General features: G+C 46.8%; 128 protein-coding genes, 1 tRNA gene, 1 pseudogene and 1 riboswitch (2 of these 131 only partly in view). Of the genes and pseudogenes, 32 read left to right on the top strand and 98 right to left on the bottom strand.

The annotated features are described in order from the left end of the window. The 6 genes in view from OVA33_RS13165 to fabD are tightly spaced (at most 40 nt apart) and all read right to left on the bottom strand, a layout consistent with a single transcriptional unit that may run on beyond the window. On the bottom strand, positions 1-3,365 hold the 5' portion of the coding sequence (locus tag OVA33_RS13165) for a type I polyketide synthase (protein WP_128974103.1). 9,229 nt of this gene lie to the left of the window's left edge; only the first 3,365 of its 12,594 coding nucleotides appear in the window; it begins with the start codon at positions 3,363-3,365; the stop codon falls past the left edge of the window. Positions 3,366-3,404: 39 nt separating this feature from the next. Further along, a complete protein-coding gene (locus tag OVA33_RS13160; protein ID WP_014418315.1) occupies positions 3,405-4,142 on the bottom strand; it encodes an SDR family oxidoreductase in 738 nt (245 codons plus the stop codon). Positions 4,143-4,156: 14 nt separating this feature from the next. Next, positions 4,157-5,521: a long-chain fatty acid--CoA ligase gene (locus tag OVA33_RS13155; RefSeq protein ID WP_014418316.1), complete on the bottom strand. Its 1,365-nt coding sequence runs from the start codon at positions 5,519-5,521 to the stop codon at positions 4,157-4,159. Next, complete coding sequence (locus tag OVA33_RS13150; RefSeq protein WP_017418095.1) at positions 5,518-5,790, bottom strand: acyl carrier protein; 273 nt, start codon at positions 5,788-5,790, stop codon at positions 5,518-5,520. Before OVA33_RS13150 ends, OVA33_RS13155 begins: the two co-directional genes overlap by 4 nt. Before the next feature lie 24 nt (positions 5,791-5,814). Beyond that, the gene (locus OVA33_RS13145; RefSeq protein WP_014418317.1) at positions 5,815-6,795 is read right to left on the bottom strand and encodes an LnmK family bifunctional acyltransferase/decarboxylase; all 981 of its coding nucleotides are present in this window, start codon (positions 6,793-6,795) and stop codon (positions 5,815-5,817) included. Between the two features lie 40 nt (positions 6,796-6,835). Continuing rightward, complete coding sequence (fabD, locus tag OVA33_RS13140) at positions 6,836-9,094, bottom strand: ACP S-malonyltransferase (protein ID WP_128974104.1); 2,259 nt, start codon at positions 9,092-9,094, stop codon at positions 6,836-6,838. Positions 9,095-9,828: 734 nt separating this feature from the next. Here fabD and loaP point away from each other — a divergent pair. After that, positions 9,829-10,359 (top strand): antiterminator LoaP, encoded by a 531-nt coding sequence (gene loaP, locus OVA33_RS13135; RefSeq protein WP_025649872.1) that lies wholly within the window; start codon positions 9,829-9,831, stop codon positions 10,357-10,359. Positions 10,360-10,394: 35 nt separating this feature from the next. Beyond that, the gene (locus OVA33_RS13130) at positions 10,395-10,628 is read left to right on the top strand and encodes a cupin domain-containing protein (protein ID WP_025649871.1); all 234 of its coding nucleotides are present in this window, start codon (positions 10,395-10,397) and stop codon (positions 10,626-10,628) included. Positions 10,629-10,703: 75 nt separating this feature from the next. On the opposite strand, the gene OVA33_RS13125 is transcribed toward OVA33_RS13130, so the two are convergent. Next, positions 10,704-11,582: a LysR family transcriptional regulator gene (locus tag OVA33_RS13125; protein ID WP_022552993.1), complete on the bottom strand. Its 879-nt coding sequence runs from the start codon at positions 11,580-11,582 to the stop codon at positions 10,704-10,706. A 138-nt stretch (positions 11,583-11,720) separates the two neighbouring features. Between OVA33_RS13125 and OVA33_RS13120 the strand changes: the two genes are divergently transcribed. The 3 genes from OVA33_RS13120 to OVA33_RS13110 all read left to right on the top strand — a co-directional run bounded on the left by OVA33_RS13120 (position 11,721) and on the right by OVA33_RS13110 (position 14,086). Then, positions 11,721-12,044 (top strand): GlpM family protein, encoded by a 324-nt coding sequence (locus tag OVA33_RS13120; protein ID WP_021494284.1) that lies wholly within the window; start codon positions 11,721-11,723, stop codon positions 12,042-12,044. A 138-nt stretch (positions 12,045-12,182) separates the two neighbouring features. Then, on the top strand, positions 12,183-13,199 hold the full coding sequence (gene namA / locus OVA33_RS13115) for an NADPH dehydrogenase NamA (RefSeq protein ID WP_003153250.1): 1,017 nt from the start codon (positions 12,183-12,185) through the stop codon (positions 13,197-13,199). Between the two features lie 113 nt (positions 13,200-13,312). Next, positions 13,313-14,086, top strand: a complete 774-nt coding sequence (locus OVA33_RS13110; RefSeq protein WP_014418323.1) for an alpha/beta fold hydrolase — start codon at positions 13,313-13,315, stop codon at positions 14,084-14,086. Positions 14,087-14,135: 49 nt separating this feature from the next. On the opposite strand, the gene rpmG (OVA33_RS13105) is transcribed toward OVA33_RS13110, so the two are convergent. Beyond that, the gene (rpmG, locus tag OVA33_RS13105) at positions 14,136-14,285 is read right to left on the bottom strand and encodes a 50S ribosomal protein L33 (RefSeq protein ID WP_025649869.1); all 150 of its coding nucleotides are present in this window, start codon (positions 14,283-14,285) and stop codon (positions 14,136-14,138) included. 78 nt (positions 14,286-14,363) lie between these two features. Then, a complete protein-coding gene (gene rnz, locus OVA33_RS13100; RefSeq protein ID WP_017418101.1) occupies positions 14,364-15,290 on the bottom strand; it encodes a ribonuclease Z in 927 nt (308 codons plus the stop codon). 208 nt (positions 15,291-15,498) lie between these two features. Here rnz and zwf point away from each other — a divergent pair, with 208 nt between their 5' ends. Beyond that, complete coding sequence (zwf, locus tag OVA33_RS13095) at positions 15,499-16,968, top strand: glucose-6-phosphate dehydrogenase (RefSeq protein ID WP_013352785.1); 1,470 nt, start codon at positions 15,499-15,501, stop codon at positions 16,966-16,968. An 87-nt stretch (positions 16,969-17,055) separates the two neighbouring features. Here the strand turns inward: zwf and gndA are convergent, their stop codons facing one another. Together gndA and OVA33_RS13085 are read right to left on the bottom strand one after the other, a co-directional pair. Beyond that, the gene (gene gndA, locus OVA33_RS13090) at positions 17,056-18,465 is read right to left on the bottom strand and encodes an NADP-dependent phosphogluconate dehydrogenase (protein WP_013352786.1); all 1,410 of its coding nucleotides are present in this window, start codon (positions 18,463-18,465) and stop codon (positions 17,056-17,058) included. A gap of 108 nt (positions 18,466-18,573) precedes the next feature. After that, entirely contained in the window at positions 18,574-19,818 is a 1,245-nt protein-coding gene (locus tag OVA33_RS13085) for a DNA polymerase IV (RefSeq protein ID WP_063636700.1), read from the bottom strand. A 75-nt stretch (positions 19,819-19,893) separates the two neighbouring features. Between OVA33_RS13085 and OVA33_RS13080 the strand changes: the two genes are divergently transcribed. Beyond that, on the top strand, positions 19,894-20,175 hold the full coding sequence (locus tag OVA33_RS13080; protein ID WP_003153239.1) for a hypothetical protein: 282 nt from the start codon (positions 19,894-19,896) through the stop codon (positions 20,173-20,175). A 32-nt stretch (positions 20,176-20,207) separates the two neighbouring features. Beyond that, complete coding sequence (locus OVA33_RS13075; protein WP_128974105.1) at positions 20,208-21,044, top strand: membrane protein insertase YidC; 837 nt, start codon at positions 20,208-20,210, stop codon at positions 21,042-21,044. Positions 21,045-21,136: 92 nt separating this feature from the next. Here OVA33_RS13075 and OVA33_RS13070 read toward each other — a convergent pair whose 3' ends face one another. Genes OVA33_RS13070 through mce form a run of 3 tightly spaced genes read right to left on the bottom strand, consistent with a single transcriptional unit; the run spans position 21,137 to position 24,207 of the window. Next, the gene (locus OVA33_RS13070; RefSeq protein WP_003153237.1) at positions 21,137-22,252 is read right to left on the bottom strand and encodes a tripeptidase T; all 1,116 of its coding nucleotides are present in this window, start codon (positions 22,250-22,252) and stop codon (positions 21,137-21,139) included. Between the two features lie 16 nt (positions 22,253-22,268). Then, entirely contained in the window at positions 22,269-23,786 is a 1,518-nt protein-coding gene (locus tag OVA33_RS13065; RefSeq protein WP_128974202.1) for an acyl-CoA carboxylase subunit beta, read from the bottom strand. Further along, positions 23,779-24,207, bottom strand: coding sequence for a methylmalonyl-CoA epimerase (gene mce, locus OVA33_RS13060; RefSeq protein ID WP_021494289.1), 429 nt, complete (start codon positions 24,205-24,207; stop codon positions 23,779-23,781). The genes OVA33_RS13065 and mce overlap by 8 nt, the downstream gene beginning before the upstream one ends. Positions 24,208-24,300: 93 nt before the next feature. Between mce and prli42 the strand changes: the two genes are divergently transcribed. Further along, positions 24,301-24,396, top strand: coding sequence for a stressosome-associated protein Prli42 (prli42, locus tag OVA33_RS13055; RefSeq protein WP_007408390.1), 96 nt, complete (start codon positions 24,301-24,303; stop codon positions 24,394-24,396). Between the two features lie 13 nt (positions 24,397-24,409). Here the strand turns inward: prli42 and OVA33_RS13050 are convergent, their stop codons facing one another. From OVA33_RS13050 to brxB, 6 genes are all read right to left on the bottom strand, one after another. After that, positions 24,410-24,940, bottom strand: coding sequence for a L,D-transpeptidase (locus OVA33_RS13050; RefSeq protein WP_014418329.1), 531 nt, complete (start codon positions 24,938-24,940; stop codon positions 24,410-24,412). A gap of 69 nt (positions 24,941-25,009) precedes the next feature. After that, the gene (locus OVA33_RS13045) at positions 25,010-25,963 is read right to left on the bottom strand and encodes an aromatic acid exporter family protein (RefSeq protein ID WP_025649867.1); all 954 of its coding nucleotides are present in this window, start codon (positions 25,961-25,963) and stop codon (positions 25,010-25,012) included. A gap of 76 nt (positions 25,964-26,039) precedes the next feature. After that, a complete protein-coding gene (locus OVA33_RS13040; protein ID WP_014470639.1) occupies positions 26,040-26,762 on the bottom strand; it encodes an arginine ABC transporter ATP-binding protein ArtM in 723 nt (240 codons plus the stop codon). Then, entirely contained in the window at positions 26,755-27,414 is a 660-nt protein-coding gene (locus OVA33_RS13035; protein ID WP_095272322.1) for an arginine ABC transporter permease ArtQ, read from the bottom strand. Before OVA33_RS13035 ends, OVA33_RS13040 begins: the two co-directional genes overlap by 8 nt. Before the next feature lie 61 nt (positions 27,415-27,475). Next, a complete protein-coding gene (locus OVA33_RS13030; protein ID WP_038459116.1) occupies positions 27,476-28,243 on the bottom strand; it encodes an arginine ABC transporter substrate-binding protein ArtP in 768 nt (255 codons plus the stop codon). A gap of 245 nt (positions 28,244-28,488) precedes the next feature. Further along, positions 28,489-28,926 (bottom strand): bacilliredoxin BrxB, encoded by a 438-nt coding sequence (gene brxB, locus OVA33_RS13025; protein WP_015417784.1) that lies wholly within the window; start codon positions 28,924-28,926, stop codon positions 28,489-28,491. Positions 28,927-29,104: 178 nt separating this feature from the next. Between brxB and OVA33_RS13020 the strand changes: the two genes are divergently transcribed. Continuing rightward, entirely contained in the window at positions 29,105-30,001 is an 897-nt protein-coding gene (locus tag OVA33_RS13020; RefSeq protein ID WP_022552989.1) for a YegS/Rv2252/BmrU family lipid kinase, read from the top strand. 43 nt (positions 30,002-30,044) lie between these two features. Here the strand turns inward: OVA33_RS13020 and OVA33_RS13015 are convergent, their stop codons facing one another. The 8 genes from OVA33_RS13015 to OVA33_RS12980 all read right to left on the bottom strand — a co-directional run bounded on the left by OVA33_RS13015 (position 30,045) and on the right by OVA33_RS12980 (position 40,077). Further along, positions 30,045-31,307 (bottom strand): dihydrolipoamide acetyltransferase family protein, encoded by a 1,263-nt coding sequence (locus OVA33_RS13015; protein WP_063636703.1) that lies wholly within the window; start codon positions 31,305-31,307, stop codon positions 30,045-30,047. Between the two features lie 21 nt (positions 31,308-31,328). Further along, positions 31,329-32,312, bottom strand: coding sequence for a 3-methyl-2-oxobutanoate dehydrogenase subunit beta (gene bfmBAB, locus OVA33_RS13010; protein WP_003153216.1), 984 nt, complete (start codon positions 32,310-32,312; stop codon positions 31,329-31,331). A 12-nt stretch (positions 32,313-32,324) separates the two neighbouring features. Continuing rightward, positions 32,325-33,317 carry a thiamine pyrophosphate-dependent dehydrogenase E1 component subunit alpha gene (locus OVA33_RS13005; protein WP_017418111.1) on the bottom strand — a complete coding sequence of 331 codons (993 nt, stop codon included), beginning with the start codon at positions 33,315-33,317 and terminating at the stop codon, positions 32,325-32,327. A 22-nt stretch (positions 33,318-33,339) separates the two neighbouring features. Then, complete coding sequence (gene lpdA, locus OVA33_RS13000) at positions 33,340-34,761, bottom strand: dihydrolipoyl dehydrogenase (protein ID WP_017418112.1); 1,422 nt, start codon at positions 34,759-34,761, stop codon at positions 33,340-33,342. Next, the gene (buk, locus tag OVA33_RS12995) at positions 34,751-35,866 is read right to left on the bottom strand and encodes a butyrate kinase (RefSeq protein ID WP_094247799.1); all 1,116 of its coding nucleotides are present in this window, start codon (positions 35,864-35,866) and stop codon (positions 34,751-34,753) included. The genes lpdA and buk overlap by 11 nt, the downstream gene beginning before the upstream one ends. A 17-nt stretch (positions 35,867-35,883) precedes the next feature. Next, complete coding sequence (gene bcd / locus OVA33_RS12990; protein ID WP_007612452.1) at positions 35,884-36,978, bottom strand: branched-chain amino acid dehydrogenase; 1,095 nt, start codon at positions 36,976-36,978, stop codon at positions 35,884-35,886. 13 nt (positions 36,979-36,991) lie between these two features. Then, complete coding sequence (gene yqiS / locus OVA33_RS12985) at positions 36,992-37,885, bottom strand: phosphate butyryltransferase (RefSeq protein ID WP_015417787.1); 894 nt, start codon at positions 37,883-37,885, stop codon at positions 36,992-36,994. Positions 37,886-38,007: 122 nt separating this feature from the next. Continuing rightward, positions 38,008-40,077 carry a sigma-54 interaction domain-containing protein gene (locus OVA33_RS12980; protein ID WP_021494294.1) on the bottom strand — a complete coding sequence of 690 codons (2,070 nt, stop codon included), beginning with the start codon at positions 40,075-40,077 and terminating at the stop codon, positions 38,008-38,010. A gap of 153 nt (positions 40,078-40,230) precedes the next feature. Here OVA33_RS12980 and OVA33_RS12975 point away from each other — a divergent pair, with 153 nt between their 5' ends. Continuing rightward, on the top strand, positions 40,231-40,473 hold the full coding sequence (locus tag OVA33_RS12975) for a DUF2627 domain-containing protein (protein WP_014418340.1): 243 nt from the start codon (positions 40,231-40,233) through the stop codon (positions 40,471-40,473). Between the two features lie 28 nt (positions 40,474-40,501). On the opposite strand, the gene prpB is transcribed toward OVA33_RS12975, so the two are convergent. The 10 genes and pseudogenes from prpB to ytaF form a co-directional block, all read right to left on the bottom strand. After that, the gene (gene prpB, locus OVA33_RS12970) at positions 40,502-41,407 is read right to left on the bottom strand and encodes a methylisocitrate lyase (protein WP_022552985.1); all 906 of its coding nucleotides are present in this window, start codon (positions 41,405-41,407) and stop codon (positions 40,502-40,504) included. Positions 41,408-41,425: 18 nt separating this feature from the next. Next, positions 41,426-42,853, bottom strand: coding sequence for a bifunctional 2-methylcitrate dehydratase/aconitate hydratase (locus OVA33_RS12965; RefSeq protein ID WP_014418342.1), 1,428 nt, complete (start codon positions 42,851-42,853; stop codon positions 41,426-41,428). Positions 42,854-42,878: 25 nt separating this feature from the next. Beyond that, positions 42,879-43,976 (bottom strand): citrate synthase, encoded by a 1,098-nt coding sequence (mmgD, locus tag OVA33_RS12960; protein WP_007612474.1) that lies wholly within the window; start codon positions 43,974-43,976, stop codon positions 42,879-42,881. Between the two features lie 23 nt (positions 43,977-43,999). After that, a pseudogene (locus OVA33_RS12955) lies at positions 44,000-44,894 on the bottom strand (acyl-CoA dehydrogenase family protein). A gap of 29 nt (positions 44,895-44,923) precedes the next feature. Then, positions 44,924-45,775, bottom strand: coding sequence for a 3-hydroxybutyryl-CoA dehydrogenase (locus OVA33_RS12950; protein ID WP_063636706.1), 852 nt, complete (start codon positions 45,773-45,775; stop codon positions 44,924-44,926). A 19-nt stretch (positions 45,776-45,794) separates the two neighbouring features. Continuing rightward, a complete protein-coding gene (locus OVA33_RS12945; RefSeq protein ID WP_063636707.1) occupies positions 45,795-46,976 on the bottom strand; it encodes an acetyl-CoA C-acetyltransferase in 1,182 nt (393 codons plus the stop codon). Positions 46,977-47,116: 140 nt separating this feature from the next. Continuing rightward, the gene (locus OVA33_RS12940) at positions 47,117-47,854 is read right to left on the bottom strand and encodes a glycerophosphodiester phosphodiesterase (protein ID WP_015240188.1); all 738 of its coding nucleotides are present in this window, start codon (positions 47,852-47,854) and stop codon (positions 47,117-47,119) included. Between the two features lie 87 nt (positions 47,855-47,941). Continuing rightward, positions 47,942-48,568, bottom strand: a complete 627-nt coding sequence (locus tag OVA33_RS12935; RefSeq protein WP_017418119.1) for an N-acetylmuramoyl-L-alanine amidase family protein — start codon at positions 48,566-48,568, stop codon at positions 47,942-47,944. Positions 48,569-48,587: 19 nt separating this feature from the next. Then, entirely contained in the window at positions 48,588-48,905 is a 318-nt protein-coding gene (locus tag OVA33_RS12930; RefSeq protein WP_014721488.1) for a hypothetical protein, read from the bottom strand. Between the two features lie 308 nt (positions 48,906-49,213). Next, the gene (gene ytaF / locus OVA33_RS12925; RefSeq protein WP_007408366.1) at positions 49,214-49,837 is read right to left on the bottom strand and encodes a sporulation membrane protein YtaF; all 624 of its coding nucleotides are present in this window, start codon (positions 49,835-49,837) and stop codon (positions 49,214-49,216) included. Positions 49,838-49,983: 146 nt separating this feature from the next. On the opposite strand from ytaF, the gene OVA33_RS12920 reads away from it, so the two are divergent. The 6 genes from OVA33_RS12920 to alr all read left to right on the top strand — a co-directional run bounded on the left by OVA33_RS12920 (position 49,984) and on the right by alr (position 54,297). Further along, complete coding sequence (locus tag OVA33_RS12920) at positions 49,984-50,616, top strand: helix-turn-helix domain-containing protein (protein WP_014418348.1); 633 nt, start codon at positions 49,984-49,986, stop codon at positions 50,614-50,616. A 296-nt stretch (positions 50,617-50,912) separates the two neighbouring features. Next, positions 50,913-51,050 carry a hypothetical protein gene (locus OVA33_RS12915; RefSeq protein WP_014470646.1) on the top strand — a complete coding sequence of 46 codons (138 nt, stop codon included), beginning with the start codon at positions 50,913-50,915 and terminating at the stop codon, positions 51,048-51,050. A 93-nt stretch (positions 51,051-51,143) separates the two neighbouring features. Continuing rightward, positions 51,144-52,262, top strand: a complete 1,119-nt coding sequence (locus OVA33_RS12910) for an NADH-dependent flavin oxidoreductase (protein ID WP_025649857.1) — start codon at positions 51,144-51,146, stop codon at positions 52,260-52,262. Positions 52,263-52,388: 126 nt separating this feature from the next. Continuing rightward, the gene (locus tag OVA33_RS12905) at positions 52,389-52,601 is read left to right on the top strand and encodes a spore germination protein (protein ID WP_029973891.1); all 213 of its coding nucleotides are present in this window, start codon (positions 52,389-52,391) and stop codon (positions 52,599-52,601) included. A gap of 125 nt (positions 52,602-52,726) precedes the next feature. After that, positions 52,727-52,939: a spore germination protein gene (locus OVA33_RS12900; protein ID WP_014418351.1), complete on the top strand. Its 213-nt coding sequence runs from the start codon at positions 52,727-52,729 to the stop codon at positions 52,937-52,939. 176 nt (positions 52,940-53,115) lie between these two features. Continuing rightward, positions 53,116-54,297 carry an alanine racemase gene (gene alr / locus OVA33_RS12895; protein ID WP_025649856.1) on the top strand — a complete coding sequence of 394 codons (1,182 nt, stop codon included), beginning with the start codon at positions 53,116-53,118 and terminating at the stop codon, positions 54,295-54,297. A 147-nt stretch (positions 54,298-54,444) separates the two neighbouring features. Here alr and spo0A read toward each other — a convergent pair whose 3' ends face one another. The 26 genes from spo0A to OVA33_RS12765 form a co-directional block, all read right to left on the bottom strand. Continuing rightward, on the bottom strand, positions 54,445-55,245 hold the full coding sequence (gene spo0A, locus OVA33_RS12890) for a sporulation transcription factor Spo0A (RefSeq protein WP_003153177.1): 801 nt from the start codon (positions 55,243-55,245) through the stop codon (positions 54,445-54,447). A 280-nt stretch (positions 55,246-55,525) separates the two neighbouring features. Next, positions 55,526-56,806, bottom strand: coding sequence for a SpoIVB peptidase (gene spoIVB, locus OVA33_RS12885; protein WP_007408360.1), 1,281 nt, complete (start codon positions 56,804-56,806; stop codon positions 55,526-55,528). 163 nt (positions 56,807-56,969) lie between these two features. Then, the gene (gene recN, locus OVA33_RS12880; RefSeq protein WP_007408359.1) at positions 56,970-58,700 is read right to left on the bottom strand and encodes a DNA repair protein RecN; all 1,731 of its coding nucleotides are present in this window, start codon (positions 58,698-58,700) and stop codon (positions 56,970-56,972) included. A 31-nt stretch (positions 58,701-58,731) separates the two neighbouring features. After that, positions 58,732-59,181 (bottom strand): transcriptional regulator AhrC/ArgR, encoded by a 450-nt coding sequence (gene ahrC / locus OVA33_RS12875; RefSeq protein WP_003153173.1) that lies wholly within the window; start codon positions 59,179-59,181, stop codon positions 58,732-58,734. A gap of 96 nt (positions 59,182-59,277) precedes the next feature. Continuing rightward, positions 59,278-60,123: a TlyA family RNA methyltransferase gene (locus tag OVA33_RS12870; protein ID WP_007612503.1), complete on the bottom strand. Its 846-nt coding sequence runs from the start codon at positions 60,121-60,123 to the stop codon at positions 59,278-59,280. Further along, the gene (gene dxs / locus OVA33_RS12865; RefSeq protein ID WP_017418124.1) at positions 60,120-62,021 is read right to left on the bottom strand and encodes a 1-deoxy-D-xylulose-5-phosphate synthase; all 1,902 of its coding nucleotides are present in this window, start codon (positions 62,019-62,021) and stop codon (positions 60,120-60,122) included. The genes OVA33_RS12870 and dxs overlap by 4 nt, the downstream gene beginning before the upstream one ends. Before the next feature lie 143 nt (positions 62,022-62,164). Then, positions 62,165-63,055: a polyprenyl synthetase family protein gene (locus OVA33_RS12860; protein ID WP_007408353.1), complete on the bottom strand. Its 891-nt coding sequence runs from the start codon at positions 63,053-63,055 to the stop codon at positions 62,165-62,167. Then, positions 63,045-63,299: an exodeoxyribonuclease VII small subunit gene (locus OVA33_RS12855; RefSeq protein WP_007408352.1), complete on the bottom strand. Its 255-nt coding sequence runs from the start codon at positions 63,297-63,299 to the stop codon at positions 63,045-63,047. The genes OVA33_RS12860 and OVA33_RS12855 overlap by 11 nt, the downstream gene beginning before the upstream one ends. Continuing rightward, entirely contained in the window at positions 63,296-64,642 is a 1,347-nt protein-coding gene (xseA, locus tag OVA33_RS12850; RefSeq protein ID WP_003153166.1) for an exodeoxyribonuclease VII large subunit, read from the bottom strand. Before xseA ends, OVA33_RS12855 begins: the two co-directional genes overlap by 4 nt. 123 nt (positions 64,643-64,765) lie before the next feature. Further along, complete coding sequence (folD, locus tag OVA33_RS12845) at positions 64,766-65,617, bottom strand: bifunctional methylenetetrahydrofolate dehydrogenase/methenyltetrahydrofolate cyclohydrolase FolD (protein ID WP_007408350.1); 852 nt, start codon at positions 65,615-65,617, stop codon at positions 64,766-64,768. An 11-nt stretch (positions 65,618-65,628) separates the two neighbouring features. Beyond that, the gene (gene nusB, locus OVA33_RS12840; RefSeq protein WP_017418125.1) at positions 65,629-66,021 is read right to left on the bottom strand and encodes a transcription antitermination factor NusB; all 393 of its coding nucleotides are present in this window, start codon (positions 66,019-66,021) and stop codon (positions 65,629-65,631) included. 264 nt (positions 66,022-66,285) lie between these two features. Further along, on the bottom strand, positions 66,286-66,693 hold the full coding sequence (locus tag OVA33_RS12835) for an Asp23/Gls24 family envelope stress response protein (protein ID WP_003153156.1): 408 nt from the start codon (positions 66,691-66,693) through the stop codon (positions 66,286-66,288). A 21-nt stretch (positions 66,694-66,714) separates the two neighbouring features. Then, complete coding sequence (accC, locus tag OVA33_RS12830) at positions 66,715-68,067, bottom strand: acetyl-CoA carboxylase biotin carboxylase subunit (RefSeq protein ID WP_007408348.1); 1,353 nt, start codon at positions 68,065-68,067, stop codon at positions 66,715-66,717. Positions 68,068-68,081: 14 nt separating this feature from the next. Then, positions 68,082-68,561 (bottom strand): acetyl-CoA carboxylase biotin carboxyl carrier protein, encoded by a 480-nt coding sequence (accB, locus tag OVA33_RS12825; protein WP_007408347.1) that lies wholly within the window; start codon positions 68,559-68,561, stop codon positions 68,082-68,084. Positions 68,562-68,714: 153 nt separating this feature from the next. Next, positions 68,715-69,365, bottom strand: a complete 651-nt coding sequence (locus OVA33_RS12820; protein ID WP_007408346.1) for a SpoIIIAH-like family protein — start codon at positions 69,363-69,365, stop codon at positions 68,715-68,717. 3 nt (positions 69,366-69,368) lie between these two features. Continuing rightward, complete coding sequence (gene spoIIIAG, locus OVA33_RS12815) at positions 69,369-70,061, bottom strand: stage III sporulation protein AG (protein WP_033574142.1); 693 nt, start codon at positions 70,059-70,061, stop codon at positions 69,369-69,371. Further along, positions 70,054-70,674, bottom strand: a complete 621-nt coding sequence (gene spoIIIAF / locus OVA33_RS12810) for a stage III sporulation protein AF (RefSeq protein ID WP_003153146.1) — start codon at positions 70,672-70,674, stop codon at positions 70,054-70,056. Before spoIIIAF ends, spoIIIAG begins: the two co-directional genes overlap by 8 nt. A gap of 16 nt (positions 70,675-70,690) precedes the next feature. Then, on the bottom strand, positions 70,691-71,899 hold the full coding sequence (spoIIIAE, locus tag OVA33_RS12805) for a stage III sporulation protein AE (protein ID WP_003153145.1): 1,209 nt from the start codon (positions 71,897-71,899) through the stop codon (positions 70,691-70,693). Between the two features lie 32 nt (positions 71,900-71,931). After that, complete coding sequence (spoIIIAD, locus tag OVA33_RS12800) at positions 71,932-72,321, bottom strand: stage III sporulation protein AD (protein WP_071392571.1); 390 nt, start codon at positions 72,319-72,321, stop codon at positions 71,932-71,934. 12 nt (positions 72,322-72,333) lie between these two features. Further along, on the bottom strand, positions 72,334-72,540 hold the full coding sequence (gene spoIIIAC, locus OVA33_RS12795; protein ID WP_003153142.1) for a stage III sporulation protein AC: 207 nt from the start codon (positions 72,538-72,540) through the stop codon (positions 72,334-72,336). Positions 72,541-72,562: 22 nt separating this feature from the next. Further along, complete coding sequence (spoIIIAB, locus tag OVA33_RS12790) at positions 72,563-73,078, bottom strand: stage III sporulation protein SpoIIIAB (protein ID WP_007408343.1); 516 nt, start codon at positions 73,076-73,078, stop codon at positions 72,563-72,565. Then, positions 73,072-73,995 carry a stage III sporulation protein AA gene (spoIIIAA, locus tag OVA33_RS12785; protein ID WP_017418128.1) on the bottom strand — a complete coding sequence of 308 codons (924 nt, stop codon included), beginning with the start codon at positions 73,993-73,995 and terminating at the stop codon, positions 73,072-73,074. The genes spoIIIAB and spoIIIAA overlap by 7 nt, the downstream gene beginning before the upstream one ends. Before the next feature lie 77 nt (positions 73,996-74,072). Next, entirely contained in the window at positions 74,073-74,354 is a 282-nt protein-coding gene (locus OVA33_RS12780; protein WP_003153124.1) for a YqhV family protein, read from the bottom strand. Positions 74,355-74,500: 146 nt separating this feature from the next. Continuing rightward, positions 74,501-75,058: an elongation factor P gene (gene efp / locus OVA33_RS12775; protein ID WP_003153123.1), complete on the bottom strand. Its 558-nt coding sequence runs from the start codon at positions 75,056-75,058 to the stop codon at positions 74,501-74,503. A 24-nt stretch (positions 75,059-75,082) separates the two neighbouring features. Next, positions 75,083-76,144 (bottom strand): M24 family metallopeptidase, encoded by a 1,062-nt coding sequence (locus tag OVA33_RS12770; protein WP_007612522.1) that lies wholly within the window; start codon positions 76,142-76,144, stop codon positions 75,083-75,085. Between the two features lie 131 nt (positions 76,145-76,275). Beyond that, positions 76,276-76,806: a YqhR family membrane protein gene (locus OVA33_RS12765; protein ID WP_003153121.1), complete on the bottom strand. Its 531-nt coding sequence runs from the start codon at positions 76,804-76,806 to the stop codon at positions 76,276-76,278. 221 nt (positions 76,807-77,027) lie between these two features. On the opposite strand from OVA33_RS12765, the gene OVA33_RS12760 reads away from it, so the two are divergent. After that, on the top strand, positions 77,028-77,984 hold the full coding sequence (locus OVA33_RS12760; protein ID WP_025649854.1) for a DUF1385 domain-containing protein: 957 nt from the start codon (positions 77,028-77,030) through the stop codon (positions 77,982-77,984). Positions 77,985-78,018: 34 nt separating this feature from the next. Continuing rightward, complete coding sequence (locus tag OVA33_RS12755; protein WP_017418130.1) at positions 78,019-78,414, top strand: SA1362 family protein; 396 nt, start codon at positions 78,019-78,021, stop codon at positions 78,412-78,414. Here the strand turns inward: OVA33_RS12755 and OVA33_RS12750 are convergent. The 3 genes from OVA33_RS12750 to OVA33_RS12740 form a co-directional block, all read right to left on the bottom strand. Further along, positions 78,411-79,286, bottom strand: coding sequence for a patatin-like phospholipase family protein (locus OVA33_RS12750; protein ID WP_015388011.1), 876 nt, complete (start codon positions 79,284-79,286; stop codon positions 78,411-78,413). The two genes, OVA33_RS12755 and OVA33_RS12750, sit on opposite strands and share 4 nt — an antisense overlap. A gap of 114 nt (positions 79,287-79,400) precedes the next feature. Beyond that, a complete protein-coding gene (gene mntR, locus OVA33_RS12745) occupies positions 79,401-79,829 on the bottom strand; it encodes a transcriptional regulator MntR (RefSeq protein WP_007408338.1) in 429 nt (142 codons plus the stop codon). A gap of 99 nt (positions 79,830-79,928) precedes the next feature. Beyond that, entirely contained in the window at positions 79,929-80,765 is an 837-nt protein-coding gene (locus OVA33_RS12740) for a lipoate--protein ligase family protein (protein ID WP_003153114.1), read from the bottom strand. Between the two features lie 193 nt (positions 80,766-80,958). On the opposite strand from OVA33_RS12740, the gene OVA33_RS12735 reads away from it, so the two are divergent. Further along, positions 80,959-81,339: a rhodanese-like domain-containing protein gene (locus OVA33_RS12735; RefSeq protein ID WP_007408335.1), complete on the top strand. Its 381-nt coding sequence runs from the start codon at positions 80,959-80,961 to the stop codon at positions 81,337-81,339. Between the two features lie 53 nt (positions 81,340-81,392). Here OVA33_RS12735 and gcvPB read toward each other — a convergent pair whose 3' ends face one another. The 3 genes from gcvPB to gcvT are packed head-to-tail and all read right to left on the bottom strand — an operon-like array spanning position 81,393 to position 85,322. Beyond that, positions 81,393-82,868 (bottom strand): aminomethyl-transferring glycine dehydrogenase subunit GcvPB, encoded by a 1,476-nt coding sequence (gene gcvPB / locus OVA33_RS12730; RefSeq protein ID WP_025649853.1) that lies wholly within the window; start codon positions 82,866-82,868, stop codon positions 81,393-81,395. Continuing rightward, on the bottom strand, positions 82,861-84,207 hold the full coding sequence (gene gcvPA, locus OVA33_RS12725) for an aminomethyl-transferring glycine dehydrogenase subunit GcvPA (protein WP_017418133.1): 1,347 nt from the start codon (positions 84,205-84,207) through the stop codon (positions 82,861-82,863). The genes gcvPB and gcvPA overlap by 8 nt, the downstream gene beginning before the upstream one ends. A 14-nt stretch (positions 84,208-84,221) precedes the next feature. Beyond that, positions 84,222-85,322, bottom strand: coding sequence for a glycine cleavage system aminomethyltransferase GcvT (gene gcvT, locus OVA33_RS12720; protein WP_017418134.1), 1,101 nt, complete (start codon positions 85,320-85,322; stop codon positions 84,222-84,224). Between the two features lie 178 nt (positions 85,323-85,500). Then, positions 85,501-85,601, bottom strand: a riboswitch (glycine riboswitch). 144 nt (positions 85,602-85,745) lie between these two features. Here gcvT and OVA33_RS12715 point away from each other — a divergent pair. The 4 genes from OVA33_RS12715 to sinR all read left to right on the top strand — a co-directional run bounded on the left by OVA33_RS12715 (position 85,746) and on the right by sinR (position 88,951). After that, the gene (locus tag OVA33_RS12715; protein WP_021494309.1) at positions 85,746-87,416 is read left to right on the top strand and encodes a DEAD/DEAH box helicase; all 1,671 of its coding nucleotides are present in this window, start codon (positions 85,746-85,748) and stop codon (positions 87,414-87,416) included. A gap of 21 nt (positions 87,417-87,437) precedes the next feature. Beyond that, entirely contained in the window at positions 87,438-88,232 is a 795-nt protein-coding gene (locus OVA33_RS12710; protein WP_014418368.1) for a YqhG family protein, read from the top strand. A 176-nt stretch (positions 88,233-88,408) separates the two neighbouring features. Further along, on the top strand, positions 88,409-88,582 hold the full coding sequence (gene sinI / locus OVA33_RS12705) for an anti-repressor SinI (protein ID WP_014418369.1): 174 nt from the start codon (positions 88,409-88,411) through the stop codon (positions 88,580-88,582). 33 nt (positions 88,583-88,615) lie between these two features. Continuing rightward, complete coding sequence (gene sinR / locus OVA33_RS12700; protein ID WP_003153104.1) at positions 88,616-88,951, top strand: transcriptional regulator SinR; 336 nt, start codon at positions 88,616-88,618, stop codon at positions 88,949-88,951. 47 nt (positions 88,952-88,998) lie between these two features. Here sinR and tasA read toward each other — a convergent pair whose 3' ends face one another. From tasA to tapA, 3 genes are all read right to left on the bottom strand, one after another. Next, on the bottom strand, positions 88,999-89,784 hold the full coding sequence (tasA, locus tag OVA33_RS12695) for a biofilm matrix protein TasA (protein ID WP_017418136.1): 786 nt from the start codon (positions 89,782-89,784) through the stop codon (positions 88,999-89,001). 64 nt (positions 89,785-89,848) lie between these two features. Continuing rightward, positions 89,849-90,433, bottom strand: a complete 585-nt coding sequence (sipW, locus tag OVA33_RS12690; RefSeq protein ID WP_014418370.1) for a signal peptidase I SipW — start codon at positions 90,431-90,433, stop codon at positions 89,849-89,851. Further along, a complete protein-coding gene (tapA, locus tag OVA33_RS12685; protein WP_025649852.1) occupies positions 90,405-91,076 on the bottom strand; it encodes an amyloid fiber anchoring/assembly protein TapA in 672 nt (223 codons plus the stop codon). The genes sipW and tapA overlap by 29 nt, the downstream gene beginning before the upstream one ends. Before the next feature lie 258 nt (positions 91,077-91,334). Here tapA and OVA33_RS12680 point away from each other — a divergent pair, with 258 nt between their 5' ends. Continuing rightward, positions 91,335-91,664, top strand: a complete 330-nt coding sequence (locus tag OVA33_RS12680; RefSeq protein WP_012117979.1) for a DUF3889 domain-containing protein — start codon at positions 91,335-91,337, stop codon at positions 91,662-91,664. Positions 91,665-91,704: 40 nt separating this feature from the next. On the opposite strand, the gene OVA33_RS12675 is transcribed toward OVA33_RS12680, so the two are convergent. From OVA33_RS12675 to OVA33_RS12635, 9 genes are all read right to left on the bottom strand, one after another. Continuing rightward, complete coding sequence (locus OVA33_RS12675; RefSeq protein ID WP_003153093.1) at positions 91,705-91,884, bottom strand: YqzE family protein; 180 nt, start codon at positions 91,882-91,884, stop codon at positions 91,705-91,707. A 56-nt stretch (positions 91,885-91,940) separates the two neighbouring features. After that, entirely contained in the window at positions 91,941-92,318 is a 378-nt protein-coding gene (comGG, locus tag OVA33_RS12670) for a competence type IV pilus minor pilin ComGG (RefSeq protein WP_017418138.1), read from the bottom strand. Then, positions 92,319-92,714 carry a competence type IV pilus minor pilin ComGF gene (gene comGF / locus OVA33_RS12665; RefSeq protein WP_025649850.1) on the bottom strand — a complete coding sequence of 132 codons (396 nt, stop codon included), beginning with the start codon at positions 92,712-92,714 and terminating at the stop codon, positions 92,319-92,321. A 13-nt stretch (positions 92,715-92,727) separates the two neighbouring features. Next, the gene (gene comGE / locus OVA33_RS12660) at positions 92,728-93,042 is read right to left on the bottom strand and encodes a competence type IV pilus minor pilin ComGE (RefSeq protein ID WP_017418140.1); all 315 of its coding nucleotides are present in this window, start codon (positions 93,040-93,042) and stop codon (positions 92,728-92,730) included. Then, positions 93,026-93,463 carry a competence type IV pilus minor pilin ComGD gene (comGD, locus tag OVA33_RS12655; RefSeq protein ID WP_007612572.1) on the bottom strand — a complete coding sequence of 146 codons (438 nt, stop codon included), beginning with the start codon at positions 93,461-93,463 and terminating at the stop codon, positions 93,026-93,028. Before comGD ends, comGE begins: the two co-directional genes overlap by 17 nt. Then, complete coding sequence (gene comGC, locus OVA33_RS12650; RefSeq protein ID WP_014418376.1) at positions 93,453-93,761, bottom strand: competence type IV pilus major pilin ComGC; 309 nt, start codon at positions 93,759-93,761, stop codon at positions 93,453-93,455. The genes comGD and comGC overlap by 11 nt, the downstream gene beginning before the upstream one ends. Before the next feature lie 4 nt (positions 93,762-93,765). Beyond that, entirely contained in the window at positions 93,766-94,803 is a 1,038-nt protein-coding gene (gene comGB / locus OVA33_RS12645; RefSeq protein WP_053284924.1) for a competence type IV pilus assembly protein ComGB, read from the bottom strand. Next, positions 94,790-95,860: a competence type IV pilus ATPase ComGA gene (gene comGA / locus OVA33_RS12640; protein WP_012117985.1), complete on the bottom strand. Its 1,071-nt coding sequence runs from the start codon at positions 95,858-95,860 to the stop codon at positions 94,790-94,792. The genes comGB and comGA overlap by 14 nt, the downstream gene beginning before the upstream one ends. 192 nt (positions 95,861-96,052) lie before the next feature. Continuing rightward, entirely contained in the window at positions 96,053-97,003 is a 951-nt protein-coding gene (locus OVA33_RS12635; RefSeq protein WP_014418379.1) for a magnesium transporter CorA family protein, read from the bottom strand. A 145-nt stretch (positions 97,004-97,148) separates the two neighbouring features. Between OVA33_RS12635 and OVA33_RS12630 the strand changes: the two genes are divergently transcribed. Next, the gene (locus OVA33_RS12630; protein WP_025649848.1) at positions 97,149-98,450 is read left to right on the top strand and encodes a hemolysin family protein; all 1,302 of its coding nucleotides are present in this window, start codon (positions 97,149-97,151) and stop codon (positions 98,448-98,450) included. A gap of 37 nt (positions 98,451-98,487) precedes the next feature. On the opposite strand, the gene OVA33_RS12625 is transcribed toward OVA33_RS12630, so the two are convergent. Further along, positions 98,488-99,318, bottom strand: coding sequence for an STAS domain-containing protein (locus OVA33_RS12625; RefSeq protein ID WP_025649847.1), 831 nt, complete (start codon positions 99,316-99,318; stop codon positions 98,488-98,490). A 71-nt stretch (positions 99,319-99,389) separates the two neighbouring features. Here OVA33_RS12625 and OVA33_RS12620 point away from each other — a divergent pair. Then, positions 99,390-99,460: transfer RNA gene (locus OVA33_RS12620), tRNA-Gln, on the top strand. A gap of 64 nt (positions 99,461-99,524) precedes the next feature. On the opposite strand, the gene OVA33_RS12615 is transcribed toward OVA33_RS12620, so the two are convergent. After that, complete coding sequence (locus OVA33_RS12615) at positions 99,525-99,905, bottom strand: Spx/MgsR family RNA polymerase-binding regulatory protein (RefSeq protein WP_003153079.1); 381 nt, start codon at positions 99,903-99,905, stop codon at positions 99,525-99,527. A 236-nt stretch (positions 99,906-100,141) separates the two neighbouring features. On the opposite strand from OVA33_RS12615, the gene OVA33_RS12610 reads away from it, so the two are divergent. Next, positions 100,142-100,387, top strand: coding sequence for a DUF2626 domain-containing protein (locus OVA33_RS12610; RefSeq protein ID WP_003153078.1), 246 nt, complete (start codon positions 100,142-100,144; stop codon positions 100,385-100,387). A gap of 38 nt (positions 100,388-100,425) precedes the next feature. Here OVA33_RS12610 and OVA33_RS12605 read toward each other — a convergent pair whose 3' ends face one another. Further along, positions 100,426-101,064, bottom strand: coding sequence for an MBL fold metallo-hydrolase (locus tag OVA33_RS12605; RefSeq protein WP_017418145.1), 639 nt, complete (start codon positions 101,062-101,064; stop codon positions 100,426-100,428). Between the two features lie 154 nt (positions 101,065-101,218). On the opposite strand from OVA33_RS12605, the gene OVA33_RS12600 reads away from it, so the two are divergent. Further along, positions 101,219-101,392: a DUF2759 domain-containing protein gene (locus tag OVA33_RS12600; protein ID WP_003153076.1), complete on the top strand. Its 174-nt coding sequence runs from the start codon at positions 101,219-101,221 to the stop codon at positions 101,390-101,392. A gap of 32 nt (positions 101,393-101,424) precedes the next feature. Here the strand turns inward: OVA33_RS12600 and OVA33_RS12595 are convergent, their stop codons facing one another. The 5 genes from OVA33_RS12595 to OVA33_RS12575 all read right to left on the bottom strand — a co-directional run bounded on the left by OVA33_RS12595 (position 101,425) and on the right by OVA33_RS12575 (position 105,272). Next, a complete protein-coding gene (locus OVA33_RS12595; RefSeq protein WP_003153073.1) occupies positions 101,425-101,739 on the bottom strand; it encodes an MTH1187 family thiamine-binding protein in 315 nt (104 codons plus the stop codon). A gap of 5 nt (positions 101,740-101,744) precedes the next feature. After that, entirely contained in the window at positions 101,745-102,782 is a 1,038-nt protein-coding gene (locus OVA33_RS12590) for a YqgU-like beta propeller domain-containing protein (RefSeq protein ID WP_017418146.1), read from the bottom strand. Between the two features lie 72 nt (positions 102,783-102,854). Then, positions 102,855-103,982 (bottom strand): M14 family metallopeptidase, encoded by a 1,128-nt coding sequence (locus OVA33_RS12585; RefSeq protein WP_128974107.1) that lies wholly within the window; start codon positions 103,980-103,982, stop codon positions 102,855-102,857. Positions 103,983-104,064: 82 nt separating this feature from the next. Beyond that, complete coding sequence (glcK, locus tag OVA33_RS12580) at positions 104,065-105,027, bottom strand: glucose kinase GlcK (protein WP_017418148.1); 963 nt, start codon at positions 105,025-105,027, stop codon at positions 104,065-104,067. Positions 105,028-105,062: 35 nt separating this feature from the next. Further along, on the bottom strand, positions 105,063-105,272 hold the full coding sequence (locus tag OVA33_RS12575; RefSeq protein WP_007408313.1) for a YqgQ family protein: 210 nt from the start codon (positions 105,270-105,272) through the stop codon (positions 105,063-105,065). Between the two features lie 197 nt (positions 105,273-105,469). Between OVA33_RS12575 and nhaC the strand changes: the two genes are divergently transcribed. Next, a complete protein-coding gene (gene nhaC, locus OVA33_RS12570) occupies positions 105,470-106,834 on the top strand; it encodes a Na+/H+ antiporter NhaC (protein ID WP_017418149.1) in 1,365 nt (454 codons plus the stop codon). A 76-nt stretch (positions 106,835-106,910) separates the two neighbouring features. Here nhaC and OVA33_RS12565 read toward each other — a convergent pair whose 3' ends face one another. The 3 genes from OVA33_RS12565 to rpmG (OVA33_RS12555) form a co-directional block, all read right to left on the bottom strand. After that, positions 106,911-107,084, bottom strand: coding sequence for a hypothetical protein (locus tag OVA33_RS12565; protein ID WP_003153061.1), 174 nt, complete (start codon positions 107,082-107,084; stop codon positions 106,911-106,913). Positions 107,085-107,154: 70 nt separating this feature from the next. Then, positions 107,155-107,709 (bottom strand): 5-formyltetrahydrofolate cyclo-ligase, encoded by a 555-nt coding sequence (locus OVA33_RS12560; RefSeq protein ID WP_017418150.1) that lies wholly within the window; start codon positions 107,707-107,709, stop codon positions 107,155-107,157. Positions 107,710-107,787: 78 nt separating this feature from the next. Then, a complete protein-coding gene (gene rpmG, locus OVA33_RS12555; RefSeq protein ID WP_003153056.1) occupies positions 107,788-107,937 on the bottom strand; it encodes a 50S ribosomal protein L33 in 150 nt (49 codons plus the stop codon). A 346-nt stretch (positions 107,938-108,283) separates the two neighbouring features. Between rpmG (OVA33_RS12555) and OVA33_RS12550 the strand changes: the two genes are divergently transcribed. Further along, positions 108,284-108,637, top strand: coding sequence for a hypothetical protein (locus tag OVA33_RS12550; RefSeq protein ID WP_003153047.1), 354 nt, complete (start codon positions 108,284-108,286; stop codon positions 108,635-108,637). Beyond that, entirely contained in the window at positions 108,634-109,098 is a 465-nt protein-coding gene (locus OVA33_RS12545; protein WP_003153042.1) for an endolytic transglycosylase MltG, read from the top strand. The genes OVA33_RS12550 and OVA33_RS12545 overlap by 4 nt, the downstream gene beginning before the upstream one ends. Before the next feature lie 97 nt (positions 109,099-109,195). Here the strand turns inward: OVA33_RS12545 and pstB (OVA33_RS12540) are convergent, their stop codons facing one another. The 5 genes in view from pstB (OVA33_RS12540) to OVA33_RS12520 are tightly spaced (at most 48 nt apart) and all read right to left on the bottom strand, a layout consistent with a single transcriptional unit that may run on beyond the window. Then, the gene (pstB, locus tag OVA33_RS12540; RefSeq protein WP_017418151.1) at positions 109,196-109,978 is read right to left on the bottom strand and encodes a phosphate ABC transporter ATP-binding protein PstB; all 783 of its coding nucleotides are present in this window, start codon (positions 109,976-109,978) and stop codon (positions 109,196-109,198) included. A gap of 11 nt (positions 109,979-109,989) precedes the next feature. Continuing rightward, positions 109,990-110,796, bottom strand: a complete 807-nt coding sequence (gene pstB / locus OVA33_RS12535; RefSeq protein ID WP_017418152.1) for a phosphate ABC transporter ATP-binding protein PstB — start codon at positions 110,794-110,796, stop codon at positions 109,990-109,992. A gap of 18 nt (positions 110,797-110,814) precedes the next feature. Beyond that, a complete protein-coding gene (gene pstA, locus OVA33_RS12530; protein ID WP_017418153.1) occupies positions 110,815-111,699 on the bottom strand; it encodes a phosphate ABC transporter permease PstA in 885 nt (294 codons plus the stop codon). Continuing rightward, on the bottom strand, positions 111,699-112,628 hold the full coding sequence (gene pstC, locus OVA33_RS12525) for a phosphate ABC transporter permease subunit PstC (RefSeq protein WP_007612605.1): 930 nt from the start codon (positions 112,626-112,628) through the stop codon (positions 111,699-111,701). Before pstC ends, pstA begins: the two co-directional genes overlap by 1 nt. A 48-nt stretch (positions 112,629-112,676) precedes the next feature. After that, a protein-coding gene (locus tag OVA33_RS12520; RefSeq protein ID WP_017418155.1) for a phosphate ABC transporter substrate-binding protein crosses the window boundary here: on the bottom strand, positions 112,677-113,420 show its 3' portion. It continues 159 nt past the right edge of the window; only the last 744 of its 903 coding nucleotides appear in the window; its start codon lies off the right edge, out of view — the gene reads right to left on this strand; its stop codon occupies positions 112,677-112,679.

The following is a 113,420-nucleotide window of genomic DNA, read 5'->3' as shown; positions in this document are numbered from 1 at the left end:
AGTTGTTCCGTGTCAAAATTCAGAAACAGAAGCGCTTTTATCAGCCGGAAAAGCTGCATGACCCCGTGCTCCTGTCCCTCGGCCGTATCCGCATCATAAACGGATGGAATGGGATGATCCGGCGCCGCCCATATCATGTGTTGAAAAGAACCTTGCGCTTTCAGTGTTTCAGCCATTTGTTCCGCGCTGTCCAAAGAAGTGATGTCCGGAAAACGGACATCGGAATACATCTCTTTCAAAGCCTGCTGAACATCCGGCCCGGCCCCGATGACGATTATTTTTTCTTCACGCATGAAAGACATGCCGGTTTCCGGAATGGTGACGGTGTTCCAAACCGGTGTCATAAGCAATTCCGTTTCACGGCTTTTCTTCGGCGTGACGCCGGCTTTTTGGTTAAACCCAGCGCTTTCCTGCACCTCTTTTATGATAAAATCTTTCACTGCCGCCAGCAGCACGCCGCGGTCATCACAAATATGCAGATCAAATTGGTGAACGGAGGCCGCTTTTACCTCCGCATGCACAAATACGGTTTTCGCTAACGGTTCAAGCAGCTGTATTTCTCCGAAGGAAAACGGTACGATAAGCGCAGGCTCTTTTTGAAATTGCAGCACATGCGCCATTGCAGTTTGAACAGCGCCATCCATTAAGGACGGATGTAGGATGTACTGTTTAAAATCGGCTTCCAAGTGTGACGGGAGCGTTAATTTGGCCAGTGCTTTGCTTTCTGTATAAGAGAATTCGCGGATGACCTGAAAACTGTCCTTTTGCACGATTCCCGCCTCAGAGAACGAGTGATAGATGTCTTTCGGCTCCGTTCTCTGCGCAAATGGCGCCGGGAGCTGAAAAGCCGGGGCCTCAAAAGACGCTCCTTTTTCTTTACAAATCACTTCTCCTTGCGAAAAGAGGATGCCGTCCGCTCCTTTTTCTTTAATGACATAGCTTATACGCTCTTTTTCCGCTTCAAACTCTATCATGACGGATCTTAGGTCTGTCCCTGTCACAATCGGCTCCATGTACCACACACTTTGAAGAGAGACGACCGGGCGTTCTCCCCACAATCCCGCGCCGTATGCCGCCATTTCCAGATGACAGACTCCGGGAAGCACATATTTTTCGTTCACTAAATGATCTTTAAAGAAATATTCATCCTTGGAAAATATCTTTTGAAACATCCCTTTCCGGGCGGATGAAATATTCTCATCAAGCAGAGGATGCAGCGCTTCACGCCTTTTGGTATTTTGGGGCTTTTTTGTATACCGCTTTTTTTGATCGGTCAGCCAGGACGTTTCCTTTAAAAACGGGTACGTAGGAAGCGGAACTTTCTGATACGGCGTTTCCGGCTTTTTGCAACCTTGAAGACCTTTCACCCACAGCGCGGCAAATTTCTCAGGATCTGAAACGGATTGGCCTGAAACGTCCGGCCGCCCGGGTGACGCTTTTCCGAAGTACATATGCCTTTCGTCTCTGTGACCGCTTACAAATCCGTCCAATCGCTGTTTCAGCTCAGAAAGGGATGATGCAATGACAGCAAGCCGGAAGGAGAAAGGCTCTCTGCCTGACAATAGGGTGGCAGCGATATTTTCCAGAGTGTATCCGCCGGCAGAAGGCAGGTTTTCCAATCGGGCAAGAAAGGAGCTTAATTTCCCGGCATATTCTTTCAGCTGCTGTTCGGAATGTGCGCTTAATACGACAGCATGCGGTTTTTGCTCAGTATTCTTGTCCGCTTGCCGTTTTGGCTGATAAGCACCTACGATCAGATGGGCATTAGAGCCTCCTGCGCCGAATGAACTGATTGCGGCGATTCTCGGTTTATCTCCTTCAGCCGGCCACGGCCGGTTGTTTCGGACGACATAAAATGGCGAATCAGAAAAAGAAATCTTGCGGTTCAGTTCCTCGGAGTGCAGACTGGCGGGAAGCGTTTCATGTTTCATGCTTAAAAGCACCTTGATTAAACCGGCGATCCCTGCAGCCGCTTCCAAATGTCCGATATTGGATTTCACCGAGCCGATTCCGCAGTCATTTTTCTCATCGGTCTGTTTATCAAATGCCATAGACAGGCCGCGTATCTCAATCGGATCGCCGAGCGCCGTGCCGGTTCCGTGAGCTTCAATGTAGCTGATATCCGCCGGACTTACCGCGGCTCTGTTTAGAGCGGATAAAATCAAGTCCCGGTGCGCTTCCGGATTCGGCACCGTATACCCGGTCGTTTTGCCGCCGTGATTAGTGGCGGACCCCTTAATGACACCGTAGATGTGGTCTTTGTCCGCAATCGCTTTTTTCAATGGTTTTAACAAAACGGCTCCCGCGCCTTCGCCGGGCACGTAACCGTCTCCGCCTTCACCGAAACTGCGGCATTTTCCTTCAGAAGACAGAAAATGCGATTGGCTTAAAAACATGTATTTTTGCGGATGTAAGCTGAGGTTGACGCCTCCGGCCAGCGCCATTTCACAGTCGCCCGACATAATGGCCTGACAAGCCTGATGGACGGCGACAAGCGATGAAGAACACGCCGTATCAACAGCGATGCTCGGGCCATGGAGATCAAGGAAATAAGAAACCCGGTTCGGAATGCCCCAATATAAGGAGCCGGGGCCTTTGTACTGATCTTTGAGGAAACCTTCTTCGTGTGCAATTAATGAATATTCATTCCAGGTCACTCCGGCGAATACACCGATTTGATCCGTCGGCCTCGCCGCCGGGTTCCCGTAACCGGCATCCTCCATTGCTTCCCAGCAGCACGTGACATACAATTTTTGCTGAGGGTCCATTAAATCAGCTTCCCACGGGGAAACAGAAAAAAACAGCGGGTCAAATTGATCCGGATGATCAATAAAACCTCCCCATTTACTGTATGACGCGTATTCTGCCGTTTTCTCTTCCGAGTAATAAGAGCTGTCCCATCTATCCTCTGGGATTTCGGAGACACAATCTTTATTTTCTATTAAATTGGTCCAAAAATCATGCTGGTTTTCCGCTTTCGGAAACATCCCGCTCATTCCGATAACCGCAATATCAGAGCTGCCGTCCGTTCCCGGTTCAGGCACCTTTTCAGCCGCCTGTACAGGAAGCAATTCTTCTTCCTGCCGGCTTCCCGTATCAGGCTCCGTTTCTTTGAATTCAAGAACGCTTTCGGGATTTCGTTTCTGCGCACTTAAAAACTCACTCAATTTCTCAATGTTCGGATATTCAAACAGCAGCGTTTCAGAAAGGCCGGTAAATTCTTTATGCAATATGGTCATGATTTCTTCACTGATGAGAGACGTCACGCCAAGAGTAAAAAAAGCGGTTTTATCTTCTGCTTCGGTCACCTCGGCACCCAGCTTTTGCGCTATTACCGTTCTTAAAAATTCGTTAATACATTTCATGAGGATACCATCCCTTGTACAAAAGAATTTTTCTGTGCTTTAACAAGTTAATCCGCCGTCTATCGCAATTGTCTGTCCGGTCATAAAGGACGATTCAGGAGAAAGCAGGAAACGAACGAGTCCGGTCATATCGTCTGTTTCGCCTAAACGTCCCATCGGCGTCCTTCTGATAATCTGCGATTTTTGTTTTTCCGGCATATTTTTCGTCATATCGGTGTCCACAAAACCGGGCGCAAGTGAATTGACACGGATTCCTTTAGACCCGAGCTCCCTGGCCAGGCTTCGCGTCAAGCCGTCAAGAGCCGCTTTGGATGCGCTGTAGACTGAAGTGCCTTTAAATCCTCTTGAGCCGATAATGGAGCTTATGTTAACGATTGATCCGGAATTTTGTTTCAGCATGACACGGGAAACGTTTCGGGTCAGCTTGATGACTGAACCAATATTCAGATTGAGGATGCGGTCAATGTCTTCATCATTGGTCAGGGGCAGAAGCTGATCAAGGTTCAAACCGGCGTTATTGACCAAGCCGTCTATTCTGGAAAACTTGCGGTATACTTGAAGAACAAACTGTTTCATGGCGGCAGCATCCGCCGCATCCGCCGCTTCCCAATAAAAGCGGCCGCGGTACTTTTCACTCTCTCTCAATGTGTTAATAAAATCAGATTCACTGCGGCTGAAAGCGGCTACTTTGTAATCCTCATCCAAAAGCGTCTGTACAATCGCTTTTCCCAGCCCCCGGCTTCCTCCGCTGACGACCGCTACTTTTCCGTTATTCATATTTGCCTCCTGTTTTACACGTTTCTTATTTTTTTAAATCGATCATTAGACAGTTTCCGATCTGTAACAGAGATGATCTGCGGTATCTGATATGGCTGCAGCTTCTGTCTGCAATGAGCTACGGCCCGCTTTCTGAAAGATTTGATATCTTCCTCTTTTTCAAGCACGGCCTCTGCCGCGACAATCTCGCCCGTAATCGGATTTTTTCTGCCCGTTATGAGAACATCCCGGACATTCGGTATCTCCAGAAAGACGCTTTCCACCTCTGCCGGAAACACTTTCTCTCCGCCCACATTAATGATTTCACTCTTTCTTCCGAGAATTCTTATATATTCGCCGTCTGTTTCCACCTGGTCACCGGTGTCGTACCAGCCGTCCTCATCGAAGGGTGACGGTGCGTTTAAATAGCCGAGCATCGCTGACTCAGAACGAACCCAAAGCGTGCCTCCGGTAATTTTGGTCTCTGTTCCGGCACCGCCCACTTTCATCCAAGTGGATTGGCTGTCTTTTGATTTCGTTGAGAATATACCCAGTTCAGTTAATCCGTATGTTTGTTTCAGCCTTACATCCGGAAACAGCCGGTGGATGCCGCGCAGCGTTGATTGGGGCATCGGTTCTGTGCCGTAAGTGATCAGCCGGAGTGAAGAGAGGTTATAGCCGGCATCCGCCTTGGACATCAGCAGCATGTTTAAAAAGGTCGGGGTGGCGGGGAGCACTTGGACAGCATGTTTGTCGACCGCCTGATAAACGGACTCCGGCGTTCTGCTGTCTGATGTGACGATCGTCCCCCCGTTAAACAGAATCGCAAACAGCGTATTAATGCCGCCTATATGATCCAATTTCAGAAAAATAAGCGTACGCAGCGGTTTTCTCTTCGCCGTTTTATATTTTTCAAGCAGCCGGCCGGCGCTTAACACGGATGCTTTGCTTTTGCCGGAGGTTCCCGATGTGAAAATAATAATGCCTGACTCCCCTCTCTCGCGCAGGTCATCAAGCAGAGGGTGAGAGGCGCTTTCAGAACCTTCACGAAGCGTCCAGCTGTCATTTTCATTTATTTCAATGATTTGATTCACTTTCGCGTCTTCAAACATATCGAGATGCTTTTCCCTTGATTCATTGCTGAGAGGGACAACGATATTTCGGTTTAACAAAAGCGCCATCAGCAAAAAAATGGCGTTCGGGGAATAATCCCCGATAAGCGCCACACATTCTCCTTCACGTATTCCGTTTTGTTCAAGTTCTTTCTGAAAAAAGCTGATTCGTGTCAGCAAATCATCATACGTAAAAGTCTGCCCTTTAAAAATGAGAAACTCACTGTCTTGCGTTTCCCTAAGCTTATCAGTCACCCAGCTGATATCTCCCCCGCTTTCTGTTTTCATGATTGAGCACTGTCCATATATTTTTGATAAATATCACAAATGCTGCCGACGGTTGTAATGCTGGAAATTGTTTCTCCTTGGGAAAAAGGATCTACTCCGGTTTCCATCTCTATCTGTGCGACTAATTGAGCGATATCCAGTGATGAGAAGCCCAGATCCTCTATGACTCTCACATCATCTCCCGCTTCGACGGCCCGATATGACTGCTGTTCTTGAATGTCCTGAATGATTTGAGCGATGATCTGCTTCATTTCCTTGGTTTGTTCCATTTGCTTTCAGCTCCATTCTTCATTTTATAAACTTCTGATGACCCGTTTATAATCCGGAATATGATCTTGTGAAGAGGTCGGCACCGCCAGCAGCTTATCCACCTTGGAAATGGCCAGCAATGTATGATTTCTTTTCATATAGACTTCAATCTGATAGCTGATTTTCGCCACCGAGATCATACCGAGGGACTCACCGTGAAAGTCGGGATCGCATTCTTCAATGTGTCCCGTCATATAAATATCAAGCTCTTCATCTGCAAAACAATTTCCGTAATAATACGTCTCTCTTTCAAGCAAAAATAAATGCCGCGCGATTGAAACCGGAAAACCCGGCTTCGACCGGCGCGTCATCCATTCAAATTCCGCCGCATCCATTATCTTGCTGAATTTCGCAAACACCATGGCATGCCCCGGCGCAGCATCCTGATCAACAGGAACCCGATATGAAACGGGGTCTGCTGTTTTGAGATTGCCCGGCTTCATACCGAAGGCGTCCGTTCTGATTTTCTTTGACCGCATCAGCGCGTAAGGCGGCTTGGCTAGCTTAGAAAGTTCCGCAATGCATTCAGCCTTAGGCGCTGAGACTTTTCGGGTCGAACCTTCTGTTTGTGTGACGTCGACGACAATTAAACTATTGGCTTTCATAGAAGGAAACCGTCCCCGGTCCCACTCGCTTTTATCAGAGCTGACCGCTCCTTTCGGCCCGAACAAATAATCAGATTCTAATATGGTTTCTCCAAACCGGGAGATATCGACTCCGACGGAAACCTCGTCCCATAATCGGTACTGATCAAGAGGCTTATCTGAAGGAACTTTGAGATGTGTCATAAAATAAGCCGGATACAAAATCAGCCCTTGGTGATCGGCCATCTGATCAGGCCGGAATCCCGTTCCGTCCGTTAAATGGTGACTGTGTGCGTTGCCGAATAACAGCAGCAGCGCGTACTCATTCAAATTCCCTAACCCGACATGGCTCATCGTTAATTCATGATTTTCAATCAGCATGGTCTGTCCTCCGCAGAAAAAATGTAATGGCTGGTCATACTCAGCCTGTAATCGATACCAGCCTTTGCGCAAGAAGGCCGGCTGTTTCTTCCATGAGCTGTTTGCCGATCAGATCGACATGCCTGTTTCTCCAATTTTCAAGCGGGGTTCCTTTCACCCATTGATTAAACGCGCCGAGCGCAGGGCCGCAATGAATTTGGTAATCTATTTTACTTTCGCTTTTTCCTTCCAGAGCGAGCCTTGTCGTATGAGAAAAATACCATTTAAATACCATCGCCATTTTGTGTTTCGGATTCTGTTCGGCTTTGGCGATCTGCTCAGGAGATTTATCACGTTTCAACTGCTCATACACCTCTTCAAAACTGCGCTGGAAATACTTTTCTTCAATTAATGTTTTCGTTTTTTCATCTATTTCATCTAAAGAATTGTATTGTCTGTACAAGTCAAAGAGTTTATTGGCTCTTGCCGGGAAAAACAGGCCTTTTTTCAGCACCTGCACCCTTGCTCCCGCTTCAAACATATCTCCCGCGGGAGCGTATGACGTATCCTGCACGTTCGCTTCCTGAAGCAGATCTTTCACTGAATCACTTGTCCCGGCTTCGACCGTGCATTGATTAATAGAACCGGTTCCGATAAATTCGGCGCCGAGCAGAAACGCCGCAGCAGCCGCTTCCGGAGTGCCGATGCCCCCGGCTGCGCCGATTCTTACTTTTTTCGCATAACCGTGCTTCTCCATCATGCGGTCTCTGAGTCTGATCATGGCAGGCATTAATGTATACGGAATCCCTTGGTCGGTATGCCCTCCTGAATCCGCTTCAACGCAAATGTCATCAGCCATCGGAATTTCTTTGGCAAGCGCCGCTTCCCCGGCTGTCAGCCGATTATCAGACACAAGTCTTTCCAGCACATGAGCCGGAGCCGGACTTAGAAAGGCCTCAGCGACTTCAGGCCGGGATACTTTCGCGATGATTCTGTTTTGAACTGACACCGACCCGTCATGATTCCTGCTTAATCCCTTTGCCCTGTATATCACGAGAGCGGGGGTTATGCCCATAAATGCCGATGCTTCAATAAGATGAATGCCGTTTTTCAAATATAAATCTATCATTCTGACTTCCTTGTCAGATGACATCATATGATGAAGAAGATTCATTCCGAATGTTTCCCCTTGCCGCAGTGCAGACCGGATGGTTCCGATGGCCTGTCCGATCCGTTCGATACTCAATCCGCCCGTTCCGAAAAAGCCCAGCATTCCCGCTTTTGCCGCTTTAATGACCATCTGTTCCGAAGCAATTCCCCTGTACATGGAGCCCGTCATGTAAGCATATTGGATGTTATACTCTTTTTTAAAATCTTCGTTCCCTAATCTCATTCCCGCCGTTTTTTGCGAATCAGCTGCCGATGCTTTAACATCAGCAGTATCAGACTCTTCTTTCGGCATAGGTAATGGGACGGCATCTTTTTTAATCTGACGCGTCAGTTTTGTCAGCACTTCCCCGGGCCCGACTTCTGCAATTTCATTATTTTCAAGTCCCATCAGACGGCGTATCGTGTCCGTCCACTTTACCTGATTGGTCATTTGCAGAGTCAGATTTGTTTTGATTTCATCATTCTTATAAGGTGCGGCATGAAGATTTGAGATCACCGGAAAACGAAGAGGCAAAAACGCCGTTTCTTCTAAATAATCTGCAAACTCTTTTTCAGCATCTTTCATATAGCGGGAATGGAAGGCGCCGCTCACATTTAAAGGAAGGTACATTCTCACGCCGGCTTTTTCAAAGACGGGGCCCGCTTTTTCAATGTCTTGTTTCGTTCCGGCGATCACAATTTGCGAAGGTGAATTGTGGTTAGCGATATCAATGCCGGTCAGATGATAATCGGATAGAACCTCTTTTACTTGTTCAGCCGTAAACCCCAAAACCGCCGCCATGCCTCCGGGAGCTGCCTTGCTCATGAGCTCCCCTCTTTTTTTAACAAGCTGCAAACCGGTCTCAAAATCAAAGCAGCCGGCCGCAAATAACGCATTATATTCTCCTAAACTGTGCCCTGCGGCGTAATCAGGCTCTCTGCCGGACTCTTTCATTTTCTTTAAATAACTGAGTGCACTCACCGTATATAACGCCGGCTGGGTAAATTGCGTTTTCCCCAGCTGGTGATTCGGATCCTCCAGACACAATTCTTCTATAGAGTAGCCTAATATGTCATCAGCCTGACGTGTCAGATCTTGAAATTCATCAAACAGTCCGGCTCCCATTCCTTTAAATTGAGAACCCTGCCCCGGGAACACAAACGTAAGCATCTTATCCTCATCCTTTCCGCATCGCCAATTTTGCACATCACATGTGGTTCTCCATACAAAAACGTCTCTTATTTTCATATATTGACTGGTGTAAACACCGGCATAAAAATAAAAACACAAACGCGTTTGCGATTCAGCACAGGTTTAAAAATCGCAAACGCATTGTGTTTTCCTTTTCTAACATAATTTATATTAAAACATATTGCTTGTTTACTGAATGTTTCTCATGACAAGCTGCAGTGCCAATATGCCCGAAAACAGCGATGACGGCACACTTCTCCCTTATCATGTATATGTAGATATATACACTACAATCATTTTTATAATCCCTATTTCCTCTTCAACGTGCCGAAACAGCGATTGAAATTTAATAGGTGCTTTACATCAATTTAATAAATTTAACAAATAGTTGCTATTTAAAGAGAATAATATCAATTTATAGATAATAATGTCAAGGCTTTATTTCGTTATTTTCTGACATTTATTCCACAGTTTTATGTTCGGTGGACAGTCAGCATAATTGTTTCGGGATAAATGTCAGATAATTCCCTGAACCCTTTTCATGTCAAAGAAAATTCATCGCTTCTCTGTCAATTGGGTCTATACTTATTTTTCATTTTCATATATTATGTAAAAAAAAGACGAATTAGAAAAATTTTTAATCACTTTAAATACTATCCATTAAATACTTTCTTTGTATAATAATTTCTTATTATTCTAAGGAGGATCCAGTCATGAAATGGTACGCACTTTTTGTAGAGTCCGGAAAAGAAGAAGCAGTTCAAAAATTTCTGGGTCTGCAGTTTGATGAGCAGGCTCTCTACTCAATCATACCCAAGAAAAAAGTCACAGAACGAAAAGCCGGAATCAAATACGAGGCACTCAAAAAGATGTTTCCGGGATATGTGCTGTTTAAAACGAAGATGACAGAGCGGACATTTCATAAAATCAAAGAACTCCCCATTTCATGCAGAATCGTGAATAACGGCGCATATTATTCCAAAGAGCGTAAAACCTATTTCACGACAATTAAGGATGAAGAAATCCTCCCTATTATCAGGCTGATCGGAGAAGGAGACACTGTAGATTATTCAAAAGTCTATATTGAAAATTCAAAAGTAACCGTTGCCTCAGGGCCTCTTAAAGGAATGGAAGGCATTATTAAAAAGATCGATAAAAGGAAAAGACGCGCCAAAATCTGCCTGTCTTTTATGGGACTGGACAAAATGGTCAACGTCGGAATTGAAGTGCTCTCCAAACCCTAGCATGTCAAAAAAAGCATCAACAGCATGTGCCGTTGATGCCCTTTTTATATAAACAAACGAAAGCCCGCCATCAAAATAATCCCGCTCACCACCGTCACGGTCAGACTTTTTGTTTTCAAGGCATAGTTGACCTGAAGCCGGGCTGCGCCCATGAGGCAACATCACATTTAGGGGAAGAATACATTTTAATCAAAAGCGGTGAATTGACGGTTGAGCTTTATGACGAAAAGCATGTGCTGACTTCGGGCGACGCCGCACAGTTATTTTAATTCCTCGGATGAACCGGTGACATATTTTATGCTGGTCTATTATGATGAACCGGCTTAAACGCATATCAGGCTTCTTCAGACAGAAGCCTGATGGACCGCAACCCATTCTTGTATGCATTGAATCAGTTTCTGGACAGAAGGTGTCTGCGTCTCCTTTGCATGAGCTGTCAAAATGCCGAGCTGCCTGGAGACATACCGGTCGAACCGTTTGATGAGCACATCACAATCATTCACCAAAAGCTGCGGCAAGATGCTGATCCCCAGATTGTTCCGCACCATTGCAATAATCGCTTCATCCCCTCTGATTTGATAAGCGACCCGCGGCGTGATCTTTTCTTCCTTCAGCACTTTCAGCACATCAAAATGTGTCTCCGGATAAGGCACGATACATTTGACGGACTCCATGACATGTAACGGAACCGTTTCACATTGCGCCAACTCATGCTGCGGGCTCATCACCGCTACAATCGGGTCCTCTGCCAACGGGTAAAAATACCACTTCTCGCTGTGGGATGTCCCGATCGCCGCATCAATCCGGTCATCTTTCAGCCATTCTTCCAGTTCAGTAGAATTTCCTTCAAACAAATGCACCTTAATGGAAGGATACAGCTCATTAAATTCCCTCAAAATTTTCGGCAGCCATTTTACAGCCACGCTCGTAACAGTGCCGAGCCGGACTTCCCCTCTTTCTAACCCATTAATATTATCAACGGTTTCAGACAGTTTTTCATAGTTTTTTTGAATTTCCTTCATAATATGTAACACTTTCAAGCCATTTGCGGTCGGCCTCACTCCATGCCGCTGTCTGATCAAAAGCGGAAAACCGTACTCTTCCTCTAATTTACTGATCATTTGGCTGATGTTCGGCTGTGTGTAATTCAATATGGCAGCGGCTTGGGTCAGGCTGCCGCTTTCAACCGTTTTAATAAAGGCTAAATGCTTCTTTAAATCCAACCGGCTTCATCTCCCGGATATCATTCTTTATTATCCAATGCATTAGTTATATTTAGTTTACTTATACATCACTCAAAAATAAAATGGCAATGTCTCCATCATTATACTTGATAACAAACAGAAGGTGAGCGTTTCAGCATGAGTTTTCTCATTCAATTTTTTATCGGCGGCACTGTTATGGCGGCCGCCGCGTATTTAAGCAAATCGAAATACTTATTTTTATCAGGCGTTATTACATTGCTTCCGATCATGACGTTACTGAATATTCACTTGCAGCTGAAAAATATGAGCCCCGACGATTTCAGAGCCGCTCAAAAAAACGGAATATTCGGTGCCTTCGGCGCGGTGATCTTCATCAGCAGTATTTTCATTCTGACAAACTGGTTCAAAGGAGGCCACGCAGTCATCGGTGCGTTTCTCATCTATATTTGCTATATGATCGGCTGTAAATGCCTGTTATGAAGATACGGCACCGATGTGTATAAAAAAATGCACTTCCAGAACAATAATAACAATGCACTCAGTCGTGAGCAGTTTATATGACTGAATGATCATGAATTGTTATAATCAATGTCTAAAACATTCCGGGAGGCGAAATAAATGGCCAGAAAATTATTCACACCATGGACCGTTAAAGATGTAACGATCAAAAACCGTATTGTTATGGCACCGATGTGCATGTATTCCTCACATGAGAAGGACGGAAAACTGCAGCCTTTTCATATGGCGCACTACATATCGCGTGCAATCGGACAGGTCGGCCTGATTATCGTGGAAGCGACAGCCGTTAATCCGCAGGGGCGCATTTCCGATCAGGATTTGGGCATTTGGAGCGATGATCATATCGAAGGTTTTGCCAAACTGACGGAACAAGTGAAAGCGCAAGGATCTAAAATCGGCATTCAGCTTGCACACGCCGGACGTAAAGCTGAGCTTGAGGGAGACATTTACGCTCCGTCAGCCATTCCGTTCGATGAGCAGTCCAAAACACCGGCTGAAATGACGACAGAACAAATTAAAGAAACCATTCAGGAATTCAAACAGGCAGCGGCGCGCGCGAAAGAAGCGGGCTTTGACATTATTGAACTTCATGCGGCACACGGCTACTTAATGCACGAATTTTTGTCCCCTCTGTCCAATCACCGTACAGACGAATACGGAGGCTCACATGAAAATCGCTACCGCTTCTTAGGCGAGACCATTGAAGCCGTCAAGGAAGTCTGGGACGGCCCGTTATTTGTCCGTATTTCTGCATCGGATTATACAGACAAAGGGCTGGACATTGCGGATCATATCGGTTTTGCGAAGTGGATGAAAGAACAGGGAGTCGACCTCATTGATTGCAGCTCAGGCGCACTCGTTCAAGCTGATATTAACGTCTTCCCAGGCTACCAAGTGAGCTTTGCGGAGAAAATCCGTGAACAGGCCGAAATCGCAACAGGCGCCGTCGGTTTGATAACGACGGGAACAATGGCGGAAGAAATTCTGCAAAACAACCGCGCTGACCTTATTTTTGTCGCGAGAGAACTTCTGCGCGATCCGCATTTTGCAAGGAGTGCAGCGAAGCAGCTGAATACTGAAATACCGTCACCGGTTCAATACGACAGAGCATGGTGATGAAGTGACAGCCGGAGTTTTTCGATCCGGCTGTCTCTTTTTTTATTTTTTGAGAAACGATTGCCGAAGCTTCTCCGTCTTCCCTATAGAACCAATTAGAGGGGATGACTCCAATGAAAGCAGCATGGATGGAAAGGACATATCTGATTGACGGGTGTCCGTTTTATACGAAACACCGTAAAGGCGCCGGCGAAGTGACGATCGTCTTTGAAGCCGGCTACGGCACTTCTTCTGAAACATGGACATCATTACTCGCTGACATAGATGAAGAATTTGGGGTTTTCACATATGACAGAGCCGGAATCGGCAAAAGCGGACAAAGCCGAAACAAGAGAACGGCGGACCACATGGTACAGGAATTAAACGCTCTTCTTCTGAAGGCCGGCGTCAAGCCTCCTTATCTTGTCGTCTCGCATTCATACGGCGCGATTATCAGCAGACTTTGGGCGAGCCGGAACCGCCGGGATATTCTCGGGATGGTGATGCTTGATCCGGTTTCTGAGGATCAGGAGACGAAAGTGCTTCCGCTTCTTCCCGAAGAAATGAAAGCCGCCTATTTGAAACAGTTCATATTGGAAGGATCACACGCGGAATTTTTGACGAGCCTTCGTCAGATCAAGCATCAGCAGATTCATTTCGGCGATATGCCGCTGTTGATTTTATCATCGGGAGAGCGGGATGAGCACTTAAAGCACGCTCATGAACAATGGGTGAAACTGCACAGAAGCATGCTTGATGTCTCTTATCAAAGCGGATGGATTCAGGCCAAAAACAGTTCTCATGCCATTCACCACGATGAACCGCACATCGTCCACCTTGCCATTTATGATGTTTGGTGCGCGGTGCGCCAGCAAATGAATGCTCCTGCCTATCAGGCGGTAAACTGATAAAACAAAAGCCATTGTGCAACGGCACAATGGCTTTTGTTATCGTGATCTATTTTGTCTCACGATGCAACGTATACTTTTTCAACCGGGGTGAATACTTTTTCATTTCTAACCGGTCCGGATTCGTCCGTTTGTTCTTCGTCGTAATATAATTTCTGTCCCCTGTCTCTGCACAGGCCAATGTAACATTCACACGCATCATTTTCACCCCTTATACAAATCGTAATTATTTCGTTTTATTATATCTCATCAGAAAAAAATGTCAAGCGTCCATTTTTTAAGACCGCTCCACAGTGACCTCCATGAAGTCAAATGCGATCTTACTGTTTTCAAATACCGCTTTCGCCTCATGTTCGAGACGCTCTATCGGCGATTCACCCTGATACCTTGCGCTGATATGAGTTAAAATCAGCTGTTTGGCGCCTGCTTTTTTTGCCGTTTGCGCAGCCTGTTCTGTCGTTGCGTGATAATAATTATGTGCGAGCTTTGCATCTTCCTTGGCAAACGTCGCTTCATGAACAAGCACATCCGCATTGCGCGCCAGCTCCGTTACCCGCTCTGATGCCCTCGTATCCCCGGAAAAAGCGACGATTCTCCCTTTTTTCGGCGGTTCCAAAAAATCCCGCCCGTTAATGATTCTGCCATCGTCAAGTGTGACCGTTTCGCCTTTTTTGATTTTCTGATAGACGGGTCCGGGCGGGATATTCATTTCTTTCAATCTGCCGGCCTGCAACGCGCCGGGAATATCCTTTTCCTGAACCCGGTAGCCGAACGCTTCCACGCCGTGAATGACGGATGCTGCGGTAACAATGAATTGCTCATCTTCAAAAACCGTCCCCTCTTCGATTTCATGTACGGTAAGAGGATACGTCAGATGAGTCGCCGTCACGTGCAGGCTTGTTTCGATAAAGGCTTTAATGCCTTTTGGCCCGTAAATCGTCAGCTCTTCTTCACCGCCCTGAAATGAACGGCTCCCCAACAGACCCGGAAGACCGTAAACATGGTCGCCGTGAAGGTGGGTGATGAAAATCTTCTCAATTTTCCTCGGTTTGATTGTTGTATGTAATATCTGATGCTGAGTGGCTTCTCCGCAATCAAACAGCCATACGGAACGCCTTTCTTCAAGAAGCTTCAGCGCGACGGACGTTACGTTTCTCGTCTTTGCCGGCATGCCGGCCCCCGTCCCTAAAAATAATAATTCCACAATGCTTCCTCCTAGATCTTTGTACTACTAAGGATACAGGATCAAGCTGAAAATGTGAATTCGCCAGGGGCGCCCCCGGCATGATTAATTTTTTTCCGCAAACCGCAAAAAACAGGCTGAAATGTTTGCTTTCAATGAATTTTAGATTTAAAATGAAGGAAATATGCGGGGTTTTAAACCATGCTTCAGATAAAGTGAGGTACTCTAAGTGAAAACAAACGACAAACCAAAAGCAGTAATTGTAATATTTGGTGCCACAGGGGATTTGGCAAAACGAAAACTTTACCCATCCATTCATCGTTTATATAAAAATGGTCAAATTGGTGAAGAGTTTGCAGTTGTAGGTGTTGGAAGAAGACCTTGGTCAAACGAGGACCTCCGGGAAACCGTTAAAACGTCTGTTTCTTCGGCTGGGCAAAAAGACACAGACGATTTCACGTCTCATTTTTATTACCATCCGTTTGATGTAACGAATCCGGGTTCCTATCAGGAGCTGAATGTCCTGCTTGACCGGCTTGAGCATACATATGAAATCCCGAACAACAGAATGTTTTACTTGGCGATGGCCCCTGAATTTTTCGGCACTATCGCAAAATCGCTTAAAAACGAAGGTGTCACGGCGACAAAAGGCTGGTCCCGTCTCGTAATTGAAAAACCGTTCGGCCACGACCTGCCGAGTGCGAAAGAGCTTAACAAAGAAATACGCGAAGCGTTCACAGAAGATCAAATTTATCGGATCGACCATTACTTAGGCAAGCAAATGGTTCAAAACATCGAAGTCATCCGGTTTGCGAATGCACTGTTTGAGCCGCTGTGGAATAACCGCTACATCTCAAACATCCAGATTACGTCAAGTGAAGATCTCGGCGTTGAGGACCGTGCGAGATATTATGAGAAATCAGGCGCACTCCGCGATATGGTTCAGAATCATATTTTACAAATGGTCGCTCTTTTGGCGATGGAACCGCCGATTAAACTGAACACGGAAGAAATCCGCAGCGAAAAAGTGAAGGTGCTGAGAGCGCTACGCCCTGTCGCTCAAAACGAAGTGAATGATTACTTCGTCCGCGGACAATACCAAGCCGGAACGATCGACGGCACCCCTGTAGCGAGTTATACGGATGAGCATAACGTAGCGCCGGATTCCAATACGGAAACATTCGTGTCCGGTAAGCTGTTAATCGATAACTTCCGCTGGGCCGGCGTTCCGTTTTATATCCGCACAGGAAAACGGATGAAAGAAAAATCAACGAAAATTGTCGTTCAATTTAAAGACATTCCGATGAACCTTTATTACGGCAATGAAACGAATGTAAATCCGAACCTGCTTGTCATCCACATTCAGCCGGATGAAGGCATCACTTTATATCTGAACGCTAAAAAATTAGGCGGAGCCGCACACGCTCAGCCGATTAAGCTGGATTACTGCAGCAACTGCAGTGATGAAATGAACACACCGGAAGCCTATGAAAAATTAATTCACGACTGTCTGCTCGGCGATGCGACGAACTTCGCCCATTGGGATGAAGTAGCGCTTTCCTGGAATTTCGTCGATGCGATTTCCGAAACATGGGCTGCCGACAAAACCCTTTCTCCGAATTATGAAGCCGGATCAATGGGACCGAAGGCTTCGGATGACCTCTTGGAAAAAGACGGCCTTCACTGGTGGAATATATAATAATCAAAAAACCGCGGCGCCGTTCATTACGGCCCGCGGTTTTTACATATCAGAAAAGCCCCCGCAATAATTGCGGGGGCTTTTTCATTACTTCATCCATTCAGTATGGAAAATGCCTTCTTTATCCGTGCGTTCATACGTATGCGCGCCGAAGTAGTCACGCTGCGCTTGAATTAAGTTTGCAGGAAGCACTGCCGTACGGTAGCTGTCGTAATACGCAAGTGCGCTTGAGAACGAAGGTACCGGCACGCCTTGGGCTACCGCAAGTGAAATGACTTGGCGAAGAGCGCCTTGGTAGCTTTCTGCGATATTTTTGAAATAGCTGTCAAGAAGCAAGTTGTCAAGCTCCGGCTCACGGTCATACGCATCTTTGATCTTTTGCAGGAACGCCGCGCGGATGATACAGCCGCCGCGGAAGATCATAGCGATCTCACCGTATTTCAGATCCCAGTTATATTCTTCTGACGCGGCTTTCATTTGGGCGAAGCCTTGTGCGTAAGAACAGATTTTACTCATGAAGAGCGCTTTTCTGACCGCTTCAATCAGCTCTTCTTTATTTTCAGTAACCGGCTTAACGTCAGGTCCTGACAGAAGGCCGCTCGCTTTCACACGCTCATCTTTCATTGCGGAAATGAAACGCGCAAACACAGATTCAGTGATAATCGGAAGCGGTACGCCTAGGTCAAGAGCGCTTTGGCTTGTCCATTTACCCGTTCCTTTTTGGCCTGCTTTATCAAGGATGACATCAACAAGCGGTTTGCCTGTTTCTTCATCTTTTTTGGTGAAAATGTCAGCCGTGATTTCGATCAGATAGCTGTCAAGTTCCCCTTTGTTCCACTCAGCGAATACTTCGTGAAGCTCTTCGGCAGACAGTCCGAGCACCTGTTTCAGAATGAAGTAAGACTCAGAGATCAGCTGCATGTCACCGTATTCGATACCGTTGTGCACCATTTTCACATAGTGTCCCGCTCCGTCCGGGCCGATGTATGTCGTACAAGCTTCTCCGTCCACTTTAGCAGAAATGGCTTCTAAAATCGGTTTCACAAGTTCGTGCGCTTCCTTTTGGCCGCCCGGCATAATAGAAGGCCCTTTCAGCGCTCCCTCTTCACCGCCTGATACACCCGTTCCGATAAAGTGAATGCCGCTTTCGGCAAGCTCTTTGTTCCGGCGCTGTGTATCTTTATAGTATGTATTTCCGCCGTCAATCAAAATATCGTCTTTTTCCAGATGAGGAAGAAGAGATTGAATCGTCGCATCCGTTGCAGTTCCCGCTTTAACCATTAATAGAATTTTGCGGGGCGTTTCAAGAGACTGGACAAACTCCTCAATGCTGTATGTACCGACAACATTTTTGCCTTTTGCCTCTTCTAAAAACTCTTCCGTTTTGCTGCTTGATCTGTTGTACACAGACACAGAAAATCCCCGGCTTTCGATGTTAAGAGCCAGATTTTTACCCATTACCGCAAGACCGATAACTCCGATTTGTTGTTTTGACATATTCTAACGTCCCTTCTTCAAACGTTTAACCATTTTAAAATTTAAATTAAAATAAAATGATATTTATACTAAAGAAATTATCATAGATAACCCCTTTTTTCAAGTTATTCAGCTTTTCTTTTCATCCTGAAAAAAGTCTCTGTTAAAGCTCGTTCCCTTTGTTTTGCTTTCTTCTTTTTTCATAACGGCGCCTTTTCTGATCAGGTTTCGGCCGTACTTTTCATTCAGCTGATTCATCATCTGAAAAATCGGCTCGTCCTTTGCATCCTCCTTGAACGAAAACAGATCAAGCTGTTTATACGCCTGCTGTTTTTCAACCAGTTCCGTTCCGGTGATGCCGAGAAGCCTTACTGGATTTTGGTTCCAATGTTTGTCAAACAGCTCCATTGCCGCTTCCATGATGTCTTTTTTCTGATCAACCGGATTGCTGAGGGTCATGCTTCTTGTGACCGTTTTCCAATCCGCATAACGGATCATGATGAACAGCCGGCAGGCCATGACCTCCTTACGCTGGAGCCGTTCGCTTACAGAAAGCGCGAGACGGTCAAACACGCCGGTTAATTCGTCCCAGTCAGCCGAATCATGCGACAGGGTGGATGAGTTGCCGACGCTTTTAAATTCATAAATCCGCTCGGGATCGACTTCTGCATGGTGGATGCCGTTCGCTTTATCCTTCAGTCTCGGGCCGTTTATACCGAGCAGCGTCTTCAGCGCATGCTCATCTCCTTTTGCCAGATCACCGATCGTTTTGATGCCGAGCGTTTTTATTTTTTCCGCAGTTTTCGTTCCTATACCGTGCATCTCTTCTATCGGAAGAGGCCATAAGACGTCCGGCAGCTCTCTTTTTCTTAAAATGGTGATGCCGAGCGGTTTTTTCATGTCAGACGCCATTTTAGCGAGAAATTTATTCGGGGCGATGCCGATGCTTGACGGAAGCAAAAGCTCTTTTTGCAGTCTCGCCTGAATGTCTTCGGCTGTCTCATACGCCCTGTGTCGGTGCGGTGTGTCCGTAATATCCATGTATCCTTCATCAATAGAAACAGGCTCGACTAAATCCGTATACTCCCTCAGAATGCTGAACATTTCTTTTGACGAACTCCGATAGCGGTCAAAATTCGGAGGCACGACGATGAGTTCCGGACAGAGGCGTTTTGCCCGCCACACCGGCATGGTGGTCTTTACGCCCCGCGCTCTCGCTTCGTAGCTGCAGGTGACGATGATTCCTTTCCGTTCCTTCACGTTTCCGGCAACGGCGATAGGTTTTCCTCTTAAAGACGGATCATACGCCATTTCTACGGAGGCATAAAAACTGTTCATATCGATATGAAATATAATTCTCCCTTTTCCGGCCACTCCCGGCGCCTCCTTTCCTTTCATAGACAACCTTATATATATGTAGTAAAATAAGAGCTGAATGGATGTGATAAAATGATTCTTGAGTCAATGAATGACTTTTTATTTTTAGTCGATTTTTTCACAATTATTCTTCCCGCTCTGACCGCGATCGGCATCGCTTTTCTTTTGCGTGAGCGCCGCGCAGGCGAGCATTGGAGAACGAAACGAATAGATGAACATCAAGCAGTCGTTCAGCTGAACCGAACAGACTTTCTTATTATTATATATCATCGCATTACAACTTGGATACGTAAAGTCATCCGCATGAATTCACCGGCGAATGATGATGAAGATGTCAGCTTCCTCCTTTTATAACGGCAAGTGAAGATAAAAAGGAGGAGACATAATTGTCTAAAACATATCAAAAATGGATTGCATTCGGATTGTTTTTTATCGTACTGTGCACAGGCCGCTCGGCTTTTGCCGCGACATCTCAGACTCAGACGGGAGGCCTCGGGAATATCGGTTTTTTCCACGATTACCTGATCGAGCCGTTTTCGGCACTTTTAAAAGGGGTGGCGGGCCTGTTCCACGGTGAGTACGGACTGTCGATTATTCTGGTGACGATTATCGTCCGGATCGTTGTATTGCCTTTGTTTGTGAACCAATTTAAGAAACAGCGGATGTTCCAGGAAAAAATGGCTGTGATCAAACCGCAGGTCGACAGCATCCAGGATAAAATAAAACAAACGAAAGATGCGGAAAAACAAAAAGAACTGCAAATGGAAATGATGAAGCTTTACCGTGAGCACAATCTGAATCCGATGGCAATGGGATGTCTTCCGATGCTGGTGCAATTCCCGATTTTGATCGGTTTTTATTACGCCATCCGCTCAACGCCGGAAATCGCTTCACACTCATTTCTGTGGTTCAGCCTAGGGCACTCTGATATGCTTGTATCCCTGTGCGCGGGGGCCATGTATTTCTTACAGGCTTATGTTTCCCAAAAACTAAACGAGAAATATTCACCGGCCGCTCAAAACCCGGCCGCGATGCAGTCAGCAAAAATCATGGTCTTTATTTTCCCTGTCATGATGACTGTTTTTTCACTTAACGTTCCGGCTGCGCTTCCGCTTTACTGGTTTACAAGCGGACTGTTTTTGACAGTGCAAAACGTACTTTTACAGCAGACGCATCATAAAAAGAAACAAGCTGCGGCTCAAGCGGAGCCCGTAAAGTCATAATACTGAACCTGCCGGATAAGTTCCGGCAGGTTTTTTTCATGCGTTTGCAGACGCGAAAAAAAAAAGCACCCAATTCATTGGGTGCTTCGTTTTCAGTTTGCCGCTGTTTCGATAATGGCAACGACCATTTCCGCCGTTTTCACGAGCTCTTCAATCGGCATTTTTTCATTTTTCGTGTGGATTTGTTCATAGCCTACTGACAGGTTGACTGTCGGAATGCCGTGGCCGGCAATGACGTTTGCGTCACTTCCGCCGCCGCTTGTCTGAAGTTCGCTCGGACGGCCGATTTTTGCCGCCGCTTTTTTCGCGACTTCCACAACCTGATCGCCGTCCTGATATTTGAAACCCGGATACATGACAGCGATGTCCACTTCCGCGCGGCCTCCCATCTCAGCTGCAGCAGATTCGAAAGCTTCTTTCATTTTTTGCACTTGCGCTTCCATTTTTTCAGGCACTAATGAACGCGCTTCAGCCAGAATATCAACCTGGTCGCAGACGATATTGGTTTGCGTGCCGCCTTCGAAACGTCCGATATTAGCCGTTGTTTCTTTATCAATACGGCCGAGCGGCATTTTAGAGATTGCTTTTGATGCGATGGTAATCGCGGAGATGCCTTTTTCCGGTTCCACTCCCGCATGAGCCGTTTTCCCGAAAATGGTTGCTCTCACTTTCGCTTGTGTCGGCGCGGCTACAATAATGTTGCCGACTTTTCCGTCTGAATCAAGCGCAAAACCGTATTTCGCGGTAATGTCTGAACGATCCATTGCTTTTGCCCCGACTAATCCCGATTCTTCTCCGGCCGTGATAATGAATTCAATGGTGCCGTGCTCGATGTTTTGTTCTTTCAGCACTTTAATGGCTTCAAACATTGCGGCAAGACCCGTCTTATCATCAGCGCCGAGAATCGTCGTGCCGTCGGATTTTACATAGCCGTCTTCCACAATCGGCTTAACGCCTTTGCCCGGAACAACCGTGTCCATGTGCGAAGTGAAATAAATCGTATCCGCATCTTTTGTGCCCTTTAACGTACAGATTAAGTTGCCGGCTCCATGCCCCGTCACTTCTTTTGTATCATCTTCTTTTACGCTCAATCCTAAATCAGTGAATTTTTGTTTGAGCACCTTGCTGATTTCCGCTTCATGTTTTGTCTCTGAATCAATTTGAACGAGTTCAAGAAATTCTTCAAGCAGACGTTTTTCGTTTACCATTTTCAGTTCCCTCCGTTTAAAGCGGTATATTACCGTGCTTTTTTTTCGGTCTTTCCTCTTCCTTATGCGCAAGCATGTCAAATGCCTGAATCAATTTTTTCCTCGAGTCTTCCGGCCGGATGATATCATCCACCATTCCGCAGGCCGCCGCTTTATACGGACCGGCGTTTTCCTTTTCGTATATGGCTTTTTTTTCGCGCTTCGTTTTCTCCGGGTCGCCAGAAGCCTGTATGTCTCTGCTGTATAAAATCGACGCCGCGCCTTCCGCTCCCATAACGGCGATTTCCGCATTGGGCCAGGCGAATACAAGATCTGCCCCGAGCCCTTTCGAATTCATGGCGACATAGGCGCCTCCGTAAGCTTTTCTGATGATGAGCGTCACTTTCGGCACCGTCGCTTCGGCAAAAGCATACAGCAATTTTGCTCCGTGACGGATGATTCCCGCATGTTCCTGCTGAAAGCCCGGGAGAAATCCCGGAACATCAGCGATTGTCAATAACGGAATATGAAACGCGTCGCAAAAACGGATGAATCTCGACGCTTTGTCAGCGGCATCTATCGTAAGGCTCCCCGCCAAATGTTTCGGCTGGTTTGCGATAACACCGACTGTGCGCCGTCCGATCTTCAGAAAACCGACAGCAATGTTTTTGGCAAAATACGGCTGAATGTCAAAAAACGTTCCGTCATCCGCCAGTTCTTTTATCACCTGTAACATATCGTAAGGTTTCGAACTGTCCGCGGGAACGAGGGTATTTAATAACGGCCTGGCGTCTTCCTTTTTAACGGGTGATGCCGTCTGTCTGCCGTGCGGAAGATAAGAAAGCAGCGTTTTCACTGCGGAAAGAGCCTCTTTTTCCGTTCGTGCGGAATAGTGGGCATTTCCGCTGATCACATTATGTATTCCCGCACCGCCTAAACTTTCCGCGTCAATCTGTTCACCCGTAACCTGTTCAATGACTTTCGGGCCTGTAATAAACATGTGCGACGTATTTTCCGCCATAATTACAAAATCCGTCAGAGCGGGTGAATAAACAGCACCGCCGGCACACGGCCCAAGGATGACGGAAATTTGCGGAATCACTCCCGAGTAAAGGACGTTGCGCCTAAAGATATGACCGTATCCATTTAATGATACCACACCCTCTTGAATTCTCGCACCACCTGAGTCGTTCAGCCCGATGATCGGGGTTTTATTTTTCGCGGCCAGATCCATCACCGCTGCGATTTTCTCCGCATGTGTCTCGCCGAGCGTCCCGCCGAGTACGGTAAAGTCATGAGCAAACAAATACACGGGCCGTCCGTCAATTGTGCCGTATCCGGTAATGACGCCGTCTCCCGGCGCATTTTGACACCCGGGCATGCGGCTTTTGGCAAACGGCTGAAGCTCTGAAAAACTGTCTTTGTCCAATAAATAGGCAATTCTTTCTCTTGCCGTCAGCTTGCCTTTTTTATGCTGTTTTTCATTTCTTTCCGCTCCGCCGCCGTTTGTTAAAAAGGAACGTTTTTCGTTTAAGTGTCTGATATGCTCACTCATGCTCATCTTGAGTTTCTCCTTTTTCAATTGTTTCACAAAGCTCAATCAGGACCCCGTTCGCCTCTTTTGGAGAGAGAAATGCGATCTTCTTCCCGCCCGCGCCGTTTTGCGGTTCATGATGGATCAAAGTCATGCGGCATGATTCAAGCTCCTTGATCGTTTCCTTCATATCGGCGCAGCGGAATGCCAAATGATGCAGTCCTTCACCTCTTTTCTGTAAAAAAGAGCTGACGGGAGACGCGTCCGACAGCGGCTCAATCAGCTCAAGCTTTGTGCCTCCCGCTTCTAAAAAAGCAACTCTCACATTTTGGCCGCTTACCAGCTCGTCTCCCATATACGTAAGCCCGAGCATCCGTTCGTAAAATCCTCTCGCGGCATCAATAGAGCTGACGGCAATGCCGACATGATCAAGTTTTTTCATAGCGCGGCCACCTGCTTTCCGCCATAGGATATGGCTTGTTCATACAAGCAAAACACGTTAAAATGATAGACAGTAATCTTAAGGAGTGAAACAATGTCTCAAAAATTTATGAAAAGCGCCGTCATCGTCATTTTGGGCGTATTTATACTTTCAACCCTCCTCTCAGGCATTATGATGTATTTGCGGTAAAAAAGCAGGCGCCTCATTGCAAGGGGGTTTCCTGCTTTTTTATGAGGGCTTTCCGCTCTATTGCAATGTCCTCGAATGAGCGGTTTTCTTTTGTAATCAATACTTTCGTTCCGGGAGGGATAATCCGGAAAATACGGATGACATCCCGGTTTTTCATACGGATGCAGCCGTTTGATACAAACCCCCCGATCAGCTCTTCTCTGTTTGTTCCGTGAATGCCGTATATCCTGCCGTCGGTTCCTTTCGCGTCAAAACCGATCCAGCGGACGCCGAGCGGGTTTTCCGGCGCGCCTCCCTTTACATTTTTCTTCCGGTAATACGGATTGACGGCTTTGACCGTTACCGTAAATTCTCCTTCAGGCGTCAAATCATCCGTTTTTCCCGTCGCCACCTGATAAATGCCTTCTATTCGGTTATCCTTCACAACAGCAAGCGCATTTGTGGCTTTATTGACGATAATATAAGGGTCACCCGGCAAAGGGTTTGCGCCAAGCGGCCAAAGCGGAGACAGCAGCAGGGCGGCTGACAATAAAAAAAATCGCATGGGCTCCCCTCCTTTTTTCATTAGAATGACCAATGAAAGGAAGACTCATGCGATTGATCCATATGTTTTTTACAGCTTGATGCCTTTGAAATAACTTTTAATCACGAGATATTGTTCCATCTCACCGAGGAGGTGGAACAAAGCCGCCCGCGCTTCAAACTCCTCGCGCGTTGCCGGGAGCGGCATTTCTTCAAATTCCGTTCTCATTTCTGCAAGTCTTTTTAAAAATTTATGAGCGGTATTGCCGGGGTGAATGGCTTCCCTTAATTCATGGATGAAATGGGCGATTATTTTGCCCTGCTCCACCGTTATTGAAATAGAGGTAATCTTCGGCAGCAGCCGTTCAATGATTTCAAATTGTTTCTGTCTCATCTTAAAATAATGATAGTAAAGATTTTCATGGCGCAAAATATGATTCTGCACGTCCCGGTAGGCAAGGTTTTTCGCCTCTTGAATCATCTGATGCGTCTCCGGTATTTCCTTTCCCGTCCAATCTTGCTCACCAGTTAACAAATACCGTTCGATTTCAGCGAAGATGACGGCAAAATTGTCCTCAATTTTTTTCCGGTACGCCGCGAGTTTTCTGTCGAGGCTCGGCATATACAGATTCATTAACAGCGCGACACCGATACCTACGGTGATCAGCTGGAACTCATTCCAGATAAACGCCATCGTAATGCCGCCGGACATATATAGATGAAGAATGATAACTGAGCTTGTGACGATCCCTTCGTTTATTTTCAAGACGACTGTAGTTGGAATAAACAGCACAAGCAATATTCCGATCACAAACGGATAATAGCCGATCAGTCCGAAAAAGACATATGAAAAGACGATTGCCAATAAACAGGCGGCAAATCGGGCCCACGAGGCCTGAAGCGACCGCTTTTGCGTAATTTGGATGCACAATATGGTGATGATTCCTGCGGATGCGAAGTTTTGCAGATGCAACAGCTGAGCTAAATAAATGGCCAGCGCCGTTCCAAGTGCGGTCTTTAGTGTGCGGTAACCGATTTTAAACATTGCTTGCTCCATTCTGTTTGTTTCTTTCTCAAAAAAAAGAAGAAGAGCACGCTTCTTCTTTTCTTACAGTTATATTTTATAATATTTTTTCTAAAAAGTCCTGTGCTCTTTTTGACTTCGGAGAAAGAAAAAATTCTTCCGGCTGCCCGTCTTCCACTATCGTGCCTTCATCCATAAATAATACGCGGTCTGCGACTTCTTTGGCAAATCCCATTTCGTGCGTGACGATGACCATCGTCATGCCCGTTTGAGCGAGCTCCTTCATAACCTCAAGAACTTCTTTGACCATTTCCGGGTCAAGAGCTGAGGTCGGCTCGTCAAACAGCATGATGTCAGGATTCATGGCAAGGGCACGCGCGATGGCGACACGCTGCTTCTGCCCGCCTGACAAACGGTTCGGATAGTCGTTCCGTTTTTCAAGCAGTCCGACTTTTTCAAGGAGAGCGCACGCCTTTTCCTCCGCCGCCTTTTTGGACTCTTTCTTCACGCTGACCGGCGCATATATGATATTTTCAAGCACCGTTTTATGCGGAAACAGATGAAAATGCTGAAATACCATCCCGATATTTTCCCGCACTTTCAGTTTATTCGTTTTAGCAGCGGTGATTTCTTTTTCTTTAATGGCAATCGTTCCGCCGCTCGGGGTTTCCAGCAGATTTAAGCAGCGCAGAAACGTTGATTTGCCGGAGCCGGAAGGTCCGATGACAGCGACGACTTCCCCTTCTGCGATCTGTGTTGAAATGTTTTTCAGTACTTCATGTTTCCCGAATGATTTTGACAGGTTGTCGACCTTAATCATTGGCTTTCAGCTTCCTTTCTACGCCTTTTCCGATGAATGCTAAGATCAAAACGAGCACGTAATAGATTAAGCCCGCCACAATAAGAGGTTCTAAATAGTTGTATGTTGCGGCGCCGGACTGGTAGGCCCGTCTCATAATGTCGCCAAGACCGATAACTGTGACGATCGCCGATTCTTTCGTTAAGGTGATTAATTCGTTAATAATAGCCGGAGAAATGTTTTTAAACGCCTGCGGCAGCAGCAGATCTTTCATCATTTTTCCGTACGGCACGCCGAGAGCGACGGCAGCCTCTTTTTGTCCTTTGTCAATTGCATTGATTCCCGCTCTGATAATTTCAGAGACGTAAGCGGCCGAATTGAGCGATAATGCGGTGACCGCCGCCCAAAATTGATCGATCTGAAAGCCGAGGAGCTGCGGCATACCGAAATAGATGATCATCAGCTGCAGCACGAGCGGCGTGCCGCGGAATATCGAAGTATAAAAATCCGCAATCCATTTCAGCGGACTGATCGTGCTGATTTTAAATAAGCTGAGCACGATTCCAAATACAAGACCGATGACCGCTGAAACGAGCACAATTTTCAATGTGACCGCAAGGCCTTCCAATATAAAAGGAATTTGGGGGATTGTCGCTGAGAAATCCAAATTCATATGTGTGATCTCCTTTGTCTTTATTCAAGATAAAAAGCTCAACGAAAAGTTGAGCTTTCTTTTATTTCTCGTTGGTGAACCATTTTTTCTTCAGTTTTTCGATTTCTCCGTTTTTCTCCATTTCTTTCAGCGCTTTGTTAAACTTCGCTGTCAGATCACTGTCTTTGCGGAACGCAATCGCGGAACCCGATTCGTCTGATTTCGCATCTGCTGACGCAAAGCCCTGCAGATCGTTATTTGAACTGAAATAGCCTTGTGCTACGATGTCTTCGATAATCGCGGCATCAAAACGCCCGGATTTGATCTCTTCGGTTAAGTCTGAGATCCGGTTGCGGTCTTCGAGCTGAAAACCGTATTTCGAAGCGAGCTTCTTGCCTTTTTCCTCTTGAATGGAGCCGAGCTGAACACCGACGGTTTTGCCTTTCAGATCATTCAGGGATTTAATGCTGCTTCCCTTTTTCGTAACAATCATATTGTTAGCAGTATAATAAATATCAGAAAAATCAACTTGCTTTTTCCGTTCCGGCGTAGGTGTCATTCCAGATAAAATCATATCTACCTGCTTGGACTTCAAGGCTGTAATCAGGCTGTTGAAGTCCATGTCCCGCACCTCAACGTCATAGCCGGTCTTTTTGCCCAGAGCTTTCGCCAGGTCAACGTCAAACCCGGTGATCTGATCGCCGTCTTTATATTCAAATGGTTTATAGTCAGCCGATGTACCCATAATCAGCTTGTTCTTTCCGCCCTCTGAGCCTGAATTGCCTGATCCGCAGGCGGACAGCGCAAAGGTGATACATGCGGCAGCTAATACCAACAGCCATTTCTTCATGATTCATTTCCCCCATATCTACTGATCTCTTAAAATTGAATATTTATTCGTTAACTTGTATTTTAAACACTTTTTAAGTGTGATGCAATACTATTTTTGAAAAATATATTTTCCTTTCTGTGTTTATTATAGTCATTGTTTTTCAGATTAGTGACAGCTGAACGCCGATGTATAAATATTTATATTTATACAGATTCCATCTAAAAAAACCCCGCAAGCGCTCGGCTCCGGGGTTTTTCTTTCACTTATACTTCTTCACAATATTCTTCAAATGCTTCCTGCAGTTTTGTGACGACGGCCATCGGCTCATGGCCTTCAATTTCATGGCGTTCCACCATTTTCATGATTTTCCCGTCTTTTAAAATGGCAAATGACGGAGAGGACGGCGGATAGCCTTCAAAGTATTCTCTCGCTTTGGCTGTCGCTTCTTTATCCTGTCCGGCAAATACCGTCACAAGCTGATCCGGGCGTTTATCGTAATGTACGGAATGGTACGCGGCAGGCCGTGCAATACCGCCTGCGCATCCGCACACAGAGTTGACCATGACGAGTGTGGTTCCTTTTTTCGAAAGCGCATCGTCCACTTCCTCAGCGGTTTTCAGCTCTGTATACCCGGCGGCCGTGATTTCCTGGCGGGCTTGACGCACGACATCATTCATAAATAAATTAAAATCCATATTCAACTGGGACCTCTCCTTTTTGATCATCTCTTCTTATGATAGCAAGGAACCTCCCTATCGGCAAATGACACCGCTCATAACCAATTGTTTTTTGACCCTTTTATGTTCCCGATGTAAGTTTATGACCTTTTAAAAACGGGAAACTTGTTAAGGAGATTGTCTGAAATAAAGGAGCAGTCGTATGAGCCAACGGAAAGCAGTATTAATTTATAACGGAAACGCCGGTCAAAAACAGATTGATAAAACCCTCGGCACGGTCGTCCCCATTTTGGCCCAGTCAGCTGACGAACTTTTGATTAAACCGACCAAACATCAGGATGATGCCCGTCAGTATTGTGAAAATCTCGACAGTTCAGTTGACCATTTATATATTTTAGGCGGGGACGGCACTGTGCATCAATGCATCAACAGCATCAGCAAGCTTGATCACAGACCCGCTGTCGGCATTTTGCCGGGAGGAACGTGCAACGATTTCTCCCGGGCGCTCGGCATCCCGCAAAACCTTCAAAAGGCCGCTGAAGCGCTCGCGGCCGGACATAAACAGATGATTGACGTCTGTAAAACGGATGACGGCTATTTTCTGAACTTCTGGGGCATCGGATTGATCACCGAAGCATCAAGCCATATCAATGAAACTGAAAAAGCATGGCTTGGTAAAATCAGCTACTTCACGAGCGCCTTGCGGACGATGACAAGCGCGAACCCGTTTCCTGTCAAATTGACGATTGACGGCGAGGTGAAAGAAGACGAAGCCGTAATGGTGCTTGTCATGAACGGGCATTATATCGGGACAAACAGAGTTCCCCTGCCTGATGCCAGCCTCCGGGACGGCTTAGCCGATGTGTTAATCTGCCGCAACACAAGCCTTGCCGCGTTGCGGGAGCTGATGACGATGGAGCAGGGTTCATTTGATGATTTCAAAGGGGAGCTGTCCTATATTCAGGCCTCCAGGATTGAAATCGAAACCGGACGTGAGATGGACGCGGATACAGATGGCGAGGTATACGGAACAACACCTTGTACGATCGAAGTGAAAAAACATCATCTCACTATGCTTGTTCCCGAGGATTCACAATGAAAATAAAAAAACTCCTTTTGCCGCCCGGGCAAAAGGAGTTTTTTTAATAGACTGACGTATGTTCATCAATGTTTTCTAAGATCTCTTTGACGCGTCCGAGGAATCGGCCGCACACGAGCCCGTCGAGCACTCTGTGATCTAAAGACAGGCAAAGATTAACCATATCACGAACGGCGATCATCCCGTTATTCATGACAACCGGTCGTTTGACGATAGATTCTACCTGAAGAATCGCCGCCTGCGGATGGTTGATAATGCCCATAGATTGAACTGAGCCGAAAGATCCCGTGTTATTGACGGTAAATGTGCCGCCCTGCATATCTTCCGCGGTAAGTTTTCCGTTTCTCACTTTTTTCGCAAGGTCCGTTATTTCTCTGGCTATGCCTTTAATCGTTTTTTCATCAGCATGCTTAATAACCGGAACAAACAGCGAATCTTCCGTGGCAACGGCAATGGAGATGTTGATGTCTTTCTTTTGGACGATTTTGTCTCCCGCCCACATGCTGTTCATCTGCGGGAACTCTTTGAGAGCCTGTGCCGCCGCTTTTACAAAGAAAGCGAAAAACGTTAAATTGAAGCCTTCTTTTTGTTTAAATGAGTCTTTAATGCTGTTTCTGTACGCCGTCATGTTCGTGACGTCCACTTCCATCATCGTCCAGGCATGCGGAATTTCTGTTTTGCTTTTATGCATATTGGCGGCGATGGCTTTTCTGACGCCTGTAACCGGAATTTCAATATCACCGGCTGACAGAGCTGGTGCCGGTGCTTGTTTTTGCTGTTGTTTCGGCGCTTGTTGCGTTGTTTGAACAGCAGCCGGCGCCGGTGCTTCCAATTTCTGCTTCATTCCCGAATCAATGATCTTTTGAATGTCTTTTCGCGTAATTCTTCCGCCTGCACCCGTTCCTTCAACTTCTTCAAGCTGAATGCCGTGTTCTCCCGCTAATCTGAGCACGGCCGGCGAATAACGCGCTTTATTTGACTGATCTTTACCTTGACGGTTTGCACCGGTGTCTGAAGGGGTATTCTGCTCTTCTTCCCGCTTCGGCGCCTCTTCGGTTTCCGTTTCTTCTGTTTCAATTTTGCAGATAATCTCGCCGACTGCAAGAGTCTGGCCTTCTTCTCCTACAAGTTCTGTAATCGTACCGGTAAAAGAAGACGGCACCTCCGCATTCACTTTATCCGTCATGACCTCCGCGATGGGGTCATATTTATTCACTTGATCACCGGGGGATACCAGCCACTTGCTGATCGTCCCTTCCGTCACGCTCTCTCCGAGCTGAGGCATAGCCATTTGTTCAATCGCCATGTCAAAAACCTCCTTACGTCTTTAAAACTCCGCTAATTCTCTCATCGCGGCTTCTGCTTTGTCAGGATTCATCATGAAGTATTTTTCCATTGTCGGCGCATAAGGCATTGCCGGAACATCAGGACCTGCAAGCCGCTTGATCGGCGCGTCTAAATCAAATAAGCAGTTTTCTGAAATAATGGCGGCGACCTCGCTCATAATACCGCCTTCTTTCGTATCTTCCGTGATCAGCAATACTTTTCCCGTTTTAGACGCGGCTTCAATGATGGCTTCTTTATCTAACGGATAAACCGTACGCAAATCTAATACGTGCGCGGAAATTCCGTCTTTTTCAAGACGCTCGGCAGCCTGCAGAGCGAAATGGACGCATAATCCGTACGTAATAACAGTAATGTCGCTGCCTTCGCGTTTTACATCCGCCTTTCCGATCGGAAGGACGTAATCATCCGCAGGGACTTCGCCTTTAATCAGACGGTACGCCCTCTTATGTTCGAAAAACAGCACCGGATCTTCGTCACGGACTGCGGCTTTCAACAGCCCTTTTGCGTCATAAGGAGTTGAAGGCATGACAATTTTAAGGCCCGGCTGGTTGGCAAAAATGGCCTCCACAGATTGGGAATGATACAACGCGCCGTGCACGCCGCCGCCGTAAGGCGCTCTGATGACCATCGGACAGCTCCAATCATTGTTTGAGCGGTAGCGTATTTTTGCCGCTTCTGAAATGATTTGGTTGACCGCAGGCAGAATGAAATCGGCAAACTGCATCTCGGCAATCGGGCGCATGCCGTACATCGCGGCGCCGATCCCGACACCGGCAATCGCTGATTCAGCAAGCGGCGTATCCATCACGCGCTCTTCTCCGAACTGTTCATAGAGACCCGCCGTTGCTTTAAACACGCCGCCTTTTCTCCCGACGTCTTCCCCGAGAACAAACACGCGCGGATCTCTTTCCATTTCTTCTTTCATTGCTGCATTAATACTGTCAATATAAGACATTACAGACATAAGTATTCCTCCCTACTTCGCATAAACGTGATCAAGCGTTGATTCAGGAGATGCGTATGGCGCTTTCTCCGCTTCGTCTGTCGCTTCGTTTACGATAGCCATGATGTCATCCAGCATGGTCTTTTCTTCTTCTTCACCTAGAAGCCCGGCTTCTTGCAAGTATGCTTTGTATATAAGAAGCGGATCCTGTTTCTTTGCTTCTTCTACTTCTTCGCGTTCTCTGTAGCTGCTGTCGTCGTCATCACTGGAATGCGGCGTCAACCGGTAGGAAACCGTTTCTATTAATGTAGGACCTTCGCCTTTAGATGCCCGTTCGCGCGCTTCTTTCACGGCCCGGTAAACTTCCAGCAGGTCGTTTCCGTCAACTGTGACTCCCGGCATGCCGTAGCCTGCTGCGCGGTCGGAAATATTTTCGCACGCCACCTGTTTGTCATACGGAACAGAAATAGCATACTTATTGTTTTCACACATGAAAATGACCGGCAATTTATACACGGCGGCAAAGTTTGCCCCTTCGTGAAAATCCCCCTGGTTGGAAGATCCTTCTCCAAAGGTAACGAAAGAGACGATATCCTTTTTATCCATGCGTCCCGCAAGCGCGATTCCGACTGCATGAGGCACCTGCGTTGTCACAGGGGATGAGCCCGTTACGATTCTGTTTTCCTTTTGCCCGAAGTGGCCAGGCATCTGCCTTCCGCCTGAGTTCGGGTCAGCCGCTTTCGCAAAACCGGACATCATCAAGTCCTTTGCAGTCATACCGAATGCAAGCACAACTCCCATATCTCTGTAGTAAGGAAGCACATAGTCGGTATCACGGTTTAAAGCATAGGCCGCGCCTACTTGAGCCGCTTCCTGTCCTTGACATGAAACAACGAACGGAATTTTGCCCGAGCGGTTTAAGAGCCACATTCTTTCGTCGATTTTTCTGGCTAACAGCATGGTTCTATACATTTCAACGGCTTCTTCGTCAGAGAGCCCTAATGCTTGATGGCGGTTTGTAGTCATTCAAACCCCTCCTTCTTTCCTTTTAAAAATGAATCGCGTTTCCGTCTGCGGCTAACGCAGCTTCTCCAATCGCTTCTGAAAGCGACGGATGCGGATGTATGGACTGGCCGATTTCCCAAGGAGTCGCGTCGAGCACCTTGGCAAGCCCCGCTTCAGAGATCATATCGGTGACGTGCGGGCCGATCATATGAATACCGAGAATATCATCTGTATTCCGATCGGCGACGATTTTAACAAAGCCATCGCTTTCTCCGTATACAAGAGCCTTTCCGATTGCCATGAACGGAAACTTCCCGATCTTCAGTTCATGTCCTTTTCGGGTTGCTTCCTCTTCTGTCAGACCGACACTCGCCGCTTCCGGATTTGAATAAATGCATTTCGGCACAAGAGCTGCATCAAGCGGAGCCGGATTAAGACCCGCCATATGCTCAACGGCAATGATGCCTTCACGGGAGGCCACATGTGCAAGCTGAAGACCGCCCACAACATCACCGATCGCATAAATGTGCGATTCCTTCGTCTGCCCGGCTTCGTTCACGATGATAGAACCGTTTTCCGCTTCAATATCCGTGTTTTCAAGGCCGATCCCTTCAATGTTCGGCTGGCGGCCGATGGAAACAAGCATTTGTTCCGCGTGATACGTTTCTTTTTTTCCATTCTTTTCAGCGGCAATTGAAACGCCGTCCGCTTTTTCCAATGTATCCGGAAGCACTTTCGCACCCGTTACGATCTTAATTCCTTTTTTCGTTAACAGTTTTTCCATCTCGCTTGAAATATCACGGTCTTCAGTCGGCAAAATGCGGTCCGCATATTCAATCACAGTGATATTGACGCCGAAATCGTTCAGCATGGATGCCCATTCAATTCCGATGACACCGCCGCCGACGATCATCATGGATTTGGGCAGACGCTCAAGCTCTAACGCTTCATCTGATGTCAGAATATATGTACCGTCTGCTTCTAAACCCGGCAGCATTTTCGGCCTTGAACCGGTTGCGATAATCAATTGTTTCGGTATCAGCATGTCGTTTTCTTCACCATTTGCGTATTCGACAGAAACCGTACCGGGAAGAGGTGAGAAGATGGAAGGGCCGAGCATACGTCCGTACCCGTTGAATACATCAATCTTCCCCTTTTTCATCAAGTGGGCGACACCGCCGGCCAGACGGTCAACGATTCCCTGCTTTCGTTTTTGCACGCTGTCAAAGCGGAGGGAGACACCTTCCGTTTCAATGCCGAATGCTGCCGCTTCCTTTGCGGTTCGGTACACTTCCGCGCTTCTTAACAGCGCTTTACTCGGGATACATCCTTTATGCAGGCATGTTCCGCCGAGCTTTTCTTTTTCTACAACGGCCGTTTTTAAGCCGAGCTGGGCCGCTCTGATGGCGGCTACATAACCGCCCGTCCCGCCGCCCAGAATGACCACATCATATTCAGTCGCCATTTGTTTTCACTCCTTCGCCGATCTGATATTGCTTTGACTGCTCCTCACCGGCTAAAACCCGAAGCGCGCCTTGCGCGAGAGATTGCAGTTCATTTTCTCCCGGGTACACCAGTACATCCGAAATCCAATCTATGTACGATCTGATGGCGGATACGAAACTTTTCCCGTACGCCAATCCGCCCGTCAGGACGATAATGTCTACTTTTCCTTTTAATACGGCGCTTGCCGCCCCGATTTCTTTTGCTACTTGATAAGCCATGGCGTCATAAATGAGCCTCGCATGCTCATCTCCGGCCTGAATGCGTTTTTCCACCTTCACCGCGTCCGTTGTCCCCAGGTAGCCGGAGAGTCCGCCCGTGCCGACAAGTTTTTTCATCATATCGGCTTTTGAATACTTGCCGGAAAAACACATCTCCACCAAATCACCCGCAGGAACGGTTCCCGCGCGCTCCGGGCTGAAGGGCCCTTCACCGTGAAGCCCGTTGTTGACATCCGTCACCCGTCCGCAATCATGGACACCGACTGTGATGCCGCCGCCCATATGAGTGACGATCATCTTCATCTGTTCATACCGTTTGCCGAGGGACGCCGCCGCCTGACGGGCAACAGCTTTTTGGTTCAAAGCATGAAAAATGCTTTTCCGCTTGATTTCAGGCATTCCTGATACTTTAGCGAGCGGAGTCATCTCATCCACCACGACCGGATCGACGATATACGCGGGAATATTTAGTCCGTCAGCTATTTCCCTGGCAATAATTCCGCCCAGATTAGAAGCATGCTGGCCGTTGTAGCCGTTTTTCAAATCAGTGATCATGGCGTCATTCACTTCATATGTGCCGCCCTCAATCGGTCTGAGCAGACCGCCTCTGGCACAAACGGCATCAAACTTTGAAATGTTGATGCCCTGTTCGTGCAAAGACTCAAGAATGCTTATTTTTCGAAATTCGTACTGGTCGATAATGCCGTTAAATGTTTTCAGCTCTTCTTCGGGATGCCGCAGCGTCTTTTCAAAGATACAGCGTTCATTGTGAAAGACACCGATTTTCGTTGATGTTGAGCCTGGATTCAGAATGAGAATGCGTTTTTCCTTTTCGAACATTTTCATACCTCCAGATCAAATTCCTATCTTCTGCTTAATATACTTTGGCCGTTTTGCAGAAACTGGCTTCTTGAACGGCGCATGCGTTCAATTCGTTCCTCAGCCAGACGGTCGGCCGCTAAGTATGTCGGAATGCCGTCACGCGCGGAAATATCGAGCACCCGCTCAATGTTTGCATAGATGCCTTCAACTTTTTTTAAAGCCCGCTCAGCATTGTAGCCGTAAAGCTCATCGGCCACATTGATGACGCCGCCTGCATTGATGACATAATCCGGAGCGTACACGATTCCCATTTCATGAATGGTATCGCCGTGACGTGTTTCTTTCAGCTGGTTATTGGCCGCCCCCGCAATGACTTTCGCCTTCAGCTGTTTAATCGTGTCATCGTTAATGACGGCGCCGAGAGCACATGGGGCATAAATATCGCACGCCTGTGAGTAAATGTCGTCGGGATCAACCGCGCGGGCGCCGAAGTCCTCAACGGCACGTTTAACAGATTCTTTATTGATATCCGTTACGATTAAAGAAGCGCCTTCTTCGTGAAGGTGGCGGCATAGATTGTAAGCCACATTTCCCACGCCTTGCACGGCAATTGTTTTACCTTCCAGTGAATCAGTGCCAAACGCCGCTTTCGCTGCAGCTTTCATCCCTTTATAGACGCCGTACGCCGTAACCGGGGACGGATTTCCTGATGAACCGAATGCCGGAGAAATTCCGGTTACATAGTCTGTTTCATCATGAATGATGTCCATATCTTCAACGGTGGTGCCGACGTCTTCCGCCGTAATATACCTTCCGTTTAAGCCTTGGATGTACCGGCCGAACGCGCGGAACATTTCTTCATTTTTATCTTTGCGGGGGTCTCCGATAATAACGGTTTTCCCGCCGCCTAAGTTTAAACCGGCAGCCGCATTTTTATAAGTCATGCCTTTTGCGAGTCTTAGTGCATCTTCAATCGCCGCTTCTTCACTGTCATATGTCCACATTCTTGTTCCGCCGAGTGCGGGGCCGAGCGTCGTATCATGAATCGCGATGATCGCTTTTAATCCGGATTGTTCATCTTGGCAGAATACCAATTGTTCGTAATCATAAGTCTCCATATATTTAAAAATTTCCATAGGTTCGTTCCTCCTACTGTTCTTGTGATGCGCAAATCGCAAGCGCAATTGAATACAGTTTATTTTCTGCGGTATCCGCTCTGCTCGTTAATGCGATCGGCGCTTTTGCACCGGCGATGACGGCAGCAACATTTGCTTTCGCAAAATAAATCATTGACTTATAAAGCATATTTCCGGCCTCGATTGAAGGAACCAAGAGAATATCCGCCTGGCCCGCTACGCTTCCGGAAATCCCTTTTTGCAGCGCAGCCGCTTGGGATACGGCATTATCCAAAGCAAGCGGTCCGTCCGCAATGCAGCCGGTAATCTGTCCTCTGTTGCACATCTGGACGATCGCAGCCGCGTTCAGCGTCGCCTCCATTTTCGGATTAACCGTTTCAATAGCGGCAAGGACTGCGGCTTTCGGCATAGGGTTCCCTACTGAATGTGCGACATGAACCGCATTTTGCAGAATATGCCCGAGCTCTTCAAGAGACGGGGCAATGTTCAGCGCTGAATCAGTCACATACATCAGCCGGTCATAGTCCGGCACCTCAAAAACGGCTACATGTGATAACACCCTTTTTGAACGAAGCCCTTCATGGCGGTTTAAAACCGATTTCAGAAGAGTTGAGCTCGGGAGATTCCCTTTCATTAAAACGTCCGCCTCTTGTTCACGCACTGCGCGCACTGCTTTTGCCGCAGATTCTTCGGGTGAATCGGCGTGGATGATTTCAGCATTGAACTTCGGCTCATTTGCCAGAAGCTCTTTCAGCTTTCCGCTGTCACCCGTCAGTAAAAATCGTGCCGACAAGTGTTCTGCCGCCATTTTGACGGCCTGGATCACTTCTTTATCTGCTGCGTGGGCCACTGCAATGGTTTTTGCGTTTTTTGCCGCGGCTTTTTCAACTAGGTCTCTCAGCTTCATTTTGTACCACCTTCCTTGTGCGAATCCGCTTTTAACAATGCAAGTTCCGTGCCAAATATACGGGAGGGTTTATTCCGGCTTTTTTCAAGAAAACATGCAGCTGTTTGCGCTTTCTCTGCAATTTATTGCATGCCGTCATTTGCAAGGCCGTACTTGTCCATTTTGTAGTACAGATTCCGAATGCTGACACCAAGCGCTTTTGCCGTTTTGGTTCGGTTGAATTTATGCTTTTCAAGCGTTTTTTGAATGACGTGTGCTTCAAATTTTTCAACAGCCTGAGACAGCTTTTCCCCTTCCACATCCGGAAAATCACTTTGGGTGCCGTTTTTTTCATTCAGCTCTGATTCAAAAACAGGCAGATGCTGCTGTTCGATCCGTTCCATGTGCGGCTCTAAAAATATCATTGCCCGTCCGAGAACATTTTCAAGCTCCCGGACGTTTCCCGGCCAGCTGTAGGCTGATAAAGCACGCAGCGCGTTCGGCGCGAGCCCCTTTACATTGCGGCCGTAATCCTGATTGATTTTTTCAATGAGCCGAATGCTCAGCGCTTCAATATCTTCTTTGCGCTGCCGAAGCGGCGGGATTGAGATCGGATAGCGGTTAATCCGGTAATACAGGTCTTCACGGAACGCGCCTTCGGCCATGGCCTTTTCGATGTTGACGTTTGTCGCTGCGATAATTCTGACATTGACAGAAATCGCTTTAGCGCCGCCGACTCTGATAATTTCTTTTTCCTGCAGAACTCTGAGCAGCTTTGCCTGGGTGCTTTGGGTCAGCTCTCCGATTTCATCTAAGAAAATGCTGCCGTTATTCGCTTCCTCAAAAAGTCCTTTTTTGCCCCCGCGCCTCGCGCCCGTAAACGCGCCTTCCTCATAGCCGAAAAGCTCGGATTCTAGCAGGGATTCAGACAGGGCCGCACAATTGACCCGGATGAATTTATTGTATTTTCGGTCGCTTTCATTATGGATGGCGTGGGCGAAAAGTTCTTTTCCTGTGCCGGATTCTCCCCGCAGCAGAATCGTCGCCGGCGTTTTCGCCCCGAGCTTCGCCTGTTCAAGGGCGACCAGCATTTGTTCACTCGTGCCGATAATGTCATCAAACGTGTATTTCGCTTCAAGCGTGCGGATGATCTGGCGCGCCCGATTCAGCTCAGCAGTCAGCGTTTTAATTTCTGACACATCGTGAATGACGCCGACGCTGCCTTTTAAAATACCGTCCACAATAACGGGGGCAACATTTACGATAACATCCTTTTTATTGGGGCCGACCTTCATCCTCACACCCCGCACGGGCCGCCTTGTCCCCAATACTTTCAGGTGCATACTCTCCCCTTCTGAGATATCGGTGGAAGCGGGTTTTCCGATGACTTCGCTTTCTGACAGCCCGGTCATTTTTGTATACGCTTTGTTGATTAACATTCCGATGCCGTTTTCATCAACGACGGAAATGGCCTCGTCTGAGGATTGAATAATCGCTTCAAGCATGGTGCGGATTTGTTTTAAGTTTGTGACCTCTTCCGCCAGTTCAACTGCGTCTGTGATGTCTTTAAACACGCATAACGCGCCGAGAAGTTTTCCGCCTTCATCAATGATCGGCAGTCTTGTCGTGACAATCTGCAGGTGCTTTCCGAGAAGCTGCTTCTGGTTATATTCCGGCTCTCTCGTTTCCAGAATCCGCGGCAGCTTTGTGTTCGGCACTACGTCTTTAATTTGGCGGCCGATGACATCCTCCCGTTTTTGGCCGACCATTTTTTCTGCCATCTGATTAAATAAAATGATCGTTTCGTTGACGTCTATAAAAATCATGCCGTCGTGCGTTGAATTAAAAATCCGGTCATGCTTATACGTCTGCGACTTGAGCATTTGGATAAGCTGCTGTTTTTCCTCCATCAGCTGAAACACCATGTACGCCAATTTTCCCGGCATGACGATGGTTTGTTCTTTTTTCTCATGGAGCAGCTCATCCATGACCGCTTTATCGCCTGTTGTATGGATGATAATATCTATATCTTCGGTTATGTAAGGTTTCCAATCTGATGAGGTTGCAATTCCATATTTCCGGGCTTCTTGCAGCCCTTGCGCCTCCGGATCTTGATCAACCACCGCAATAATCCGGATCAGCTTTGTTTTCATCAAAATCTGTAGGAGCGCCGTGCCTCCTTTACCAGCACCTATAATCAGCACCTTCTGCATCCCGATACCCCTTTATATGAAAAAATTTGCACACCTGTATTTTCCGTTGCAATAATTTGCACAACCCCTATGTTACCACGTTTTGATCTCTTGACAAAATATTTTTTCGATTGGACAATAAAGGAAAACATATCGTAAAGGGGTTTTCTGAATATGAGCCGGCTTGTTGCGCTTTTGATTCTGGTCCTCCCCGGCGCTGTCGCGGCGCTCGGCATTAAGCTGATGAGAGATGCATTATTCGGGCATGTGTTTTCCCCGTTTCCGTCCCTTTTTCTTCAGGGGGCGGCCGGATTGGCGTTTTTTTTGTTCGGCCTTTATGTTCTGGCCGGGTTTATTTTGTACAGAGATCGGAAACGCAATCAAGTCAGCCCGCGGTTCAGGAAAAAAAAGCTGTAAAAAAAGCCCTTGCAAAAAAAGGGCTTTTTCAGTCGTCCGGCAGTATCGTTTTGGCAATGGATTGATCCAGTTCTTCATAGTCATCGTAAGCGATCGTTTCATATAATTCTTTTCTCGTCTGCATATCTGAAAGCCCCTCTTTTTGCGAGCCTTCTTCTTTCAGAAGGCGGAAAATACGCTCAAAAGCCTTGGCCGCCGTTCTGAGTGACGTGACCGGGTAAATGACCATCTGACAGCCCATATCGGAAAATTCATCAGCACTGTAATACGGCGTTTTTCCGAATTCAGTCATGTTTGCGAGAATCGGCACACTGATTTGTTTGGAAAACGCTCTGAATTCACTTTCGGATTGGAGCGCTTCCGGAAAAACAGCGTCAGCACCCGCTTTTATATAAGCGGACGCCCTTGTTAATGCCCCCTCCAGCCCTTCCTGCTGTCTGGCGTCTGTTCTCGCAACAACAAGAAGGGTCGGCGCGGCCCGCTTGACCGCTTGGATTTTTTGCGCCATTTCTTCAATCGGCACGAGCTGCTTCCCATTCAGATGTCCGCATTTTTTCGGCAGGCGCTGATCCTCCATCTGGACGGCGGCCGCGCGCGCTTCATACATTTCTTTCGCCGTCCGGGCGGCATTCAGCACTCCTCCGAAACCCGTGTCAATATCGACAAGGACGGGCAGATCAGACGAGCGGACCAGATCTTTAACCCGTTCAGCCATTTCCGCCGACGTGATGATCCCTAAATCGGGCAGCCCTCTGCTCGCCGTGTAAGCCGCGCCTGATAAATAAAGAGCCGAAAACCCCGTTTTCTTGGCGATAAGAGCGGCCATCGCATCGTGAGCGCCGGGGATCTGCAATAGATCCGGCGCTGCCATCAGCGTACGGAACCGCTCTGCAAGCTCCTCTTGAGACGACTGCTCGCTGACGATCCACGTCATGTTTGTCACCCTCCTATTTTATACGAGAAATAAGTCCATAAATTCACTAACGCTGAGCTTCTGCATTCGGCCGCTATGTTCGCAGGCCTCTTCGATTTTTCGCTGCTGCTTCAATGAAAAATGAGTGCTGATGTTTGCTGAAAACTTGGCAAGAATCTTCGGAACGGCTTCTTTTCTGCGGAACCGGTGTCCGAGCGGGTATTCACATTCAATCCGTCCCGTAGCCGTGCCGTCTGTAAAATGCACCTGTACGGCATTTGATATGGATCGCTTATTCGGGTCTAAGTAATCTTTTGAGTACGCTTTGTGTTCCGTCACCTCCATTTTGCTCCGCAATGTATCAATTCGCGGGTCAGACGCCGTTTCCTCTTCATAATGATCCGCCGTGATATCTCCGAAAAGCAGCCCGATTGCTGTAATATACTGGAGGCAGTGATCCCGGTCAGCCGGATTGTGAAGCGGCCCTTTTTTATCGATAATCCGGATTGCCGACTCATGGGTCATAATCGTGATCCTATCAATGTCTTCAATGCGGTCTTTCACCTCCGGATGAAGCCGGACCGCGCATTCCGCCGCTGTCTGGGCGTGAAATTCAGCCGGGTAGGATACTTTAAATAAAACATTCTCCATCACATAGGACCCAAGCGGGCGGGCAAGCTTCATTTCCTGCCGGTTAAACAGTACGTCTTGAAATCCCCACCCAGATGCAGTCAGGGCCGTCGGGTACCCCATTTCACCTTTTTGCGCCATAAGGGCCAAATATACGCCTCTGCTCGTCGCGTCGCCGGCCGCCCATGATTTGCGTGATCCGGTGTTCGGCGCATGACGATACGTTCTGAGGCTTGAATTATCAATCCAAGCGTGAGATACGGCGTTATTGATTTCCTCTCTTGAGCCGCCCAGCATTTGTGCGCAAACAGCCGCAGTCGCCACTTTCACAAACAGCACATGGTCAAGCCCCACTCTGTTTAAGCTGTTTTCCAAAGCGAGAATTCCTTGAATTTCGTGCGCTTTGATCATTGCGCAAAGCACATCGCGCACGGTAAGCGGTTCTTTCCCTTCTGAAATCCGCACTCTGGATATATAATCCGCACAAGCCAATATGCCTCCGAGATTGTCAGACGGATGACCCCATTCCGCAGCAAGCCACGTATCATTATAATCGAGCCACCTGTTGATACAGCCGATATTAAAAGCAGCCGTGACCGGGTCTAAAACAAAAGGCGTGCCCGGGACTCTGCTGCCGTTGGGCACGAAGGTTCCCGGGACAATCGGGCCGAGCAGCTTTGTACATTCGGGATAGCTGAGCGCCAAAATTCCGCAGCCTATCGTATCAAGAAGCACATGTCCTGCCGTAGTGAATGCTTCTGAACTGTCAATCTCCTGATGGAGCAAGTAGTCAGAAATCTCTTCGATTACAGCGTCCATTCGGCGGGGTTCTGTCATGTTTTCATCTTCCTTTCTCATCTGTTTACAGACGCGCTCCGGTGTAGCGGACACGCGGGCGGAAAAGCCGGTTTCGGCTGTGCTGTTCAATAACGTGGGCGCACAGTCCGACCGTCCGTGCGCTGAAGAATATAGGCGTGTACAGCGGGATCGGGATGCCGAGCATGTAATAGACCGGCGCTGCGTAGTAATCTAAATTCGGATAAAGGCCTTTTTTCTCCCTCATGACGGTTTCGCCGGCTTCACACATATTATAAAGACGGAAATCACCTGAAAGATCAGACAGCTTTTTTAACGCTTCTTTCATCATGAGCGCCCTCGGGTCCATTTTTTTCATGTAGACACGGTGGCCGAAGCCCATGATTTTTTCTTTGTTTGCGAGTTTTTGAGTTAATAATTGTGTAAACCCGTCTGTATCCTTCGCTTCTTCAAGCATGTACATAACCGCTTCGTTCGCGCCGCCGTGAAGGTTTCCTTTAAGCGAGGCGACGGCTCCGGTCAGCGCGCCGTAAATATCCGATTGCGTCGAAGCAATGACACGGGCCGTAAACGTTGAGTTCGGCAATTCATGCTCACTGTATAAAAGAAGCGACCGGTCGAAGATTTCTTCTTCCAAAGATGACGGCGTTTTTCCGGTAATCATATATAAAAAGTTTGCGCTGTATGATAAGGTTCCGACCGGCGCCAAAGGCTCCAGCCCGTTGATGACTCGATAGCTGTTGACCGTCAGATTCGGCATTTTGCCTATCAGTCCGCGTACGCGGTGCTGATTTACGGAAGATGAACGGTCATCGATGTCCTTGTCAAAGCCTCCAAGGGCGGACAAACCCGTCCTCAGTCCGTCCATCGGGTGAGTATGTTCGGGCAGCAGACGGCATATGTGCAAGATTTCCTCGGGAAGATGTCCGCCGCGCCGAACGTCTTCTTCAAGCGCCGCCTTCTCTTTCGCATCAGGAAGTCTGTCTTCCAATAAGAGATGAACAATGTCCATATAGCCGGCCGTTTTAGAAAGCTCAATCAGATCGTGGCCTTTGATTAAAATACTGCCCTGCTGTGTATCCAGGAAAGAAATCCCCGTTTCCACCGCAATGACGCCATCTAAACCGGGAGAATAAGATTCCATGGTTTCGCTCCTTTGCGCACTTTTTATTGAAGAAGATACTTAGAAATAATCAGCCTTTGAATCTCATTGGTTCCTTCATAGATTTGCGTGACTTTCGCATCCCGAAATAAACGCTCCGCGGGATATTCTTTCATATAGCCGTAGCCGCCGTGAATCTGCACAGCCTCCACCGCCGCTTTCATCGCCGCATCGGACGCGAATTGCTTCGCCATAGATGCTTCTTTTCCGCACGGAAGCCCTCGCTGATACAGATCAGCAGCATGATAGACCAATAATTTGGCAGCTTCCGCATTCGTCGCCATGTCAGATAATTTAAATGAAACGGCCTGATTCGAAGCGATGGGTCTGCCGAACTGGCTGCGGGTTTTGGCGTACTCCACCGAGCAGCCGAGCGCCGCTTCGATAATCCCGAGCGCCTGAGCCGCTATGCCGATCCGTCCGACGTCAAGGTTTTTCATGGCGATTGAAAAGCCTTCGCCCTCTTCGCCGAGCCGGTTTTCAATCGGAATTTCCGCTTGGTCAAACTGCAATTCGACAGTATTGGAACCTAACAATCCGAGCTTTTTTTCTTTTTTTCCGACAGAAAAACCGGGTGTGTTTTTTTCAACGATAAACGCGGAAATCCCCTTTCTCCCCTTACCCGGATACCGATGTGTGGACGGATAAAATGACGCCGACGGCCGCGCTGACTTTTGATATTTCATGAATCGCTAAAATGTAAGATGTTGTATCAGCACCCGCCCCGCCGTAAGCTTCCGGGACGGGAATGCCCATCAATCCCGCTTCGCCCATTTTTTTAATCAGCCGCTCCGGAAATTCATCTGTTGATTCCATGAGCTCAACCACCGGCGCGATTTCCTTGCGGGCAAAATCACGCACCATTTTTCTCATCATGATGTGCTCTTCTGTAAAATGCATGGCTGCCGTCTCCCCTCATGATCTTTACGTCATCTGCCGTACTCATAAAAACCGCGCCCGCTTTTTTTGCCGAGCCAGCCGGCGCTGACATATTTTCTGAGCAGAGGGCATGGGCGGTATTTCGGATCTCCGAGCCCCGCATAGAGAACCTCCATAATGGAAAGGCACGTATCCAGCCCGATGAAGTCAGCTAATGTTAAAGGACCCATCGGGTGCCGCATGCCGAGCTTCATCACCGCATCAATCGCTTCCTTTGAAGCTGCTCCTTCGTAAAGGCAATAAACGGCTTCGTTAATCATCGGCATTAATATGCGATTAGATATAAAGCCCGGGAAGTCATTGACTTCGACAGGGGTTTTATTCATCCGGACGGCAAGCTTCTTTACTGTTTCCGCTGTTTCTTCCGATGTGGCGAGTCCTCTGATGACTTCGACAAGCTCCATGACAGGAACCGGATTCATAAAATGCATGCCGATTACTTTTTCAGGCCTTTTTGTGGCCGCGGCAAGCTCCGTAATGGGAAGAGAAGACGTATTGCTTGCCAATACGGCATGCGGGGGACAGATTTTATCAAGTGTGTCAAACAATTCCGCTTTTGCTTTTTTGTTTTCGGCAATGGCTTCAATTACAAAATCAGCATCTCCCGCTTCTGTGAGCTCTGCCGGAGAAATACGGCTGAAAACGGCATCTGTCTCCTGCTGTGACTTCCGTCCTTTTGCCTGCTCTTTCTCCAGGTTTGCCTTTATGCGGTGAAGACCCTTTTTTACCGTTTCCGGCTCCCAATCGTATAACTTGACGGCAAACCCGGCTTCTGCAGCCGTCTGAGCGATGCCTGCTCCCATCTGACCGGCACCTGCGACCATGATTGTTTTCATCTTCATCCGGCGCTCCCTCCTTTGATCAGTACACCTCCAGCAGGACGGCATCTCCTTGAGCCGCTCCGCTGCATATAGCCGCTATGCCTAAACCTCCTCCGCGACGCTTTAATTCGTATATTAAACTCATGATGATTCTCGCTCCGCTTGCGCCGATCGGGTGGCCGAACGCAATCGCCCCTCCGTTTACATTCACTTTTTCCCGGCTGAACCCGGCTATTTTTTCACTCACGAGCACGACGGACGCAAATGCTTCATTTACTTCAAACAAATCAATATCGTCAACGGACAGTCCGGTTTTTTTCAAGAGCCGGCTGATGGCCTCTCCCGGCGCGCTTGCCAGCTCGGACGCTTCCAGTCCGACTGACGCAAAGCCAAGTATCGCTGCGAGCGGCCTGACATGCTGCTTTGCGGCTTTTTCCTCTGACATCAGCACAAATGCTCCGGCCCCGTCATTTACACCTGGAGCGTTTCCGGCTGTAACCGTTCCGTCGGCTGTAAAAATTGGCTTGAGCGCTGCGAGCTGCTCAAGGCTTGTATCAGGGCGCAGCCCCTCATCCGCTTCAACAGTATGCTGTTTGCCTTTTTTGCCGGTCCAGGTGACAGGGACAATTTCTTCACGCAATTTGCCCGCTTCAGACGCCTCTGCCGCACGTTTCTGGCTCAAAAGAGCGTAATGATCCTGTTCATCCCGGGAAATGCCGTACTTTTTGGCCGCAGTGCTTCCGTGGACAGCCATATGCACCTGGTCGAACGCACAGGTCAGCCCGTCATGAACCATTAAATCCTGAAACACCCCGTCCCCCATCCTCACACCCCAGCGGCCGGCCGGAATGGCGTACGGAATGTTGCTCATGCTTTCCATTCCGCCTGCAATCAGCACGTCCGCATCTTTCGCCCGGATCATTTGATCACAGATGGTAACGGCCCTGAGCCCTGATGCACAGACCTTATTAATGGTTTCAGCCGGAACGGACCATGGAAGCCCGGCATATCTTGCAGCCTGTCGTGCCGGAATCTGCCCGGCACCCGCCTGGACGACCATTCCCATCACCGCTCCTTCCGCTTCGCTTTCACTGATAGCGGCGCGCTTGATTGCTTCTTTTATGGCAATGCCGCCAAGCTCGGCTGCCTTTACTTCTTTTAATGCGCCGCCGAATTTTCCGAACGGCGTTCTTGCCGCACTGACGATAACCGTTTTTCCCACAATTTTGCCTCACTTTCAATAAGATAAAAGATAACGCTTACACAAAACGCCCTGTTACAATATATGAACCGGCTGACCGAGTTATGATTGCACCGCCTTTTTCCCGCCCATAAAAAAAGAAGACTGTCTGAACAGTCTTCTCAGCTGCGGCATTCTTCTTTTATAGAAACAGCCAGCTTTGGATAATCGGTAAAAATCGCGTCTGCTCCCGCTTTCATCAGCTGCTTCATATCCTCAGGACGATTGACGGTGAACGGACGGAGCGCTGCTTGGTGTTTTGCAAGATGTTTGATCACTTCAGCGCTCACCGCCGGCGTACCGAGCTTCGGATGATAACCCGAAGCGGGAATGGCTGCAAGATACCGTTCAGGCCGGTACAGCACATCCATTGTCAGCACCGCCCGTTCAATTTCAGGCGCCAGGGCGTGGCAAACCGCGAGACTCTCATGATTAAATGAAGAAAAAATAACGCGCTTTTCCAGTCCGTAATATCTGACTTTTTTAATCACTTCTTCTTCCATTCCTTCGTAACGGAATACACTGTTTTTCAGCTCAATGTTTATCAGAAAATCAGCACGTTCCGCAAAACGCAGCACATCTGACAAAAGCGGAATTCTGACACCTTTAAAAGCATCTTTCCATTTTCCGGCGGCATCGGCGGTTCTGATTTTGTCATACGCCGTATCTTTCACAAATCCTTTCAAAGACGTCGTGCGGTCGAGGGTTTCATCGTGAATGACCACGATGCGGCCGTCTTTTGTCATCTGTACATCAAGTTCAATTCCGTCAGCCCCGTCCTCAATCGCTTTTTTGAACGCGGGCATCGTATTTTCCGGGCAGTCGCCCGACGCCCCCCGGTGGGCAAAAATATTCGTCATATGTGTCACCTCAGGTGTTTGTCATCGGTTTTCTCTATTATAATCGTTATGCACATAAGGAGGGCGCTATTTACACATATTTTATAATTACCGGCCGCTGTAATAGGTTTCGATTCCGTTTACAACGGCGTCCGCGGCGTGCTCTTGTCCGTTATCGCTTTTCAGCTTGTCCGCATCTTGAGGATTTGTGATAAAACCTAATTCAGCCAGCACACTCGGCATCTTTGAATATGTAATGACATAAAAAGGAGCTTCTTTTACGCCTCTGTCCTTCATCCCTAAAGACGTGACAAGCTGCTGCTGGATGTCGGAAGCAAGCCTTTCGCTGTCTGCGCCTTCATATGTCGAATTAAAATACGTTTCCGTGCCCGATGCCGTTGAGACGGCTGAATTCGTATGGAGGCTGACGAATAAATCGGATTGGCTGGCGCTTGCTTTCGCCACCCGCTCGTCCAAACGTAAAAAAGTATCGTCAGTCCTTGAAGCTACAGGTTTTGCGCCTTCTGTCTCCAATTTGGCGATCACCTTGTTTGACACCGCTAAATTGATGTTTTTCTCAAGCAGTCCATTTCCGCCGGCCCCGCTGTCTTCTCCGCCATGTCCGGCATCGATATAAATGGTTTTCCCTTGCAAAGGTTCAGCTGCATAAGCAGACGGCGCAAGCAGAAGCAGAGCGGCACCGAAGGCAGCAGCGCTTTTTGTCAGTAAACCCACGTTTTTTTCCTCCCCGTTTTCACATATCTGTTTCTTTTTTCAGTTCCTCAAGCCGTAATTGTCCGTTGCTCTCTTTTTTATAGGTGATTTGCACCGCCGTATGTTCAGGCAGAGACTGACATTCAAACCGCTTGGCGAAAGGCACCTTCACCTCTTGCCTTTCTCCGTCAATTTCGACCGCGATTGTATCGTTTCCGGCCGCTTTTATAAATGTTCCTTCCTGTGTAAATGACGGCGCCGCATCAGCCTCCGCGGTATACTCGCAGCCTGATAACAGCCATGCGGTGAAGATCAGAAGTATGACAGACTTCACACAGATCACCTCACGTTTTCTCATTCGGCTTTATCTTTGAACAGAATGGCCGATTTGTAAAGGGAGCCTTCATTCCTCCAGCGCTTTTCCATATTTGGAATGAAGGCTATCTGACCTGCTGTTTACCTGAACTTAGAAAGAAAACAAGCTGATCAGTCTATGAAAAAGGTTCTGTCTGAAGGCCGAATATGCAGAATTTAACGGAAACGGACGACTTTCTGTTCATTTTGAAAAAATATCAGATCGGCAAAAAAAGAGAGCCGCGTCATGCGCTCTCCCGAATAGAAACATTCATATTTATTTTGAGCTTTTCATAAAATGAACGGGACAACTTAAAAGAGCAGCGTATTGGCGGCAATGATGAGAATAATCACTCCGCTCAGCACCGTGCTGAACTGTCCGACGTGAAAAGAACCGATGCGCAATGATGCGGCTTTTTTTCCAAGCGAGCAGCCGATCCATATGGTCAAAAAGCTTCCGACCGCCGCAGTGATGGAAATGGCAGCGGGAGAAAGTCCGATCAACCCCGCGCTTAATCCGTTGGTCAGCGCATTTGCGGATACGGCCACCCCGAGAACCATGGATTCCAATATACCGATTTCTCCCGAACCGTCGGCATCCGCTGCCTCCGGATTTTGCAGCAGACCGGCAAAACGGCCTTTTTTTCCTGACGCGCCAACACGCGCTGTTTTTCTCGGCACAGCCAGCAGAATGATGCGGATACCGATGACAGATAAAATAAACGCCGCCAGCAATACAGGAAGAAAGCCCGGTAAAACGGCTGAAATCCATTTGCCGAAATAAATTCCGATATAACTGAATACAAAACAGATAAAAGCGATCATCATATTCGACGCATGCGATATTTTGATTTTTCTGATGCCGTATGACATCCCCACTCCTAAATTATCAATGCTCGAGGACACTGCCAAACCTAAAATCAATAACCAAGCCATGTTCGTTTCTCTCCATTCTTTGATGTCTTTTCAACATGTTGTGCCGTTGAATCTACACTATCCTATTCAGCAGCACAGAAAAGGTACCTTTTCTGCAAAAATTATTGATTAATGATCATCATTCCGGCGGAAACGAGGTGACACCCTTGACAGAAAATAAAAATAAGACACTGGGGCCCCTTTTAAAATCACTGCTTGATAAGCACTCGCTCTCCATGAGAAAACTCGGCGCCTTAACAAACATTGATACGGCCACCATCTCCCGGATTATAAACGGCAAGCAGAAGGCCAATTTAAAGCATCTTCAGGAATTTTCAAAACATCTCCGCACCCCGCTGGAGGAATTGCTTGAGGCGTCAGGCATAGACATCGGCCATGAAAAAGAAGCTGCGCCGCAAGACCCGATGCACGCGATTCAGGATATGCTGAATATGGCCGAGATGTTTGATCAGCCTTTTTCCCGGGAGCAAATTGAACGCGAACTGACCAGATATGAACAATATGCCAAAACCCAGCAGGGCCATCGCCTGATTTGCGATGAGTTTCAAAAGAAAATGGACAATGAAGAAAGCGTCGGCCCTTTTATTGATCATTTGAAAAACATGCATCATCAGTATATGGATGAATCAACACCGGCTGAAGACCGCGCGATTCTCGGGAGCGCGCTGCTGTATTATATTTTAGCGACCGACGTCATTCCGGATTACATGTTTCCGATCGGCTACCTGGATGACGCCATCGCCGTTCAAATCGCTTTGAACCGGCTGAAAAAAAAGTAAAGGCGCTTAAAAAAGCGCCCTTTTTGTGTTGAAAAATATGAAACACCGCATTACGGTTTTGTCAAAACAGAGACAGCTGTCATATGATACATCAACCTAACAAAAAGGAGGGTGTCTTCTATGGACAGCAACACAGTTGTGGCAGTGTGCGCTCTGTTAAGTGTTGTGATTCAGATCGGAACGATATTCGCCGCAGGAAAGTGGAAAAAAGAATAAATAAAAACAAATTGACGGTTTTTTCGCACAAGCGTATGCTTATAAATAACCTTGTAAAAGATAAGAAAGAAGATATGCATATGAAAAAAATCATTCTCCTCTTCGCCGCCGCTGTCATATTCAGCTCGATCGGCCATCAAATTTCAGGAGGATATAAAGATCCTGAAAAGGAACGGAGAAAACCGTTTCATTCGTTTAAATGGTTCAGCCGGTCATAACCTCAGGAAGAAGAACAAGCAAAATAATTGCACACAATTAAAACATAAGCTAGAATACGGACGAGTTAAACTCCTAAGGAAGAAGGCGAAATGATGAAGCAAACTTATAAACCGCTGTTTGAACCTTTTACGTTCGAAAGCGGCGTCACCATACCAAACCGTATTTCAGTCGCACCCATGACACACTATTCATCAAATGATGACGGAACGATTTCCGACCGTGAATTAAGCTACATTACTCCCCGTTCAAAAGAAATGGGCATGGTCATTACGGCATGTGCAAACGTAACGCCAGACGGCAAAGCGTTTCCAGGCCAGCCCGGCATCTATGATGATTCTCACATTCCCGGCTTGAAAAAACTCGCTCAGGCGATCCAGTCTCAAGGAGCGAAAGCCGTTGTGCAGATTCACCACGGAGGATTGGAATGCCCTCCTGAACTCGTGCCAAACAACGACGTCGTCAGTCCGAGCGGCTCAGAAGAAGACGGGAGACAAACGTCCCGGGCTCTCACCGAACAAGAAATTGAGCACATCGTGAAAGCATTCGGCGAAGCGACACGCAGAGCGATTGAAGCCGGCTTTGACGGTGTTGAAATTCACGGGGCAAACGGGTACCTGATTCACCAATTTTATTCACCGAAAACAAACCGGCGCACAGACCGCTGGGGCGGAAGCGATGAAAAGCGCCTTGCGTTCCCGCTTGCAGTCGTTAACGCTGTCAAACAGGCAATTGATACACACGCTGAAAATCCATTCGTTCTCGGCTACCGCCTGTCACCGGAAGAGCCGGAAACACCGGGGCTTACAATGAAAGAAACATTCATGCTCGCCGACGCGCTTGCGGAAGAGAACTTGGATTATCTGCATATTTCACTGATGGATGTCAATTCCAAAGCCCGCCGCGGGGCGGATACTTCACGGACCCGGATGGATTTATTAAACGAACGCGTCGGCCATAAAGTGCCGCTGATGGCCGTCGGTTCCATCTATACCGCGGACGAAGCGCTTGCCGTATTAGAAAGCGGAATTCCGCTGGTGGCTCTGGGACGTGTCATTTTGATTAACCCCGAATGGGCGGTGCTGGTCAAAGAAGGCCGCGAACAGGAAATCGAAAAAGCCATTCAAGCATCTGAAATTGAGAAATACCGACTTCCTGAACCGTTATGGGAAATGATTCAGAATACAGGCGGCTGGGTGCCGTTTGAAAAGTAGACTAAAAAAACTGCCGGATGTCCGGCAGTTTTTTTGATTCACAAGTTTTTACCGCTTTGTTTACTCCTATTTCTAACACACAGCGTACATATAGTAAATAGATTAATAGAAAGGAGACCGTATATGATGGCTGGTTTTCCTATTACGATTAACAGTCTTTCCGGAAACGGGGTTGTCAATGTCGGCGGTGCGTTTTCGATAAGTCCTTTAACCGTATCAAAAACCGTCTACGGCTCAGGAGGGGGAAATACAGGGTTGGTCCTGCAAATGAATCAATCCAGTACATCTCAATCTTCAAGCTCTCAATACTCTGATCAAAATGTAACGAAAACACTATGACATCCCCATTTCCCTCCCTTTCCGGCTGGCAGCAGCCGGATTCTTTTTGCCGTTTTGTTTAATCTTATTCCATATCACAGCGTACATATAGTTAGTAGACTGTGAGAGAAAGGAGAAAAAATAGAATGAGCGGTTGCCCGATTACGATAAACAACGTATCAGGAAACGGAGTTGTCAATGTTGGCGGCGCCATATCCATCAGTCCGCTGACTGCATCAAAAACCGTTTTCGGTGCCGGAGGGGGAAATATCGGCATTGTCATTCAAAACAATGCTGTGAGCCACACCAAAATGTTTGAACATCAATTTTCAGATCAGAATATTGTAAAGTCAATTTAAGGGCTGACAAGCAGCCCTTTCAGCATAAATAAAGCAGGCTCACTGATTTCCCGAAAACTAGATTTTTAAACATCAGCGATCACCTTTCCATGTTTTGAATGATTTCAGTTCAAGATGAATAGAATGCAGATTGAAAGCATGAGTACTGAATCTCATTAAGGAAAGAAGGAATCGTGATGAAAAAACTTTGCCGGGAAGTTTGGATTGAAGTTGACCTTGATGCGATAAAAAAGAATGTACGGGCGATCCGCCGCCATATTCCGAATACGTCTAAAATTATGGCCGTCGTAAAAGCGAACGCTTATGGCCACGGGTCTGTGGAAGTAGCGCGGCAGGCACTGGAAAGCGGGGCGAGCGAGCTCGCTGTCGCCAGCGTCGAAGAGGGAATTGTGTTACGGAGAGCGGGAATTACGGCGCCTATTCTTGTGCTCGGCTTCACAGCTCTCAGCTGTGTGAAAAAATCTGCCGTTTGGAACATAACATTATCAGCGTTTCAGGTCAGCTGGATCAAAAAAGCGAATCGGATATTGGAAAAAGAAGCAGATTCGAAACGGCTGTCCATTCATATCAATGTGGATACCGGAATGGGCCGGCTGGGTGTGCGTACGGAAGAAGACCTTTTAGCAGTGGTGAAAGCGCTCAAGTCGAGTACATACCTGTCATGGGATGGCATCTTTACACATTTTTCAACAGCGGATGAACCGGACACTGAGCTGACGATGCTGCAGCATGAAAAGTTTATCAGCTTTCTCAGCTTTTTAAAAAATCAAGACATTACGCTGCCTACCGTGCATATGTGCAATACAGCCGCCGCTATCGCCTTCCCGGAATTCAGCGCCGACATGATCCGTTTAGGCATTGGGTTATATGGTTTATATCCGTCCGCCTCGATAAAGGAACTGAACCTCGTGGATCTCACACCCGCGCTAAGTTTAAAGGCGCGTATCGCTTATGTGAAAGCTATGGTGACAGATCCCCGGACCGTCAGTTATGGCGCCACATATATCGCCGAACCGGGTGAAATCATCGCGACGATTCCGATCGGCTATGCTGACGGTTACTCCCGCGCCCTGTCCAACCGCGGGTTTATTCTTCACCGCGGCAGACGGGTGCCGGTGGCGGGGAGAGTGACAATGGATATGATCATGGTCAGTTTAGGTGAGAATGAGGGCAAACAAGGAGAAGAAGTCGTCATCTACGGTAAACAACAAGGAGCCGAGATTTCCGTTGATGAAATTGCCGAAATGCTCGGTACGATCAGCTACGAAGTCCTATCTGTGTTAAGCCGCCGCGTCCCCCGCTTTTATTTCAGAGACGGCAAAATCATTAAAATATCAGCTCCGGTATTATACGTGTAGACGTCATAGATCCCGCTTTTATGTATAAAACAAGTACCGGCGTGGGTGATTCCCATTCTTTTCGTCAGCAAAATTTCAAAACGCCTTCTCTTCCGCGTTCATGCACGGAATAGAAGGCGCGAAAAAGACATTTAGCGAAAAGCTTTGTTACGAAGCTTTATGCTCCAATCTCAGCTTGTCAGCAACCATCGCGATGAATTCTGAATTGGTTGGTTTTGCTTTTGTCATGCTTACCGTATATCCGAACAGTGAAGAAATGGAATCAATATTTCCCCTGCTCCATGCGACTTCAATGGCGTGGCGGATGGCCCGTTCTACACGGCTTGCGGTCGTGTTGAATTTTTTGGCGATGTCGGGATAAAGGACTTTTGTGATGCTGCCGAGGAGTTCAATATCGTTATACACCATGGAAATGGCTTCACGCAAATAAAGATAGCCTTTGATATGGGCAGGCACACCGATCTCATGGATAATGCTTGTAATGCTGGCATCGAGATTTTTCCGCTTCGGCTCCGGCTGGCTGCGGATAATGCTGCTTTGCGCGGACGGCGCACGGTGTGTGACACTGCTGACATTTCCGCTTACCTGGCGGATATGGCCGACAAGGTTTTCCATATCAAACGGCTTCAGGATGAAATAGGACGCGCCTAAATCGACGGCTTTTTTCGTAACGTCTTCCTGACCGAATGCCGTCAGCATGATGACGTTCGGCTGCTTCTCGAGCTCTGATTCCCGCAGACGCTCCAAAACCGCAAGTCCGTCCAGATGCGGCATGATAATGTCTAAAACGAGCACATCGGGATTCTTATCTTTAAACAAAGAAAGACATTCCTGTCCGTTATAAGCAACGCCGATCACTTCCATATCATCCTGTCCCTCTATATATTCACTCAACAGGCTTACAAGCTCTCGATTATCATCAGCAACACAAACTTTAATTTTCTCCACGTTTCTTCCTCCCCCAATGTATTAACAGGACGCAACCCATTTGACTGCTACATGTTACATTCGACAAAACCACTACTTCCCCTTTTAAAAAATCCATATTTACCAATAATAGTGGTATATCTTTGTTTTTCTAGCATTTTCTAGGTTTTTCGACTAAAAATTAAGTTTGACAAATCAGGAAACGTGAATTTGTCGAAAAATCTTCATGTCTTATTTTACATGAATCCAGGAAAGAAGTGAAGAACGCATCACATAAAAAAACTGCCGGATCATCCGGCAGTCAGCTTGCTTTGTCTTTCCCGTAAACATCAACACCCGCTTCAGACAGCATCCATTCGATATGAACGCCGTAGCCGCTTGTCGGATCATTGACAAATACGTGGGTTACGGCTCCGACGACCTTTCCGTTCTGGATGATCGGGCTTCCGCTCATCCCCTGAACGATTCCGCCTGTTCTTTTCAGCAGTTTCGGATCTGTCACCTTCAACACCATTCCCTTTGTCGCCGGGAATTTTTGCGGCGTGGTGCTGACGATTTCAATATCAAATTTCTCTACTTTATCGTTTTCAATAACCGTCAGCATTTGCGCAGGTCCTTTTTTTACTTCATTTGACAAAGCAATCGGAAGCGCTTTGTCGGAAATGTTGTTTTTAATCGGCTGATGCAGTGTCCCGAAAATGCCGAACGGGCTGTTGCGGTTAATATCGCCGATCGTTTTCCGTTCTGACGAAAACCTTGCCAGTTTTTCGCCGGGATTGCCTCCTTTTCCTTTTTCAATCGATGTTACAGTTGAACGGACGATTTCTCCGTCTTCTACAACAATCGGTTTTTTTGTATCCATATCAGAGATGACGTGGCCCAATGCGCCGTATTTTTTTGTTTTCGGTTCAAAAAATGTCATGGTGCCGATGCCGGCTGCCGAATCGCGGATATAAAGGCCGATTCGATATTTCCCCTCGGCTTCGTCCTTTGTCGGAATCAGCTTTGTTTTGATTTTTTGCTTATCGCGTTTCACCAATAAATCCAAAGATTCACCGGTTTTGCCCGCTTTTTGAATAAACGGGGCGATATCGCTCATTTTTTCAATTTTATGTCCGTTCATTTTAATAATGATGTCGCCAGATTCAATTCCCGCTTGTTCTCCCGGAGACTTTTTCCCATCCTTTGTCATCACCTGGTGAAAGCCGACGACCAAAACACCGACTGAATGCAGTTTTACACCGATGGACTGTCCGCCCGGAATGACCTTCAATTCTGGAAGGACACGCACTTTCGTTTTTTTAATGGGAAACCCGGCAAGATCATATACTACTTCTGACCGGCCTTGTGTTTGCCCTGTTATGTTTGCATGGCCGTGCTCTTCTTTCAGCGTAAAGGCTTCTGATAATTCGCCCTTTTCAGCGCTTATTGATGCATTGACCGGAACGGCTTGTGTCTGGTTTTCAAAGACGCTCATTTCTGACGGTATCAGTAAATATTCTTTAAATGGCTTAAAAAAGCCTACACTTAGTAAAGAAACAAGGAGAATTACACCTATTGCTTTCCTCATGTTATCGTGCATTCATTCCTTCACTCTCCTCGCTCCTATCCCACACCACTTTCTTTTTCTGCTACATCTATACTTTTGCCTTCCTGCGCTTGATTTATAACCGGCATACGAAGAAAAACATTGGATACACTGTTAGAGAAATGGAACAAAAAAATAAGCTGCCTGTATCAGCAGCTTATCCTGTCGTTTTTACCTGTCCGGCCTGTTTTAAAAGCTCTTGTGCATGCCGTTTTGTCAGATCGGTCACTTCAACGCCCGCAATCATGCGGCCGATTTCCGCTACCTTGTCCTGTTTGGAAAGCGGCGTGACATGCGTTGTCGTCCGGCCGTCTTTGAATTCTTTTGCGATCAGAAGGTGCGTATCCGCCATGGCGGCAACCTGCGGCAGGTGTGTAATGCAGAGCACCTGTGAACCGGTCGATACTTTATGGATTTTTTCCGCGATGGCTTGGGCAACCCGCCCGCTTACACCGGTGTCCACTTCGTCAAAGATGATGGAGGTGACATCCTGCTGGGAAGAAAAAATACTCTTCATCGCCAGCATCACCCGTGAAAGCTCGCCTCCGGAAGCGACCTTTGACAGCGGTTTTAAAGGCTCACCGGTGTTTGTTGAAATTAAAAACTTCACAAGGTCAATCCCCTTTTGGGTAAGCTGCACGGGCTGCCCGTTGACAACCGGTGCTTCACTTGCTGACGGATCGGTTTTCACGAGAAATTCCGTATCAAACGTTGATTTGCCCATATACAGACTTTTTAATTCCTGATGAATCGCTTCCGCCAGTTTCTTAGCCCAAGCTTTTCTGATTTTTGATAAATTGGCGGCTTCTACGGCCACATCTTTGCCGACCGACTCCAGTTCCTTCTTCAGCGCTTCAAGGTGGCTGTCGCGGTTCTCGATTTGATCGATTTCCTCTTCTATTTTGGAGCCGTATTCCAAAATGTCTTCTACCGTCGCTCCGTATTTGCGCTTCAGCTGTTTAATCTCGTTTAAACGGGTTTCAATAAAATTCAGCCGTTCCGGGTCATATTCCAGATCATCTAACAGATTGCGCATCTGAAAGGTGGCATCCTCCAGCAGATAATAGGAACTTGACACGCTTTCTGACAGCTTTTGCAGCGGTTCATTGATATCCGAAATATCTTCAAGCTGGGCAGAGGCCATTCCGACCCAGTCAAGCCCCCCCTGCTCGCTGCGGAGCGCATTATAGGCGTTTTGCAATGATTCATAAATTTTTTCAAAGTTGGATATCTGCTTCCGCTCTTCCTGAAGAAGCTCGTCTTCATTCAATTCAAGCTTCGCCGACTCGATTTCTTCAAGCTGAAATTGAATCAGGTCTAACCGATGCGCCATTTCCTGCTCGCTTTCTGACAGCTTCTTCACTTTTTTGAGCAGCTTCATATAACGCTCATAGCCTTCATGGTAAGCCTGAAGCGCGGATTCGGCCTCAGCGCCCGCAAACCTGTCCAACAGCTCTAAGTGTTTATCGTCCTCCATTAACAGCTGGTTATCATGCTGTCCGTGAATATCTAATAAAAGTCTGCCGATTTCCCTTAAAGCCGCAATCGTCACTAATTTTCCGTTGACACGGCAGACGCTTTTTCCTCCGGCATTGATGTCCCTTCTCATGACAATCATGTCGTCAGATGCGTCTATTCCCTGCTCACGGCATACTTCAAACACGGGATGACCGCTGTCCAATAGAAACAGTCCTTCAAGCTCGGCCTTTGTTTCACCGTAACGGACAAATTCAGACGAGCCGCGGCCGCCGACTAATAGGGAAACGGCGTCTATAATAATTGACTTGCCGGCCCCTGTTTCTCCCGTCAGGACGGTGAGCCCCCGTTCAAACGAAATCGTCAGTTCCTCTATAATGGCAAAGTTTTTTATTGATAGTTCAGCTAACAAACAGCATTCCACCTTTTATCTGATAATTACGCTACAGCAGCTCCAAAAGACGGCTTTGTACGCCTTCTGTATCTTCAGGCGTCCTGCAGATGATTAAAATTGTGTCATCTCCGCAGATCGTGCCCATGATTTCTTCCCATTCGAGATTATCCATCAGAGCGCCGATTGCCTGAGCATTCCCCGGCATCGTTTTTAATACGATCATATGGCTTGCTGAGTCAATTTTTACGAACGCATCCATTAATGAACGCTTCAGTTTTGACAGCGGATTGAACCGCTGATCCGCCGGCAGGCTGTATTTGTAGGAGCCGTTGTTCGTCGGCACCTTTACGAGATGCAGCTCTTTAATGTCTCTGGAGACAGTCGCCTGGGTTACCTTATACCCTTCTTCTCTCAGCATGTCAACTAAGTCATCCTGCGTTTCAATCTCATGGCTTGTAATAAGCTCTCTGATTTTTATATGCCTTTGGCCTTTTGTCATATAAGCACCTCTGTTTTCAAGCTGTTCTTGTCATTATGTTAACCGCTTCTTGATAAAAAGTACATGATGGCAGAAAAAAGGAATAATAGCCCCCTATTATTCCGGTACATCTGTCTTTTTGGCTTTTAATGTTTCATGTGCTTCGCGGACTGTACGGAGAATGTCTTCTTCCGGCAGTTCAGCGCCGTTTCCGTCTTCTCCGCCCCATTCCAAATGAAGCAGAAACTCAATATTGCCGTCTCCCCCTGTAATCGGTGAGAAGGACAGTCCTTTCACTGTATATCCTTCAGAAGCGGCAAATTGATTCATGCGGCGGAGAACGTCAGTATGAACGCCTGGATCTCTGACAATGCCTTTTTTTCCGACGGATTCCCGTCCGGCTTCAAATTGCGGCTTCACCAGTGCGATACAATCGCTCCCCGGTACAAGCAGCGTTTTTAAAACCGGCAGAATGAGGCGGAGTGAGATGAAAGAAACATCGATTGTCGCAAATTCCGGCAAACCCTCTGTGAAATCGGAAGGCTCGGAATAGCGGAAATTCGTCCGTTCCATGACGACGACCCTCTCGTCCTGTCTGAGCTTCCAAGCAAGCTGATTATAGCCGACATCCACAGCGTAGGACCGCTCGGCTCCGTTTTGGAGGGCGCAATCCGTGAATCCCCCTGTAGACGAGCCGATGTCAATCATCGTTTTGCCTTTTACCGAGACGGGAAACACTTCCAGGGCTTTTTCAAGCTTTAATCCGCCTCTGCTGACGTATTTAAGAGGGTTTCCTTTTACCGTTAACGGAAGATCCCGGGCGATTTTTTCACCCGGTTTGTCCAATCGGTTTTCATTTGAGTATACGATGCCCGCCATAATGGCGCGTTTCGCTTTTTCCCGCGTTTCCGCAAGGCCTTTTTCTACAAGAAGTACATCTAATCGTTCTTTTTTTGCTGTCATGATCCAATTCCTTTATGTGTCTTCGGCGGCATCAGCAGTTTTATCCGGTTCATAACCTCAGCCTTCGTGAGACCGATTTCTTCAAGCAGGGCGGTTACGCTGCCGTGTTCAATAAACCGGTCTGGGATGCCCATTCTGTCAATCGGTGTATGATACATGCCGAGGTCATGAGCGAATTCAAGAATCGTGCTGCCGAATCCGCCTTCAAGCACGGCTTCTTCTATCGTTAAAATCGGCAGACCTTCATTAAGAATGGCCTTCATCATTTGTTGATCAATCGGTTTTATGAACCGCGCATTCACGACACGCACGGACAGGCCTTCTTTTTGCAGTTCTTCAGCCGCTTCCAGCGCCATTTCAATGGTCGTACCGAATGTTAAAATGACCGCGTCTTTTCCGGGACGGAGCACTTCCCATGTTCCGATCGGAATGGTTTTCAGCTCTTTATCCATCTTTACGCCGAGCCCGTTTCCGCGCGGGAAGCGCATCGCGATCGGACCTTCCTCATAATTAAGGGCTGTATTGACCATATGGCGGCCTTCATTTTCATCCTTCGGCATCATTAAAACGAGGTTTGGTATATGCCGCAAAAAGGCGATGTCAAAGACGCCTTGATGCGTCTCCCCGTCAGCGCCGACCAAACCGGCGCGGTCAATGCCGATAAATACATTCGCGTTTTGACGGCAGATGTCATGGACGACCTGATCGTACGCCCGCTGCAAAAAGGTCGAATAAATCGCAAGAAACGGCTTCATGCCTTGGAGCGCCATTCCAGCCGCCATCGTCGCCGCATGCTGTTCTGCGATTCCGACATCAAACATGCGTTCAGGGAATTCTTTCGCAAACCCTTCCAGTTTAGAGCCGACCGGCATGGCCGGTGTAATCGCGACAATTCTGTCATCCTCGCGCGCCAGCTCCTGCACGGTGCCGCTGACAAGTCCGCTCCATGAAGGCGCCGCGGCTTTCGGCTTGACGAAATCACCCGTATTGATTTTATACGGACCCGTTCCGTGCCATGTGCCGATTGTGTCGGTCTCAGCCGGTTTATAGCCTTTGCCCTTTTTCGTAATGACATGTAACAGGACAGGGCCTTTCGTTTTTTTGGCGTATTGCAGGTTTTCAAACAGTTCGTGGTAGGAATGACCGTCAACCGGGCCTAAATACGTAAAGCCCAGCTCTTCAAAAAACATGCCTGACACAAGCATATATTTCAAACTGTCTTTTATCCGTTCCGCTGTGGCGGCCAATTTTCCGCCGACGGCCGGGATGCGCTTAAATAAATATTCAAGCTCGTCTTTTACCCATTGATATTTGCCGGCCGTGCGAAGCCGTCCAAGCATAGAATGAATCGCCCCGACATTCGGCGCAATGCTCATCTCATTATCATTCAGGATGACGATCATATCTTTTTTCTCATCACCGATATGGTTCAGCGCTTCAAGCGCCATTCCTCCGGTTAAAGCGCCGTCTCCGATAATCGGGATGATATATTCTTTCGATCCTTTAATATCACGGGCGGCAGCCATTCCCATCGCGCCTGAGAGCGAGGTTGAACTGTGGCCTGTTTCCCATACGTCATGTTCGCTTTCGCTGCGTTTCGGGAAACCGCAAAGCCCTTTATATTGGCGCAAGGTTTCAAACTCCTTGCCGCGTCCGGTTAACAGTTTATGAACATAGGACTGATGTCCGACATCCCATAAAAATTTATCTTTCGGACTGTCAAATTCTTTGTGAAGCGCAATTGTCAGCTCGACAACCCCGAGGTTCGGCCCGATATGGCCGCCAGAGGCAGATAGCGATGTGATGAGGAAATTGCGGATCTCCTCACTCAGCTCTTCCAGCTCTTCAATTGACATCTTTTTAAGAAATGACGGGTCCTGTATTGATAAAAGATCCAAAGCGGATCAACTCACTTTCAGCATGAATTTCTGGAAATTAAACAGTGTCTTTTTGAAAAAAGAAAAAGACTCCCTTTGTATTTTCATCGAAACTGCTTACATTTTACCATAGGAGCGGCAGCCCCTTCAAATCAGGACCGTTTTTAATGATCTCTCGCCGCGATTAAATCACAGAGGTCATGCAGCAGTTCTTTCTGAAGAGAAAGGCCGCTGATAATCTGTTTCGCCTCGCTGATATGATACGCAAGCTTTTCTTTCGCGCCTTCAAGCGTTAAAAGCGACGGATACGTTGATTTTTCGTTCGATGTGTCTGAGCCGACCGGTTTGCCGATCCTCTCCTCATGCCCTTCAATATCAAGGATGTCGTCTCTGATTTGAAATCCGATGCCGATATGGCTGCTGAACAAACGGAGCTTTTCGACTTCATCCTCCGGCGCATCTGCCAAAATGGCGCCCGCCGTCACGGAAAAACCGAGGAGCTTGGCCGTTTTCCGCTCGTGGATGGATTCCAGCTCCTCAAGCGTTATCCGCTTTTGTTCCGCTTCCATGTCGGCAGCCTGCCCGCCGACCATTCCTTCCGTTCCTGCCGCACTGATCAGCTCATCGACGAGACGGAGGCGTTTTTCTGCTGAAACCGCCTCAGACACGTGGGATGTGATCAATTTAAAGCTTTCTGTCAGAAGCCCGTCTCCGGCCAATACGGCCGCCGCTTCTCCGAAGACTTTATGGTTTGTGGGCTTTCCCCGGCGCAGATCATCATCGTCCATGCAAGGAAGATCATCATGGATTAAAGAATACGTATGAATCATTTCGACAGCGCACCCAACCGGAATCCCGTCTTTTTCATCTTTTCCGTAAGCATTCAGAACGGCTAAGACGACGAGGGGGCGCAGCCTCTTTCCGCCCGCTTCCAAAGAATACAGCATAGATTTTTTGAGGGTTTCCGGCATCGCAAGCCGTTCTGTATATAAAGAAAGCTGCTGTTCAATCAGTTGTTTGCGCGATGCTAAAAATGCGTCCAGTTTATTTGTCACCTTCGTCTTCCTCCTGAACGCTGAAAGGTGCAAGTTCTCCGTTATCTTTTAAAATAAAGTCCATTTGCTTTTCGACATGCTGAAGCTTTTCATGGCACATTTTTGAAAGGGCCATCCCTTCCTGAAAATAATTAATCGCCTGCTCCAGCGGCACGTCTCCTTCTTCAAGCTTTGCCACAATGCCTTCAAGGCCTTTCATCGCCTCTTCAAATGTCAGCTCTTCACTTTTTTTGGTTTCTGTCATTTTCGTTCGCCTCTCTTTTGCAATACTTCACACGTCAGAACGCCGTCTGTCATCTTTACTTCAAGCGTATCATTTTGTTCCACTTGATCAACGCTTTTGATCAGCTCTTTGTCTTTATAGGCCAGACTGTATCCTCTCTCCATCACCTGAAGGGGACTTAATGCATTCAGTTTACCAAGAACCGTCTGAAACTGCGAATGAAGCTGCTTCAGCTGGACATTCATGCTTCGGGCGAGCTGATTTGAGCGCTCCTCGTACCGTTTTTTCGCCTGTTTCAGCTGGGTTTCAGGGTGGAGCGCCGTTAATCTGTACGTATTCCGCTCCAGCTGCCTTTGTTTCCTGTCCGTAAGCCCTGTGAGCTGTGATTGGAACTGCTGATACAAAAGGTCAAACTGCTGTTCTTTTTGGGTATACAATCGTTTCGGAAAACGGAACGCGTAGGATGACTGGAGCGATTGGACCCGTTCTTTTTTCTTGCTGATATGCTGCTGCATCGCTCTTGTCAGGCGGACTTCCGCCGTTTTTGTCCGTTCCATTAAGTCCGTCGTGTGGGGGACGGCGATTTCTGCCGCTCCTGTCGGCGTTGCCGCCCGGATATCCGCGACGAAATCACTGATTGTAAAATCTGTTTCATGTCCGACGGCTGATATAATCGGAATGGCGGAAGCAAAAATCGCCCGGGCCACGATTTCTTCGTTAAATGCCCACAATTCTTCGATCGAGCCCCCTCCCCTTCCGACGATCAGGACGTCACACATTTTTTGTGCATTGGCTTCTTCAATGCGCTTCACAATCGATCTGCTGGCATTTTCACCTTGAACGAGCGCGGGAAGCACAATGACTTTCACAAGGGGGTATCTTCTTTTGAGTGTGGTAATGACGTCTCTGACGGCTGCTCCCGTCGGTGACGTGACGACCCCGATCGTGGCCGGAAAAGCGGGGATGGCCTGCTTATGCCGGTCATCAAACAACCCTTCGCCGGCAAGTTTTTTCTTTAATTCTTCATATGCTAAGTAGAGCGCCCCCACACCGTCCGGCTGCATTTCTTTCGCGTACAGCTGATAGCTTCCGCTCGGTTCATAGACGGAGATCCCGCCTCTTACGATGACCTTCATTCCGTCCTCGGGCTTAAACGCAAGCCTCGAACTTTGTCTTTGAAACATGACAGCCTGCATGCGGGCATGCTCATCTTTTAATGTAAAATAGATGTGGCCTCTCGTATGAATTTTAACATTGGAGAGTTCCCCCTTAATCCAAATGTCTTCAAGATGAGGGTCCACATCGAATTTTCGTTTAATGTATTTGGTCAGCGCGGAAACCGTGACATATGCCGCTTCACTCACATCCTGCACTCCTTTCATAAAGGCTTTTTGCCCTAAACTAAGAAAACCCGCTCTGGCTGAAAGGAGCCTTAAGAAGCGGGTATCGTGCTCATTGTCACACTTTTTGTGACTGTCTCCGGTTATCTATGATAACGTACGTCTGGCAGATTTAACAGTATTATGCGCAAGCATTGTGATGGTCATCGGACCTACTCCGCCCGGCACCGGTGTAATGAAAGATGCTTTTTCTTTCGCTTCATCAAACTGAACGTCTCCGCAGAGTTTTCCGCTTTCGAGACGGTTGACGCCGACATCAATGACAATGGCGCCCTCTTTGATTTGATCGGCTTTGATGAAATTCGCTTTACCGACCGCTACCACAAGAATATCTGCTTTTTTCGTATGCTCAGACATATTTTTCGTGCGGGAATGGCAATATGTGACGGTCGCGTTTTCGTTCAGCAGCAGCTGGCCGACCGGTTTACCGACAATATTGCTTCGTCCGACTACAACAACTTCTTTGCCGGAAAGATCTACGTTCGTCTTTTTCAGTAACTCGACAATTCCGTGCGGCGTGCATGGAAGAAATGTATCTTCGCCAAGCAGCATTTTCCCGACGTTGAGAGGGTGGAAACCGTCAACATCCTTATCAGGGGAGATCCGCTCGATTACGGCTTTTTCAGAAATATGATCCGGGAGCGGCAGCTGGACGAGAATGCCGTGGAATTCCGGATTTTGATTATACTGATCAATCACTGTTAAAAGCTCCGCCTCGGTTAAGCTTGAGTCAAAGCGGTCAAGCTTAAATTTCATTCCCATTGTTTCAGCGGCTTTTTTCTTGCCTGTCACATATGAAACAGAAGCGGGATCGTCTCCGATTAAAATGACCGCCAAGCCAGGCACTACGCCTTGTGCTTTCAGCTCTTCTACTTCTTTTGCCAATTGTTCGCGTTTTTCTTTAGCCGTTTCTTTTCCGTCGATGATTGTTGCAGTCATTTTCTTTCCTCCTATGATTCGATATCAGTTTTAATGTTAGAAAGAACCCCGTTTACGAATTTTGCAGCTTTATCGTCGCTGAACCGTTTTGCCAGCTCGATTGCTTCGTTTAATGACACGTTAGCAGGAATGTCGTCAGAATAAACCATTTCATACACCGCCAGACGCAGGATCGCGCGGTCTACGTTTGCAATCCGGTCAAGCTTCCAATTGACGAGATGGCCGGAAATCATTTCATCAAGCTGGACCTGATGTTCGATCACTCCGTACACCAGCTGTTCAAAGAAGGCATCTGTTTTTTCACCATCAAGCGCGTGCTCAATGGCATCGTTCGGTGCAATATCGCTGACATCAATCTGAAAAAGTGCCTGCAAAGCTTTTTCTCTAGCTGTTCTTCTTTTCATTTTCTTTCTCCTTCAGATCCGCTTTATCCGCTTGTCGTTAAGCTTAAAGAGATCATAACATATTTTTTTCTCAATCGCATGTCGAAATTTAGGTTTTTTCACCCTAATGCCGAATATTTTCACAAACCGCATTGATTTCATTCGGATTTCACAGCATGAAGAAACTCGGCTGCCGTTTGTAAGCCGGCTTTCTTCATGCCTGAAATGACGGGAAACGTATAAAAAACCAAAGGGCTGCCCATCCCCTTGGTTTTTATACGCTCATTACATTTCTTCGTCGATTTCGACTTCTTGGGCTTTCGTGTCAAATTGAATGCCGACGATATGAATATTGATTTCATTAATGGTCAGAGACGTCATGTTTAATAAGGTTTGGCGGATATTCTCCTGAACGCTTGCCGCCACTTTCGGGATCGAGATCCCGAATTGAACGACGCAATAGACGTCGATGGTAATCCCGTCATCGGCTAAATCGACCTTTACGCCTTTACCGTGATTGATTTTGCCGAAGCGCTCTACGACGCCGGTGGCGAAATTGCCGCGCATTTCAGCAACTCCTTCAACTTCGGAAGCGGCGATGCCGGCAATGACTTCAATGACCTCAGGAGCAATTTCAACCTTGCCTAAATGAGCCTCGTCATGATCCATTTTAAGCACACTGTTGTCTTCCATTCAATTCACCTCCCGCAAAAATTATGAGCCCATTACATCATATGTTTCTAAAAACTTTGTATTAAACTCTCCGCTGACAAATGTTTCGTGTTCAAGCAGTTTCAAATGGAACGGAATCGTCGTTTCAATACCTTCAATCACGAATTCGCTCAGCGCGCGTTTCATCCGTGCGACTGCCTCATCACGCGTTGTTCCGTATGTGATGACTTTAGCAATCATACTGTCATAGTACGGCGGGATCGAGTAGCCGGGATATGCGGCTGAATCCACGCGTACGCCGAGTCCGCCCGGCGGCAGGTACATGTTAATTTTACCGGGTGAAGGCATGAAGTTTTTCGCAGGATTTTCAGCGTTGATGCGGCATTCAATCGCCCAGCCGTTAAATTCAACGTCTTCCTGTCTGAGCGAGAGCTCCTGTCCGGATGCCACTTTAATCTGTTCTTTGATCAGATCCGTTCCCGTCACCATTTCTGTGACAGGGTGCTCTACTTGAATACGCGTGTTCATTTCCATGAAGTAGTAGCGCTGTTCTCTGTAGTCATAGATGAATTCTACTGTGCCGGCTCCCGTGTAACCGACGGCCTTCGCTGCTTTTACCGCTGCTTCACCCATCTGCTCCCTGATTTCAGAATCAAGCGCAGGTGACGGTGACTCTTCAAGAAGTTTTTGCAGACGTCTTTGGATAGAACAGTCACGCTCTCCGAGATGGATTGTGTTTCCGTAATTATCCGCAAGCACCTGAATTTCAACATGGCGGAAATCTTCTATGTACTTCTCGATGTACACACCCGGATTTCCGAATGCCGTAGCGGCTTCCTGCTGGGTAATCTCAATGCCTTTGATCAGTTCTTCTTCTGTGCGTGCGACCCGGATGCCTTTTCCGCCTCCGCCCGCAGTGGCTTTTATAATGACAGGATACCCAATTTCACCTGCAAGCGAAACCGCTTCTTCCGTATTTTTTATGATTCCTTTTGAACCGGGCACAATCGGCACGCCCGCCAGCTGCATCGTGTCGCGCGCGATATCTTTTGTTCCCATTTTTGAAATGGCGTCAGCCGTAGGGCCGACAAACGTTACGTTTAATTCCTCGCACAGCTCGGCAAAGTCGGCGTTTTCAGCTAAAAACCCGTATCCCGGATGAATCGCATCCGTGCCGGTCAGCTTTGCGACGCTGACGATGTTCGTTACATTTAAATAGCTTTCTTTTGATGTTTTCGGCCCGATACAAAAAGCCTCATCGGCCATTTGGACATGCAGGGCGTCTTTATCTGCCTCAGAATAAACGGCTACAGTTTCAATGCCCAGCTCTTTGCAGGCCCGGATGATTCTGACGGCGATTTCTCCTCGGTTGGCGATCAATAGCTTTTTAATCATAATAGCAGGTCTCCTTACTCAGCTTTTACAAGAAATAGAGGTTGTCCGTATTCGACCAGCTGGCCGTTTTCAACTAACACTTCAACGATTTCTCCTTTTACTTCGGCTTCAATCTCGTTAAAGAGTTTCATTGCTTCTACGATACAAACAACTGTATTTTCGCTCACTTTTGAACCTTGGTTTACGTAAGGGCCGGCTTCCGGCGATGAAGAAGCATAAAACGTTCCGACCATCGGAGACGTAATTTTGTGCAGGTTTTCGTCTTGTTTCGGCGCTTCCTGAGCAGGAGCGGCTTCACTCGCTTCCGGTTTTGCAGCCTGCGGAGCAGGTGCGTAAGCGGCGGGAACGGCTTGGGCTTGTCCCGTTACATTCACTGCCGGCGCTTCATTTTTTTTCAGTTTGAGGCTTACGCCTTCAATTTCGTAAACAAATTCGTCGATGGAAGATTCATCGATTCTTTTTATCAGTTCATGAATTTCGTTGATTTTTAACATCAGTTTCCACTCCTATGTATAAAAAATAGAAATTTATGGGTTGCTACTAAAAGTACATACTATGTTTATCTTACAGGAGCGCTTGTGTAAATTCAACACTGATCTAAAATGACATCAGAAAAGCCCGCAGCGGGTGCGGGCGGTTCAGGTCTCTTACTTTGTCGGTTCAAACGTGACGGCGACGTCTTTCATCGTCTTGATTTCTTTTTCCACCAGGTCAATGATAGCGGAAGCTTTTGCGTTTGAATGTTTGTCAGACATGACGGTAATGTTGATTTTGTCTCCTTCAGCATCCACGAGCGCATCTTTGTAGCCTTGTGTTTTAATCAGCGTTTCCAGCTGTTTTTCCGTCCCTTCAGCATTGCTCAGCGCCGTCATTTTATCGTAGGCTTCGCTTTTTTCCTTTGCGGTCGCATCATCGCTTGAAACAATGCTGTTTAACTGTTCCCTTTCTTTGCTTCTCGCGTCTTCAAGCTCCATGCGGTATGCGGTAAATAAGTTTTCATCAGCTGTTTCTGTGGCGACCGATCCGTCTTTGTCCGATGCTTCGGCTGATGTTTCTTTATCCTCTTTTGTGCCTTTAGAATCTTTCGTTCCTTTTGTGCCGTCTTCTTTTTCCGTGCCGCTTCCGCTCTTATCTTTCGTTTCAGGAGCCGGCGTTTTTTCAGTGGCGACTTCTCCGCTGCTTTTTTCGCTTTTCATCTGCACGGCATTTTTGCTTTCCGGCGACATAATATAATAAACACTTAATACCACGACGAGACTGAGCATTGTTAAAAGCCAAACCGTTTGTTTTTTCAGCATGATTTATGAATCCTCCTTGATTTTTTTAGGGGCAACCGCTACACGGTAGCTCGGAACATCAAGCACCCTTGTGACGGCATCAATGATGGTTTTTTTTATTTGAACGTTGTCCACTCCCTGAGCGACAACGAGTACACCGCGGATATCGGGCTTTTTCGTCTGGACGACGACCGGGGTTTCCTGGTCCCCGTTTCGAATCATGACAATTTGTTCTTCAGAGGTTTGATCGGTTACGCTTCTTTTGCCGCCTTCTTTATCGGTTTCTTCAGTGGTGGTGTCTTTTTTCGTTTTATTTTTCTCAAACACTTTCAAAGATGTTGCGTCTACGTTTACGACAATTGAGACATCCTCCACGCCGATAATCGTTTCAAGGATTTCTTTCAGCTGGTTTTCATAGTCTCTTTCGTAATCATCGATCGTGGTTTTTGCGCTGCCGTCTTTCGATGCCTTAAAAACGGGTGCGCTTTTTTGCCCGCTTTTGTCTTCCGTTCGGCCGGACATGACGGTCTGCACCGCTTGGTCCTTCCCGGTTTTCTCCGGTGAAGAGAACAGCTGGCTGACCAGCATAAAAGATACCCCGAGCACAAACACGAACAGAAAGTAATGATATTTTGTCAGTTTTGGTTTTTCTCCGTCTTTCGCCTGTCCGATCATCAGCTGTTTTTTGAGTATGGTCCATAGTCCGTTTTTATTCATGGCCGTTTTTCTCCCCGCCTTCCATATAAACCGTAATTTTCTCACTGCCGATTTCCCATATATCCGCAAGTTTTTCTTTGATGTCTGCGGCCTCTTTTTTGTCGGCTGCGCCTTCCGGTTCGTATTTGCGGTCTGTGCGGATGTCGATCGGTGCGACGGTTTGCACGGTTTTTTCAGAAGATGGGGCCATATACACGCTGATCGTTTTTACATCTTCTTCTGAACGAACCTGTTCTTCCGCTGTAAGGCGGATGTCGTCTATTTTGTATTCGTCATGACTGAACATCTCCTCCGCTTTCTTTTTTAGTTGGACAGCCATTTCTTCTAAAACATATGCGCGGTTTGATGCTTGTATTTCTTTTTTTTCTGATTTAATTTGATTTTTTATATCAGCGGATTGAGATTGCTCTTGTTTTGTCAAATAATCGAAGATGATTTCCGGGTCTGTTTTGAAAAGTTTGAATATCGGGTTGAGCATGACAATGATTAACAGCAGGCTGACAACCATCTTTGCGTATTTTTGCATACTGGAGCTGGGCAGCAGCATGTCGATGACGATGGCGAATAAGATAAATAAAATAATGCTTGTCAGCCATTCTGTTAAAAAGCTCATATCCAATGGGCCTCCTTTATTTCATCATCATGGTGAGGTTGCCTGCTGTAATAATGACTGTGATGCTGAGAAAAAACATGAGAGAGACGATGGCGAGCGCCGCGAAAATATACAGTACGCTTCTGCTGATGACACCGAGGCACGTAATGACGGGTCCGCCTCCGAGCGGCTGCAGAATAGCGGCCGCGAGCTTATAAATAAAAGCGAGCGAGAGCACTTTGATCGCCGGAAACGCGGAGATGCAGATCAAAATTCCGACTCCGAGGATTCCCACGGTGTTTTTTAATAGGAGCGAGGCGCTGATGACCGTATCCGTCGCATCCGTAAACATCCGGCCGAGCACGGGAATAAAATTGCCTGTTATAAATTTTGCAGTCCTGAGCGTAATCCCGTCCGTCACGGCAGCCGAAGCCCCCTGTACGGAGATGACGCCGAGAAACACGGTGAGGAATACGGCAAGCGCGCCGATCGCGATATTTCTGAGCAGATTGGCAAGCTGCGTGACTTTATATTGATCCGTCATCGTGCTGACGATGCTTAAAATCGCTGACAGGAAGATAAGCGGCATGACAATGTTTTGAATGAGAAGGCCGCTCGTATTCATCAGAAATAAAATAACGGGGTGAAAAAAAGCTGCGGAGACGGCTCCCCCGGAAGACGCCAAAAGCGCGAGTAAAAGCGGGATGAGCGCGAGAATGAAGCTTGTCATCGTCTGGATCGCTTCACTGGCATAATTGACGGCAACATGAAAGCTGTTTAAAGCGAGAATAATCAGCACCATGTAGACGATCGCATAAGCCACTTTGCTGACGGTGCTCTGCTGGAACGCATTTTGCAAGAGCTGCAGAATGACACAAAAAATGGTGAGAAGAATCAAAGTTCCCAGAAGCTTTCCGTTTGCGAGCACTTCATGAAACAAGTATGAAAATAAAGCCTTCAGCCATGCCTCCGGTGAGAACGTTTTTTCACCGTTAATAAAGTCAATGATGCTTCCCTTTTGGCTTTCAGGCAGAAGACCGCCGTATTCTGTCATGATGTCGTCCCAAAACTTTCCGATGCCTTCTGTTTTCAGCGCTTCGGCCTGCTTTTTCGCCACTTCATCAGCGGATTCTTGGTGAACTGCGGTTTCCTGCGACGCACCGTCTGTTCCGGCAGCTTGTACACATTCAGTCTGAAAAAATAAGAGGATGAACAAAAAAGCTCCCGCCCACCGAAAGCGCTTCATTTTTTGTGCCCCCCTTTCCATTTTATTTATGATCAAGAAGGAATAAGTCCTAGAATCGTTTCAATAATGACGGTGAGTATCGGCACGGCCATTACCAGTATTAAAATTTTTCCGGCCAGCTCTATTTTCGAAGCAATCGCTCCCTGGCCCGCATCCTTTGTAAGCTGCGCTCCGAATTCAGCGATGTAGGCGATGCCGATAATTTTTAAAATGGTTTCCACATAGACCATATTGACATTTGCATTGACGGCTATTTTTTCTATCATTCTGATAATGTCGTAAATCTGGTCGATGAGATAAAGAAAGATCACGCAGCCGCTGAAGACGACAATCATAAACGCGAAAGTCGGTTTCTGTTCTTTTACGATCAGGGAGAGAAATGTGGCGATCAGGCCTAAACCTACAATTTGAACAATCTCAATCTGTAAGCCCCCCTATCCTTGGAATAGAAACACAGCTTTGATCTTTTTGAACAGGTCATCGACAATCGTCGCCACCATAAATAAAATATAGATAAAGCCAAGAAGCGTCACCCACTGGGCGTATTCTTTTTTTCCCATTTGATCAAGTATGGTGTGCAGAAACGCAACCACGATACCGACTCCGGCGATTTGAAAAATGACATTTACGTCGACTCCCATTTTATGTTTGCTCCCCTCATGTTTACATCAATAGAAGAATGAGTAACAGTCCGGCTAAAAATCCTAAGCTTTTCACCATTTTTTCATTTTTCGCCTGCGCCCGTCCGGCATCCGCTTCCGCCGCTTCCAAATGTGTAAGCGCAAGCTTGATATGTTTCTGCTGAGAAACACGGTCATGGAGCCCGAGCGTCTCTCCGAATTGCTTCAGCACATCATATTCGCTTTTTTTCATCGCCATGGAAGACCAGTTATGTTTCAAGCTCTGTTCCCAAGCCGTTTTGGCGGAATCGCTTCCCTGCTCAAGCCTTCTGCTGAAAGCTTGAAACAATAACGATACAGGTTTGGAAAGCTGTGCGGCAATTTGTCCCGAGGCGGTATGCAGCGGTGTATGCCCGAACATGATTTCCGCTTCAAGCGATTGGAGCGCCGCGCGCAGCTGACGGATCTGCCTCGGCCTTTCAATATACATTTTGGCGATCTCAAATCCGGTCCAAGTCGTCGCTGTCAGAATAAACACGGCACCCAAAAGCTTCAGCATGTCATCACGCTTTCAGCATGCGGAACAGGTTCCCCGTCCTTTCCGTACATCCTGCTGATCGTTCCCGGACCGCGGCGCCTTGACAGTTCAACATACCGGTCAAACACGTTTTCCTCCCAAAGCATTTTCAGCGACGGCCTCTTTACCAAGTCTTTCATGTCCCACCCGTGCGCAGATACGATAACGGATACGCCCGCATGGAGCGCCTCCAGCAGCGCTTGTGAGTCTTCCATTCTCCCGATTTCATCCACAATTATGACATCAGGACTCATAGAGCGGATCATCATCATCAGCCCTTCCGCCTTCGGACAGGCATCAAGGACATCGATTCTGCGGCCGAAACTGTGCTGGGGAATGCCCCGCAGGCAGCCGGCAATTTCCGACCGTTCATCTACGATACCTGTTTTTTTTGCAGGAATGCGTTTTGATCCGGTGCTGGAAAGCCGGGCCAAATCACGAAGCAAGGTCGTTTTCCCCGTTTGCGGAGGACCGATGATCAGCGTGTTCAGCCAGTTTTCTTTCCATAAGAAAGGAATGAGCGGTTCTGCGATCCCCAGCTTCTCCCGGGCGATTCGGATATTAAAAGAAGTAATATCCCGGAGTCCTTTGACGGCTCCGTTTTCGACGATGACTCTTCCGGCCAGCCCCACACGGTGGCCTCCTCTGATTGTGATGTATCCTTTTTTCAGCTCTTCTTCCAGCGTGTACATACTGTAATTGCTGAGCCGGCTGAGGATCAGCTGTGCGTCGCCGGCCGTACAGACATATGACAAATACAAAGGTTGTCCTTTTTGGATCAGTTCAACCGGCCTGTCGACGCGGATTCTGATTTCTTCTGTATCCCGCCTCGCTTCTTCGGGCACGGCGGAGATGGCATCTCTCAATAATGCAGGGAGAACCTCTGTAATCTCATTCAATAGAGTCTCCTCCTTTTTTACCGATTGGCTTCTTTAAAATGTATGATCCGGGACAGACTTTATGACACCCCGGCCCTCTATTTATGCACACCGGCCAAAATCAGCACCACTCCCGCAAAAATCAATATTAATTTTGCATATGAGAGCTGTCCGGCAATCTGATAAATGCCGATCGTCATTGTGATGATAAAGATCAGCGGGCCGACGATTGCCAAAATACTATTCACCACAACTGCCTTTCTGATGTCGTTTGTCAAAAGCATGATAATAGCGGCCGATAATTCAATGAGCGAGGACAAAACTCGTAAACCGGCCATCGTTAAAACAGTAGAATTGATTGAACCAAACAAAAATTTCATTGCAATCCCCCAACTTCAAGCATTTTGTTACACTATATGCTCTAGCTGACGGAAGTAGTCTCACTATTTTCATATAAAAGAAAGATTTGATGCAGAACGCAAAAAAAGCCTGCCCCGTAAAAGGAGCAGACTCCGAATTTCTTTAACTACGCTCTTGACACGTAAGAACCGTCTGATGTATTTACAACAAGCGTATCGCCTTCGTTCACGAAGAACGGTACGTTTACGACAAGACCTGTTTCCGTTTTGGCAGGTTTTGTGCCGCCTGACGCCGTGTCGCCTTTAATTCCCGGCTCTGTTTCAACAACTTTCAGTTCAACTGTGTTCGGCAGTTCAATACCGAGCGTTTCAGACTGATACATCATGATGTGCACAGACATATTTTCCAGAAGATATTTTAATTCTTCTTCGATTTGGTTTTCATTCAATTCAAGCTGTTCATATGAGCTTGTATCCATGAACACGTGCTGATCGCCGTTGGCATAAAGATACTGCATCGTTTTTGTTTCGATTTGCGCTTTCGCGACTTTTTCACCTGCACGGAATGTTTTCTCCTGAATAGCGCCCGTGCGCAGGTTACGCAATTTAGAACGGACAAATGCCGCTCCTTTTCCCGGCTTTACGTGCTGGAAGTCAACGACGCGCCAAATGCCGCCGTCTACTTCAATCGTTAGTCCTGTACGAAAATCGTTAACTGAAATCATGTTTGATGTCCTCCTATATTCCGATCACAAAATAATTAATTCTTTAGGGGAATGCGTAATTGTCCGGTTGCCGTCCTCAGTGATGATGATATCATCTTCGATTCTTGCGCCCCCAACATCCGGTATGTATATGCCCGGCTCAACCGTTACCGCCATGCCCGGCTCAAGAACGGCCGATGACCTGAAAGACAGCCCCGGTGATTCATGGACTTCCATTCCGAACCCGTGTCCTGTCGAATGGCCGAAATACTGTCCGTAGCCTTTTGCGGTGATGTGATCCCTCGTCAGGGCGTCCGCTTCTTTTCCCGTCATGCCGGGTTTAATATGCAGGACACCAAGCGCTTGGGCATCGTATACGACCTGATAAATCTCTTTCAGTTTATCACTTGGCTCTCCGACCGCGACGGTGCGTGTGATATCAGAACAATAGCCTTTATAATAAGCGCCGAAATCGAGCGTGACCAAGTCTCCCTTTTCAATCAATTTGCCGCTTGCCACTCCGTGGGGAAGGCTGGATCTGACTCCCGAGGCGACGATCATATCAAAGGAAGAGCCGTCTGCTCCTTGGCGTCTCATATAAAATTCGAGCTCGTTTGCAACTGAAATCTCTGAGATGCCCGGTTTGATAAACGTCAGAATATGTTCAAACGCATCATCAGCAATCTTCGCAGCTTCCTCTAATATCTTAATCTCTTCACTTGACTTAATCAAGCGCAACTTTTCAACGGAATCCGCGACGGGAACCATCTCCGCTTCCTGCAACACCGCTTGGTAGGATGCATATGTTCCGTACGTCATGCTGTTTTGCTCGAAGCCGAGTTTTTTAATGCCGTACTCAAGAATCGTATCCGCAGCCGTTTGGATTAAGCTTCCGCCGTGCTCGATAATGTCAAAACCCTTCACTTGCGTCTTCGCCTGCTCGGTGTAACGGAAATCCGTGATAAATGCCGCACGTTCTTTCGATATGACCGCAAGGCCTGACGAACCCGTAAATCCCGTCATATACTGCAGATTGGCGGAGCTTGTCACCAACATTCCGTCTATATCCAGCTGACCGAAAAGATTTCGCAATTTCTCAAGTTTCATTCCCTTTCTCCTCCTCGCCGATTCTTGACTGCCGCCTGACAACGCGGGAGCATCCCCGCCCGGTTTTCAGCATAAAAAATGTTCACTTCTCGTGAACATTTTACCATACCGGACAGGGATTATACACTTATTCACTTATTGCCAAGCGCCCTTGCAAGCTTGTCTGACGTAAGTTCATTGTAGTTGAAGGAAATTGAGTAGCCGACAAACAAACCGTACAGAATGTAAAGGCAAAGCGTCGTCACGATTGTATCTGATTTCAATTCAGTGACTGATTTCACATCTTCGAAAATCGGATTGAATAAGAAAAAAACCGCACACCATAAAATGACGCCGTACACCATCCCCGGCCACATGGTTTTAAAACGCTTCAGGCAGACGAAATAAATAAACGCCCCGGCAATTGAAATGAATCCGATGACAACGATGCTGACCATCGTGCCTAGCCATTGTTTTTTCCATTCTCCGATCATAAACGGCTGAAGAATCATGTTGGGGCTGATCTCTGAAAAATGAAAGACATACCCGAGATAGCCGATCAAACTCCAAAATACACCGCCGGCAAATCCGATACCGCAAATTCTGCCGGTAAATGAAACAGGCTGCTGATCATCATCCTGCTTCTTTTTTTCTTCCTGTTCTGAATGTTTTTCGCTTGTCATCATGGCACCTCCAGTCATAGACTGCCCAAAAATTAAAAAGTCATAAAAAGCTGCGCCATATTTTCATTCAATGAGTAAAATCTAAAGAAACGGGGTATACTGCATGTAGAAAAAGCATTGATTTTCCGGCTGTCTAACTAGAGGTTTACCGCGGTTTCCTGTACAATAGAGTGAAAGGAAATGGTTAGTAAATCCTAAGAAAACAGGCAGGTTGATAAACAATGTCCAAACAAAAAACGCCCCCTGCATACGGCGGGCAGGCTGTCGTTGAAGGGGTAATGTTCGGCGGCAGAAAAAATTATGTTACCGCCATCCGCAGGAATGACGGAAGCATTGATTTTTTCAAGCTTCCGAGAGTGCCGAACGCCAAGCTTTCGGCTTTAAAAAAGATTCCTTTTTTGCGGGGAATCGTCGCCATCATTGAGGCGAGCGCCAACGGCACAAAGCATTTAAACTTTTCCAGCGAACGTTACGGGCTTGATCCTCAGGATGACGCCAAGCTGGAGCAGGAAGATAAGAAGGGTTCCGGCTTATCGATGTTTTTCAGCCTGGCGGTGATCGGCGTTCTGTCGTTTTTGTTCAGCAAATTCGTTTTTACGCTCGTCCCGGTCTTCTTAGCGGAGCTTGTAAGGCCCGTATTTTCCTCAGACGCCGCGCAGATCGGAATCGAAAGTCTGTTTAAGCTGATTCTGCTTCTCGGCTACATTTATTTTTTATCAATGACGCCGTTAATTAAAAGAGTGTTTCAATATCATGGAGCCGAACATAAGGTCATAAACTGTTATGAACAGAATTTGCCAATTACAATAGAAAATGTTCAGAAACAGTCACGGCTTCATTACCGTTGCGGTTCAAGCTTTATTTTATTTACGATCATTGTCGGCATGTTCGTCTATTTACTTGTTCCGACAGATCCGCTTTGGCTGCGGATTTTAGACAGGATTGCGCTTATACCGGTCGTTCTCGGCATCTCCTTTGAAGTGCTCCAGCTGACGAACAGAGTGCGGAATATCCCCGTTTTGAAAGTGCTCGGTTATCCCGGCCTGTGGCTGCAGCTTTTAACGACAAAGGAACCGGCGGATGATCAGGTCGAGGTTGCCATAGAAAGCTTTAACGAGCTTCTCAGACTGGAAGACATTTCAGAACAGAGCGAAAAGCCGTCTCACAACGTAATCTGAACCGTTACCGTTATTATTTTGGAGGTGGGCAGTTATGAATCATCGTGTACAACCTTTTTTTGCTGTATTGATAGCGCTTGGCGCATTCGGTTTCATTTATGCGGCGGTAACCAACCCCGGGCAGATGATTTCAAGAGCGATCACCGTTATTATCGCAGGCGTTATTATTTATTTTATCGTGAGGACGGTCCTGAACCGCCGCACCGGCCGTGACGGAACCGCTTTCAAAAAAGCGGCCAGACAATCGCGGCTCCGAATGAAGGAGCAAAAAGCGAAGCACCGCGCCGGACACAGAGGCCGGGTCAGCCATTTGCGGAGCGTGCCGAGCAGCAGCAGACCGAAGCCGATGATTCTTAAGAAAAAAAGCCAGACCCAGCTTACCGTCATAGAAGGCAAAAAGAATAAAAAGAAAAACAGAGCGCTTTTTTAATAGCTCCATTGCTTCAAAAATTGCTCTGTTCTGCTTTTTCCTAGCTCAATGAGAGCTAGTTTTTTTTGCGGTGTGAGATGAAACTCCGTCGCCATCACATGTTCCACCGGAATAAAAATAATATTCTGTTCGTACTTTGTCGCGATATGCCTGGCATCATGAGCGTCTTTCATCGTTTCAAACAGAGCCCCGAACAGCTCAAAAGCGTTGCGGATTGATTTTTTCGGGCGCTCTTTTTCGTTGGGCGAAAGCGAAATTCCGATGACCGGCCGTTTGCGTTCTTTTGAATACAGCCAAATCGGGAAATTGCTTAACACACCGCCGTCAACGACCGTTGAGGTGCCTTTTTCGGTCTTCAATTTTATCGGTTCAAAAAAATAAGGAATGCTGCAGCTCATTCTGACGGCTCTGGCAACCGGGAACATCTCCGGATTTAATCCGTAGCGGGGAAGATCGTCAGGAAGCACGATCATCGTTCCGTTCGTCAGATCTGAAGCGATGAGACGGAGCGAGCCTTTTTTCAAATCGCCGAACGCGATGATGCCCTTCGCTTTTAATTTATCCGCAATCCACTTTTCCAGCATATCGCCTCTGTATAGTCCGAGGCGCCAATATATCGACACCCACTGCAGGATTTTCAGCGGGAGGAATGAGCATCTCTGATCAAGCAATTGCCTTCCGTCCACCTCATCTATGATGGAATGAACCTCTCTGCTCGTATAGCCCGCAGCGATAAATGCGGCAATAATCGCGCCGGCGCTTGTTCCGGCGAGCCTTTCAAAGCGAAAGCCCTTTTCTTCCAGCGCTTCATAAGCGCCGGCAAGCGCCACCCCTTTTATCCCCCCTCCCGAAAATACGCCGTCAATCTGCATAGCGCGCCCTCTCCCTTCCATCTCAAGGTGTATTATTATTTTAAGAAACGGCTGGGCGAAATAGACCAAAGAATGAAGACATTAAAAAAAGGGCGCCCCATTTCGGGCTGCCCTTTATTCACCGGGATTTTCGGTTTTTTTCTGTACGGATTTCAATTCTTTTTTCCGGCTTTCGTCATCTTCAAAATACTGAACGAGGTCGCCGATGCGGTCAATGCTGTTCCAGCTCAGATGATGTTCGATTCCTTCAACATCATTGTAAATCTTCTCTTCATCAACACCAATGATTCTTAAAAACTGCTCAAGCAATTCGTGTCTGTATACAAGCCGTTTGCCGATCTTTTTGCCTTTTGACGTCAATACGAGCCCGCGATATTTTTCATAAATCAAATACTCGTCTTTATCTAGTTTTTGAACCATTTTCGTTACAGAGGAGGGGTGGACTGCCAAAGCTTCCGCGATATCAGAAACCCGTGCATATCCTTTTTCTTCTATCAGCATATAAATCTGTTCAATATAATCTTCCATACTTGGTGTTGTCATAAGTAACCCTCCCAAAAAGCACCTTAACTTTATAAACCATTACAAGTTTACACTAACGGTCATGAAAAAACAAGGATGCTTCCGGTCTGTCAAGCCTTATCAGCGCTTATAATTCCATTCATCAGACGCGTATTTCGTCTCAGCCAGCTCATTGACAAATGCAAGCTCTTCAGACGTGAGTGTGTAAGGCTCAAGATGAATGTTCAGCCCTTCCTCAAAACCGGCTTTAAAAGCGATTCTGGCCTCATCCATCGTTACCCGTTTCGGCGCTAAGGCGTTGATGGCTACCGCCTTGTTTTTGAAATTCCGCTGCATGCGCTCACGGACTCTGTCGCTCGGATATAAAAACAGATCAAACAGCTTATCCTCATCAATGTCAAGCAGGATGGAACCGTGCTGAAGAATGACGCCTTTTTGGCGTGTCTGTGCGCTTCCGGCAACTTTCCGTCCTTCGACGACCAGTTCATACCACGAAGGCGCATCAAAGCAGACGGACGAGCGCGGATTTTTCAAGCTTTCTTTTTCTTTCTCCGTTCGCGGAATCGCAAAGCAGGCATCAAGTCCAAGGTTTCTGAATCCCTGCAGAATACCTTCTGAAATCACCCGGTACGCCTCTGTCACCGTGGCCGGCATTTCCGGGTGATCCTCTGAAACGATTACACTGTATGTCAATTCTTTATCATGCAGAACACCCCGTCCGCCTGTCGGTCTTCTGACAAACCCGAGGCCGTGTTTATGTACTGCGTCAAAGTTAATTTCCTTCTTAATATTTTGAAAATACCCGACAGACAAAGTTGCCGGATTCCAGCCGTAAAAACGGATCACCGGAGGAATTTTTTTTTGGCTGTGCCAATATAAAAGCGCTTCATCCAGCGCCATGTTAAATGCCGGGCTTTCATTCCCTGAGTCAATAAACCGCCATGTTTCTTTTTCCATACACTGAACCCTTCTTTATCGTTTTAATAAAATCAGTTTAACAAACTGCCTTGAAAATGAAAAATATTTCGTTTCATTAAGGATGACAATCGCTTCATGCTTTACTATAATAGTATTTGTCCCAAAACGTCCGGTAAGCCTTGTTTTCAGGAAGCAGGGTTTTGATTTTATAAGTTAAAGGAGTAGAATCGCATTGTCTAATATGATTGCTTTAATTATTGTTGCGGCGTTTATCGTTTATATGATCGTGTCGTATTTTTACCAGCAGCGTTTAATGAAAACACTTACGGAAGAGGAATTCCGCGCGGGCTACAGAAAAGCGCAGCTGATTGACGTCCGCGAACCGAATGAATTTGAAGGCGGCCATATTCTCGGCGCGCGCAACATTCCGCTGTCACAGCTGAAACAGCGCAAAAGTGAAATCCGTCCTGATAAACCCGTTTATCTGTACTGCCAAAACAATGTCCGCAGCGGACGCGCGGCACAGACGCTCCGCAAACACGGCTGTAAAGATATTTACAACCTGAAAGGCGGATTTAAAAAATGGGGCGGGAAAATTAAAGCAAAAAACTAATCATAAAAAAAGAGCTTCCGTATAAAACGGACAGCTCTTTTTTTTACACCGTGTCAGCGGCTGCCGTCAAGTGTACGTTCGTATTTTAAAACGGGCTTTCTTGCCGCCTTGGTTTCATCCATTCTTTTGACAACTGTTGTATGCGGCGCTTCCTGAACGATTTCAGGCGATTCCTCCGCTTCCCGCGCAATTTGAATCATGGCATCTATAAACGCATCTAGCGTTTCCTTTGATTCCGTTTCCGTCGGTTCGATCATGATGCTTTCTTCAACATTGAGAGGAAAATACACAGTCGGCGGATGATAGCCGAAATCCAAAAGCCGTTTGGCAATATCAAGCGTTCGTACGCCGAGCTTTTTCTGCCTTCTTCCCGATAACACAAATTCATGCTTGCAATGACGGTCATACGGGAGATCATAATAAGGCGCGAGTCTTCTCATCATATAATTTGCATTTAAAACCGCGTTTTCGGTCACAGCTTTTAAGCCGTCAGGCCCCATGGAACGGATATACGTGTAGGCTCTGACATTAATGCCGAAGTTGCCGTAATAAGGTTTTACGCGCCCGATCGACTGCGGCCGGTCATAGTCAAAAGTCAAACGCCCCTCTTTTTTCGTGAGAACGGGTTTCGGCAGATACGGAATGAATTCTTTTTTTACGCCGACCGGCCCTGAGCCAGGTCCTCCCCCGCCGTGCGGCCCGGTAAATGTTTTATGAAGATTAAGGTGAACGACGTCAAATCCCATATCTCCCGGTCTTGCTTTACTTAACACGGCATTTAAATTCGCTCCGTCATAATAAAGCTTTCCGCCGGCCTGATGGACGATTTCAGCCATTTCCGTAATGTTTTCCTCAAATAACCCGAGGGTGTTCGGATTCGTCAGCATCAGCGCCGCTGTTTCTTCATTTACCGCTCTTTTCAAATCTTCAATGTCAACCAGCCCGTGCTCATTTGACTTAACGGTAATCGTTTCAAAACCGGCGACCGTGGCGGATGCCGGATTCGTACCGTGGGCTGAATCAGGGACAATCACCTTCGTCCGTCCGAAGTCTCCCCGCGCTTCGTGATAGGCGCGGATCATCATCAGGCCGGTCCATTCGCCGTGAGCGCCCGCCGCAGGCTGCAGTGTCACCTCGTCCATGCCCGTAATTTCCTCCAAGTGTTCGCTTAAATCGTATAAAAGCTCAAGCGCCCCCTGAACCGTGTCCTCGTCCTGAAGCGGATGAATAGCGGAAAAACCTGCGATCCGGGCAATTTTTTCATTTAATTTCGGATTGTATTTCATCGTACAAGAGCCGAGCGGATAAAAGCCTGAATCAACTCCGTGGTTCCTCTTAGAAAGAGCGGTATAATGCCGCATAATATCGAGCTCTGATACTTCCGGCAGCTTTGCGTCTTCATCGCGGATATAGTCACCGGGAAGAAGACTTTCAAGCTCTGTTTCCGGCACATCAAGCTTCGGAAGGCTGTAACCGATACGCCCTTCGCGGGACATTTCAAAAATAAGCGCCTGATCTTGATTATTCATGTTGATCCCCCAATCCCGCAATAAGCGAATCGATCTCTTCTTTTGTTCTCAGCTCTGTGACGGCAATGAGCATATGCTGATTCAGTTCCGGATACGCAAGGCCTAAATCATATCCGCCGATTATGCCGTCTTGCAGGAGCCGCCGGTTTGCTTCCTTGACGGGAAGATTCAGCCTGACGGCAAATTCATTAAATATCGGGCCGTCAAATGCTACGTGCAAGCCGGCTTTTTCCGCTTGGCGTCTCGCGTAATCAGCTTTCAATATATTTTGGCGGGCCATGTCTTTGACGCCGTTTTTTCCGAGCGCCGTCATCGCGACTGAAGCCGCTAAAGCATTCAGCGCCTGATTTGAGCAAATGTTAGACGTGGCTTTGTCTCTTCTGATATGCTGCTCGCGCGCCTGAAGAGTGAGAACAAAGCCTCTTCGCCCGTTTTCATCTTCCGTTTGGCCGACAAGCCGGCCCGGCACCTTTCTCATCAGTTTTTTCGTTACTGCAAAATAGCCGCAATGCGGGCCGCCGAACGCCGCAGGTATGCCGAAAGGCTGCGCGTCCCCGACGACGATATCAGCTCCGCATGCCCCGGGCGGTGTCAAAATACCGAGCGTGAGCGGGTTTGAAGAAACAATCAGCTGGCTGTTTCCTTTATGTGCGAGCGGCTCAATGTCCTTTAACGGCTCGATTTGTCCGAAGAAGTTCGGATACTGGACGATCACGGCGGCCGTTTCATCACAAACGGCATGTTCCAATGCTTCAAGATCTGTGACGCCGTTTTTCGCGGGAACCTCTACAACCTCAATATATTGGCCCTTTGCGTATGTTTTCAAAACATCACGTGATTCCGGATGAACGGCTGCGGAAATGACGATTTTTTTCTTTTTCGTATGGCCCGACGCAAGCATCGCCGCTTCCGCCAGCGCCGTTCCCCCATCGTACATAGAGGAGTTTGCGATATCCATTCCCGTTAATTCACAGATCATCGTTTGAAATTCAAAAATCGCCTGCAGCTCTCCTTGTGAGATTTCAGGCTGATAAGGCGTATATGCCGTGTAAAACTCTGATCGGGATATCACATGATCGACGATAACCGGCTGGTAGTGATCGTACACTCCTGCACCCAGAAAAGATGCATATGTAACAGCGTCTTTATTTTTCGCCGCAAGCTTTGTCAGCTCTCTCGTCAGCTCAGTTTCTGACTTTGCTTGTTTAATGCGGTAGTCTTTTTGAAACCGTACATTTTCCGGAATATCGGCAAACAGTTCATCAATTGTTTCTGCGCCGATGGCTTTCAGCATTTCTTTTTTATCCTGTTCTGTCGCGGGCAAATATCGATGCTTCATATGACTCTCCTTTTTCAGCTCTGTTTTGGACGTTTATAAAACGGTGTGCGGACAATCTTCGCTTTTACCGTTTTTTTACGGATTTCCACTTCTACTTCCGTTCCGACTTCACTGAATTCCGTTTTGATTAAGGCAAGGCCGATATTTTTCTTTAAAGTCGGAGATTGCGTGCCTGTCGTGACTTCACCGATCGGAACACCGTCTTTTTTCACGGCGTACCCGTGTCTCGGAATCCCTTTTTCAATCATCTCAAGTCCGACCAGCTTTCGCGGGGCTCCTTTTTCTTTCTGTTCGCGCAATACAGACTTCCCGAAAAAATCGGAATCTTTCTTGTGTTTCACGGCAAATCCGATTCCGGCTTCAATCGGTGTAATATCTTTCGTCAATTCCTGACCGTATAAAGCAAGCTTCGCTTCAAATCTCAGCGTATCACGGGCGCCGAGGCCGCACGGAACGAGACCTTCATACTCTCCCGCTGCAAGTATCTCCTTAAATAGATGAACTGCATCTTCATTGCGGCAATATAACTCAAACCCGTCTTCACCGGTATAGCCTGTTCTTGAAAGCAGGACTTGTCGTCCGGCAACGTCCGCCCCATCAATAAACGTAAACGGCTTTAAGGAGGACAAATCACATTCTGTCAGCTTCGCAAGAACCGACTGAGCATTCGGCCCCTGAACGGCAAGCAGTGAAATCCCGTCAGACTGATTCGTCAGCGTGACATCGCCTTCCGCATGTTCCGTCAGCCAAGCGATGTCTTTTTCAATATTAGACGCGTTAATCACGAGCAGATAGCAGCTCCCGCTTTTCTGATAGATCAGCAAGTCATCCACCGTACCGCCGTCAGGAAAACACATGGCAGTATAGAGCGCGTTTCCCGGCTTTAAATCGGCAACGTCATTTGTCATCATTTTTTGCAGAAAAGACAGGGCGTCTTTACCGGATACTTCAACTTCCCCCATATGGGACACATCAAACAGGCCCGCTTTTGTACGGACGGCTTCATGCTCCTCTTTAATAGAAGAAAATTGAACCGGCAGCTCCCATCCTCCAAAATCAATTGTTTTTCCGCCGTATTCTTTATACACGTCATAAAGCGGTGTTCGTTTCAGCATCATCTTCCCCCTTCAGTCATTGGCGCATTGTAAAAACATATAAAAAAGGACAGAGAAACACCTCATGAAAATGAAGGTTTCTCTGTCCCGGCACCTGAAAGTTTACTTTATGAACATATCATAAAGACGTCCCCTTTGGTGGCCTGCTTCTTCTAAGTGCAGACACTCTCCAGAGTTGCGTCGAGCAAGAGTTCTTTTGCCTGAGAGATTCACTCCGCAGTTTGCTCCTTCGGCGCCCGGACGCACATCTTTCGTCCGAGTCTCTCCCCTTGCTGTCATTCGCTCATATTTACCAATTTTATGGACATACTAAAGCAATATCTTTTAGTGAAATCATTACTTATATCCTACCACCCTCACTTACGTCCGGCAACAAAAATTATGACAAATCAGTTTTTTAAAAGAAAGGCGGTTTTGTTACATATGACAGCAGAGATCATATTTGATGCAAACTGGCCGGGAGAGTTTTCTGAGCGGCTGAAAACGGACGGTCCCTGGTCAAATTGGGAGATGTACAAACTGTCGGCTGAAGTCCAGCAGACCCTTGCCATTCCTGAATTTGAAGGATTGAGGGCTCCTTTATACCTGCCCGATTTTACTCCGCTTCCCCATCAGCTTGAAGTCGCGCAGAAAGTCGTTGAAAAAATGAACGGCAAGGCGATTTTAGCTGATGAAGTGGGGCTCGGAAAAACGGTGGAAGCGGGCCTGATTTTAAAAGAATACATGATTCGCGGGCTGGCCAAAAAAATCCTGATTCTTGTGCCGGCATCACTCGTTTCCCAGTGGGTCAAAGAGCTTCAGGAGAAGTTTTTGATACCCGCTGTTGAACAGAAGAAAAGCTATGTGTGGGAACAGTGCGATATCGTCGTTTCTTCTATTGATACGGCCAAACGCTCGCCTCACAAGGACATTGTGCTTTCTATTCCGTATGATCTCGTCATTATTGACGAGGCGCACAAGCTCAAAAACAGCAAAACGAAAAATTATGAATTTGCGAGAAGTCTTGTGAAGAAATACTGCCTGCTTCTGACGGCGACGCCGATTCAAAACCGGATCGAAGAAATCTTCAATTTAGTGTCACTGTTAAAGCCCGGCCATTTAGGAAATGAAAGCGGATTTCAAGAAACCTTCAATCAGAAGGACGGGATTGACGCTCATGAGCATTTGAAAGAGCTCGTCAATAAGGTGATGATCCGCAACACGCGGAGCGACACCGGCCTTACATGGACGAAGCGCCACGTGGAAACAGTGCCGATCACCTTTTCACCGACGGAACAGGCGCTTTACGATGACATTGCCGCACTGAAAAACGGCACGGAAAAGCCCGCAAGCGCATTTTCCATTATGACGCTGCAAAGAGAGTGCTGTTCAAGCAGGGAAGCCGTGTATATGACGCTCAAAAAAATGCTTGACCAAAAAGACAAACATGCGCCCGCATTCGATGACCAGACGATCGCTAATTTAATGGACCGCATCAATCAAGTCACGCAAAACTCAAAAGCGATTCAAGTTGTTGACTTGATCCAAAAGATTAATGATAAAGTCATTATTTTTACTGAATACAGGGCGACACAGATTTACCTGCAATGGTTCCTTCAGCAGAACGGCATAAGCTCCGTTCCGTTCAGAGGCGGATTTAAACGCGGAAAAAAAGACTGGATGAAGGATCTCTTCCGCGGCAAAGTGCAGGTGCTGATCGCTACAGAAGCCGGAGGCGAAGGGATCAACCTGCAATTTTGCAACCATATAATCAATTATGACCTGCCGTGGAACCCGATGCGGCTTGAACAAAGAATCGGAAGGATTCACAGACTCGGTCAGGAAAGAGATGTCCATATCTACAATATGGCGACAAAACATACGGTGGAAGAGCATATCTTAAAACTTCTGTATGACAAAATTCATTTATTTGAAAATGTCGTCGGAGAATTAGATGACATTTTAACAAAAATCAAAGTGAGCAATTTTGAAGACCATTTGCATGATATTTTATGCCATTCGCTGACAGAGGAAGAAATGAGAATCAAAATGGACAATCTCACCTCTTTTCTGTCGTACGGTACGGACAAGCCCGCCAGAAAAAAAGGATCTTAATCTAAAAGGAGGAAGCGCGACATGAGACAGCAGGAGGTTCACGAATTTTTACTGCGCTTTTTTGAAGCGAACCACTGTCCGATTACAGAACACGGGCCGGGTTTTATGACGGTTCAGTTGACGGTCGAGATGGACAAACAAATTATGAACCGCCCGTTTTATTGGCATTGGCGTGAAAAAACGGGCGGCGAACCGAACCCGATGAAGATCACGTTCATCACTGATAAAGAAACGGCTCCGGAGGATATGGACGGCGAATTTATTTACTTTGGAGCCCCGCGCCTCTTTCAAATCTTTCAAGCAGTTAAACAAAATGGGAGATTTACAAGAATATATGAGAAAATTGTATCAGCCGGAGCCAGAGTGCCTCTTCAGCCCTGGCTGGGATTAAATGTAGTGATTTCATACCAATCCGACATGAAAAAAGACAGACTTTTGTCTTTAGGCCTGCATCTTGTTTCTGGAACAATTATAGAAGGGTTTCAGCAGAAGCTTGCACCGCTTCCGCTGACCTCGCAAATATCAGACTATTGCTTTACCATATCGCCGATGATTAAGCCGGAAAGCGGGATTAAAAGGATGGAGCATTACTTAAAAGACGCTGCCGCCAAAGAGCCGTCAGACTGGGCTGACAGCGCGATCGCCAGATGGAAAAAGGACCTCAGGCTGCTCGATCAGTTTTATGAGCAGACAGAGGAAAAACCTGAGGAATACCATTTGGAAAAACAAGCGCTGAAAGCCTTATATCAGCCGAAAATTCACATTCAGATTGAAAACGGCGGTTTATTTTTCCTGCAAAGTAATTTTTCTGGATAAGCGTTATCCATTCGACACCTTTCCCGTTTTTTCTGGAAATTCTATATTATAATAAAAGTATATAGAAAAAATTTCTGGCGTTTCGCATGCGATGAATCACTTCCAGACATGTAAAGATAAGGTCATGGCCGGATTGGCTGAAATACATAAACAAGTATTTTAGGAGGAGAAAATGCATGAAAAATGCAAAAACAGAATTTTCACAATTAGATAAGGAATGGGTTGAGCTGATATTAGAAGCCCAAAAAGCAAATATCAGCCTAGAAGAAATACGCAAATACCTGCTTTCGAATAAAAAGTCTTCTCAACATATCCAGGCAGCCAGAAGTCATACCGTAAATCCTTTCTGAATGTGCTATAATATCACAAGGAAGGTGATGACATTGATTGGCCAGCGTATTAAACAATACCGAAAAGAAAAAGGCTACTCACTATCAGAACTAGCTGAAAAAGCTGGGGTAGCGAAGTCTTATTTAAGCTCAATAGAACGAAATTTACAGACGAACCCCTCCATTCAATTTCTCGAAAAAGTCTCCGCTGTTCTGGACGTCTCGGTTCATACTTTACTTGATGAAAAACATGAAACCGAATACGATGGTCAATTAGATAGTGAATGGGAGAAATTAGTTCGCGATGCAATGACATCCGGGGTATCAAAAAAACAATTTCGTGAATTTTTAGATTATCAAAAATGGAGAAAAGCGCAAAAAGAGGAGTAGTGCCGCCATATGTGCACAACTCCTCTTTTAACTGTCCGACTTTCGGATTAGTTTTTATCCTCACTGTGAGCCTTTTCATTTTCCTTGACGTAACCGTCTTTATCCGTATGATCTTTCGTAATGGTCAAGCCGTTCCATTGCGTTGCTTCAAAAGAGAATTGAAGAGAAATCGCATTGCCTTGGAACTTGTTTTGCACACTTAATCCGTCCGCAGTTTTTGCGGTGTCATTTTTAAATTGGATTTCCATTCTCACCTGGTCATAATCAGCAGGCGTTTTCGGAACTCCGTCGTACTCAGGAGCTGTTTTGCCGTTAATGGTTGCTACATTGACTTTTCCGCTCCCACTCAGGAATTTCGGATCAATGTGCTTGCTGATCGCTTCGGCAGCTGCTTTATCCTGTTTTGTTGACATTAAGTATAAGTCTTTCAGGCTGGCCGCCTTCAAAATGATATTTTTAGGATAGCCGTTGCCCCCTTCTTTACCGACTGTCAGAACCGTAATTTCAAACTGGCTGAGGAAATCCTCCGCAGATTCATTTCCTTTCTTTGCTCCTTTAAAGTCAGTAAAATTCAAAGCCATCAGCACTTCTTTAATGGCAAGTGAACCGTTGTTTCTGAATTCGAAATCTTTCGTCAATTTATCGCCTGGTTTTAAGTTTGACAAATTGACATTGGCTGATTGTTCTTTAGCCGATAAATCAAGTGTTCCTGACGCAAATGTAGCGTCCGTCGACTTCACATCATTAAATGCGGCCCATGTGCCTCCTCCTACTAATGCTAAACCGAGTGCGGCTGAGGCAACGCCCAAGCTTAATTTCTTTTTCATACCCATGTTTGTACTCTCCCCTTACTTTTTATTTTTGTTATCAAATCCTGTCGCCAGGTTGCAACCGTATTCATGTGGAGATGGTTCCCTTTTTTGCATGTTCTTCCAGCGCTTTCGTTTTCCGCTCAATATCGCGGAGGGCGCTGATAATGACTGTTATTGAGTAAATCAAAAGCATGACGCCGGGAACGATTAACAGAATCGCCGTTCCGATCGGCTGGCTGGCCAAATGTATGACATATCCGGCATACGGAAGCTGATATCCCGTATACTGGGCCGCCACTTTTTCAGCTTGAACGGGTGCGGCATCCGGGGCGGCATTATGGTCCCCTTTTGTCTCAAACAGCAGGTTCCCGTCCTTTTTTGTGATCCCGATTATTCTGTGTGTGACGGCTGTTCCGTCATCTTGCGTAAAGGTGATCACATCCCCTTTTTTTAAGTCATTCACGTCAGAAATTTTCTTTACCGCTATGAGCGAACCCGTCTTAAATTCCGGGTCCATTGAACCCGACAGCACGGATTTCAGCGTATAGCCGAAAATGGCCGGCTCACCCCCGGAAGCCCGGGTCGAAATCACCGTTAACGTCAGCACAATAATCAAGCTGAAGATGACGGCATACAAAATATTACTGATCAGTTTCAGCGTTTTTTTCATGTTCTTCCCCGCTTTCTTTTACCGGCTCAGCCGGCTCTTTCTCCGTTTTCTTTAGATCGGAAACGGTCGCCTGTTCCCGGCATTTGACGAGTTTCATCGGTTTTGACCACTCAAATTTTTCTTCGTCGGCCGGGTACCCTTCAGGCTTGTAAACCTTGAATGCGTATATGCCCGGCTGCAAAGACCGTTTTGACTCAATTTTATAAATCGTTTTGCTTTTTTTATCAGTAATAAGCCCTTTATCCACAACATTGCCGTTTCGTAAAGGCTGCTGCTGAGAAGTGATTTTATGGAGCTCCCATTTCCAGTCAGAAACAGTCCGCTCTTTTCCCTTATTCTCCAGCTCGGCATAGAGCTGAAGCGGCGCACACACGGTGCCTGACGTATCAGTTTGATTTGTTATATGTAAATCACTTTGATCCCAGCGTTCGTCATAACGGCAATCGTCATCCGTATATTGAAAATCTCCGCAAGTTTGAACCGGGAGACTGAAGCTTTTCACATCATTGAAGGAGGAACTTGTATCACCTGTGAACTGAGCACATATCATCACGGACAGGCAAAAAATGAACGAAAGCCGTAAAAATAGCATCATCCGCCATCTCACCTTGCCCTTTTTTTCCATTCGCAACAATCGGAACATGCCTTACCCCCTGTAAAACTGTTAATAAATATGACAACCGTTCTCTTTAAAGAACTGTATGAACAAAGTATAATCAAGGATTATCGTCTTGAAAAATGTCAAATTCGGTCAAATTGTTCGTTTTTGAGAATGGTATCTTTCAAAAACATCGTTTTGCTTCAAATTACACACCTTTTTGGAATTTTTTCTAATAAAACGTGAGAAAATAACGAGGTGCCTAGCACAAAATGGAAAGTATATACAGCGAAAGGACGAAGAATGATGATCAAACAAAGTCTGATTTGCCTTTCTCTTCTTGTTTTCGGGGTTTCAGGAACAGCTCAGGCGGAAACGGTGCCTTATTATGCTGTTCACCATAAATCAAAATGGGAAAAGTTAGCAGAAAAAGAAGCTAAAAAAAGATATCCGCTCGCCCAAACGTTATTTATTCAAAAGGTGTGGGACCGGAAAAGAACGGATGAAGCAGTCAAGCAATACCACTTGACATTGCGGGATGGCGCAAAAGAATTTGGTGTGTTCGTTACGATTTCTTTTAATCCCTACAGCCAAAAAGTAAATAAAATTGCCGTCATTGAGGAATACCAATAAGGCCCTCCTGTATCAGGAGGACCTTTCGTGTGATTCAACTTTATTTTTTCCGCTGCATCCACAGCTTAAAACTGTACGGCAATATTCCGAACCAGTGCTGAGAAGCCGGCACTTTCTTTTCTTTCCGCACTTCTTTTCGCTCTCTCCGTTCCTGTTTCGGCGTATCGAAATATTTAACGAATTGCTCAGTCATATATTTTACATAATCATTTGTTTTCACGGCTCTCACCTCATAGTGCTGTCTTTACTATGAAGTGTTGTCCCGCCGCCTCTTTTTTATACTTCCGTCCATTGAATCAGCTGTTTCTTCTTCTGATCGAACAAAAGGTGAGCCTCCCGTCTCGTGCCTGTCGTGGTTTCCGCCTGAATTGTAACCTGAACCGTTTCCCTTCGATCACTCCCGGTGATGTGAAAAGAAACGGTGCCGTACGGAAAACGCTGTGTACCAGTTTGGCCCTTTTGTCCCTGTGTCATATGGCGGCTTGACAGCAGCGCGCCGTTTTGGAGCAGGTTCTCTCCGATCCAGTACTCCCCGGCCTCTTTTGCAAATGTTTTTCGGGTGATGAAATCAGATGAAGTATAGCTGATGACAAGTAAAACTGCGGCAGAAACAAACAGAACCGCGGGATATATAAAACCGTCAGATTTGTACATTTAATCACCTTTAAAAGAGCTGTAAACCGGAATGACCGCCTGATTCTTTTTACCTGTAACGCTTGAGATCTCTAATAAGAGCAGGCCATTTTTCACATCAGCCGTTAATGATGCCGCGTTTTGCAGGATCGGCACGTGGCCTTTTCCGTTTACTCTTTTCCTTATCATCTTATGATAAATTTCAAAACGCACTTCTTCGCCTCCTGTTTTCCGGCATGCTAACGCCCGTCCGCCGTCCGCCGGCTTCACAGTCTCAGCCTGTTTACATTCGTTCATGATCTGCTGAACGGCAATTTGATGCTCCCGGCTGTCTAATCCGCCGTTATCGGTCCGGTTTGATAAGAACAGATGTAAAATCGGGCCCAGGGTGCCTGATAGGAAAAGACAGACTGCCAAGGAGAACAAAACATTAAGAAGCGTAAAGCCAGTCTGTTTTGAGAATGCTGAGGCACATTTCTTTTTCGCCGGGGTCAGCCGCACACACTTTGTAATACTCACCATCCTCCTTCCACTTCACACCGGGAGACGGCGGCTTTTTTCCGGTCATCATATAAGTGCTGATATGTTTCTGAAGAAGCTGGTACGCTTCCTGGCGATCTTCTATTTTCAGGCCATCTGTCAGCATGCCCGTCCAGACCGGAATGATAGACGTCATAAGGAACAGCCAAATGGCCATTGCTGATAGCGTTTCAATAGTAGAGAACCCCTTATTTCCGTTTAGCATGGACATTTCCGCTCCCTAAGTAAACTGTGATCTCATAGGTGAACCCGGCGCTCTTCAATTGTATCTTTCCTCCCGAATTCGGATGGCCTTTTTCGTTAAATTCAAGGCTCTCCGGTAAAGTCACAAGCGTAATGTGAAGCGAATCAAAAGAACGCTCGACAATCCTTCCGCCTGACTGCAGTTTGTATTTATGCTCTTTTGGAAGAAAAGTGATTTTTGTTCTTTTATGTTCTGCGATAGCCGTTTCCTGAGCAAGCTGAATATCTTTTTGGAGCTGTTCTGTTTTTTGCCGCACGGCAAGGTGGGTGCAGACCGGCGGAACCGTCGTGAACAAAACCGTCAGCAGGACGGACGCCAGGCTTAACACAATCAGGCTTTCAAGAAGGGTAAACCCATTTTCTGTCCGCCTGTTATTGTTCAACTGTAACTTCTCCGCCACTAATTAAGATCTGTTTACCATTCGGGCAGGCTGTATTCTTTTTGATATACCCCTCTGATTGTAAATCGTTCATATCCGGCATTTTACCTTCATGGTCGATTTCGTACGCCGTCACTTGGGCTTTCACCATATTCTGCAGTCCTTCACAGCCTTTACGCTGAATGCTTTGATTATGTTTTGTAACGTTAGGAATGGTGATTAAAAGCAGAATGGAAACGATAAATAAAACAATCAGCATTTCAATTAAAGTAAATCCATCTTGATTTTTCAGACGAAGCACTCCCTTACATTTGGTTCATCATCTGGTACATCGGCATCAGCATTGACATGTAGACAATTAAAATCATACCGGCCACAACACCGTAAATGACAGGCTGGAGAATGCCGGTATACTTCGCCGCGTTTTGTTCAAGACGCTCCATCATAAACTGGCTGTACGTATAAAGTTCGCGGTGAAGCCGGCCGTTTGCCTGTCCGTGGCTGACTGCAGCCGCAAGGTCTTTTTCATAGCACGGATGCCCGGAAAGAGCGGATTCTATGGTTTCTCCGGCTTTCAGACGTGTAATGAGCATCTCTGCTTCTTCACGATAAAAAGGCAGAAAAGATTGTTCTTTAAAAGCTGTTAAGCTGTCATAGATAGAAAGGCCGGATTTCAGAAGACTGCTGAGCTGTAAAGAGAAAAAGTAGCTGTTAAAAAGAACGGCCGCTTTTCCTAATAGGGGGATTTTCACAACAATCAGCATTTTATCTTGCGGGGATTTTTTCTTACATAAGAACCAAACGTACAAAAACAAGCAGAAAGCGGCGGACAGCGCCAGTGCGCAGGCTTCATGAAAATGCCGAAAAAACGCAAAGATCAAAGCAGTCGCACCGGATGTATTCATATTCATTGATTGATAAATCCCAGAAAACTGCGGAATGATTAAACTTTGCAGGATATAAAACATGACACAGACGGAAGATATTAAAAACATCGGATACCGGAGCATTTTTTTGATTTGATTCGTCTGCATGAGCTTTCTCTGTAACAAGTCGCCGCTTTGTTTCATCGCCCCCGGCAATTCCCCGTGTTTCTCAGCGAAATAGCAGATAGAGACGGCTTCTTTGTGAAAAGACAGTGCCTCAAGCACTTGGTAAAACGCATCACCTTCCCTCAGCCGTCGGATTCCGTCCGTCAGCTCTGCAAGCTGACGTTTATGCAGCTGGAGTTTCAGCAGTCTGAGCCCTTCAATCAGACTGTATCCTTTTTCCGTCATTTCACCGAGCCTTTTCAAAAAAGCCGCTTGATCCTTCAACGGCCAGGTTCGTTTAATCCGCTTCATGATACACCCACCGATCGTAATTGTCGGTCGTGACATAGCCGAGAGCGATTCCTTTTCTGATCAGCCTGCGGAGCGTCTGATATTGAAAATTGGCGTGCTCTCCCTTTGCTTCCTGAAAGCATTGGGTGAGGTTTTTCCCGTAGAGCAGTTCATAAATGCCCGCACGGCGTGTCTGCCTGTACATCCGGCAGTACACGGAACAGTTTTCCTCTTTGCAGAACGGACATGTTAAATCAACCAGACGCTGAGCGGCAATAGCAATGACGGTTTGTTCAATTTCTGTCATGTTCACGCCAAACTCCAGCAGCCTGTATATGGCGCCCTTAGCATCTCTTGTATGCAGGCTTGAAAGAACGAGGTGTCCCGTCATGGCGGCGCGGACTGCGATTTCAGCCGTCTCGGCATCCCTGATTTCCCCTAAGATGATCATATCGGGATCATGTCTTAAAATCGCTTTTAAACCGGCGGAATATGTGACTCCGGCTTTTTCATTCACCTGAACTTGCAGCACATCCTCATCTCTTGTTTCTACGGGGTCTTCAAGCGTGACAATCCGCCGGTTGAAATGCCGTTTTGCATAGTTGACAAGCGAGTAAAGAGTGGTCGTTTTTCCAGATCCGGTCGGGCCGGTAAACAGAAGCAGGCCGTGCGAATGCTTCAGAAAGGACAATAATGCGGCGCCCGCCCCCCGAAATAAAGACAGTTTATCCAGAGGGGGAATCTGCCGCTTAGGCAAAAGCCTGATGACAAGACTTTCATCATTCATTGTCGGCAAGGTTGACATTCTCAAATGAACGGTTTCTGTCGGAAGCGGCAGAGACAATGACCCGTTTTGCGGCTTTCGTCTTTCTCCTATATCCATGGCCGATAAAAACTTGAAATGAGAAATAAGCCTTACACATTCCTCTTTTTTTAAGACTCTTTTTTTCACAAGAGCATGGCCGATGCGAAAATGAATGAAAGCATCCCTTTCTCTCGGCACAATGTGTATATCTGAAGCCCTTGCCGTATAGGCCTCGTTTATGATGTTCCTGCTGTATGTTTCAATATTTTTCACAAGACTTCCCTCCTTCCGCACGTATTGTAAATCAGATACATAAAAGCCGGCAAAGGAGAGATTATGCGTTTTACACTGTGTAAAACGCAAAAAAATAAAAAACAAGCCCCCTGACATTGATTTACCGAATGAAATCCGGAACCATTCGGCCATTTTCAGCCATCAAAAAAAGCAGGCGAATGCCTGCTCTTCTTAGCGTTTCTTTTCTTTCCGCAAATATTTTTTTTGATGCTCCCTCAAAATGTCCCCTGTCCAGCCTTTGTGCCGCAGATAAATATAAATCAGCAGGGTTGATACAATAATGAGCACGATGGAACAGATATACGCATATTTCCAATGAAGCTCCGGCATGTTATCAAAGTTCATCCCCCAGAGAGCTCCAAGCGCCGTCATCGGTGTAAAGAGTGTTGTAAAGATCGTCAAGGCTTTCACAATTTCATTTCCTCTTTGGGAGGTAATGACTTCCTCGGCGTGCAGCAGATTGCTCAATTCCTGATCAAACTCATTGATATATGTAATTCCTCTTTCCATCTTTTGATGAGCTCTGAGGTAATCTTTCTGCCTGTCATTTTTCGGAAGAAAAGCTTCTTTTAAAGCCATTTCTACTTTTTTAGCCCCCAGTGTAAGACCTTTCCAAATGAACAGCTCATGGCGCAGTTTATGCACATTTTCCAAGATTCCTTTGCTGTTGTCATCATGAATCTGCCATTTCAGCGTCCGCTGCTTGACTTCAAATTCATCCAGTCCGATCAGATAGGAATTCATCAGCTCTCCCAGTAAAACGAAAAAGCCTTCAATCGGATTTTCACAGGTTTGAATCTGCTGTGTGGCATGCTTTTCTTTTACACCGCGCAACAGCGAAAAATCAAAATTAATTGTAAAAAAGAAGTCTCTCGTAATATAAAAGTGAAATACGGTATGGTTTTTTTCATCATCTAATCCTTGATGATAGATTAAAGAACCGAAAACCGCTTCATTATTCTGATCATTTGTATCTGAGCGCAGAAAGTTTATATGATTTTCATGTTCAAACCACTTTTCGCATTGCGGCCAGTGATTGTGATGGATCATTTTTTTCGCTTCCGTTTTTTCATGCGGACCGAGCTGGTACCACAGCCAGTCCGCACCCGAATGTACCTTCATCTCTTGTCATCCTCCAGTATCGCTTTCTTGTTTTATTACCGTAAATGAAGCAGACTAAACCAGGTTCGATGTTTGAGCAGCCTTCTACAGTGGTATTATTCCGAAAAAAGGGAGGTGCAAGCCTTCCTTCGCGGAAGGCGTTACATTGTATATCATCAAACTATCTGCCATCGTACTATTTATTTTATTGACGGCGTGTTTTGTCGCCATAGAGTTTTCAATCGTTAAAGCAAGGCGCTCCCGCATTAATCAGCTCATTGAGGAAAATGTAAAAGGAGCAAAAGCAGCCAAGCATGTCATTACACACCTCGATGAATATTTATCGGCGTGCCAATTGGGCATCACCGTCACCGCTTTGGGGATCGGCTGGCTGGGTGAACCGACAGTCAAAGCAATGCTTCAGCCGTTATTTTTAAAAACCGGAGTTCACGAAGCGGTTGCCCAAGTACTGTCATTGATCATCGCCTTTCTGCTGGTTACATATGTGAATGTCGTCATCGGCGAACTCGCCCCGAAAAGTTTTGCTATCCAAAAAGCCGAGCGGATTACACTTTTATCTGCCAGACCGATGATTTTGTTTTATAAGTTAATGTTTCCGTTCATCTGGCTGCTCAATCATTCCGCCCGCCTGATTACAGCAATGTTCGGCTTGAAGCCTGCTTCCGAACATGAAATGGCTTATACGGAAGAGGAATTGCGGGTGCTCCTTGCCGAAAGCTATCGAAGCGGCATGATTAAAAAAAGCGAGCTGCATTACGTAAATAACATTTTTACATTTGATAAGCGCACTGCCAAAGAAATTATGGTGCCCCGGAATGAAATGGTGAGCCTGCCGTTAGACAGCGGATCGGGACATATGCTCCGGGACATTATCAAAACAAATAAATATACCCGGTATCCCGTAGTAAAAGGAGATAAAGATCATGTAGTCGGCATCATCAATATAAAAGAAGTTTTATTCAGATTCCTGTCAGAAGGAGCGGCGTTTACAAAACACGAACTCAGCCCTTACATCCAGCCGGCGATCCACGTGATTGAGACGATTCCGATTTATCAATTATTCGTTAAAATGCAGCGGGAACACGCCCATATGGCCATTCTCATTGATGAGTACGGCGGAACCGCGGGATTAGTAACGGCGGAAGATATCATTGAAGAGATCGTCGGCGAAATCCGCGACGAATTTGATACGGATGAAACACCTTCCGTTCAAAAGCTTGGGAAGAACCGCTATCTCCTGAACGCCAAATTGCTGATCAGTGAAGTCAATGATGTACTCGGAACAGAGATTACGGCTGATCAAGTCGATACACTCGGGGGCTGGTTTCTTACTCAGCATATTGACGCGAAGCCCGGGAGCACCATTGATTTTGAAGGCTACACATTTACGGTAAAAGAAATCGACAGCCATCATATCATGACGATTGAAGCTGACAAAGCTGAATAGCTGAGGGAGAAATCCTCCCCGGCCATTCAGCTTTTTATCATCTTAATGATTCTTTTACGATAAATCCGTTTTTTGCCAGCGCCTTCGCCAGACTCTGCTCTGTTTTCACCTGAGAAAAATCGATGCCGAGCTTCACGACGGTCTGCGCGATTTCCGGCCTGATGCCTGAGATTGTCGTTTCTATGCCAAGAAGTTTTGTGCTGTCAATCACTTTAAAAATCTGATAAGCGACCATCGTATCCACAATCGGCACACCTGATATATCTAAAAATAAATAAGAAAGCCGGAGTGAAGAACATTGATCAAGCACCGATTCCAAAATCATTTTTGCCCGGTAGGTGTCAATTTCGCCGACGAGCGGCAAAATTCCAATACCGTCGGCAATCGGCATAATCGGCGCGCTTAGTTCGTTAATCATTTCTTTTTGGGCGTTTAATTGTGTAACCGTCACTTTATAATATTCCTCTGTAAATACTTCAATCATATGGTCAATTGCTTTGTTCAGCTTCTCTCCCCAATGGAATACCGCATTCGCCCCAGGCTTCTCAGACATTTTTTCACAGCATGTCTGTATGCGGTTCCAGACCAATCTCCGGAATTCTTTAAAGCTCGTGACGCTTTCATAGACCGGTACTTCATGGACGGCCCGGTCCCTTGCGAACTGAAGCGCCCATTTTGTCAGCTCCTCTTCCCCGCCGTCTTTTTCCGATAGAATGCCGGCAACGATTTCAATTAACAGACGGTGCTGCATTTCCGCTTTCTGATCGTCTGAAGGCCGCCCCGATTTTGGTATGAGCAGCCACTGGCGTGTGATTTCACCTGATTCTTCAATTAAGGTTCGAGATAATGTTTCGTTCAAATGTTTCACGGGTCTCCTCCATTCAAATTCCTTTGTATGTATAAATCGGCGCCGGACGAACATACTGTAATTACATCCGATGGGCTATAGCCAAGCGGTAAGGCAATGGACTTTGACTCCGTGATCGTTGGTTCGAATCCAGCTAGCCCAGTCCCGCAACCGCAAAAAACGAAGATTAGCTGATAAATTTTGATCAGCGGATCTTCGTTTTTCTCTTATGATACAGATTGATGTACCGTTTTTTTCTTCGTCAGCTTCATCAGTTCTCCCGGATTGTATCCGATAACGAGCTTATTGCGATCGATCAGAATCGGACGCCGCAGCAGTTTCGGCTTCTCAGTCAAAAGCTTCAGCACTTCATTTACAGTCATTTCTTCAATGTTCAGGTTGAGGTTTTTAAATGTTTGGCTTCTCGTCGCCAATATTTCATCAATTCCTTCAGTCGTTAATGATAAGATCTGCTTCAATTCATCAATTGTCGGTGTCTCCCTGAATAGATGGCGCTCTTGAAAGTCAACATTGTGGGCTTTTAACCAATGTTTCGTTTTTCGGCATGATGTGCAGCTCGGGTATGAATAAAAAATAAGTTCTTTCATTTTTAAAAATTCCTCCCTCGGATAATCCGTCTCTTTGTTAACATAAGTACCCTGAACTTTTTTTCATTAAACATATTTCAAAAAAATTTTTCGGATCTTTTTCAGAGAGCGGCATAAGATATAAAACACAGGGAAAGACATAAATTCCACAATAAATATAATCATGAAAATGTTTACATTTCGAGTGCCGATCTATTATAATAAACTTCAGATAGACTCTCGGGAGGGGATAAGGAATGAATCGCATGTTCCGGGTGTTAGGATTTTGGACGGGGATATTTGCAGTCATGTTTTTTTTAGGGGGCATGAAAGACGCTTCTCTTTTGTTTTTTGGACAGACGATCTTTTTCGTATTTCTTTCTTATTTGAATCTGACTGAGCGGATGTATATTTATATTTTCGGAGCTTACTTAACCGTATTTTTCGCCGGATTTACATATTACTCAATTTTTATTATGACACCGGGCGGCGGAACCCACTGACAGAAAAAGACAGACCGATTAGGTCTGTCTTTTTTCATTTACAGTGAAAAACCATTAATAAACGGGTTTCGCTCCTGCTCTGTCTGGATATCCGTTTCCGGCCCGTGTCCGCTTAATACAAGTGTATGTCCGGGAAGCGTGAGCAGTTTTTGATGAATGGAATCAAGCAATACGTTCTGACTTCCGCCGTGTAAATCAGTGCGGCCGATGCCTCCCTGAAAGAGCACATCACCTGAAATCACCAGATCCGCGTCCTTCACATAATAAGAAACGCTTCCCGGTGAATGTCCCGGCGTAAACAATGTCTCCAAATGGAAAGGCCCGATGTCCAAAATGCCGTCGCCTTCGATCAGCCGTTCAGCGGGCCGTGCCGTTACGGCGATGCCCCGCAATATGCCTGATCCGTTTAAAGAAGAGTCCTCCAGCCACTTTTCTTCATTTTTGTGAAGATATACGGGAACGTCCCATCTGTCTCTTACTTCGTCAAGCGCGCCGATATGGTCAAAATGAGCGTGCGTCAGTAAGATGGCCAGCGGCTTCAGATTGTTTTCTTTTATGTAATTGTTGATTTTGTCCGCTTCCCCGCCCGGATCAAAAATAAGACAGGACTGATCCTCACTGACGAGAAAATACGCGTTTGCCTGAATCGGACCGGCCGGCATTCGTCTCCATTTCACTTTCATCACCTCTTTATGTATATGCCCTTATTATGAAGGTTTTCTGCGGAAGATTCAATGAATGCGGCCGGGAAAACGCTATCGACAAACAAAATGAAAACGGTTAAAATGAAATGGAAAGATTTTCAGGTTCCAATGACAAAGGAGGAGCATCATGTTACTTGTTGTAATCTTCGGCCTTGTCGCATTATTAGCTGTATTAGGAGTCCTGCGGGCTGTCAGACAGAGAAATATCCTGGGATTTTTGTTAGCCGCCGCCACGCTGGGCGTGTTTGGCTGGTTTACCGTAATGACCGTTGTAACCAGCGGCTATCCGACTGCACATTAAAAGCCTGTATCCAATGGATACAGGCTTATTTTTTATTGCTGCAAATGTTTGCTGACACTTTTGATTTTGCTCTCCAGCGTTGTTTCTTTATCACGTCTGTCATCAATGCGGATATTTGTCGCCACTCTGTGCAGCCCTTTTTGGAACGGAGCTTCGTGAATGTCCTGAATGACTGCGAATAAGTCGCTCAGCTCACCTTCAATCAACGTGTTCATCGGCGTGAGCTGAAATTTGATTTTGCCGGCAGCTTTGTAACCCTCCAAAATGTTTTGCACATCCGCTACATACTCACTGACGCTCGGTGTTTTTGTTCCGATCGGAATGATTGTCACATCTGCAATTGCCATTTGGTTCAAACTCCTTTTTCATTTGTTATGATTGGTTCTGTCATGCCTGTTTTCAGTGAAATCAGACGGTCATACGTAAAGCCGTATAAAGCGTATTCCCCGTTCGGAGAGATCTGAATCGGCTCCATTTCCGTGTTTTTGAGCACCGTCCGCTCCCGTTCGTCTCCTAAGTCAAAGCTGATCAGATTGTAAGAGCGGCCTTCAGGCTTAAATATGTAAAACCGCTTGTGTGTCTGATCGTAATCATATTCCATCGGCGCAAAGCTCTTATACTTTTCTTGGAGAGGAAATCGGTGTGTCACGGATGCCGGCTTTTGGAAAAGGAACTCGCCGTCTCCGTCCGATTGATCCGTTTGTCTGACGGCAATCGTCATGCCCGGGCGGGAATCGGCCCAGATGACGTGATGAAGCACTCTTTTTTCTTTTTTTGTCTGCAAGTCATAAGAATATAAAGGACCCTCTTCCTCCGTTTTCCCTTGCTTGATATATTGGAATTCATCAGTGGAGGTCCAATGGACAAAAGGGGCCTGAACGGGACTCTTTTTTAAAATGCCGTTGTTCATATCGGCCGTATAGGCTGTGAAGTCCCATGTTTCAGTAAAAACGGTAATCATCATTTGATACGGGTCATACGGATTCCAAGCCGTCTCCAGCTCATAAGAGTTAAAGGCTTTGTGATAAAGTCTTTTCCCCTGCTTGTTCATAAGCACAAGCTCAGTCTGACCGCTGCTTGTCACCTGTACGAGAATCAGCTGTTTTTTCCGGCTGATCTTTACATTGACAATATGGCCCTTTGTTTCATAGAGCCGTTCGGATTTTCCGCTGAAAAGATCATATTTCATCAGCTGATGATGTGCTGTATACAGAATCGTTCTGTTATCCAGCCATCCTTCCGTTTTCTCCGCTTCCTTTTTACTGAGCGGAACGATTTTCTGTTCTGCTGATTTTGCCGAAACGCCTGTGTCTTGCTGCTGATGAGATGGTTCACAGGCCGCTAAACACAGAACGAATGCGGACAGCAGAACACAAACCAAGTATCTCACCAGCCTTCCCTCCATTCTTTTCTATTGTCCCATATTTGTTTATGTAAACAAATGAGAAATTTCACAGATGTCTCAAAAAACAAGCGACCTCCACAAAATACCTTCCGTCGCTTGATAAATATCAGCAAACTGATGAAAAGGCAAAGGGTTTTTTCCCTTCCCAAGCTCAATGGTATAGCCCTCTTTTCCATACTGTTGTATAAACCAATCCCTAAAACCGGCATGGCTGTCAATGGTTTTAACGCCTTGATAGCGGTTTCCGCTTATCGCTTCAAACTCCCGAATCATCTGAGATGATTGCTCCGGTTCACATCCTTCGTATCCCCAATAAATCTCTTCTCCCTGCGTATGAAGCGCGATCAGCCGATCAGGCGGCTGATCCGTTATCAGCCGATGCATCGCCTGCGCCTCCGGTTCAGTGAGCGGCGCCGTTCCCGGAAAATCACGGTATGAAGGGGCTTTCGGTTTGCGCCTTTGTTCAATATCCCAATTGGATGGGAAATGTTTATTTAAATCCACACCGTTTATATTCGCCTTCCATTCGCGGTAATCCGGGCGGTGCTCATTTAATTGATTAAGAAATTCATTTTTTTCTGATAAATCTTCACATCCGTAAAGTACGAGATCAACACCGTCGGGATTTACGAGCGGAACGAATGACAATGATGTCAGGCTGAATATATCAAGCGCAGAGTTCCCGAAAACAGTTTTATTTTCGCATAATGCCGCGCAATATTCTTTACACCATTTAAGCGCGACCGAGGTGGTGATCCATTCATTGGCATGAAATGAGGCGTTTACATGGACTTTTCTTTCAGCCGTATCCGCACCTATTTTCAGCTCATAAAGCGGCTTTCCCAATACGGAACTGCCGATTTTACGGCACGTGACAAACGGAAAGACATCCGTTATTTTCTCAATTTCTTCATAAACCGATTGGGAGCCGTACACCTTTTCTTCCTTCACCCATTGATCATCGGAAAGAATCCTTTCACAGTGCCGGATGTATCGCGAAAGCCCGCTCAGCGTCTCAAGCGGCGGCCCCTCTGACTGCCCGCTCACGGCAAAGCCGGGACAAAATAATTCATCGCTTTCCGCCGTTTTATCAGCGGCTTTCAACAGTTTTTCATCAATTGAAAGCACCTTTGCAATATCTTTCATATGCTGTTTCAATTCAGGTTTGACACGAATTCCCGCCATGTTCATCCCCCTTTTTTTAAAACTATATGACAGGGGAGATAAAAAAAGAAAGCTGCCCGCGATATGGGCAGGCAGACTTTCTTCAGCAGTTTTGATGTTTGAGCCATTCATTTTTGGCAATCCACGCCCCGCCGATGACTCCGGCGTCATTTCCAAGTGCCGCAATCGAAATATCGGCCGCTTCCGCAGAACGCGGGAACGCGGTGATTTTGAAGGTCTCTTCCACTTTTGACCGCAGGATTTCACCCGCTTTAGACACGCCTCCGCCGAGCACGATTTTCGTCGGATTCATGGCGCTTGCCAGATTTCCGAGCACGAGGCCTAAATGTTTTGCGACGTAATCGACGACTTCAAGCGCTGTCTTATCCTGCTGTTTAGCCGCTTCGAACACGTCACGTGCCGTCAGATCGCGCACTTGTAAGAGCGAAGAGTCGGAAACCGCCGCAAGCTTTTCTTTCGCGATGCGGACGATGCCGGTTGCGGACGCAATCGTTTCGATGCAGCCGGATTTTCCGCAATTGCACGGAGCTCCTCCTTCCGGAATACTGCAAATATGACCGATTTCTCCGCCGGCCCCGTTTTTACCGTGAACGATTTCTCCGTTGACGATGATGCCTCCGCCGACTCCGGTTCCGAGCGTCACTAAAATGACATCTTTGGCCCCGTCACCTGCACCCTTCCACATTTCTCCGAGCGCCGCGATATTGGCATCGTTTTCAATGACGGCCGGAATACCCGTTTCCGCCTCGAGATGGTCTTTCAGCGGATAGTTTTTCCACCCCATATTTGTCGTCTCATAGACCATTCCCGTCGCCATTTCCACGGGTCCGGGCGCTCCCATTCCGATCCATTTTACGATCCGTTTCGGCTTGTTCAGTTCTTCCAGCTTCTGATCAAGCGCTTTGGCGATCGTGACCGTAATTGTGTTTCCTGATTTATCGGTCGGAACTTCCCATTTATGCTGAATTTCACCGTACATGTTGATAAAGGCCAGCTTGATGGTTGTTCCGCCAAGATCAATCCCCGCAAACCATGTATCTTCCATAATAATCTCCTTTTCTTATTTAAAATCCTGCTGTGTTATCTGCCTTTAATCCGCTCCGATTCTCTCTGAAGAACTCCGGCGGCTTTTTGCCATAATTCTCTTTCAATCACGTTTGACAAGTACATTTCCTTTAATTCATCTTTCATAAAGTCAATTTCGGCTTGTCTGTCACCGAAATAAACGATATGTCCGAATGACTTAAACAGCTGCTGCACGTCATAAAATGAATTCATCTTCTTCACCATTTCTATTCTTCTTAGTATAAGCGTATTTCATCTCTGATCCGGGCGTCAAGCAAAAAACGATTGGAGAAAATATCCTTGTATTATTTTCATAAATTGTATATTCACAATTGTAAAAAAACACTCATTTATGCGTTTTTCTGTTACAATACTTTCGTGCCCAAAAGCACAAAAGGATTAAAGTTTGATGGGGTGTTGTTTTGAAACAAGAAAAAAGGCTGACGTTCATCTCAGCCATCAGTTTATTTGTCTTGATGTTAGCAGTCATTATTTCCTGCCTGTTTTTCTTTCATACAGAGCCGCATATGCCGCTGTTCTTTTGCGTCATTATTCTGTCTCTGGCAGGTTTGTGGCTCGGTTTCTCGTGGGAGAGTCTTGAAAAAGGAATTGTCAGCGGATTGAAAAACGGTGTGCAGCCGATTATCGTGCTGGCTTTGATCGGTGTGCTGATCGGCGCCTGGATGTACAGCGGCGCCATTCCCACCGTCACCGTTTACGCTTTGTCAATTATACAGCCGAGTCAGCTGCTTTTGACCGCATTATTTTCCTGCATGATTATCAGCACGCTTGTCGGCTCAAGTCTGACAACTGTCAGTACAATCGGCGTCGCGCTGTTAGGGGTAGCAAGCGCGGCGGGAGTTCCGCTCGAATGGACGGCGGGAGCAGTCATTTGCGGGGCTTGTTTCGGTGATAAAATGTCACCGATGTCCGACACGACAAATTTTGCCGCCGGAATTGGCGAAATTCCGATTTTTAAGCATATTCGCCATATGATGGGCACTACCGTTCCGGCACTGCTGATCACGATTGTTCTTTTTTATATTCTCGGTTCATCGGTTTCAATAAATGCCGCTTCAACGCAAAATATTGAGGCGGTCATTTCCGGAATGAAAGAGGCCGTGCACGTTACGCCTTGGTCGCTTCTTTCACCTCTGTTGGTGATCATTTTAGCTGTGAGACGGGTTTCCGTGATTCCGGTGCTTACCGCCGGTATTATTTCCGCAGGGCTTCTGACTGCTGTTTTTATTCCTGACAGCAGCATTCAAGGATTTATATCCGCCCTGCAAAGCGGGACGGCGTTTAAAACCGGCGACCAGGCTGTGGCCAGCATTATCAACAGAGGCGGGCTCCAATCGATGATGGGATCAGTCTCTCTGATCATGATCGCCTTTGCGCTCGGCGGCCTGATGGAAAAAACGGGCCTGATCGCGGCGCTGCTTCAAGGATTGATAAAAGGCGTGCATACGAAAGGACGTCTTGTCATGGCGACCGTCTTCTCAAGTATAGGCGTAAACCTTGCGACAGGTGAGCAGTATTTGTCGATCTTAATTCCGGGTCAATCTTATAAACCTTTATATGACAAGCTCGGCATTAAGCGGATTCACCTTGCGCGGTCGCTTGAGGACGGCGGAACATTGATCAACCCGCTGATTCCCTGGGGAGTAAGCGGTGCTTTTATGGCAAGCGCATTAGGGGTTTCCGTCATCGACTACCTGCCGTTTACCTTTTTCCTGTACATTTCTCCTATGATCTCAATTCTGCTCGGTTTCCTGAAAAAAAGCTGACAATACGAGAAAACCTGCCGTTTTTTACCGGCAGGTTTTCTTATGCAAAAAATCCCGCTGAAAAAACGGGATTTGTTTAAAATGCCTGCTGAATGAATTTGTTTCTGATAAACGGTATTTTTAAAAAGAAATGAATGAATGTCCGTCTGATCCCCGGCTGGCTGAGCACGCTGTTCATCAGACGGTAGCGGTTTTGGTAAACGGCTAAAACAGATACGGCGCATAATGAGTAGATCAACAATTTTTTCATCTTATCCCTCCTGCCCCTATCGTTTGTCAAACAGCGAGAATTATTCCGGTGCAAGAAGTTTTTTATGCGATTAAGCGATGGTTTCAGATTCAGTCACGATCATATCGACCGGAATATCGTGGGGCATGCGGGGAATGCGGTCTGTCAGCTGGCAGTCAAAGAGAAGCGACACGGTACGGCCTTTATAACCGGAGAGGTACCGATCATAATATCCTCCGCCGTATCCGATTCTGAAGCCTTCCCGGTCAAAAGCCACGCCGGGCACAATCACAAGGTCAATGTCTTTTTGGGCGGCTTTTTCCGTCAGGCTCTCGATCGGTTCACTGAGGCCCGCATATACGGTTTCCAGCTGATCATACGCAGAAAATGTACGGAACTCCATCGCTCCCGTCTGCGGAAAGCATTTTGGGATACAGACTTGTTTTTTCTCTTTCCAGGCCTGTTCAATAATCGGCCGTGTCGGAATTTCCAGGCGTGTCGAGATGGTAACGGCGATCACGCGGGCCTGTTTCCATTCTTTTAAAGAAAACAGCGTTTCACGCATGCTGCGGCATTTTTTCTCCCATTCACTTTCTGTCATGTCAGAAAGCTTTGCTTTTATATCGGTTCTGATTTGTGCTTTCACGTTCCTCAAACCTCCCTGAAAGACAAAAAAGCCAGAACTTTATTGAAAGCTCCAGCTTTTTCCGCTGTTTTAAACAGCTTATTTTGTTTCACGGTGTAACGTAGATTTTTTATCACGTGGGCAATATTTTTTAAATTCAACGCGGTCCGGATTGTTGCGTTTGTTCTTTTTAGAAATATAGTTACGCTCACCACATTCAGTGCAAGCCAAAGTAATATTAACGCGCATTATTTTCCCTCCAAACTAAATATCATTTACTTATTCAGACTTATATATAATACCACTATAATGGACGGAATGCTAGAGTGATTTACATGAAATGTTGTTTAAGTGCAGAAAACATCAGTTTACGCTTCTGATCCTCTGAATGAGCCTGCGTCAGATGAAGGGAAAATATGACGAAACAGGACAAAAAAGGACTTTCTGATACGAAATCTATAGAGAAATAACCGTTTGCTCCCCGAATAAAAAAGATTTCCCGACAAAATTCCGTTTTTTTCTCTATTTCCTTTAGAATGGCGGCGTTTTATGGTATAAAAAAGAAGGGCAAATTAATAATAGAAGGTGATGAAACGTGGAAATTGCTATTATTGCGTTGTTTATCGTCAGTATAGCGCTTATTGCATTCTCATATTCTCAAAGAGATCCGATGAAAGACGTGGAACAGGAGCTTGAAACGCTTCAGCTTTCCGCCATGCAGGAAATTTACAAGTTGAAAAAGAAAATGACGGTGCTTGAAGAAGAATTGCTGGAAACCAACCTCGTGATCCGCAAAGCCAAAAGCAGCGGCATTAACCAAAAAATCGCCAAACAAATCATTTCAAAATATAACAACGGAATGTCTGCGGAAGCCATCGCAAAAGCGGAGCACGTGTCTGTCGAGGACGTCAATACCATTATTAAAGATAATGAGAAGGTGCTCGTATGACAAAACGGGGCATTCAGGCTTTTGCAGCAGGCATGATTTTAGCGACGGCCGTTCTCGCCGCTGTCTTCTATTTGACTGACCATGACCAGGCAGCCGCCGTTAAAACTGAAAAAACAGCATTGACAGAAAAAGAAGTAAACAGCTACCTCGACGATCAGCACAAAGTCTCCGTCAACCGGGATGACTATCAAAAACTGCTTGATTCTAAAGAAAAATCATTAAACAACGACCAAAACACAGACGCTAAAAAGAAAAAAGTAACATACAAACTGACGATTAAAGACGGAATGAGCACTGCTGATGTGTCATCCATTCTTGAAAAAGAAGGTATTATTCCTTCAGCGAAAGACTTCAATGATTACGTCATTGACGCAGGCTACCACAAAGAAATCCGCGCCGGCCATTTCAAAGTCGACTCAGATATGAGCTTTAAAAAAATCGTCAAAACATTAACCCGCTAAAAAAGCTTGCAGGCATCGTCCATTCAGATGGATACGGCCGGCAGGCTTTTTTAATAGGCATATAAAAAGGACCCGGTCAATGGCCGGGCCCTTTTTTTTATCCGAATTTTCCGGTGATATAATCATGTGTTTTTTGATGATCCGGCTGAGAAAATATTTTGCCTGTATCGCCCCACTCCACCAGTTCGCCCATATAGAAAAACGCGGTTTGATCAGAGACCCTCGCAGCCTGCTGCATGTTATGAGTCACAATGACGATTGTATACTTTTCTTTCAATGTCAAAATCAGCTCTTCTATTTTCCGCGTGGACACGGGATCAAGAGCGGACGTCGGTTCATCCATCAGAAGGACGTCCGGTTTGGTGGCGAGCACCCTTGCGATGCACAGCCGCTGCTGCTGACCGCCTGACAGTGAAAGCGCCTGCTGGTGAAGGCGATCCTTCACTTCATCCCAGAGCGCTGCTGCCTTTAAAGATTCCTCGGCGATTTCAAGGAGTTTCTTTTTATTTTTTTCGCCGTGAATTCTCGGACCGTACACGACATTCTCAAATATTGACTGCGGAAACGGATTTCCTTTTTGAAACACCATACCGATCTGTTTTCTTAATTCTGCCGCATCCGTCTTTTCCTTCAGCAGATTGCGTCCGTTATAGATCATGTCGCCTGTCACTTTGACATTCGGAGCCATTTGCAGCATTAAATTTAATGTTTTAATAAAAGTGGATTTCCCGCAGCCGGACGGACCGATGATCGCAGTTACCTTCCGCTCCTCAAAACCGATCGTAATGTCTTTTAAAGCCTGATGGGCTCCGTACCATACATTCATGCCGTGAATATCAAATAAATTCTGTGTGTGCACCGCTTCCTTCACAAGACTCACAGTCCTTCCCCCTATCCGAACTTTCCGTTAATGTAGTCATCTGTCTTTTGCGCTTTAGGACTCGTAAAAATTTGTTCTGTCTGCCCGTATTCCACCACTTCCCCGTTTAAAAAGAAAGCCGTTCGGTCAGACACCCTCAGCGCCTGCTGCATGTTATGCGTAACGATAATAATCGAATAATCTTTTTTCAGTTCTGTCAAAAGCGTCTCGATTCTGGCGTTTGAAATAGGGTCCAGAGCGGATGCCGGTTCATCTAAAAGAAGCACGGCAGGTTTCATCGCAAGCGTACGGGCGATACAAAGGCGCTGCTGCTGGCCGCCTGATAACGACAGAGCCGATGAATGAAGCCGGTCTTTGACTTCATCCCAAAGCGCCGCCTTCGTTAAGCTTTCCTCGACCGCATCATCCAAAACGGCTTTCCTGCGTTCCCCTGCATACTTCAGCGCATGTGTGATGTTATTGTAAATGGATTTCGGGAACGGATTCGGTTTTTGAAACACCATACCGATCTCCCGTCTGAGAGACACGACATTAATCGCTTCACCCAAAATATTCAGCCCTTCATAAAGGATCTCTCCCTCGCTTCTTGCCGAAGCAATGGCATCGTTCATTCTGTTAATCTGTCTCAAAAATGTTGATTTCCCGCAGCCGGACGGACCGATCAGAGCCGTCACCGCATGTTTTTCAATATTCATGTTTACGTCTTTTACCGCTTGTTTGTCACCGTAATAAATTGATAAATGCTTCACTTCCAAAATCGAAGACTCCGGCAAACGCTTTGTCTGTTCCGCTTGTTCCCTGATGATGTGATCAATCATGTTTTCGCCTCTTTCCGATTAATTTGCCGTAAGCTTTTTATAAATGACAGACCCGAGCCATCTCGCACAAAGGTTAAACAAGAGAACCGAAATCACCAGCACCGCCGAGCCGCCGTTTGCAATCGCTTCGGCGTCAGGGATGATTCCCTGCGTATTGACACTCCATATATGAACCGCCAGCGTCTCAGCCGGCCTGAAAATATTGAAAGGAGATGATTCAGAAAACGGGTTCAAATCCGTAAAGTTCAGCCGCGGCGTTGTCAGCCCCGCTGTAAATAACAATGCGGCCGCTTCTCCGAATACTCTTCCTGATGCGAGAATGGCGCCGGTTAAAATCGAAGGAATCGCACTCGGAATCAGCACCGTTTTGACGGTATGCCATCTCGATACGCCTAAAGCGAGAGAAGCTTCTTTCAGCTCCTTAGGGACTGCAGTGAGCGCGCCTTCTGTCACCCGGACCATAACGGGAAGGTTAAAGACCGTTAATGCGAGCGCGCCTCCGATAATCGTGTAGCCCCATCCGGTCAGGTTGACAAACATCAGCATGCCGAACATCCCGATGACAATGGACGGAAGCGAAGACAGCACCTCAATACACGTTCTGATAAAATCGGTGATTTTATTTCGGGGCGCATATTCAGCCATAAAGACGCCGCCCCCCACACCAAGCGGTATCGTGATCAGCATGGTGATAAACAGAATGTAAAAGGAGTTAAAAAGCTGATCCCGTATTCCGCCGCCTGACGCAATGGCGCTTGATTTTGACGTAAGAAAATGCAAGGAGATTTCAGAGACGCCGTGAATAAGAATGTACAAAAACAATCCTGCCAAAATCGCCGCGATTACAGCGGCGCATAACCCGAATACACCGGTGGCCAATTTATCCGTTATTTTCCGGTTCATTACACTTTCCTCCTAGATGACAAGTAGCGTATGAGCAATATAAACAGAAACGACATGATGAGAAGAACAAGCCCCATAGACCATAACGTATTATTTTCAATACTGCCGTATGTGGTATGGCCCATGTTTAACGTAATAATCGTCGTTAATGTTCCCGCCGTATCAAGCAGGCTTTCCGGCAGAAGCTTTGTATTTCCGATAACCATCTGTACGGCGAGTGCTTCTCCGAACGCTCTTGCCATCCCGAGCACGACAGCGGTCAGCAATGTCGGAAACGCCGCCGGGATAAGCACCTTTCTGATTGTCTGCCACCTCGTCGCACCAAGCGCATATGAACCGTCGCGAAGGTGTTTCGGAAGTGACGCTAGCGCATCAGCGGAAATCGATGTAACAGTCGGCAGAATCATTACCGAGAGTACGATCGTCCCCGCCAGAAGGCTGTGACCCGTTCCGCTTGATTTAAAAGAGCCGATAAACGGAACCAATACTGTAAGACCTATGAATCCATAAACGACGGACGGAATGCCGACAAGCAGCTCAATTACCGGCTGCAGCACCTTTTTTCCCCAAGTCGGCGCAATTTCCGTCATAAACACGGCACCCGCAATACCGAGGGGCGCTGCGATCAGAGCGGACAGAACCGTGACCGCAAATGATCCGAAAATAAAAGGCAGTGCGCCGAACTCAGGTTTTGCCTGGGTTGGATTCCAATTCAGACTTGTTAAGAACTCAATCGGGCTTACACCATTTACAAAAAAAGATTGCAGCCCCTTTATGCCGAGAAAAATTGTGATCGCCGCTGATGCCGCAATGATAATCGCGGCACACACAGACACAATCACCCTTCCGCGGACTTCATCCAATTGCCTGTTTTGTTTTGAGCTTATTAAGCGTTCGCTTACAGACTCTTTTTCTCTGTGATTTATCATTTGTTTACACTCCTATAAGGAAGAAGAGGCGGGGAGCCCGCCCTCCCCTCAGCTTTGCTTGCCGTTTGCGTCACGTGTGACTTTCATATCAGAGATCGGAATGTAGCCTTGATCTTTTACGATACTTTTCTGTACTTCATCGCTGTTCATATAGTCAAGAAACGTTTTTGTAAGTCCTGACGCTTCACCTTTCGTATAAGAGTGCTCGTAAGCCCAAATCGGATACTCGCCTGTGACGACGTTTTTCTCTTCCGGTTTGATGCCTCCGATCGATAAAGGCGTTACTTTGTCATCGTTTATATAAGAGAATGCCAGATAACCGATTGCTCCCGGCGTTTCCGCAATGATTTTTTTGACTGTATTGGAGGAATCCTCTGTAATGCCCTCTGCAGGCTCTGCTCCGTCAAGAGCATATTTGACGAACGTAGCGCGTGTTCCAGATGAATCAGGACGGTTCACGAGTGTAATTTTTTGATCTTTACCGCCAAGCTCTTTCCAGTTTTTAATTTTTCCTGTAAAGACGTCTGTCAGCTGTTTTTTGGTTATATCCTTTACGCCCGCACCGGGGTTGACCGCAGCCGCCATCGCCACTACCGCTACTCGGTGGTCTTTTAGGGCTTTCGCATCAATGCCTTCTTTTTCTTCAGCAAAGACATCTGAGTTGCCGATTTGCACTGCCTCTTCAGACACTTGCGAAAGTCCTGTTCCTGAACCTCCCGCTTGCACCTGCACATCAGCATCCGGATGTTTTTCCATAAACTTTTCCGCCGCTGCCAGTACTAACGGCTGCAT

It is taken from the genome of Bacillus sp. KICET-1 (genome assembly GCF_027721405.1).
GTDB lineage: Bacteria > Bacillota > Bacilli > Bacillales > Bacillaceae > Bacillus > Bacillus velezensis.
This window is presented reverse-complemented; position numbering and strand designations above follow the sequence as displayed.

Coding starts and splice junctions, on each gene's coding strand:
- OVA33_RS12600 (WP_003153076.1), top strand. CDS start 101,219: ATGTTACTTGTTGTAATCTTCGGCCTTGTCGCATTATTAGCTGTATTA.
- pstA (WP_017418153.1), bottom strand. CDS start 111,699: ATGAACCGGAAAATAACGGATAAATTGGCCACCGGTGTATTCGGGTTA.
- OVA33_RS12740 (WP_003153114.1), bottom strand. CDS start 80,765: ATGGAAAAAGAAACATGGCGGTTTATTGACTCAGGGAATGAAAGCCCG.
- fabD (WP_128974104.1), bottom strand. CDS start 9,094: ATGCTTACGTTTGTGTTCCCGGGGCAGGGTTCTCAATTTAAAGGAATG.
- comGE (WP_017418140.1), bottom strand. CDS start 93,042: ATGCTAAACGGAAATAAGGGGTTCTCTACTATTGAAACGCTATCAGCA.
- OVA33_RS12765 (WP_003153121.1), bottom strand. CDS start 76,806: ATGACAAGCGAAAAACATTCAGAACAGGAAGAAAAAAAGAAGCAGGAT.
- OVA33_RS13160 (WP_014418315.1), bottom strand. CDS start 4,142: ATGAATAACGGAAAAGTAGCGGTCGTCAGCGGAGGAAGCCGGGGGCTG.
- OVA33_RS12910 (WP_025649857.1), top strand. CDS start 51,144: ATGAAGCAAACTTATAAACCGCTGTTTGAACCTTTTACGTTCGAAAGC.
- OVA33_RS13150 (WP_017418095.1), bottom strand. CDS start 5,790: ATGGAACAAACCAAGGAAATGAAGCAGATCATCGCTCAAATCATTCAG.
- pstC (WP_007612605.1), bottom strand. CDS start 112,628: ATGATAAATCACAGAGAAAAAGAGTCTGTAAGCGAACGCTTAATAAGC.
- glcK (WP_017418148.1), bottom strand. CDS start 105,027: ATGGAAGATACATGGTTTGCGGGGATTGATCTTGGCGGAACAACCATC.
- gcvPA (WP_017418133.1), bottom strand. CDS start 84,207: ATGAAGCATCGATATTTGCCCGCGACAGAACAGGATAAAAAAGAAATG.
- bfmBAB (WP_003153216.1), bottom strand. CDS start 32,312: ATGTCTGTAATGTCTTATATTGACAGTATTAATGCAGCAATGAAAGAA.
- OVA33_RS12680 (WP_012117979.1), top strand. CDS start 91,335: ATGATGATCAAACAAAGTCTGATTTGCCTTTCTCTTCTTGTTTTCGGG.
- prpB (WP_022552985.1), bottom strand. CDS start 41,407: ATGACGTGGATCGTCAGCGAGCAGTCGTCTCAAGAGGAGCTTGCAGAG.
- OVA33_RS12565 (WP_003153061.1), bottom strand. CDS start 107,084: ATGAAAAAATTGTTGATCTACTCATTATGCGCCGTATCTGTTTTAGCC.
- folD (WP_007408350.1), bottom strand. CDS start 65,617: ATGACTGCAACAATCATCGACGGAAAAGAAACGGCTAAAGAAAAACGC.
- OVA33_RS12835 (WP_003153156.1), bottom strand. CDS start 66,693: ATGGAAGACAACAGTGTGCTTAAAATGGATCATGACGAGGCTCATTTA.
- efp (WP_003153123.1), bottom strand. CDS start 75,058: ATGATTTCAGTTAACGATTTTCGTACAGGACTAACGATTGAAGTAGAC.
- rpmG (WP_003153056.1), bottom strand. CDS start 107,937: ATGCGCGTTAATATTACTTTGGCTTGCACTGAATGTGGTGAGCGTAAC.
- spoIIIAC (WP_003153142.1), bottom strand. CDS start 72,540: ATGGGAGTCGACGTAAATGTCATTTTTCAAATCGCCGGAGTCGGTATC.
- OVA33_RS13030 (WP_038459116.1), bottom strand. CDS start 28,243: ATGAAGAAATGGCTGTTGGTATTAGCTGCCGCATGTATCACCTTTGCG.
- OVA33_RS12975 (WP_014418340.1), top strand. CDS start 40,231: ATGAGCCGGCTTGTTGCGCTTTTGATTCTGGTCCTCCCCGGCGCTGTC.
- OVA33_RS12545 (WP_003153042.1), top strand. CDS start 108,634: ATGACAAAACGGGGCATTCAGGCTTTTGCAGCAGGCATGATTTTAGCG.
- yqiS (WP_015417787.1), bottom strand. CDS start 37,885: ATGAAGCTGAGAGACCTAGTTGAAAAAGCCGCGGCAAAAAACGCAAAA.
- lpdA (WP_017418112.1), bottom strand. CDS start 34,761: ATGGCGACTGAATATGATGTGGTCATTCTGGGCGGCGGGACGGGCGGT.
- OVA33_RS12770 (WP_007612522.1), bottom strand. CDS start 76,144: ATGAAACTTGAGAAATTGCGAAATCTTTTCGGTCAGCTGGATATAGAC.
- pstB (WP_017418152.1), bottom strand. CDS start 110,796: ATGATTGATCACATCATCAGGGAACAAGCGGAACAGACAAAGCGTTTG.
- OVA33_RS13130 (WP_025649871.1), top strand. CDS start 10,395: ATGCCCTTTTTATATAAACAAACGAAAGCCCGCCATCAAAATAATCCC.
- OVA33_RS12635 (WP_014418379.1), bottom strand. CDS start 97,003: ATGAAGGTACATTCGGGTGCGGACTGGCTGTGGTACCAGCTCGGTCCG.
- mce (WP_021494289.1), bottom strand. CDS start 24,207: ATGAAAAAACTTGATCATGTCGGCATTGCCGTCAGCTCTATTGATGCC.
- buk (WP_094247799.1), bottom strand. CDS start 35,866: ATGAAAATGTTCGAAAAGGAAAAACGCATTCTCATTCTGAATCCAGGC.
- OVA33_RS12585 (WP_128974107.1), bottom strand. CDS start 103,982: ATGGCGGGAATTCGTGTCAAACCTGAATTGAAACAGCATATGAAAGAT.
- nusB (WP_017418125.1), bottom strand. CDS start 66,021: ATGAAAAGAAGAACAGCTAGAGAAAAAGCTTTGCAGGCACTTTTTCAG.
- OVA33_RS13080 (WP_003153239.1), top strand. CDS start 19,894: ATGATTCTTGAGTCAATGAATGACTTTTTATTTTTAGTCGATTTTTTC.
- gndA (WP_013352786.1), bottom strand. CDS start 18,465: ATGTCAAAACAACAAATCGGAGTTATCGGTCTTGCGGTAATGGGTAAA.
- accC (WP_007408348.1), bottom strand. CDS start 68,067: ATGATTAAAAAGCTATTGATCGCCAACCGAGGAGAAATCGCCGTCAGA.
- spoIIIAE (WP_003153145.1), bottom strand. CDS start 71,899: ATGAAGCGCTTTCGGTGGGCGGGAGCTTTTTTGTTCATCCTCTTATTT.
- sinI (WP_014418369.1), top strand. CDS start 88,409: ATGAAAAATGCAAAAACAGAATTTTCACAATTAGATAAGGAATGGGTT.
- comGB (WP_053284924.1), bottom strand. CDS start 94,803: ATGAAGCGGATTAAACGAACCTGGCCGTTGAAGGATCAAGCGGCTTTT.
- accB (WP_007408347.1), bottom strand. CDS start 68,561: ATGTTAAAAATCAACGAAATTCATGAACTGATAAAAAGAATCGATGAA.
- OVA33_RS13110 (WP_014418323.1), top strand. CDS start 13,313: ATGAAAGCAGCATGGATGGAAAGGACATATCTGATTGACGGGTGTCCG.
- OVA33_RS12965 (WP_014418342.1), bottom strand. CDS start 42,853: ATGACAGAACCCCGCCGAATGGACGCTGTAATCGAAGAGATTTCTGAC.
- OVA33_RS12750 (WP_015388011.1), bottom strand. CDS start 79,286: ATGCAGATTGACGGCGTATTTTCGGGAGGGGGGATAAAAGGGGTGGCG.
- OVA33_RS13065 (WP_128974202.1), bottom strand. CDS start 23,786: ATGAGTGAGCATATCAGACACTTAAACGAAAAACGTTCCTTTTTAACA.
- tasA (WP_017418136.1), bottom strand. CDS start 89,784: ATGGGTATGAAAAAGAAATTAAGCTTGGGCGTTGCCTCAGCCGCACTC.
- ytaF (WP_007408366.1), bottom strand. CDS start 49,837: ATGGCTTGGTTATTGATTTTAGGTTTGGCAGTGTCCTCGAGCATTGAT.
- OVA33_RS12780 (WP_003153124.1), bottom strand. CDS start 74,354: ATGAAATTTTTGTTTGGTTCAATCAATTCTACTGTTTTAACGATGGCC.
- OVA33_RS13145 (WP_014418317.1), bottom strand. CDS start 6,795: ATGCTGATTGAAAATCATGAATTAACGATGAGCCATGTCGGGTTAGGG.
- gcvPB (WP_025649853.1), bottom strand. CDS start 82,868: ATGAATAATCAAGATCAGGCGCTTATTTTTGAAATGTCCCGCGAAGGG.
- OVA33_RS13035 (WP_095272322.1), bottom strand. CDS start 27,414: ATGAATTTGGATTTCTCAGCGACAATCCCCCAAATTCCTTTTATATTG.
- gcvT (WP_017418134.1), bottom strand. CDS start 85,322: ATGCTGAAACGAACACCGCTTTATGACGTGTATAAAGAATACGGCGGA.
- OVA33_RS12980 (WP_021494294.1), bottom strand. CDS start 40,077: ATGCAGAAGGTGCTGATTATAGGTGCTGGTAAAGGAGGCACGGCGCTC.
- spoIIIAF (WP_003153146.1), bottom strand. CDS start 70,674: ATGAGCTTTTTAACAGAATGGCTGACAAGCATTATTTTATTTATCTTA.
- mmgD (WP_007612474.1), bottom strand. CDS start 43,976: ATGGAATCTTATTCTCCCGGTTTAGATGGCGTCATTGCGGTGGAAACG.
- OVA33_RS12610 (WP_003153078.1), top strand. CDS start 100,142: ATGAATCGCATGTTCCGGGTGTTAGGATTTTGGACGGGGATATTTGCA.
- alr (WP_025649856.1), top strand. CDS start 53,116: ATGAAAAAACTTTGCCGGGAAGTTTGGATTGAAGTTGACCTTGATGCG.
- mntR (WP_007408338.1), bottom strand. CDS start 79,829: ATGACAACACCAAGTATGGAAGATTATATTGAACAGATTTATATGCTG.
- OVA33_RS12760 (WP_025649854.1), top strand. CDS start 77,028: ATGTCCAAACAAAAAACGCCCCCTGCATACGGCGGGCAGGCTGTCGTT.
- OVA33_RS13015 (WP_063636703.1), bottom strand. CDS start 31,307: ATGGCGATTGAACAAATGGCTATGCCTCAGCTCGGAGAGAGCGTGACG.
- sipW (WP_014418370.1), bottom strand. CDS start 90,433: ATGAAAAAAACGCTGAAACTGATCAGTAATATTTTGTATGCCGTCATC.
- OVA33_RS12715 (WP_021494309.1), top strand. CDS start 85,746: ATGACAGCAGAGATCATATTTGATGCAAACTGGCCGGGAGAGTTTTCT.
- OVA33_RS12615 (WP_003153079.1), bottom strand. CDS start 99,905: ATGAAAGAACTTATTTTTTATTCATACCCGAGCTGCACATCATGCCGA.
- OVA33_RS12595 (WP_003153073.1), bottom strand. CDS start 101,739: ATGGCAATTGCAGATGTGACAATCATTCCGATCGGAACAAAAACACCG.
- OVA33_RS12820 (WP_007408346.1), bottom strand. CDS start 69,365: ATGCTGAAAAAACAAACGGTTTGGCTTTTAACAATGCTCAGTCTCGTC.
- OVA33_RS12575 (WP_007408313.1), bottom strand. CDS start 105,272: ATGGTGAAGAAGATGAATTCATTTTATGACGTGCAGCAGCTGTTTAAG.
- OVA33_RS12915 (WP_014470646.1), top strand. CDS start 50,913: ATGAAAAAAATCATTCTCCTCTTCGCCGCCGCTGTCATATTCAGCTCG.
- OVA33_RS13040 (WP_014470639.1), bottom strand. CDS start 26,762: ATGATTAAGGTCGACAACCTGTCAAAATCATTCGGGAAACATGAAGTA.
- OVA33_RS13070 (WP_003153237.1), bottom strand. CDS start 22,252: ATGGTAAACGAAAAACGTCTGCTTGAAGAATTTCTTGAACTCGTTCAA.
- OVA33_RS12950 (WP_063636706.1), bottom strand. CDS start 45,775: ATGAAGATGAAAACAATCATGGTCGCAGGTGCCGGTCAGATGGGAGCA.
- OVA33_RS12940 (WP_015240188.1), bottom strand. CDS start 47,854: ATGACGAATATTTTTGCCCACCGGGGGGCGTCGGGCGACTGCCCGGAA.
- loaP (WP_025649872.1), top strand. CDS start 9,829: ATGAAATGGTACGCACTTTTTGTAGAGTCCGGAAAAGAAGAAGCAGTT.
- OVA33_RS13045 (WP_025649867.1), bottom strand. CDS start 25,963: ATGTTTAAAATCGGTTACCGCACACTAAAGACCGCACTTGGAACGGCG.
- OVA33_RS13120 (WP_021494284.1), top strand. CDS start 11,721: ATGAGTTTTCTCATTCAATTTTTTATCGGCGGCACTGTTATGGCGGCC.
- namA (WP_003153250.1), top strand. CDS start 12,183: ATGGCCAGAAAATTATTCACACCATGGACCGTTAAAGATGTAACGATC.
- OVA33_RS12855 (WP_007408352.1), bottom strand. CDS start 63,299: ATGACAGAAACCAAAAAAAGTGAAGAGCTGACATTTGAAGAGGCGATG.
- bcd (WP_007612452.1), bottom strand. CDS start 36,978: ATGGAAATTTTTAAATATATGGAGACTTATGATTACGAACAATTGGTA.
- prli42 (WP_007408390.1), top strand. CDS start 24,301: ATGTCTCAAAAATTTATGAAAAGCGCCGTCATCGTCATTTTGGGCGTA.
- rpmG (WP_025649869.1), bottom strand. CDS start 14,285: ATGCGTGTGAATGTTACATTGGCCTGTGCAGAGACAGGGGACAGAAAT.
- OVA33_RS12900 (WP_014418351.1), top strand. CDS start 52,727: ATGAGCGGTTGCCCGATTACGATAAACAACGTATCAGGAAACGGAGTT.
- OVA33_RS12870 (WP_007612503.1), bottom strand. CDS start 60,123: ATGACAGCAAAAAAAGAACGATTAGATGTACTTCTTGTAGAAAAAGGC.
- OVA33_RS13020 (WP_022552989.1), top strand. CDS start 29,105: ATGAGCCAACGGAAAGCAGTATTAATTTATAACGGAAACGCCGGTCAA.
- ahrC (WP_003153173.1), bottom strand. CDS start 59,181: ATGACAAAAGGCCAAAGGCATATAAAAATCAGAGAGCTTATTACAAGC.
- tapA (WP_025649852.1), bottom strand. CDS start 91,076: ATGTTCCGATTGTTGCGAATGGAAAAAAAGGGCAAGGTGAGATGGCGG.
- spoIVB (WP_007408360.1), bottom strand. CDS start 56,806: ATGCACGATAACATGAGGAAAGCAATAGGTGTAATTCTCCTTGTTTCT.
- comGG (WP_017418138.1), bottom strand. CDS start 92,318: ATGTACAAATCTGACGGTTTTATATATCCCGCGGTTCTGTTTGTTTCT.
- OVA33_RS12930 (WP_014721488.1), bottom strand. CDS start 48,905: ATGAGAAAACGTGAGGTGATCTGTGTGAAGTCTGTCATACTTCTGATC.
- spoIIIAB (WP_007408343.1), bottom strand. CDS start 73,078: ATGCTGAAGCTTTTGGGTGCCGTGTTTATTCTGACAGCGACGACTTGG.
- spoIIIAG (WP_033574142.1), bottom strand. CDS start 70,061: ATGAATAAAAACGGACTATGGACCATACTCAAAAAACAGCTGATGATC.
- OVA33_RS12755 (WP_017418130.1), top strand. CDS start 78,019: ATGAATCATCGTGTACAACCTTTTTTTGCTGTATTGATAGCGCTTGGC.
- OVA33_RS13050 (WP_014418329.1), bottom strand. CDS start 24,940: ATGCGATTTTTTTTATTGTCAGCCGCCCTGCTGCTGTCTCCGCTTTGG.
- OVA33_RS13005 (WP_017418111.1), bottom strand. CDS start 33,317: ATGACTACAAACCGCCATCAAGCATTAGGGCTCTCTGACGAAGAAGCC.
- OVA33_RS13155 (WP_014418316.1), bottom strand. CDS start 5,521: ATGAAAACAGAAAGCGGGGGAGATATCAGCTGGGTGACTGATAAGCTT.
- OVA33_RS12710 (WP_014418368.1), top strand. CDS start 87,438: ATGAGACAGCAGGAGGTTCACGAATTTTTACTGCGCTTTTTTGAAGCG.
- OVA33_RS12905 (WP_029973891.1), top strand. CDS start 52,389: ATGGCTGGTTTTCCTATTACGATTAACAGTCTTTCCGGAAACGGGGTT.